Annotated in this window: 100 protein-coding genes and 1 pseudogene (2 of these 101 cut by a window edge); 66 read left to right on the top strand and 35 right to left on the bottom strand. The window is 47.8% G+C overall.

Translation table 11 applies throughout. From position 1 onward, the window contains the following. A protein-coding gene (gene metH / locus ACJJID_RS08855) for a methionine synthase (protein ID WP_444922400.1) crosses the window boundary here: on the bottom strand, nucleotides 1-3,322 show its 5' portion. 374 nt of this gene lie to the left of the window's left edge; the window shows 3,322 of its 3,696 coding nt (coding positions 1-3,322); the start codon lies at nucleotides 3,320-3,322; its stop codon lies off the left edge, out of view. Nucleotides 3,323-3,571: 249 nt separating this feature from the next. Between metH and ACJJID_RS08850 the strand changes: the two genes are divergently transcribed. From ACJJID_RS08850 to ACJJID_RS08825, 6 genes are all read left to right on the top strand, one after another. Beyond that, nucleotides 3,572-4,603 carry an NADP-dependent oxidoreductase gene (locus ACJJID_RS08850; RefSeq protein ID WP_444922399.1) on the top strand — a complete coding sequence of 344 codons (1,032 nt, stop codon included), beginning with the start codon at nucleotides 3,572-3,574 and terminating at the stop codon, nucleotides 4,601-4,603. Between the two features lie 42 nt (nucleotides 4,604-4,645). Next, nucleotides 4,646-5,326: a type 1 glutamine amidotransferase domain-containing protein gene (locus ACJJID_RS08845; RefSeq protein ID WP_152453836.1), complete on the top strand. Its 681-nt coding sequence runs from the start codon at nucleotides 4,646-4,648 to the stop codon at nucleotides 5,324-5,326. A gap of 118 nt (nucleotides 5,327-5,444) precedes the next feature. Next, the gene (nfuA, locus tag ACJJID_RS08840) at nucleotides 5,445-6,035 is read left to right on the top strand and encodes a Fe-S biogenesis protein NfuA (protein WP_444922398.1); all 591 of its coding nucleotides are present in this window, start codon (nucleotides 5,445-5,447) and stop codon (nucleotides 6,033-6,035) included. Nucleotides 6,036-6,333: 298 nt separating this feature from the next. After that, complete coding sequence (locus tag ACJJID_RS08835) at nucleotides 6,334-7,194, top strand: patatin-like phospholipase family protein (RefSeq protein WP_444922397.1); 861 nt, start codon at nucleotides 6,334-6,336, stop codon at nucleotides 7,192-7,194. A 35-nt stretch (nucleotides 7,195-7,229) separates the two neighbouring features. Continuing rightward, nucleotides 7,230-8,099 carry a patatin-like phospholipase family protein gene (locus ACJJID_RS08830; RefSeq protein WP_444922396.1) on the top strand — a complete coding sequence of 290 codons (870 nt, stop codon included), beginning with the start codon at nucleotides 7,230-7,232 and terminating at the stop codon, nucleotides 8,097-8,099. Between the two features lie 132 nt (nucleotides 8,100-8,231). After that, on the top strand, nucleotides 8,232-9,116 hold the full coding sequence (locus ACJJID_RS08825) for a patatin-like phospholipase family protein (RefSeq protein WP_444922395.1): 885 nt from the start codon (nucleotides 8,232-8,234) through the stop codon (nucleotides 9,114-9,116). Between the two features lie 518 nt (nucleotides 9,117-9,634). Here the strand turns inward: ACJJID_RS08825 and ACJJID_RS08820 are convergent. Further along, nucleotides 9,635-10,276, bottom strand: coding sequence for an NAD(P)-dependent oxidoreductase (locus ACJJID_RS08820; protein WP_444922394.1), 642 nt, complete (start codon nucleotides 10,274-10,276; stop codon nucleotides 9,635-9,637). Nucleotides 10,277-11,112: 836 nt separating this feature from the next. Between ACJJID_RS08820 and ACJJID_RS08815 the strand changes: the two genes are divergently transcribed. Together ACJJID_RS08815 and ACJJID_RS08810 are read left to right on the top strand one after the other, a co-directional pair. Beyond that, nucleotides 11,113-11,988: a patatin-like phospholipase family protein gene (locus ACJJID_RS08815; RefSeq protein WP_444922393.1), complete on the top strand. Its 876-nt coding sequence runs from the start codon at nucleotides 11,113-11,115 to the stop codon at nucleotides 11,986-11,988. Beyond that, a complete protein-coding gene (locus tag ACJJID_RS08810; protein WP_152453825.1) occupies nucleotides 11,972-12,406 on the top strand; it encodes a nuclear transport factor 2 family protein in 435 nt (144 codons plus the stop codon). The genes ACJJID_RS08815 and ACJJID_RS08810 overlap by 17 nt, the downstream gene beginning before the upstream one ends. 65 nt (nucleotides 12,407-12,471) lie before the next feature. Here the strand turns inward: ACJJID_RS08810 and ACJJID_RS08805 are convergent, their stop codons facing one another. The 10 genes from ACJJID_RS08805 to ACJJID_RS08760 all read right to left on the bottom strand — a co-directional run bounded on the left by ACJJID_RS08805 (nucleotide 12,472) and on the right by ACJJID_RS08760 (nucleotide 24,856). Beyond that, complete coding sequence (locus tag ACJJID_RS08805) at nucleotides 12,472-13,473, bottom strand: endo alpha-1,4 polygalactosaminidase (protein ID WP_444922392.1); 1,002 nt, start codon at nucleotides 13,471-13,473, stop codon at nucleotides 12,472-12,474. A 177-nt stretch (nucleotides 13,474-13,650) separates the two neighbouring features. After that, nucleotides 13,651-16,227, bottom strand: coding sequence for an ATP-dependent helicase HrpB (hrpB, locus tag ACJJID_RS08800; protein ID WP_444922391.1), 2,577 nt, complete (start codon nucleotides 16,225-16,227; stop codon nucleotides 13,651-13,653). A gap of 204 nt (nucleotides 16,228-16,431) precedes the next feature. Then, nucleotides 16,432-17,100: a pyroglutamyl-peptidase I gene (gene pcp / locus ACJJID_RS08795; RefSeq protein ID WP_444922390.1), complete on the bottom strand. Its 669-nt coding sequence runs from the start codon at nucleotides 17,098-17,100 to the stop codon at nucleotides 16,432-16,434. Between the two features lie 95 nt (nucleotides 17,101-17,195). Further along, the gene (locus ACJJID_RS08790; RefSeq protein WP_152453821.1) at nucleotides 17,196-17,615 is read right to left on the bottom strand and encodes an ester cyclase; all 420 of its coding nucleotides are present in this window, start codon (nucleotides 17,613-17,615) and stop codon (nucleotides 17,196-17,198) included. A 307-nt stretch (nucleotides 17,616-17,922) separates the two neighbouring features. After that, nucleotides 17,923-18,378: a hypothetical protein gene (locus tag ACJJID_RS08785; protein ID WP_152453820.1), complete on the bottom strand. Its 456-nt coding sequence runs from the start codon at nucleotides 18,376-18,378 to the stop codon at nucleotides 17,923-17,925. 1,001 nt (nucleotides 18,379-19,379) lie between these two features. Beyond that, on the bottom strand, nucleotides 19,380-19,988 hold the full coding sequence (locus ACJJID_RS08780) for an OsmC-related (seleno)protein (RefSeq protein ID WP_444922389.1): 609 nt from the start codon (nucleotides 19,986-19,988) through the stop codon (nucleotides 19,380-19,382). 201 nt (nucleotides 19,989-20,189) lie between these two features. Beyond that, nucleotides 20,190-20,645 carry a hypothetical protein gene (locus tag ACJJID_RS08775; protein ID WP_444922388.1) on the bottom strand — a complete coding sequence of 152 codons (456 nt, stop codon included), beginning with the start codon at nucleotides 20,643-20,645 and terminating at the stop codon, nucleotides 20,190-20,192. A gap of 272 nt (nucleotides 20,646-20,917) precedes the next feature. After that, nucleotides 20,918-21,997 carry a 3-deoxy-7-phosphoheptulonate synthase gene (locus ACJJID_RS08770; protein ID WP_444922387.1) on the bottom strand — a complete coding sequence of 360 codons (1,080 nt, stop codon included), beginning with the start codon at nucleotides 21,995-21,997 and terminating at the stop codon, nucleotides 20,918-20,920. 695 nt (nucleotides 21,998-22,692) lie between these two features. Next, entirely contained in the window at nucleotides 22,693-23,979 is a 1,287-nt protein-coding gene (locus ACJJID_RS08765; RefSeq protein WP_444922386.1) for an NRAMP family divalent metal transporter, read from the bottom strand. Further along, entirely contained in the window at nucleotides 23,951-24,856 is a 906-nt protein-coding gene (locus tag ACJJID_RS08760; RefSeq protein WP_444922385.1) for a LysR substrate-binding domain-containing protein, read from the bottom strand. The genes ACJJID_RS08765 and ACJJID_RS08760 overlap by 29 nt, the downstream gene beginning before the upstream one ends. A gap of 183 nt (nucleotides 24,857-25,039) precedes the next feature. Between ACJJID_RS08760 and ACJJID_RS08755 the strand changes: the two genes are divergently transcribed. From ACJJID_RS08755 to ACJJID_RS08740, 4 genes are all read left to right on the top strand, one after another. Continuing rightward, on the top strand, nucleotides 25,040-26,707 hold the full coding sequence (locus ACJJID_RS08755; protein ID WP_444922384.1) for an amidohydrolase family protein: 1,668 nt from the start codon (nucleotides 25,040-25,042) through the stop codon (nucleotides 26,705-26,707). Nucleotides 26,708-26,725: 18 nt separating this feature from the next. Beyond that, nucleotides 26,726-27,862: a dipeptidase gene (locus ACJJID_RS08750; protein WP_444922383.1), complete on the top strand. Its 1,137-nt coding sequence runs from the start codon at nucleotides 26,726-26,728 to the stop codon at nucleotides 27,860-27,862. Nucleotides 27,863-27,878: 16 nt separating this feature from the next. After that, complete coding sequence (locus ACJJID_RS08745; RefSeq protein WP_444922382.1) at nucleotides 27,879-28,463, top strand: hypothetical protein; 585 nt, start codon at nucleotides 27,879-27,881, stop codon at nucleotides 28,461-28,463. A 1,411-nt stretch (nucleotides 28,464-29,874) separates the two neighbouring features. Beyond that, on the top strand, nucleotides 29,875-31,017 hold the full coding sequence (locus ACJJID_RS08740) for a serine hydrolase domain-containing protein (protein WP_444922381.1): 1,143 nt from the start codon (nucleotides 29,875-29,877) through the stop codon (nucleotides 31,015-31,017). 303 nt (nucleotides 31,018-31,320) lie between these two features. Here ACJJID_RS08740 and ACJJID_RS08735 read toward each other — a convergent pair whose 3' ends face one another. Further along, nucleotides 31,321-32,148 (bottom strand): DUF2306 domain-containing protein, encoded by an 828-nt coding sequence (locus ACJJID_RS08735; RefSeq protein WP_444922380.1) that lies wholly within the window; start codon nucleotides 32,146-32,148, stop codon nucleotides 31,321-31,323. A 190-nt stretch (nucleotides 32,149-32,338) separates the two neighbouring features. Between ACJJID_RS08735 and ACJJID_RS08730 the strand changes: the two genes are divergently transcribed. From ACJJID_RS08730 to ACJJID_RS08675, 12 genes are all read left to right on the top strand, one after another. After that, on the top strand, nucleotides 32,339-33,610 hold the full coding sequence (locus ACJJID_RS08730; protein WP_444922379.1) for a sensor histidine kinase: 1,272 nt from the start codon (nucleotides 32,339-32,341) through the stop codon (nucleotides 33,608-33,610). Then, complete coding sequence (locus tag ACJJID_RS08725; RefSeq protein WP_444922378.1) at nucleotides 33,610-34,284, top strand: response regulator; 675 nt, start codon at nucleotides 33,610-33,612, stop codon at nucleotides 34,282-34,284. The genes ACJJID_RS08730 and ACJJID_RS08725 overlap by 1 nt, the downstream gene beginning before the upstream one ends. Further along, on the top strand, nucleotides 34,271-34,723 hold the full coding sequence (locus ACJJID_RS08720; RefSeq protein WP_444922377.1) for a hypothetical protein: 453 nt from the start codon (nucleotides 34,271-34,273) through the stop codon (nucleotides 34,721-34,723). The genes ACJJID_RS08725 and ACJJID_RS08720 overlap by 14 nt, the downstream gene beginning before the upstream one ends. Nucleotides 34,724-35,476: 753 nt before the next feature. Further along, nucleotides 35,477-36,187, top strand: a complete 711-nt coding sequence (locus tag ACJJID_RS08715; RefSeq protein WP_444922376.1) for a DUF4386 domain-containing protein — start codon at nucleotides 35,477-35,479, stop codon at nucleotides 36,185-36,187. 137 nt (nucleotides 36,188-36,324) lie between these two features. After that, complete coding sequence (locus ACJJID_RS08710) at nucleotides 36,325-36,759, top strand: hypothetical protein (RefSeq protein ID WP_444922375.1); 435 nt, start codon at nucleotides 36,325-36,327, stop codon at nucleotides 36,757-36,759. A 695-nt stretch (nucleotides 36,760-37,454) separates the two neighbouring features. Then, entirely contained in the window at nucleotides 37,455-37,943 is a 489-nt protein-coding gene (locus ACJJID_RS08705; protein ID WP_444922374.1) for a hypothetical protein, read from the top strand. Next, a complete protein-coding gene (locus tag ACJJID_RS08700; protein ID WP_444922373.1) occupies nucleotides 37,940-38,230 on the top strand; it encodes a hypothetical protein in 291 nt (96 codons plus the stop codon). Before ACJJID_RS08705 ends, ACJJID_RS08700 begins: the two co-directional genes overlap by 4 nt. A 669-nt stretch (nucleotides 38,231-38,899) precedes the next feature. Next, nucleotides 38,900-39,406 (top strand): hypothetical protein, encoded by a 507-nt coding sequence (locus ACJJID_RS08695; RefSeq protein ID WP_444922372.1) that lies wholly within the window; start codon nucleotides 38,900-38,902, stop codon nucleotides 39,404-39,406. A gap of 363 nt (nucleotides 39,407-39,769) precedes the next feature. Next, nucleotides 39,770-40,231 (top strand): WapI family immunity protein, encoded by a 462-nt coding sequence (locus ACJJID_RS08690; RefSeq protein WP_444922371.1) that lies wholly within the window; start codon nucleotides 39,770-39,772, stop codon nucleotides 40,229-40,231. A gap of 643 nt (nucleotides 40,232-40,874) precedes the next feature. Then, on the top strand, nucleotides 40,875-42,548 hold the full coding sequence (locus ACJJID_RS08685) for a restriction endonuclease (RefSeq protein WP_444922370.1): 1,674 nt from the start codon (nucleotides 40,875-40,877) through the stop codon (nucleotides 42,546-42,548). A 586-nt stretch (nucleotides 42,549-43,134) separates the two neighbouring features. Next, nucleotides 43,135-43,740, top strand: a complete 606-nt coding sequence (locus ACJJID_RS08680) for a hypothetical protein (RefSeq protein WP_444922369.1) — start codon at nucleotides 43,135-43,137, stop codon at nucleotides 43,738-43,740. A gap of 909 nt (nucleotides 43,741-44,649) precedes the next feature. Next, nucleotides 44,650-44,928, top strand: a complete 279-nt coding sequence (locus ACJJID_RS08675) for a hypothetical protein (RefSeq protein WP_444922368.1) — start codon at nucleotides 44,650-44,652, stop codon at nucleotides 44,926-44,928. A 212-nt stretch (nucleotides 44,929-45,140) separates the two neighbouring features. Here the strand turns inward: ACJJID_RS08675 and ACJJID_RS08670 are convergent, their stop codons facing one another. Further along, entirely contained in the window at nucleotides 45,141-45,263 is a 123-nt protein-coding gene (locus ACJJID_RS08670) for a carbon storage regulator (protein ID WP_444922621.1), read from the bottom strand. A gap of 607 nt (nucleotides 45,264-45,870) precedes the next feature. Here ACJJID_RS08670 and ACJJID_RS08665 point away from each other — a divergent pair. From ACJJID_RS08665 to ACJJID_RS08655, 3 genes are read left to right on the top strand one after another with little or no spacing between them, the layout of a single operon-like run. Beyond that, a complete protein-coding gene (locus tag ACJJID_RS08665) occupies nucleotides 45,871-46,782 on the top strand; it encodes an ABC-three component system protein (protein ID WP_444922367.1) in 912 nt (303 codons plus the stop codon). Beyond that, nucleotides 46,770-47,024 carry an ABC-three component system middle component 6 gene (locus tag ACJJID_RS08660; RefSeq protein WP_444922366.1) on the top strand — a complete coding sequence of 85 codons (255 nt, stop codon included), beginning with the start codon at nucleotides 46,770-46,772 and terminating at the stop codon, nucleotides 47,022-47,024. Before ACJJID_RS08665 ends, ACJJID_RS08660 begins: the two co-directional genes overlap by 13 nt. Next, nucleotides 47,024-48,760, top strand: a complete 1,737-nt coding sequence (locus tag ACJJID_RS08655; RefSeq protein WP_444922365.1) for an ABC-three component system protein — start codon at nucleotides 47,024-47,026, stop codon at nucleotides 48,758-48,760. The genes ACJJID_RS08660 and ACJJID_RS08655 overlap by 1 nt, the downstream gene beginning before the upstream one ends. 220 nt (nucleotides 48,761-48,980) lie before the next feature. Here the strand turns inward: ACJJID_RS08655 and csrA are convergent, their stop codons facing one another. Continuing rightward, on the bottom strand, nucleotides 48,981-49,151 hold the full coding sequence (csrA, locus tag ACJJID_RS08650; RefSeq protein WP_444922364.1) for a carbon storage regulator CsrA: 171 nt from the start codon (nucleotides 49,149-49,151) through the stop codon (nucleotides 48,981-48,983). Nucleotides 49,152-49,850: 699 nt separating this feature from the next. Between csrA and ACJJID_RS08645 the strand changes: the two genes are divergently transcribed. Then, the gene (locus ACJJID_RS08645; protein WP_444922363.1) at nucleotides 49,851-50,279 is read left to right on the top strand and encodes a hypothetical protein; all 429 of its coding nucleotides are present in this window, start codon (nucleotides 49,851-49,853) and stop codon (nucleotides 50,277-50,279) included. Nucleotides 50,280-50,749: 470 nt separating this feature from the next. On the opposite strand, the gene ACJJID_RS08640 is transcribed toward ACJJID_RS08645, so the two are convergent. Both ACJJID_RS08640 and ACJJID_RS08635 read right to left on the bottom strand, forming a co-directional pair. After that, nucleotides 50,750-51,631, bottom strand: a complete 882-nt coding sequence (locus tag ACJJID_RS08640) for an ImmA/IrrE family metallo-endopeptidase (RefSeq protein WP_444922362.1) — start codon at nucleotides 51,629-51,631, stop codon at nucleotides 50,750-50,752. Further along, nucleotides 51,618-51,944 carry a helix-turn-helix domain-containing protein gene (locus ACJJID_RS08635; RefSeq protein ID WP_444922361.1) on the bottom strand — a complete coding sequence of 109 codons (327 nt, stop codon included), beginning with the start codon at nucleotides 51,942-51,944 and terminating at the stop codon, nucleotides 51,618-51,620. The genes ACJJID_RS08640 and ACJJID_RS08635 overlap by 14 nt, the downstream gene beginning before the upstream one ends. A 258-nt stretch (nucleotides 51,945-52,202) precedes the next feature. On the opposite strand from ACJJID_RS08635, the gene ACJJID_RS08630 reads away from it, so the two are divergent. From ACJJID_RS08630 to ACJJID_RS08615, 4 genes are read left to right on the top strand one after another with little or no spacing between them, the layout of a single operon-like run. Beyond that, complete coding sequence (locus ACJJID_RS08630) at nucleotides 52,203-53,036, top strand: CBASS oligonucleotide cyclase (RefSeq protein ID WP_444922360.1); 834 nt, start codon at nucleotides 52,203-52,205, stop codon at nucleotides 53,034-53,036. A 7-nt stretch (nucleotides 53,037-53,043) separates the two neighbouring features. Continuing rightward, complete coding sequence (locus ACJJID_RS08625) at nucleotides 53,044-53,553, top strand: HORMA-1 domain-containing protein (protein WP_444922359.1); 510 nt, start codon at nucleotides 53,044-53,046, stop codon at nucleotides 53,551-53,553. Further along, nucleotides 53,553-54,491 carry an AAA family ATPase gene (locus ACJJID_RS08620; RefSeq protein ID WP_444922358.1) on the top strand — a complete coding sequence of 313 codons (939 nt, stop codon included), beginning with the start codon at nucleotides 53,553-53,555 and terminating at the stop codon, nucleotides 54,489-54,491. The genes ACJJID_RS08625 and ACJJID_RS08620 overlap by 1 nt, the downstream gene beginning before the upstream one ends. Then, complete coding sequence (locus ACJJID_RS08615) at nucleotides 54,488-55,216, top strand: DUF6602 domain-containing protein (RefSeq protein ID WP_444922357.1); 729 nt, start codon at nucleotides 54,488-54,490, stop codon at nucleotides 55,214-55,216. The genes ACJJID_RS08620 and ACJJID_RS08615 overlap by 4 nt, the downstream gene beginning before the upstream one ends. Nucleotides 55,217-55,222: 6 nt before the next feature. Here the strand turns inward: ACJJID_RS08615 and ACJJID_RS08610 are convergent, their stop codons facing one another. From ACJJID_RS08610 to murI, 3 genes are all read right to left on the bottom strand, one after another. Then, on the bottom strand, nucleotides 55,223-58,684 hold the full coding sequence (locus ACJJID_RS08610) for a UvrD-helicase domain-containing protein (protein WP_444922356.1): 3,462 nt from the start codon (nucleotides 58,682-58,684) through the stop codon (nucleotides 55,223-55,225). Continuing rightward, nucleotides 58,681-61,380 carry a PD-(D/E)XK nuclease family protein gene (locus ACJJID_RS08605; protein ID WP_444922355.1) on the bottom strand — a complete coding sequence of 900 codons (2,700 nt, stop codon included), beginning with the start codon at nucleotides 61,378-61,380 and terminating at the stop codon, nucleotides 58,681-58,683. The genes ACJJID_RS08610 and ACJJID_RS08605 overlap by 4 nt, the downstream gene beginning before the upstream one ends. 82 nt (nucleotides 61,381-61,462) lie before the next feature. Further along, a complete protein-coding gene (murI, locus tag ACJJID_RS08600; RefSeq protein ID WP_444922354.1) occupies nucleotides 61,463-62,296 on the bottom strand; it encodes a glutamate racemase in 834 nt (277 codons plus the stop codon). 237 nt (nucleotides 62,297-62,533) lie between these two features. Between murI and ACJJID_RS08595 the strand changes: the two genes are divergently transcribed. The 15 genes from ACJJID_RS08595 (at nucleotide 62,534) to ACJJID_RS08525 (ending at nucleotide 77,499) form a co-directional block, all read left to right on the top strand. Further along, on the top strand, nucleotides 62,534-63,928 hold the full coding sequence (locus ACJJID_RS08595; RefSeq protein WP_444922353.1) for a DNA recombination protein RmuC: 1,395 nt from the start codon (nucleotides 62,534-62,536) through the stop codon (nucleotides 63,926-63,928). A 6-nt stretch (nucleotides 63,929-63,934) separates the two neighbouring features. Further along, entirely contained in the window at nucleotides 63,935-64,864 is a 930-nt protein-coding gene (locus tag ACJJID_RS08590) for an AEC family transporter (RefSeq protein WP_444922352.1), read from the top strand. 31 nt (nucleotides 64,865-64,895) lie between these two features. Then, complete coding sequence (locus ACJJID_RS08585) at nucleotides 64,896-65,828, top strand: AEC family transporter (RefSeq protein ID WP_444922351.1); 933 nt, start codon at nucleotides 64,896-64,898, stop codon at nucleotides 65,826-65,828. After that, nucleotides 65,825-66,289 (top strand): DUF2489 domain-containing protein, encoded by a 465-nt coding sequence (locus ACJJID_RS08580; protein WP_444922350.1) that lies wholly within the window; start codon nucleotides 65,825-65,827, stop codon nucleotides 66,287-66,289. Before ACJJID_RS08585 ends, ACJJID_RS08580 begins: the two co-directional genes overlap by 4 nt. Nucleotides 66,290-66,843: 554 nt before the next feature. Beyond that, nucleotides 66,844-67,398, top strand: coding sequence for a hypothetical protein (locus ACJJID_RS08575; RefSeq protein ID WP_444922349.1), 555 nt, complete (start codon nucleotides 66,844-66,846; stop codon nucleotides 67,396-67,398). Between the two features lie 92 nt (nucleotides 67,399-67,490). Next, complete coding sequence (locus tag ACJJID_RS08570; protein ID WP_444922348.1) at nucleotides 67,491-67,832, top strand: hypothetical protein; 342 nt, start codon at nucleotides 67,491-67,493, stop codon at nucleotides 67,830-67,832. A 385-nt stretch (nucleotides 67,833-68,217) separates the two neighbouring features. After that, a complete protein-coding gene (locus tag ACJJID_RS08565) occupies nucleotides 68,218-68,754 on the top strand; it encodes a hypothetical protein (RefSeq protein ID WP_444922347.1) in 537 nt (178 codons plus the stop codon). A gap of 183 nt (nucleotides 68,755-68,937) precedes the next feature. Then, a complete protein-coding gene (locus ACJJID_RS08560; protein WP_444922346.1) occupies nucleotides 68,938-69,591 on the top strand; it encodes a hypothetical protein in 654 nt (217 codons plus the stop codon). Nucleotides 69,592-69,971: 380 nt separating this feature from the next. Further along, complete coding sequence (ybaK, locus tag ACJJID_RS08555) at nucleotides 69,972-70,439, top strand: Cys-tRNA(Pro) deacylase (protein ID WP_444922345.1); 468 nt, start codon at nucleotides 69,972-69,974, stop codon at nucleotides 70,437-70,439. Then, entirely contained in the window at nucleotides 70,423-70,866 is a 444-nt protein-coding gene (locus tag ACJJID_RS08550; RefSeq protein ID WP_444922344.1) for an N-acetyltransferase, read from the top strand. The genes ybaK and ACJJID_RS08550 overlap by 17 nt, the downstream gene beginning before the upstream one ends. A 251-nt stretch (nucleotides 70,867-71,117) precedes the next feature. Continuing rightward, a complete protein-coding gene (locus tag ACJJID_RS08545) occupies nucleotides 71,118-71,477 on the top strand; it encodes a GNAT family N-acetyltransferase (protein ID WP_444922343.1) in 360 nt (119 codons plus the stop codon). Between the two features lie 217 nt (nucleotides 71,478-71,694). Further along, nucleotides 71,695-72,030: a hypothetical protein gene (locus tag ACJJID_RS08540; protein WP_444922342.1), complete on the top strand. Its 336-nt coding sequence runs from the start codon at nucleotides 71,695-71,697 to the stop codon at nucleotides 72,028-72,030. 989 nt (nucleotides 72,031-73,019) lie between these two features. Next, complete coding sequence (locus ACJJID_RS08535) at nucleotides 73,020-74,519, top strand: vanadium-dependent haloperoxidase (protein WP_444922341.1); 1,500 nt, start codon at nucleotides 73,020-73,022, stop codon at nucleotides 74,517-74,519. 588 nt (nucleotides 74,520-75,107) lie between these two features. Next, entirely contained in the window at nucleotides 75,108-75,479 is a 372-nt protein-coding gene (locus tag ACJJID_RS08530; protein WP_444922340.1) for a VOC family protein, read from the top strand. Between the two features lie 250 nt (nucleotides 75,480-75,729). Continuing rightward, entirely contained in the window at nucleotides 75,730-77,499 is a 1,770-nt protein-coding gene (locus ACJJID_RS08525; RefSeq protein WP_444922339.1) for a DUF885 domain-containing protein, read from the top strand. A 204-nt stretch (nucleotides 77,500-77,703) separates the two neighbouring features. On the opposite strand, the gene ACJJID_RS08520 is transcribed toward ACJJID_RS08525, so the two are convergent. The 7 genes from ACJJID_RS08520 to ACJJID_RS08490 form a co-directional block, all read right to left on the bottom strand. Further along, on the bottom strand, nucleotides 77,704-78,360 hold the full coding sequence (locus ACJJID_RS08520; RefSeq protein ID WP_444922338.1) for a YrbL family protein: 657 nt from the start codon (nucleotides 78,358-78,360) through the stop codon (nucleotides 77,704-77,706). A 550-nt stretch (nucleotides 78,361-78,910) separates the two neighbouring features. Then, nucleotides 78,911-80,074, bottom strand: coding sequence for an acyl-CoA dehydrogenase family protein (locus ACJJID_RS08515; RefSeq protein ID WP_444922337.1), 1,164 nt, complete (start codon nucleotides 80,072-80,074; stop codon nucleotides 78,911-78,913). 11 nt (nucleotides 80,075-80,085) lie between these two features. Next, nucleotides 80,086-82,110, bottom strand: a complete 2,025-nt coding sequence (locus ACJJID_RS08510) for an acetyl/propionyl/methylcrotonyl-CoA carboxylase subunit alpha (protein ID WP_444922336.1) — start codon at nucleotides 82,108-82,110, stop codon at nucleotides 80,086-80,088. Continuing rightward, entirely contained in the window at nucleotides 82,110-82,913 is an 804-nt protein-coding gene (locus ACJJID_RS08505) for an enoyl-CoA hydratase/isomerase family protein (protein WP_444922335.1), read from the bottom strand. The genes ACJJID_RS08510 and ACJJID_RS08505 overlap by 1 nt, the downstream gene beginning before the upstream one ends. 9 nt (nucleotides 82,914-82,922) lie before the next feature. Then, nucleotides 82,923-84,089 carry an acyl-CoA dehydrogenase family protein gene (locus ACJJID_RS08500; RefSeq protein WP_444922334.1) on the bottom strand — a complete coding sequence of 389 codons (1,167 nt, stop codon included), beginning with the start codon at nucleotides 84,087-84,089 and terminating at the stop codon, nucleotides 82,923-82,925. Nucleotides 84,090-84,172: 83 nt separating this feature from the next. Next, nucleotides 84,173-85,780 carry an acyl-CoA carboxylase subunit beta gene (locus ACJJID_RS08495; RefSeq protein WP_444922333.1) on the bottom strand — a complete coding sequence of 536 codons (1,608 nt, stop codon included), beginning with the start codon at nucleotides 85,778-85,780 and terminating at the stop codon, nucleotides 84,173-84,175. After that, entirely contained in the window at nucleotides 85,780-86,673 is an 894-nt protein-coding gene (locus ACJJID_RS08490) for an SDR family oxidoreductase (protein WP_444922332.1), read from the bottom strand. Before ACJJID_RS08490 ends, ACJJID_RS08495 begins: the two co-directional genes overlap by 1 nt. Before the next feature lie 215 nt (nucleotides 86,674-86,888). On the opposite strand from ACJJID_RS08490, the gene ACJJID_RS08485 reads away from it, so the two are divergent. Together ACJJID_RS08485 and ACJJID_RS08480 are read left to right on the top strand one after the other, a co-directional pair. Continuing rightward, nucleotides 86,889-87,542 carry a TetR/AcrR family transcriptional regulator gene (locus ACJJID_RS08485; RefSeq protein ID WP_444922331.1) on the top strand — a complete coding sequence of 218 codons (654 nt, stop codon included), beginning with the start codon at nucleotides 86,889-86,891 and terminating at the stop codon, nucleotides 87,540-87,542. A gap of 220 nt (nucleotides 87,543-87,762) precedes the next feature. After that, entirely contained in the window at nucleotides 87,763-90,360 is a 2,598-nt protein-coding gene (locus tag ACJJID_RS08480; protein ID WP_444922330.1) for a hypothetical protein, read from the top strand. On the opposite strand, the gene yciH is transcribed toward ACJJID_RS08480, so the two are convergent. Continuing rightward, entirely contained in the window at nucleotides 90,357-90,680 is a 324-nt protein-coding gene (yciH, locus tag ACJJID_RS08475; RefSeq protein WP_226648754.1) for a stress response translation initiation inhibitor YciH, read from the bottom strand. The genes ACJJID_RS08480 and yciH overlap by 4 nt on opposite strands. 191 nt (nucleotides 90,681-90,871) lie before the next feature. On the opposite strand from yciH, the gene ACJJID_RS08470 reads away from it, so the two are divergent. After that, nucleotides 90,872-91,705 (top strand): ion transporter, encoded by an 834-nt coding sequence (locus ACJJID_RS08470; protein ID WP_444922329.1) that lies wholly within the window; start codon nucleotides 90,872-90,874, stop codon nucleotides 91,703-91,705. Between the two features lie 59 nt (nucleotides 91,706-91,764). Here ACJJID_RS08470 and ACJJID_RS08465 read toward each other — a convergent pair whose 3' ends face one another. Continuing rightward, complete coding sequence (locus tag ACJJID_RS08465) at nucleotides 91,765-92,229, bottom strand: PaaI family thioesterase (RefSeq protein ID WP_444922328.1); 465 nt, start codon at nucleotides 92,227-92,229, stop codon at nucleotides 91,765-91,767. Between the two features lie 110 nt (nucleotides 92,230-92,339). On the opposite strand from ACJJID_RS08465, the gene ACJJID_RS08460 reads away from it, so the two are divergent. From ACJJID_RS08460 to ACJJID_RS08410, 11 genes are all read left to right on the top strand, one after another. Continuing rightward, a complete protein-coding gene (locus ACJJID_RS08460) occupies nucleotides 92,340-93,482 on the top strand; it encodes a serine hydrolase domain-containing protein (RefSeq protein WP_444922327.1) in 1,143 nt (380 codons plus the stop codon). Next, entirely contained in the window at nucleotides 93,482-93,709 is a 228-nt protein-coding gene (locus ACJJID_RS08455) for a SlyX family protein (RefSeq protein WP_152453769.1), read from the top strand. Before ACJJID_RS08460 ends, ACJJID_RS08455 begins: the two co-directional genes overlap by 1 nt. A gap of 745 nt (nucleotides 93,710-94,454) precedes the next feature. Beyond that, nucleotides 94,455-95,102 carry an OmpA family protein gene (locus ACJJID_RS08450; RefSeq protein WP_444922326.1) on the top strand — a complete coding sequence of 216 codons (648 nt, stop codon included), beginning with the start codon at nucleotides 94,455-94,457 and terminating at the stop codon, nucleotides 95,100-95,102. Between the two features lie 359 nt (nucleotides 95,103-95,461). Then, nucleotides 95,462-95,917, top strand: a complete 456-nt coding sequence (locus ACJJID_RS08445; protein WP_444922325.1) for a hypothetical protein — start codon at nucleotides 95,462-95,464, stop codon at nucleotides 95,915-95,917. A gap of 293 nt (nucleotides 95,918-96,210) precedes the next feature. Then, nucleotides 96,211-96,759: a hypothetical protein gene (locus ACJJID_RS08440; RefSeq protein ID WP_444922324.1), complete on the top strand. Its 549-nt coding sequence runs from the start codon at nucleotides 96,211-96,213 to the stop codon at nucleotides 96,757-96,759. Nucleotides 96,760-96,828: 69 nt separating this feature from the next. Then, complete coding sequence (locus tag ACJJID_RS08435) at nucleotides 96,829-97,197, top strand: STAS/SEC14 domain-containing protein (RefSeq protein WP_444922323.1); 369 nt, start codon at nucleotides 96,829-96,831, stop codon at nucleotides 97,195-97,197. A 35-nt stretch (nucleotides 97,198-97,232) separates the two neighbouring features. Further along, a complete protein-coding gene (locus ACJJID_RS08430) occupies nucleotides 97,233-98,036 on the top strand; it encodes a class I SAM-dependent methyltransferase (protein ID WP_444922322.1) in 804 nt (267 codons plus the stop codon). 295 nt (nucleotides 98,037-98,331) lie between these two features. Next, entirely contained in the window at nucleotides 98,332-98,724 is a 393-nt protein-coding gene (locus ACJJID_RS08425) for a hypothetical protein (RefSeq protein ID WP_444922321.1), read from the top strand. Between the two features lie 74 nt (nucleotides 98,725-98,798). Further along, nucleotides 98,799-100,316, top strand: a complete 1,518-nt coding sequence (locus ACJJID_RS08420) for an amino acid permease (RefSeq protein ID WP_444922620.1) — start codon at nucleotides 98,799-98,801, stop codon at nucleotides 100,314-100,316. Between the two features lie 14 nt (nucleotides 100,317-100,330). Next, nucleotides 100,331-101,704 carry a glutamate decarboxylase gene (locus ACJJID_RS08415; protein WP_444922320.1) on the top strand — a complete coding sequence of 458 codons (1,374 nt, stop codon included), beginning with the start codon at nucleotides 100,331-100,333 and terminating at the stop codon, nucleotides 101,702-101,704. A gap of 115 nt (nucleotides 101,705-101,819) precedes the next feature. Continuing rightward, nucleotides 101,820-102,707: an SMP-30/gluconolactonase/LRE family protein gene (locus ACJJID_RS08410; protein ID WP_444922319.1), complete on the top strand. Its 888-nt coding sequence runs from the start codon at nucleotides 101,820-101,822 to the stop codon at nucleotides 102,705-102,707. A 179-nt stretch (nucleotides 102,708-102,886) separates the two neighbouring features. Here the strand turns inward: ACJJID_RS08410 and ACJJID_RS08405 are convergent, their stop codons facing one another. Together ACJJID_RS08405 and ACJJID_RS08400 are read right to left on the bottom strand one after the other, a co-directional pair. Continuing rightward, the gene (locus tag ACJJID_RS08405) at nucleotides 102,887-103,441 is read right to left on the bottom strand and encodes a BON domain-containing protein (protein WP_444922318.1); all 555 of its coding nucleotides are present in this window, start codon (nucleotides 103,439-103,441) and stop codon (nucleotides 102,887-102,889) included. A 527-nt stretch (nucleotides 103,442-103,968) separates the two neighbouring features. Beyond that, nucleotides 103,969-104,979 (bottom strand): AraC family transcriptional regulator ligand-binding domain-containing protein, encoded by a 1,011-nt coding sequence (locus ACJJID_RS08400; RefSeq protein WP_444922317.1) that lies wholly within the window; start codon nucleotides 104,977-104,979, stop codon nucleotides 103,969-103,971. A 117-nt stretch (nucleotides 104,980-105,096) separates the two neighbouring features. On the opposite strand from ACJJID_RS08400, the gene ACJJID_RS08395 reads away from it, so the two are divergent. From ACJJID_RS08395 to ACJJID_RS08385, 3 genes are read left to right on the top strand one after another with little or no spacing between them, the layout of a single operon-like run. Next, nucleotides 105,097-106,440, top strand: a complete 1,344-nt coding sequence (locus ACJJID_RS08395; protein ID WP_444922316.1) for a flavin-containing monooxygenase — start codon at nucleotides 105,097-105,099, stop codon at nucleotides 106,438-106,440. Nucleotides 106,441-106,453: 13 nt separating this feature from the next. Further along, nucleotides 106,454-107,422 (top strand): SDR family oxidoreductase, encoded by a 969-nt coding sequence (locus tag ACJJID_RS08390; protein ID WP_444922315.1) that lies wholly within the window; start codon nucleotides 106,454-106,456, stop codon nucleotides 107,420-107,422. Between the two features lies 1 nt (nucleotide 107,423). Next, on the top strand, nucleotides 107,424-108,257 hold the full coding sequence (locus ACJJID_RS08385) for an SDR family NAD(P)-dependent oxidoreductase (protein WP_444922314.1): 834 nt from the start codon (nucleotides 107,424-107,426) through the stop codon (nucleotides 108,255-108,257). Between the two features lie 417 nt (nucleotides 108,258-108,674). On the opposite strand, the gene ACJJID_RS08380 is transcribed toward ACJJID_RS08385, so the two are convergent. Beyond that, nucleotides 108,675-109,550, bottom strand: a complete 876-nt coding sequence (locus tag ACJJID_RS08380) for a LysR substrate-binding domain-containing protein (protein ID WP_444922313.1) — start codon at nucleotides 109,548-109,550, stop codon at nucleotides 108,675-108,677. 121 nt (nucleotides 109,551-109,671) lie between these two features. Here ACJJID_RS08380 and ACJJID_RS08375 point away from each other — a divergent pair, with 121 nt between their 5' ends. Then, a complete protein-coding gene (locus ACJJID_RS08375) occupies nucleotides 109,672-110,445 on the top strand; it encodes an FMN-dependent NADH-azoreductase (RefSeq protein ID WP_444922312.1) in 774 nt (257 codons plus the stop codon). Between the two features lie 141 nt (nucleotides 110,446-110,586). Here ACJJID_RS08375 and ACJJID_RS08370 read toward each other — a convergent pair whose 3' ends face one another. Together ACJJID_RS08370 and ACJJID_RS08365 are read right to left on the bottom strand one after the other, a co-directional pair. Continuing rightward, nucleotides 110,587-111,213 carry an anaerobic ribonucleoside-triphosphate reductase activating protein gene (locus ACJJID_RS08370; protein ID WP_444922311.1) on the bottom strand — a complete coding sequence of 209 codons (627 nt, stop codon included), beginning with the start codon at nucleotides 111,211-111,213 and terminating at the stop codon, nucleotides 110,587-110,589. Nucleotides 111,214-111,215: 2 nt separating this feature from the next. Next, nucleotides 111,216-113,456, bottom strand: a pseudogene (locus ACJJID_RS08365) (ribonucleoside triphosphate reductase). A 1,178-nt stretch (nucleotides 113,457-114,634) separates the two neighbouring features. Between ACJJID_RS08365 and ACJJID_RS08360 the strand changes: the two are divergent. Continuing rightward, nucleotides 114,635-114,841 (top strand): hypothetical protein, encoded by a 207-nt coding sequence (locus tag ACJJID_RS08360; RefSeq protein ID WP_152453753.1) that lies wholly within the window; start codon nucleotides 114,635-114,637, stop codon nucleotides 114,839-114,841. 363 nt (nucleotides 114,842-115,204) lie between these two features. On the opposite strand, the gene ACJJID_RS08355 is transcribed toward ACJJID_RS08360, so the two are convergent. After that, nucleotides 115,205-115,343, bottom strand: the 3' portion of a protein-coding gene (locus tag ACJJID_RS08355; RefSeq protein WP_444922310.1) for a hypothetical protein. The gene runs 5 nt beyond the window's last position; 139 of the gene's 144 nt are visible here — the last part of the coding sequence; its start codon lies beyond the right edge, outside the window; the stop codon is at nucleotides 115,205-115,207.

The following is a 115,343-nucleotide window of genomic DNA, read 5'->3' as shown; positions in this document are numbered from 1 at the left end:
CGGCAAAGGATTCTGCCAGCCGGTCTGCCAGGGCTTTCACCATAATCGCGTTGTAATCGTCGTGTTTGGCTTCGTAACTCTGCGCCAATTCGTCGGCACCGATGCCGGTGGTTACCGCGAAGCCGCCGACATAATCGAGATAGCCTGAATCCAGTGGGGCGACAAAATCCGCCAGGGAGCGGCACAGACCGTCGCCGCCCATTTTATGCACCTGCTGGCGAATATGGTGCAGGCGCGCCAGCTCGTCGCTGCGCTCTTCATCTTTGTACACGATAATATCGTCGCCGACACTGTTGGCGGGCCAGAGGCCGAACACGGCGCGGGCGCGCAGCTGCTTCTTGGCAATCATCTCTTTCAGCAGGCGCTGGGCATTGTGATAGAGATCGCTGGCAGCCTCACCGACCACTTTGTCCTTGAGGATTGCCGGGTATTTACCCGCCAGGTCCCAGGATAAAAAGAACGGTGTCCAATCCAGAGTGTCGAGCAGGTTTTCCAGGGGAAAATCATCGATCACTGTGATGCCCAGTTTTTTGGGCTTTACGGGTTGGTAATTCTGCCAGTCGAACTCAGGGGCGCTATCGCGGGCTTCCGCATAGGTAAGGCGGGTGTCGTTGCGCTTTCTATTGGCGGTGCGGGTGCGCACCTTTTCGTATTCGGCGCGGACCTTTTCAACAAAGGCCGGGCGCAGTTCATCAGAAATTAAACTGCTGGCCACCCCCACGGCGCGGGAGGCATCCGCTACATAGACCACCTGGTTGCGATTGAACTGGGGATCAATTTTCACTGCGGTGTGTGCCTTGGAAGTGGTGGCACCACCAATCAGCAGCGGAATATCAAACTTCTGGCGTTCCATTTCTGCGGCGACATGCACCATCTCATCGAGGGAGGGGGTGATCAAACCGGATAGGCCGATAATGTCGCAGTTCTTTTCCCGGGCGGTTTGCAAAATAGTTTCTGCGGCCACCATCACGCCGAGGTCGATCACCTCGTAATTGTTGCAGGCCAGCACCACTCCGACGATATTCTTGCCGATATCGTGTACATCGCCTTTAACCGTAGCCATCAGGATACGTCCGTTGGGCCGGCTGTCCTCGGTTTTTTCCGCTTCGATAAATGGTTGCAGATAGGCGACCGCCTGCTTCATCACCCGTGCGGATTTCACCACCTGGGGCAGGAACATTTTGCCCTCGCCAAACAGGTCGCCAACGATATTCATGCCGTCCATCAATGGACCTTCGATCACATCCAGGGGGCGAGTGCTATTGGCGCGTGCCTCTTCAGTATCTTCCTCGATATAGTTGTTGATCCCTTTTACCAGGGAGTGCGCCAGGCGCTCCTTGACCGGCAGCTCACGCCAACTCAAGTCTTCTTTGCGCGCGGTGCCGCCGCCTTCACCCATATATTTGGGGGCGATATCCAGCAGGGCTTCGGTGGATTCGGCATTGCGGTTGAGGATGACGTCTTCCACTTTCTCCCGCAGCTCTTCAGGAAGCTCATCGTAGACCGCCAGCTGACCGGCGTTGACGATGCCCATATTCAGGCCGGCCTTGATGGCGTGGAATAGGAATACCGAGTGGATGGCCTCGCGCACCGGGTTATTACCGCGGAAGGAGAAGGAGACGTTGGAGACGCCCCCACTGATTTGGGCACCCGGTAGATTCTCACGAATCCAGCGGCAGGCTTGGATAAAGTCCACCGCGTAATTGTTGTGTTCCTCAATGCCAGTGGCGACGGCAAAAATATTGGGGTCGAAAATAATGTCGCTGGGGTTAAAACCGACTTCCTTCACCAGAACGTCGTAGCTGCGCTTACAGATTTCGATCTTGCGCTCAAAAGTATCTGCCTGGCCCTGCTCATCAAAGGCCATCACCACTACGGCGGCGCCGTAGCGCAGGCATAGTTGTGCTTTCTCGATAAACTCCTCTTTGCCTTCCTTGAGGCTGATGGAGTTCACGATGGGTTTACCCTGAATGCACTGCAGCCCAGCTTCGATCACCTCCCACTTGGAGGAGTCAACCATAAAAGGCACTTTGGCGATATCGGGTTCGGTGGCAGCGAGGTTGAGGAAACGGCGCATGGCGGCGTGCGCATCGAGCATCGCCTCATCCATATTGAAATCAATTACCTGCGCGCCATCTTCCACCTGGGCGGCGGCGACCTGCAGGGCGGTATCGTAGTCCTCTTCCAGAATCAGTCGCTTGAAGCGGGCGGAACCGGTGACATTACAGCGTTCGCCCACATTGACGAAGAGGGCGGTCTCATCGGCGACAAACGGCTCCAGGCCGGACAGGCGCAAAGCCGGTTTGATCTCGGGCAGTTGGCGCGGAGGGATATCGGATACCGCTTCTGCAATGGCGCGGATGTGTTCCGGCGTGGTGCCGCAGCAACCGCCGAGAATATTGATAAAACCACTGCGGGCAAACTCTGCCACAATCGCCGCGGTTTGCTCCGGGGTTTCGTCGTATTCGCCAAACTCATTGGGCAGGCCGGCATTGGGGTGTGCGGAAACATAAGTGGCGCAGGCGCCAGATAAAGCCTCTACATAGGGGCGCAGCTCGGTGGCGCCCAGGGCACAGTTAAGGCCAACGGAAATGGGTTTGGCGTGGGCGATGGAATAGTAAAACGCCTCGGTGGTCTGCCCGGAAAGGGTACGCCCAGAAGCATCGGTAATGGTGCCGGAGATCATAATCGGCAATTCGAAGCCCAGTTCCTCAAACAGCTGCTGCATGGCGTAGATAGCTGCCTTGGCATTGAGGGTGTCGAAGATAGTTTCGATCAGGATCAGGTCACTGCCGCCCTCGATCAGGGCGCGGCCGGCTTCCACATAGTTGTGTACCAGCTCGTTGAAAGTCACATTGCGCGCACCTGGGTCGTTGACGTCCGGGGAAATACTCGCGGTGCGCGAGGTAGGGCCGATCACGCCGGCCACCCAGCGGGGGCGCTCTGGAGTGGAGAGGGCGTCCGCCGCAAGGCGGGCCAGTTCCGCTGAGGTGCGGTTCAGCTCCACCACCAAATGTTCCATGTCGTAGTCAGACTGGGACAGCTCGGTCGCATTAAAAGTATTGGTTTCGATAATATCGGCGCCGGCTTCCAGATATTGCCGGTGGATCTGTTCTATCAGCTCTGGGCGGGTAATGCTTAACAGATCGTTATTGCCTTTCAGGTCCCGGTGGAAGTCGGCGAAGCGAGCGCCGCGGTAATCTTCCTCCTGCAATTTTTCCCGCTGGATCATGGTCCCCATAGCGCCGTCTAGTATCAGGATGCGCTGAGTGAGCGCGACTTTGAGTTGCTGCAGACGTTGATTGCGGGACAGCGCAGACATTGACCAATCCTTATTTGTCGATGGCGGGAAAGGCATCAATCTTAGCACAGGGATGCTTGCCAACAGGGGCTAAATTTATGGATAAAAACTGCTGCGACACAATAACCGGTAATTTTTTACTAAGGGTGTGCAATTTCTATCTATAGTTTGGCCTTCAACAGACATAAAAACCCAGGGGAGAGCCTGCTTCGCTAATGGTACAGAAGGCTGTACCAATTGAAAGGTTGGCTCCAGGAAGGAGAAAAAATCGTGCAATCAAAGGATAAGAATCGCCGGGTAGTATTGGCAGCCCGGCCCGAAGGGGCGCCGAGCGAAGATAACTTCAGTATTGAGGAAGTGGGGCTGCCCGAGCCTGCTCGTGGTGAAGTGTTGTTGCGCACCGTATTCCTCTCTCTGGACCCCTATATGCGCGGCCGTATGAGTGATGCCAAGTCCTACGCTGAGCCGGTACCCCTGGGCGGCGTTATGGTGGGGGGTACCGTGAGTCGGGTGCTTGAGTCACACCTGGAAGGGTTCGAGGAGGGCGACTGGGTGCTGGGTTACTGCGGCTGGCAGGACTATGCGGTCTCCGATGGCGAGGGCTTGGTCAACTTGGGTAAAAATCCCAGTCACCCTTCCTATGCCCTTGGCGTTTTAGGTATGCCGGGTATCACCGCCTATTTCGGACTGTTGGAAATTGGCCAGCCCCAGGCAGGGGACACCTTGGTTGTCGCCGCAGCCACCGGCCCGGTGGGTTCCACCGTGGGGCAGATCGGCAAAATAAAAGGATGCCGGGTGGTTGGTATTGCCGGCGGAGCAGAAAAATGCCGCTACGCGGTGGAGGAGCTGGGTTTTGATATTTGCCTCAACCACCGCGCCGAAGAGTTTCCCGAGCAACTGGAGGAGGCCTGTCCGGATGGTGTGGATGTGTATTTCGAGAATGTGGGGGGAGATGTATTTGATGCGGTTTTACCGCTTCTCAATGACTTTGCCCGGATTCCGGTGTGTGGACTGGTTGCACATTACAACGCCACTTCCCTGCCTGAAGGCCCGGATCGCCTGAGCCTGTTAATGCGTGAAGTCCTGACGAAACGTCTGAAAATCGAGGGGTTCATTATTTTTGATCAATATGAGCGTTTCGGTGATTTTATTACCGGTTTGAGTCGATGGGTTAATGAAGGCAAGATCAAATACCGCGAAGATTTGGTCGAGGGGTTGGAAAAAGCACCCCGAGCCCTGATGGGGCTGTTAAAAGGAGAGAATTTTGGCAAGGTCGTGGTGCGCTTGGGCACCGATGACTGAGAGCGGGCTTTTATAAATTAAAGGGCACCAGGGAGGTCGCCGATGAAAATATTAGTGGTTCTGACATCACACGATAAGTTGGGCGATACCGGCAAGAAAACCGGTTTTTGGCTGGAGGAGTTTGCCGCGCCTTACTACACCTTCAAGGATGCCGGGGCGGAAGTTACCCTGGTCTCTCCCAAGGGAGGGCAACCGCCACTGGACCCCAAAAGTGACGAGCCAGACTCCCAGACCGACGCCACGCTGCGTTTCCGCCAGGACCCTGAAGCCCAGCAGGCGCTGGCCAATACCGGTAAGCTTGCGGATGTGAAAGCGTCGGACTTCGATGCGGTTTTCTATCCCGGAGGTCATGGTCCCCTGTGGGATCTTGCAGAGGACAAGGACTCCATTGCCCTGATTGAAGCGTTTTATGGGGACGGAAAGCCGGTAGGCGCCGTGTGTCATGCCCCTGCCGTGTTTCGCCATACCCGGCGCAAAGATGGACATCCCCTGGTTTCCGGCAAGAGTGTCACCGGCTTTAGCAACTCCGAGGAGGAAGCGGTGGGGCTGGTGGATGTAGTGCCTTTCCTGGTGGAGGATATGCTTAAAGATCGCGGCGGCAACTATTCCAGTGAAGAGGATTGGGCACCCTATGTGGTTGTAGATGGCAAGTTGGTCACCGGCCAGAACCCCGCTTCCTCGGAAGATGTGGCGCAAACTCTGATGGGAATGATTCCCGTTTGAGGCATCCTCGGGAGGGGGTTGCCAAGGGCTGTCGCCTCCCGAAAAACACACCGGTTTCACTCAAGCGCTTCTGAGAGTAAAATACCCGACAAAGAAGCTCGGTTATTTGAGAAGGCTTATGTCAGAACTGAATGTCACCATCACCGAATCCGCGCAGGAGTACCTGAAAGAGCTGCTGGCCAAGCAGGACTGCGAGGGAATCGCTATTCGTATGTTTGTCTCCAACCCCGGTACACCCAGTGCCGAAACCTGCATTGCCTACTGTCGCCCCGGTGAGGAAGAGCCAGAGGATGTGATGATGGAGATGAATGGTCTCAAGGCCTATTTCGAAGGCCGCAGCGTGCCGTACCTGGATGATGCCCGGGTTGACTACTCCTCCGACAAAATGGGTGGCCAGCTCACTATCCGCGCGCCCAACTCGCGCATGCCCAAGATCACCGATGACAGCCCCATTGAAGACCGTATCAACTATGTGCTCTTCAATGAGGTGAACCCCAGCCTGGCGGCCCATGGTGGCCAGGTGAGCCTGGTTGAGGTCACAGAGGACAAGTTTGCCATTTTGAAATTTGGTGGTGGCTGTCAGGGCTGCGGCATGGTGGATATGACCTTGAAAGAGGGCGTTGAGAAAACCCTGAAAGAGAAAATCCCCGAGCTAGCCGGCGTTAAAGATATTACCGATCACACGGATAAGTCTCAGGCTTATTACTAAAAGATAGCTCTTTTCTCTTCTTCACTCTCTCGTTGAGTGGATTAAAAGGCGAAGTATCTCTTCGCCTTTTTTCTTGCTATCCCGCTTCTTTACGTTACCGCCCAGTCATTGTCACCCAACTTCTTAGTGAGCGTGTGAAGGCGCATTAGCCGCCCCGAACCTTGCCCGTCCCGTATATATTTTAAAGACCCCCTAAGATGTATCGCTGGGTTGGGTATCCCGCCTCAGTGGAGGTGGTTGGCGCTCTATGGGTGCTCTGGCACCACAGGTTGTAGCGGGCAGGCCGGGAAAAGGTTCTATGTTCGATCAAGTGGTATTTGCCGGTGGTGGAGTGCGTTGTACCTGGCAGATCGGGTTTTGGGAGTCTGTCGCGGATAGGGTTCGGCTTAGGCCCAAGATCGTAAGTGCCGTCTCAGCCGGCGCCATGGTTTCCAGCTTGATATTGATGGGTAAGTCCCTGGATGCGGTGGAGTACTTCGCTGAAGCGTTCGAGGAGAACGGCAGCAATATCCACTGGGGGAATCTCTTTCGCAAAGATCCGCTTTTTCCTCACCACCATATTTATCGCAATGGCATGCGCAGACTGTTTGAAGGCGGCTTTGAGCGTCTGCGAGCCGCAACTGAGCTGCGTATAGCTGTCAGCCACTCCCCCCAGTGGCTGAATGGCCCTCTGGCCCTGATCATTGGGGCGGGAATTGATTACTCGGACACCTTCCTAACCCGTGAGCTTCATCCCAATACGGCGAGACGCCTTGGTTATCAGCAGTCATTTTATTCGGTGCGGGACTGCAGCAATGTTGGGGATCTACAAAGGCTGATTCTCTCTTCCTCCTGCACACCGCCTTTTACGCCCCGTCAACAGCATCGGGGAGCAGAAGTACTGGATGGCGGCATTGTGGATAGCGTACCGGTTGCCGGACTCGATCCCGGGCCAAGCCGGGTATTGATCTTACTCACTCGCAGGTATCCGCAATACCCGAGCTGCTTCACCTGTCAGAAGGGCGAGCAGTTGTGGACTTATGTACAACCCAGCCGACCTCTGCCGGTCAGTGTATGGGATTTCTCCAACCCGCAGAGATTGTGGCAGGCCTTTGATGCAGGTTATGCCGATGGAGAGGCGTTCCTGGCGGCACACTCCCCTGAGGGAAGTGCCAAATGAAAAGTTGGATAGTCGCTGGGCGGGGAAATTAGGGCATGTTTGACCAGGTGGTGTTTGCCGGTGGGGGTGGCCGCTGTACCTGGCAAATAGGATTTTGGGAAGTGATTGCCGATCAGATAAAGCTCGAACCGAGAGTGCTCACCGGGGTTTCCGCAGGAGCCATGATAGCGGGCCTGATATTGATTGGCAGGGCAACCACTTCGCTGGACTATTTTTCCTCAGTTTTCAGTGCAAATCGCCGCAATGTGTATTGGAGAAACCTCTTGGGTAAGGAGCCGGTTTTTCCTCAGTATGAAATCTACAAGAAGGGCATTAGAGAGCTTTTTAGTGACCGTTTTAAAAACTTGAAATCTTCAGCTGAACTCAGGGTTGCCGTATCCCGACCGCCCACTTGGCTGCCGGCGCCACTGGCACTGGCCGTTGGTGGGGCAATTTATTACTCCAACAAATATTTACTGCACAAACTGCATCCTAAAGCCGCGCGGCGCCTGGGCTACAAACAAGATTTTTTTCGGGCGCAGGACTGTGCCGATGTCGGTGAATTTGAGCGGCTGATTTTGAGCTCATCTTGCACTCCACCCTTCACTCCAAGGTTGAGTCTGGCCGGGAGGCAGGCCTTGGATGGCGGGGTGGTGGACAATGTGCCGGTTGAGGGAATCGATCCGGGGGAGGGGCGGGTACTTATTTTGCTGACCCGCCGCTACCGAGGATTTCCCGACTGGTTTACCCAGCCTATGGGCAAGCAGCTCTGGACTTATGTGCAACCCTCAGAGCCGCCACCCATCAGTGTTTGGGATTTCACTAATCCTGAAGGACTGATCCGCGCCTATGAAATTGGGCGCCGAGATGGCCGTTTATTTTTACAAAATATGCTAGCGGAGCGCGGTTTTTACACTGGGATGTAAGAGAAGTAATTTTGCGCTTCTGCATCAATACCCTCTGGAATACAGGGTTACTACAGACGATATTTTTTAATGGGGGAATTGGGTAAGGGCCAGCTTGGGAAGGGTGGCTTGGTTGTGAAAGGGAGTTTGCTCATGTTTGATCAGGTAGTCTTTGCCGGCGGTGGCGGCCGTTGTATCTGGCAGATTGGTTTTTGGGAATCTGTGGTTGATGAAATCCAGTTATCCCCCAGAGTGGTGAGTGCCGTATCGGCAGGTGGCTTGGTGGCGGGCTTGCTGTTAATTGGTAGGGAGCAGGAGGCGGTAGATTACGTCCGCTCGGTATTTAGCACCAATCGCAAAAATATTTATTGGGGCAATTTATTTAGGCAGGAAGCGGTTTTTCCTCAGTACGCTATTTGCCGCAATGGGATTCGGCAGCTGTTCGATAATGGTCCACAGGCCTTGCAGGGGGTAGCGGAATTGCGTCTGGCAGTTAGTCATCCGCCCGCCTGGATGTACGGCCCCCTGGCTTTGACCTTTGGCGCGGTAATTTATTATGCCGACAAAGGCTTCCCCCGCAATCTTCATTCCATGGCAGCAACCAAGCTCGGATTTCGCCAGACTTTTTACCGCGCCCAGGATTGCAGCAATATGGATGAATTGGAGCACCTAATCCTAAGTTCTTCCTGCACCCCTCCTTTTACACCAAGGCTCCAGCTCAATGGCAGGGAAATTCTCGATGGGGGGGTCGTGGACAATGTTCCGGTTGGTGGCCTGGATGCTGCAGAGGGCAGGGTACTGATTCTGCTCACCAATCGTTTCCGCAATTTTCCCGATTGTTTCACCCAACGCCGGGGCGCCCAGCTCTGGACCTATGTTCAGCCCTCTAAACCTCTGCCGATTAAAGTGTGGGATTTCACCAATCCGGAAGCGGTTAACAAGACTTTGGAGATAGGTCGAGCTGATGGTAAGGCATTAATTGACCGGCTCACTAAGATCGCCAATGGTGGGGTTGCGCCATCTTTAGGGGCTGCATGAGATATCGTTTCATATAAAGGAAGTTAACTGGAGAGTCCCTATCTAAATGCCCCGCAGACCTAAATACTCAGTGTTTTATTTTGGTCTAGATGGTGGGGTTTTCATGCCTGAAAATGTCTTTCTTGTATCGATAGGAAGGATCTACTTTTAACCTGGTTAGTATCTTTTTTTTTTTGAGTTGGGGGGGGGAATGTCAATATACATCTTCAGATTTTTTGCCGAGGGTTATCAGTTCATTTTCATATGCTCTAGGGGTACGTGCTGTTTCATAGGGTGCGCCTGCTGGCGCGGTTTTCCTGCGAAGAAGTTGTTTGATTTTTTTACGCAATCCTGGGTAGACGTATTTTTCCAAAGTGGGAGCTGGTTGTGATATATTTTAACAAGCCTCAGGTTGTATTCTGCCTCGATGAGTTGATTTGGTGGGCAATTAACCTTGGCCCTGATTGAAAGCAGAATACTACCAAATTTGATAAAAATACTGAGGGTTTTCCCTGGTTGTTTTTGTGTGAGTTGACCCGTCAATATTGAATGATGGGGGATTTATTAATCCATGTGTCATCTGTTAGCTGTTTGACCATGGCATGAGCGCAATCTGCATAGCTGATTTTCGAAAGTGGACCAAATTTATTGAATCCCAGGCGATATTGAGTGGTTTTTGGTCCAGGTACCATTTGTAGTGGGCGAATTCCAATCCAGTTAATATCTTTATTTCTGTTTAATAGGGACAGCTGGTTCTCCTTGTCTAGGTGGCGATGCTGGAGGAATTTTTTTGCATACCAGTTTACAAATTTTGCTCCAAAACTAACTGTGTCTTCTGGTAAGAGGTTGCTGCCACCACCACACCAAATTAATCTAGAGATATTTTTCTTTTTCATGGCAGTCAATATGTTTTCGGTTATGTCAGTGCATAGATTTCTTGGTGACGTTTTTTCGTCCACGCCTACGGCAAATAAAATGGCATCCGTGTCTTCGAATAAGGCACTTTCTACATCTTCATATTTAAGTCCGTCTCCTTTAATAAGGGTAGCTTTGGTGCGAAGCTCTTGAGGTATTTTTTGGGGGGTTCTGATTAAGGCTGTCACTTCATGATTTTCTTCTAGGCACTGTTTTAAGCATTCTGATCCTACGTTTCCGCTTGCGCCAAAAATTGTAACTTTCATAGTTTATTGCCTTGTGTGTTTCCTGGTTCTCTCTTTTGGAGTCTTATTCATTTAAGTTGTGAGTGGAGAGACGTGTGGGTGGCTAACTTTGTTATTGATTTATTTCAGTCGTTCTTGTTGATCCTATTTTTTTTGTTCTTTGGTGAGGTTGATTAAATGTGGTTGAAGTCTGTTAAAACGATTGGTGGTTGGAAGTTTTCCAAGTTCAGGGCAAGGTCGGCGATTTGGTTTTTGCCTTGATAAATTAATATGTGAATTAACTAAATCTTCTCTGCTGTTGCTTCAAAATCGAGGTTCATTTTATTTGGTGTGTTCAAGATCTATTTAAGCTATATGTAAAATTTGACCTGTACTGAATAATATCATTTATTTCTAATTTATACTTGTTTTTCTTCTTATGGGAAACAGATTAGAAAGCCCCTGAATAGTTCCATAACGCATCTGGTTGCCAGAGAGGCTTGCATGCCAGCACTGCTCCGCAGGAATGATAAGGCTTTTGAAGGTGTCGCAAAGCATAATCGCTGCTGTAATTGATCTTGTAGCCAGCTACGGTCATTCGTGCGGCGTGCTGCATCTAAAGTTTTCTACTTTCAATATTCGTTGAAGGATTATGAATTTATTCATTGGTTTCCTAGGTGGAGCAGGGGCGCTATTGCTTATTGATAGGCTTTAAAACTTTGTATGGTTAGGTTGCTGAGACCTCAAGTTGCACTAGCCTGCTGAATCTATTAGCTTATGCAATTAGTTGCATATAAGCTTTGTGCGGCGGTACCCTAAGTGGAGAGCGGTTTTAGACTTTATAAGGGTGATTAGCCCATTGAACAGGAAAGGGACGCATGTTTGATCAGGTTGTTTTTGCCGGTGGTGGCGGGCGCTGTACCTGGCAAATAGGTTTTTGGGAGTCTGTTGCCGGTGAAATTGGGCTGTCGCCGAGGCGGGTAACCGCGGTATCCGCTGGCGGGCTGATGGCAAGCCTGATCCTGATGGGGCGAATTGAAGAGGGCCGGGAGCACTTCTGGTCGGCTTTTGCGGCCAACCGCAAGAACGCTTACTGGGGCAACCTGGTAAAGAGAGAGCGGGTGTTTCCCCAATACGGGATTTTTCGCAATGCCATGTTGGAGCTGTTTCGCGATGGTATGCAGCCATTGCGCGCGGCCGCCGATCTGCAAATTGGTATTGTCCACCCCCCACGCCTTTTACCTGCCGGGTTGGCATTTGGTGTTGGCGCATTGGCCTATTACACCGATAAGCATTTGCTGCGCAGTCTGCACCCGAAGATAGCCCTGGGCCTTGGCTTTAAGCAGAACTTCTACCGCGCACAGGATTGCCAGAGTGTTGAGGAGTTGGTGGAGCTCATTCTCTGCTCGTCCTGCACGCCGCCGTTCACACCTCGTTTGCGCCGGTCCGGGGCTCCCGTCCTTGATGGCGGGGTGGTGGACAATATTCCGGTAGCTGGGCTGGACCGTGGTACGGGCAGGGTGTTGATACTGCTCAGCCGTTGCTATCCCCGCTATCCAAACTGCTTTACCAGGCGCCACGGGGAGCAGCTTTGGACCTATGTGCAACCCTCGCAGCCGCCGTTTATCAGTGTTTGGGATTACACCAATCCCGAATTGGCGCAAAAGACTTATGAGCTCGGTCGTGCCGATGGCCGGGAGTTTTTACAAAAACACATGCTTGAACAGGAGATGCTCAATGAGCAATACCAATAATCCAATAGCGGAGTCAATCGCCCTGTGGCACGAGATGGTTGCGGAGCGGGACCTCAGTCGCCTGCCTACGATCGTTGCGGAGGACGCGGTATTCCGCTCACCGGCATTCTTTAAGCCTTACCACAGCGCTGCCGCGGTCTGCCTGATACTCAATACGGTGATGCAGGTATTTGAAAGCTTTGAATACGATCGCAGCTTCACCACTGAGTCAGGCCGCGATCTGGCTTTGGAGTTTAAGGCCAGCATCGGCGATAAGAGCCTTAAGGGGTTGGATATCATTCGCTTTGATGAGAATGGCAAGATCGTGGAGTTTGAGGTGATGATACGTCCCCTCAACGCCCTGCAGAAGCTGGCGGAAGAGATGTCCGGCCGCCTGTCCCAGTATGTGACTCAGTACAAGGATTCCCAGCCAGCCTGATTCCTAATCTCCACCCATCCAGTTGGTGGGTGGAGATTTAGGCACCAATAAAGCGAAATTTACGCTTATTCCTCGGTTTCGAGGGAATCGAAATACTCAAAAACGTCGATGCCATCCATATAAGCACCATCGAAGCCCGCATCTACGATCTTGAAGATATAGGAGCTGTTGTTGCCATAGATAATGTCCTGCCAGCCGGCTTTCCAGTACTCCACGTAATAGTTGCCCGATTCATTGGGAACCTCGTCCAGCAACCAAGCCGGTGGATTGGTCGGCCAGGAGTTTTGCCAGTAGTAGCGGTTACTCTGGGCCATGCCAATGTTGACATAGGCCATCAACAGGCGGTCCCCGCCATTGTTCTTCTTTTTTAACTGCTTGATCTGCTCTTCGGTATAAGTTGAGCCATCCTTAAAGAATAAGTCGATAATCAGCAGGTCGTAGTCGGTTTCGGATAACTCGTCCACGAATTCCTGGGGCGTGGAGAAGCTTGTAGTATTGGTGATATTGAGGAAATTTTTGACATCTTCCAACCTATCAATGTCGTCATTGTTCACATTGAAAGGTTTTTCCGGGTAGGAAGGAATATTGTTCAGAAGCGTATTGTCGGCGGCGAAGGAGACGTAGCCGGCTTTCTCGTTCTCCTCGTAAGACTCTTTAACCTTGTCTTCGCTATAGGCGTAATCGGTCACCAGGATTTCGCGGCCTTCATCCTTAGCCAAGTTGAGATAGTCCTGCAGGCGCTCGCTTTCAGTTTTGCTGGTGGGTTGGTCTACCTTACCATCCTGCCCAAAGAAGACCGCCTCCTGGGCGATGCCATCGGTAGAATCCACATAGGCTTCATCTACCGGGCCATTAGCCTTGGTATTGGTGGTGATCAGCTCAATACCGTTTTGCGGGACGATAATAAAGTCTCGGTTGAGGCCCTTTGCGTAGTCGCTGATATCCTCCACAAATAGGCGCATTTCCTGATCGTAATCGATATTTGCGGGGATAATGATGTCGGGTAAATCATCACTACAGCCGAGAAAGAGTAGTGGGCTGAAAAATAGTGCTAGCTTCCGGTGCAAGGTCGTTCTCCAACTAGATGTATGGGTAAGTTTAGATGTTCTGTCTGTTAGTAATCTATTGGCAGAAAAGTACAGATATTGTTCCCCATTATCAAACGCCAACTTAAATTGCTGCAACTTAGTGGGTGATTGCTGAATAACTGCTTAACGGGGGTGAAAAGGTCTGTTTTGGGACGCTTAGGAGTCCCTGGGGTTGTCCATTCTCTTTTTGGTCTTGTTGGTGGCGACCGCGGTGCGGGGGTCATCTGGCCAGTAGTGCTTCTGGTATTTGATCCGCAATTCTTTTTTGACCTCTTCGTAAGTGCTTGCCCAAAAATTAGCCAGGTCGCGGGTGATCTGAACCGGGCGGCGAGCCGGAGAAAGCAGGTGAATCATCAGTGGGTAGCGCCCGTGCAAAACTGCCGGAGTCTGTGCCAGACCAAAGAGTTCCTGTAGGCGCACGGCCAGGATTGGCGGGGATGCCTCATAGTCGATAGCAATGCGCGAACCGCTGGGTACGGTGTAGTGGCTGGGAGCCAGCTCATCAATCTGTTGAACATGGGCCCAATCGAGCTGTATGCGCAGAATATTGAGCAGGTCCAACTGCTTGAGCTGCTCTAACTTATTGAAGCCACTTAGGTGTGGAAGTAGCCAGTTCTCAAGTTCCTGCAATAGCGCAACATCACTCCAGTCGGGTAGCGGAGTGTCTCCCAGTAGAGATTGACCACTTTCCTCTGTTCGCAAAAATTCCACCCTTGCGCGAAACTGCAGGGCTTCTTTACTCCAGGGCAGTAGTGAGAGTCCTTTCTGGCGAATGGCATCGAGTAGTGCCCGGCTCAATAATTCTGCTGGAATATTTTTAGCTACTTGTTGTTGCAACACCAGTTTGCCCAGTGTGACCTGCTCCAGGGCCTCTGCACGCCCGGCCGCATCGTCCCAGCGAATAGCGGTACTTCGTTCAATTTGGTCAGCAAAGCAGCGGTGTATCGCACTCTCTGAAATTTGGGCGGCTAGCTGTATTCGCGCATCGCGGCCCTGGCCATCCAGTTCGGCAATAACGAGGAAGTCGTTCAGCGTGAGGGCATCGTCGTGGGAAAAATGTGCCCCTCGGCCACTACAGAGTAGGAAACGGCGCCCACTGTCGTTGCGGCTTTTTGCGATCCTATCGGGGTAGGCAAGCCCCAGTAGCGCTCCTATCGCGTCGGCTTGGTCAATACTTTCGCTATTTTGTGGCTCTTGCGCTTCGACATTCTGTAATTGAGTTTGCCAGGTTTTGGCCTGCTGGCGGATTCGTTGCACCGCACCGCGGTCGATACTTTGGCCTTTGGCAAGGCCTTGCAGTACCTCGATACGCTTGCTGATATCTCTATCCCAGCGCGCTTCACCGCGGAAGATATCCCGCTCAGAAAGCAGTGCCGCCAGCAGGCAGGCCTGTTGCGATAGCTGCCAATCGAGGCTGCGAAGCATCATATGGGCGAGGCGCGGGTGGCAGCCAAGGGTAAGCATGGCACTGCCGTGTTGAGTGATGCGAAACTCTTGGTCGAGGGCTCCCAGTTGTTGTAAAAGGGCTTGGGCTTGGGCCAGAGGGCCTGCGGGGGGAAGGTTCAGCCAGCAAAGATCGGTGGGATCACTGACTCCCCACTGGGCCAGCTCCAGTGCCAGCGGGGCCAAATCACTGCGTAGAATCTCCGGTGTGGTCTTGCCACTGAGGCTGCGCTGGCGTCCCTCGGTCCATAGGCGCAGGCAGTGCCCTTCGCTAAGGCGTCCGGCGCGGCCGCTACGCTGGGTCGCAGAGGCCTGGGAGATTCGGCAGGTCTCCAGCCGATTCATGCCGCTGTTGGGATCGAAGCGAGACTCCCGCATTAAGCCGGAATCCACAACGATGCGAATCCCTTCAATGGTCAGGCTGGTCTCTGCCACATTGGTTGCCAGTACCACTTTGCGTTGATCAGGCGCGGCCGGAGAGATGGCCTGATCCTGCTGTTCGCGGGTCAAATCTCCATAGAGCGGGGCGAGAATAATGCTATCTGGTTTGAGATCACTCACAGAGGCGAGTTGTTCGCGCAGTAGCTCCTCCACCTTGCGAATCTCTGCCACTCCCGGAAGGAATGCGAGCACACTGCCTGCCTCTTTACGTAGCGCTTCGAGAATCTTGCGGCTCATGAGCGCGGGCACAGAGCGGTGATCTTCGGGCTCCTCCCGCTGGTCAAGGTAATCGATATGTACGGGGAAGCTGCGCCCCTCACTGCTGACCACTGGCGCACCGCCGAGCACCCTGGCTACTGCCTCGGTTTCCAGGGTTGCTGACATTACCAGCAGCTTCAAATCTTCGCGCAGATACTCCTGGGATTGCAGGCACAGTGCCAGGGACAGGTCTGCCTGCAGACTGCGTTCATGAAACTCATCAAAAATAACCAGTGCGGTTTCTGACAGTTCGGGGTCAGACTGCAAAAGTCGGGTAAGAATACCTTCGGTAACAACCAGGATGCGGGTTTTCGCACTCAGGCGGCGCTCCCCGCGTACCTGGTAACCCACAGTTTCACCCAGCTTCTCTCCAAGCTGGGCAGCCATGCGTGCCGCGGCGGTGCGTGCAGCCAGACGACGGGGCTCCAACATAATGATATTGCGCTGGCCCAGCCAGTCGGTGTCGAGCAGGGCAAGGGGAACAACAGTGGTCTTACCGGCACCTGGTGGAGCCTGCAGCACCACATTGTTGTGCTTATTCAGGCTTTGCAGTAACTCGGGTAGGGCGGAATAAATAGGTAACTCTGACATGGGGAACGATTATAGCGGCTGGGCAGGAGAAGTTATAAGGGGCGCCGAGTCAAAGGCTGGCGGGGGACGAGGGCTCGGTGTGATTGAGCCTTAATTGAAAACCACGCCGGTTCATGAATGCTGGCTACCAGAGCTGCCAATTCTTTGCTGCTGGCTCCGCAAGTATTTGGATTTAGAATTGGGATTGGTTGAGGTTAAGGCATTTTAAATCTGCGGCTTGGATAAAATGGCTTCATCAATATCCTCAGTGTGCTCCAGTGCGGCTTCAATACCGGCATGTACTCCGAGAGCGGCTGTTTCCCTGGCCATGCTGGGGGTACCAATATTTTCTGCTAACGCCGCTACTTGTGGTAATTGAGGGAGGTGTATCCAGCCTGCGCGAATTTCCAGCTGATTGGTAATAATGTGGTGAAGTACTCCATACATCAGGTGATTGCAGCAGAAGGTGGCGGCGGTGTCTGAAATGTCTGTCGGAACACCGGCACTGCGCATCGCTTTCACCATAGCTCGAAGGGGGAGGTTGCTGCGATAAGCAACAGGGCCGTTGGGAATGGTGGGCTCACCCTGCATTTCAACCCCCCGATTATCCTTCAGTTGGTAGCGTGTTGAGTCATTTAAATTTTGTGCGATTCTCTCTACCGAAATGACCGCGCGGCCTGCATATTCACCGAGCATCACCACTACTTGTGGGCGAAGCTCTCCTATTGCAGCGGTCACAACATCAATACTTTCGAAGAAGTTATTTGGTACCAGCAGTCCGTAGATTTCAGCGCTGCCGATACGGGTGCCGTCGAGCACCCGCATCACGGATTCTGCCGGATTGACTGGGGTATGGCCAAAGGGTTCAAATCCAGTAACAAGAACTTTTGTCATGGCAGCTTAATGTTGGTAGTCATTCGATGAGGTCGGCATCTTACTAAAACCCCGAATTCGCATTCGTCAGATCCGAGGTTTTAGTTTAGTCGGGTTTACTTGATCAGCCCCAGCTCTTCAAGGAAGGAGTATTTATCCCAATCCACCCAACTTTCTACCATCTTTCCACCTTCGTATCGGTCGGTATGGGTGCCTGTCCAGCTGCTGGTTTTATTGGTGGCCTCATACTGCATGAATTTACCTGTGTGAGTAGCCGTGATGCGCCAACGGGTACATACATAATCACCCTCTGCAACTTGCAGTAAAATCTCCATTTTCACATCGGAGAAGCTATTGTGAAATTCCTTCACTAAGTCTTGCCACTCTTCTAGCGTATCTGTTGAAGTGCCGCCAGAGGCATCTGGCATTTGGTGGTTTTTGTAATTGGCAGATAAATAATCAGAGGCTTCATGTGGGGTGTTGTCCCCCCATAGTTCGAGTAACTTTTTAGATGTCGCTTTATGATTGGCGGACATAGTGCTCTCCAGTCTTATGGTCGGCAAGATTTGGGTTCTTAGGCAGGGCAAGCATAGTGTAAAGAAAGAATGAGTAGAGAAAGAAAATGAAGAGAGAGAAAACTGCCTGATAGGGGCGGAAAGAAACGAACCATTGCTCCGGCAAGTTCTGCTGAGAATAAGGTGACATTTCTACTTCAGGGCCCCGGAAAGATAGTGAAAGAATGAGATATATTTCGGGCATCCGGTATCAACAGGAAAGGGGCCTTGCGGCCCCTTCGAGTTTCTCAAGAAACTCTGTCAATGCGTCATCAGTTGTCTAACTATGTTAGCGATAATTACTGATGCACTGATTATATTCGCGGATATAAACCTTACCACCGTTCGCATGGTTGGCATTAGCCTTGTCTGCCGCGAAATTCATACAACCTTCAATCTGGTCGCGAGTTAGGCCGTAGTTACGAGGCATAGTACCGCGCCAATAGTAGTTAGGCGAACTGCGCCAATAGTAGCTAGGTGTGCCACGTGAATAATAGCGGGGGCGAGAATCGCGCCAATACATGCTTCTCGGTTGCTCATACTGACGGATACGGGTGGGCGGATTTACCGGGTAAAAATAACGGCCCTGCTCATTAAAGGCATAGAACGTGTTACCACTTTGATAGTAAGTCTTACCAAGTATTTGCACCGGTGAAGAGCCAGCTGGCAACTGAGAAAGTCGCTCTTGGGCTACACCATATCCCGCAAGAGAGAACAACAAGATCATTGAAAATAAATATCGCATAACATTTCTCCTTCTCCCAACTTGGCAACAAGTCTACTCAAATGTGTGTTGTGTCCCAATGTGGTCTATTGGAAGTTTCGGTTGCTTCACCATAGGTTTTAAAGACTTCAACGAAATAAAGAAAAATAAACCAATAGTAAAATTTTCTGTTATTTTTAGAGGGTGCAAAACCTACTCTATCTGGGGTCATTCTTATGGAATAAAAATTCCACTTGGAAGCCTAGGTAATAACAACAGATTTGTATGAGTTTCGTATTGGCTACTCACTAAAAAACTGATTGTGCCCATCGTTTTGATCTTGTAGGTATGAGGTTGCGCTTGGGGAGTTATTGCGCTCCATGGGTTGTGTTTTTAATTGCTTTTTAGGAGTTATTTCTTCGTTAAGTGTTTCTCTGGCTTTTTCCGGGACCTTAAAGAGTTTGTGGGGGCTGAGAAAGGGCCAGTGAGATAGGGCCAGTGAGATAGGGCCAGTGAGATAGGGCCAGTGAGATAGGGCCAGTGAGATAGGGCCAGTGAGATAGGGCTAGATTGAAGGGCGATATCCGGCTAGTCGAGTTTTTGAGGGCTTGAGGATCGGCTGGTATTTTCATTGCTCATTATTCGCTCCTATTTTTTTAGTTGAAAATTTCATGTTAAAGGGCCAGGGATCAGGGTCAACCCTAGAGGGGTTTTATAGGCATATTGATGAAAGTGGTTTCAAGGCTTTTTTGAGTTGCTTGTTAGCTTATCCATTGAGCCTTTAAGTAATTGTTGCAGCTGAGTCACATCCTTTTGTAAAAATATCCTAGAAGATCTAAGAAAGAGGTAAGGGAAAGCTTACTACGAGCTACTTAACCCCTTAATCAAGCCCTAACCCAGCCTGACATCCCTCTGCCGCAAGGCACGCCAGGCCCTTCTGTGCTTTTACCTGATATAAAAAGAAAGGGCTACAGTTTTAAGAGTTTGCTCTGAAAATCATTGTATTTAAAGCGTTCACCTGCAGGTTTAATAGATGGTGTTATTCACTCAAAGGTTATAGCCTTGCTGTTAAGGTAGAGGGAGGTAGTGACTGGTGTGGCATTAGCTACCGTTTGTAGTGACATACAGGCTTGCCGACAGCAGTGGGCAAACTCCACAAGTTTTTCCTTGGTCTCATCGCTTTCGATCATCAGGTGAATTTCTACTCGTTCTCCCTTGCCGAATACCTTCTCGGGTTCAATTCCACCAAAATTTAAGGTGGTTGAAAATTCAGTCTTTTGTTCAAGTTTTACTTTCTTCAGATGAATGCCAGATAGCTGTGCCAGCATTTCTACGTGAGACATCATGCAAAGCGCTAGCCCAGCAGAGAAATACATAATTGGAGATGGGGCGCTCCCACGACCTCCAACCGCAGTTCCCTCATCACATATTAGCTCCCAGGTTCCTCCATTGGGTACATTGGAAAAAATGGTAGCTTTCTTCAGGTGATGACCCTGGGGCATTTGCTCCACATTGATATGGGCATGAAATTTTAACAGTTCCCCTTGCTTCACCTTATCCAGATGGGGTGGGGGAAATGTGGCCTGCTCAGCATCTTCACTGAGCTTGCGGACAATGGTTGTAGAGGACATGTCCCACTCTAAGGGTTCCATAATGGGTACCTCGTAACGACGAAGATACTTGCCTTGAGAGAGCTAATCGAGAACTAAATCTCATGACGGCTAAATAAAATCGTTGCTAGTTTAAGAATTTCTGAAATGGGTCACCAATTCTAGGAAAAGAATCATGATGTTTTGTTGGTGGTGATTCAGGTGGGTTTTTTCAAGAAAGTGAGCGGTATTTACGGGCTGATTTTAGGCTAACAATGGAAGCCCTGTTCTATGTTCTAGTACATTTAGATAATTTTTTGCCTCTCCTCGGCTGTGAAAAGCCCTTACCATAATGCCCTCATGAGATTTCGCGTATTTGAAGACAAGAACTACCTGATAGCTGGTTTCGCTTCTACTGTTCTCTTTGGAATGGCGGGAGTAAGGGATTATTTTAAATCCCTTGAAAATTGTGAGAGATTTTTTTTCAGTCCAGCTGTGCCAGAGGATCTGGTTTTTAGATATATATTGTTTACTCTCTAAATCAATGTAGTGACTCTTTTTAAAAGAGAATGTGATTACGGCGAGCAGGCAGAGTACGGCTGTGGCGGCCCAGGCGAAGATGGAGCCAGTGTCTAAGGCAAAGCTAAGGCTCACAAACAGCCAAATCAGTACAAAACCACCCAGTATGTAAGTAATTATTCTATTAGACTGCAGTTCCATTTTATTGCTTCTATCCTAAAAGCTTTCTGGGTACGCCGGGCATACACAGAATTTTTATCCATAATGGATGGAAAAAATGGGAAGATCTCTCCCTAAGGGCTTTTGCGAAGGTGAGAATACTCTCACCGCGCTCCTTTGTCAGCCTCTCGGTGAGTTTTAGATGGGTTAGATGCCCAGGTGCGGTTTGGGGATATTGGGTTGGTTTTGCAGTAATTATTAGGAATAAAATTCTGCCAAAAAAGGAGAGTGGGGGTTATTAACCCCCTAGAAGATCAAAATTGGCCTGTTCGACCCTGAAGAGGTTCCCGCAATTGCTCTGCCATCCCCATTAATAGAGATTCCGTGGTTTCCCAATCGATACACTTGTCGGTAACAGAGACGCCGTATTCCAGGTCATCCAGATTGGCGGGAATCTTTTGGTTACCGGCTTTCAGGTTACTCTCCACCATAATGCCAATAATTGATTGGTTGCCATCAAGAATCTGGTGGGTCACATTATCTACCACTAGGGGCTGTAGTTCGTGGTTTTTATTGGAGTTGGCGTGGCTGCAGTCGACCATGATATTGGGGGTAATTCCGGCGCTACGCAGCTCCTGTTCACACATAGCGACACTGACCGAATCGTAATTTGGCTTGTCATTACCACCGCGCAGCACCACGTGGCCATAAGAGTTACCGGAAGTGTGAATAATGGCCACCTGGCCGCGCTTGTTGATACCCAGGAATCGGTGGGGATTAGCGACAGATTGCAAGGCATTAATCGCCACTTCCAAGCCGCCATCGGTACCATTCTTAAAGCCTACGGCAGAGGAAAGGCCGCTGGCCATTTCACGGTGTGTCTGGGATTCGGTGGTGCGAGCGCCAATGGCAGACCAGGAGATCAGATCCTGAAGGTACTGTGGAGAGATTGGGTCCAGCGCCTCGGTAGCAGTGGGCAGCCCCAGCTCGGCGACATCTAAAAGTAGTTTGCGGCCAATATGCAGGCCTTCCTCAATCTTGAAGGAATCATTCAAGTGGGGATCGTTGATCAGGCCCTTCCAGCCAACTGTGGTGCGCGGCTTTTCGAAATAGACTCGCATTACAATCAGCAGGGTATCGGAAACCTTGTCAGCCACCGCTTTCAGGCGCTTGGCATAATCCATTGCGGCGTCCACATCGTGAACGGAGCAAGGTCCGATAACCACCATCAAGCGGTGGTCTTTGCGATCGAGGATATCACGCACGGCGCTGCGCCCTTTGGCGACGGTCGCCTCGGCTGCATCGCTAATGGGGAGCTCTGCTTTCAGCATCTCCGGGCTGATCAGGACTTCCTGGGAGACGACATTCAGGTCGTCGAACTGCTGTGTAGTCATAGCGTCTTCTGATTACTCTGTTCCTTAGTGCCGCTCTGCACCTGCAGGCGGATGACTTATCCTACTGTGCTGCAAAGAATAGGGCGAGGGTTTCATTTGCAACCAAATAATAGGTCTGATTTTGGGATGTACATTTGTATTTTTCCCATGACAGTTTGGCACTTCAGGAGCGTTTAGAGGAGGTTGCTTAGGAGAGTTTTGGCGTGGAAGAAGTGATGATTTGGAGCTTCATCAGTTGAGTACAAGCCTACCTATGAGTACCCAGTGATCAAGAGGTGATCAATGGGCCTTCCTTTCGGAGCTGTTCATGTTGAAAGGAGCTAGCTAATGATGAGCCACTCATTATGTGAGCAGATCAGTTTTACAGAGGTAGGAATAGCATTCCAAGTAACCACCTTGATAGATCTAATGCCAACTGCTTAGATGGCTTCACTCAGGGTAAAAAATTTAGTCTGTAGCTGAAACGACTTATATAACCTGTGCAGGAGAGTTCAGAAGTACCCCTGAAGGTGGGAGGCAGTATTCATGAAGTAAGCTGATTCCCCCCGAGCTACAACTTGTGTCAATAAAGTACAAGGAAAGATTAAGATGAAGAGGAATTGAAGTCTATGGCTTAGATGACCTTATGTATTGCGCTCATCCCTGAGTTTTACATTTATAGACTTTTCAAGTCTGTTGATGTTGCAAAGAAATCGTTAGTTACTCAAAAAGCGCCAATAAATAAAGTAAAAACTAAAACCTATCATCAGGCACAGGCAGACATAAGTGTAAACTAAGTACCACCCTTTTAAGTGATACTCTCTTGGTACCCATTTACCGTTCATAACAAGAATGTTGAGTAAAGCAAAGATTGGAGCGCAAACGAAAGATAAAGTAGTTACAAAGTCGATAAGGTTTTTTAACTGATCAGCAAATAGGGAGATAATAAACCAGCTTATAAGGCTTAGTATAACAAGGGTGGATACATAGACTCTATTTTCTGGAATCTTGATACTATTCGATGATCTCAAGGCACTTCGCCAAACTTGAGGAAAGCCATCGGAGACTGCAAAGGTGGTTGAGAAAAGCGCGACAAAACAGATAATGCTGATTGTTAAATGGCTCCAGTCACCAAGGGACTCGGTATAAATGTTGATTAGCTGACCAGCAAATATGCCTGCAGATTGGGATAATTCAATATCTTTCCCAAACATTACTAGTGCACCTAACCATACAAATACAATCGCTAATAACAAACTGGTGAAGTAGCCAACCTTAAAGTCAAATACGAGAGATTTCCTGTGAAACCCTCTATCTGGTTTTTCCTTTATCCTTCGCTCCGACCAAATAGAGTGCCAAACAGAAACTTCAATCGAAGTTGGCATCCAGCCGACTAAGGCGACAACAAATGCGATGCTCACAGCTGGTTCTATATCGGCTGTTAAATAGGATTTAGAGGGAAGAAACCCATATTGACTTATTGCAGCAATGAGTGTGATCAAGCTGGCAATAGCCAGTATGAGGACCATCCACTTTAAGCTTTCATTCAGCCATTTAAATTGGCCGGCAATCAATATTGCACAGGTAATGACCAGAATGATGGCAGACCACTCTGAAACATTTAGGATATCGCCAAATAAATTGAGTGCTAAAGCAGCGGTGACAATCGTAACTGCAGCTTGAACAAAGAACATTGTTAGAAATGTGAGAGTCATATAACTATAAAAACCAACTCGACTGTGTTTTTTATAGCCTTCCAATAAACTCTCGCCGGTGACAGCTGCATACTCTGGGCCGATTTTAAAAAAAGGGTATTTGACTAAATGCGCTAAGAAAATAAAACCAATCAAAGCAAAAGCGTAATCTGCACCTGCGCGAGTCGACTGCACGATATGAGATACGCCGATACTGCTTGCAGCCCAAATGATACCAGGGCCTAGATTTGAGAAAGTGCGTTTAAATACATCCATTGAATCAGAACTGCTCGGAATGATTTTGCTCAAAATAGCGCTTAGCCACATCGATAAAGGTTTTAACCTTCAGGGAAAGTTCGCAGCGATGAGGGTAGAGCGCAAAAATAGTCAGTGGCTTTATTGTGAATTTAGGTAAAATCTCAATGAGTTGGCCAGAGTCGACATAAGATTTGACAGAGTAAAAAGGCGCTTGGATTATTCCTTGTCCTTCAGCGGCTGCCTCATTCAATAGCCTCCCATTGTTAGATTGCCAGGCCCAGGGGAGTTTGATTTTTTTTATTTCCTCTTTATCTTGAAATAGCCAATGATCTCCTCGTATGCTGTGGTTAAAGAAAAGTAATTGATGCTTCTTTAATGACTCCATGTTTTCAGGGAGCCCATTTTTCTCAATGTAAGAATCACTTGCCCAGAGTGCTAGCTTAGTTTTTGCGATAGATTGGACGATATAGCTAGAGTCGGGTAATTCTGGTGCGATTCTAAAAACGAGATCGATTTTATTGTCGAGTAAATCGAGTGGGTCATTGCTGAGATGAAAATCCAGAAATACCTGAGGGTATAGCCTACGATAATTGGCAATTAACCCAGAAAAATATTGACTGCCTAGCTCTATGCTGGTCGATATCGATAGCCTGCCTTTGGGCTCTTGATTATATTCTGACATCGCCTGGTCGACGGAGTGGAGTTTTTTTAGTATTGGTGAAATTTGCTTATAGTAATCTTCGCCCGCTTCGGTTATTGATACTTTGCGTGTATTGCGCATCACTAACAGGCAGCCCAGCTCCTCTTCTAACTGCTTTATGTACTTACCAACCATTGCTGCGGAAATGCCGAGTTCGCGAGCAGCAGCTGCAAAGTTTTGCTTTTCGCATACCAAACAATATGCCTCAAGGGCGTGTAACTTGTTCATTGACTCCCTTGATGGCTAGTCTTCTTCTTTTCTTACGGTGGGCGTAAGTTGGAGTATACCGACAAGCATAGTAAACCAATAGTTTATACACTATAAACATAAATGACATTTAAAGTGCATCCCAAATGACGCAAAATTTTGCTATTAGATTAAAAATCCCACAATCTTCTTTTAGATAACTACATGAAAATAAAACAAATTTTTATTCTGGTGGCTCTATATATTGCTACCAACGGCGTTGTATTCGCAGAGGAAAGTAAGCTAGAGCAAGTTTTGCTCATTAACGCCAGTATAGTGGATGTTAAATCGCTTAAAGTTGATGAAAATCAGTCGATTCTTATCAAAGGCGATAAGATTAAGAGAATTTCTTCAACGAAAAAGCTCTCCAGAATGAGGGGGGCCAGTGTTGTCGATTTAAAAGGAAAATTTGTAATCCCTGGCCTGATAGATGCGCATGTCCACCATGCGACAGATCCGGATAGCTGGGATAATTTGTCAATCACTACTGAGCGACTTCGATACCTGCTTCGTGGTGGTGTCACTTCTGTGAGAGATATGGGCGGTGATGCACGAGCGTTGGCCTATTTAAAACGTCAAGCAGAGGTCGACGCCATCGCTTCGCCAGACATCTACTTTTCAGTCATTATTGGTGGGGAATCCTTCTTCTCGGATCCGAGAACCATTGCCTCAGCTAAAGGGCGTACCCCTGGCCACACAACATGGATGAGGGCGGTAGATCATAATTCAGATATGGACTCAATAATGCTCCAGGCCATAGGCGCTGGTGCAACAGGCATCAAGATATATGCAGATGTTGAGGCCGAGACAGTGCCATTGCTTGCAAATGCAGCCAAAAGACATGGTTTAAAAGTCTGGTCGCATGCTTATATTGGCCCCTCCAAACCTTTGGATATTGTCAATGCTGGTGTTGAGACTATTTCACATGCCTCTGATATGTCCGCTCAGTTAGTTGATAACTTCAAGGCGTGGCGCAGGAAAACTGCTGAATTCGATGATTCAACTTGGGAAAAAATGCTGCAAAAAGATAGCTATTTAGATCTTTTTGGCGCGATGAAAGAGAAAGGGACAATATTAGATGCGACGCTTACAGTATTTGAAAGAAGAAATGACTTAAACGAAAAATACAGGCAGCTTGATCAGCTCAGTACACAAATGACACAATTTGCCTATCAAAGCGGCATTACCATTGCCGCTGGCACGGATGCATTTAGTGACCTTGAAAATGACACTACACCGATGATTCATCATGAGCTAAAGCTGCTTGTCGATGAAATCGGCATGACACCACTCGAGGCAATTCAGGCTGCAACTTTAAATGCTGCGAAAGTGATAGGGATAGAAGGTTCTGTCGGTAGTATTGAAGAGGGAAAGAAAGCAAACATGGTTGTGCTTTCAGAAAACCCCGAAAAAAATATTGAAAATAGCCAGGCGATAGCTCATGTAGTAAAGAATGGTCGTTTTATTTTTATTGGTGATGACCCACAGTTGCCTTTCTCTTCTTCACGTGAAATGAATGGAACCATTTGGTTATCCGGGCAAATCGGTAATCATCCTTCAACTTTAACCTTGGCAGGCGAAAGTCTGGAAGCGCAGATGCATCAAACAATGATGAATATTGGCCAAGTTCTTGAGAGTAAAAACCTGGGCTTTGACGATGTAGTTAAGTGTACTTTGATGCTTGCTGATATTGATGATTGGCCAGCGGCGAATAAAGTCTACATCCAGTACTTCAGTGGAAAAAAACCAGCGAGGAGTGCTTTTGCAGCGAGCGCCCTGGCACTTGATGCCAAAGCTGAGGTGGAATGTATTGCTTCACGAAGCACTGATTAATTCTGGAGTGGGGATCTTATGAGCGATATAAATAGAAGAGCACTAATTAAATCTCTAGTATCAGGTAGTGTTGGTTCATATTTGGCTATTAACTCGGGTATATTAAATGCTTTTTCTGGGGTTAATGCAGAGAAATTAACGTGGAATTCATACGGTTCATCAATTGTAATTGATGGTCTCAGCGGAGCATTCTCGCTTAGGGAGCCAGTCTCTGAAGAAGCCCTGGGAATATTCAAGAGCTCGGGGATTAGTGCCTTGAATATGACAGTTCCCTATCCAGGTGATGACTATTCCGAGACTTTAAAGAAGGTTGAAAAAGCCAAGTCCATCATCGAGCAGAACTCAAACTATTTGAACTTAATTCAATCCGTACCCGATATCCTGAAAGCGAAGCAGGAGAGTAAGCTCGGTATCATAATGGGATTCCAATCAACTGAAATGTTTGATGAGTCGCTTTCAGGTATTTCAGAATTCGCCAAAATGGGCGTCAAGATAATGCAGGTATCCTATAATGGTCCTTCTATCCTTGGTAGCGGCGGTCTCGTTAAGGAGGATTCAGGGATAACTTCCATTGGCAAGAAAGCCATAGAAATAATGGAGGCGGAGAAAGTTCTAATCGACCTCTCGCATTCAGGAAAGAAGACAGTTTCCAGTGCTATTGGTCAATCAAAAAGACCGATCGTGATCTCTCATACTGGCTGCAACGCAATTTACGACCACCCTAGAAATAATGACGATACAGAGTTAAAAGCTGCTGCAAACACCGGGGGCTTGGTTGGAATCTACTTAATGCCATTTTTGGAGGGTGGCGAGCATGAAATAAAGGCTGATGTGGTAATAGAACATATACTGCATGCCTATAAAGTATGCGGTGAAGATCATGTTGCCATAGGTAGTGACCAAGGCGTAGTGCCAGTCAATGATGGCCCTGAGTATCGAGAAAGTATCCGTAAGGAAGTTGAGCGTCGTATTGCGGCTGGAATTTCGGCGCCCGGCGAAACGCCAAATCGTCCACCGTTTATTCCAGAATTGAACTCCGAGAGACGGATGGAGCTTATTGCCTATAAATTAAGCCAAAAAGGAATTTCTGATCGAGTGGTCGAAAAAATAATTGGTAAAAACTGGTTGCGTGTTTTTGCTACCGTATGGAATTAAAGGAAGGTAAGATTCAATGGCTAAATATATAAAGCTTTATGATGTTCTATCTCGACTGGTTGTTTGTGTATCGCTTCTCTTTTCACCTTTGCTTTTTGCTGAAGAGCTTAGCACTTATTCAGAGTTTCCAAAAAATTCAAAGACTGAAGTAATTCCTTTTCCGATCGAATTTGCCTCAGATATCACCTTGAATGGTGTTGAAGAGCTTGTCTTTCTGCCTGGCATGTATAAACAAGAAAAAGAAGATTTTTTTAGTTATGCCTTTTCTTGGACCCACAAGCCAGAGAAGAACCAAGTTTTTGGAAAGCTCGAAATTCAGAATTATATAGCCTCCTACTATAGGGGGTTGTATAAGGTCGTCACTAAAGGTAAAGAGTATGAGCCCGCTATTACAATGGAGTGGGTTGATGGCAAGTATACCGGTCAGATAAAGTGGATTGAGCCATTTGTAACGAAAAAGGAACAGAACCTCTACTTTAAAGGGGAGCAAGTTAATTGTGAAAAAACGAATGAGCTTCGCTGGTACTTTATTGTTTCTCCGCAAACTTCCTCTCATCCCGTATGGAAAGAGCTTCATTCGATTAAACCTAAAAGCTGTTAATGATAAAACTTAGGTTCTATCAATTCTCAGAAAGTAGTTTATTTTAGGTGGAGTCATAAAAAGAGCGCAGTTTATACTCATCTTAGTTTCAGGAGTTTTGGGGTCTTGTAGATGAATAGGCCCTAAGTGTTTCTTCGCTTTGGGCCAGCTCCGTTAGTCATATACAATGACTTGGCTGTCTGGGGCAGCAACTAAGCCGGCGATTTATTAGTGTCCAGCTATCAGTAACTCCCTTCCTATATAAAGTATCCCTTATCTTAAAAAAATCTACACTACCACTAGTGTTCAAAGGCTGGAGGATGGCTATCTATCTCTTTACGAGAGGCGCATCTGGTTTGGCTTATTACATAGTTCGTTTGCCCTAAAAGTAATAGTTTTCTCCAGGTTTTAATGCAAAAGCCTAAGAAATAGTTAGGCTTTGTTTTCAAAGCCCTTTTAAATGCTATTGTTAGCAATTCGATATGGTTACAAGAGTATTTGAAGCGCAGGGCAAAGAACGAGATGAATATTATTGTTATGAGTGCCGGAGCCCTCGGAAGCTACTTTGACGGCCGCTTGGTGAGGGCAGGGCACAAAGTGCTCTTTATTACTCGAGGAACGTAGCTGAAAGCACTTAAAGAGCGCGGTTTAACGGTGCTGCCAATTGAAGAAGAGCCCTTTAATATCCAGGTTGATGTCGCGGAGACTGCTACTTCGATGGAGTGGGTGGATCTTATCCTATTCTGCGTTAAGACCACTACAGTAGTTAGTAATAGTACACAGCAAAGAGCTAGCCGATAGCTAACATTTTGTGATTTTTAAAGCGTTAGTTCGATAATCAAAGCTTGATGTACCTTACCGCCTAGCAAAGTATAACTTCTATAGAGGAGTCTTGATTGGATCTCCTTCCTTAGATAATCTGCTCTCAACGCCTTCCAATATCTGTTTTCATATCCTTTCAATGCGCACCTAGGCCTCTTCTTTGTTGATGGTGATGGGTTTGGGGGCGTGGCTGCCTAACTTTACTTGATATCCCTTAACTTCCGGCACTGCAACTGAGACATTGGTTTCAGTTTAAATTTTTTGCAGGCTTGATAGTTTAGGGCCAGCAAGTTTGCTTACTCTTGATACTTAAACAGTGGGGGGCATTCTGTGGTGAGGAAACTTGATGTAAAGCAACTTGTGGTGGTGGGGACAGCATAAGTGAAGGTGGATGCTTGTTTTCTAGAGTTAGGGCGCTCTCCAACCTGATGAATATACTTCACATTTATAGTAGTCACATCAGTTTGTTGGTCTGATTTCTTTTTTACCCCTTTTTAGTTGATCGCACTGATAGTTTATGCTTTTATTTAGTGGGAATTCAAAATTACACTATAGTGCCATTCTGTCAACCTCCACTACATAAGCTAGCTATACACTTTAAGATTTCACAATGAATATAAAAGTTTTACTTTCAATGGTGGTTTTGGCTCTTTATTCGATTAATAACTTTGCCTCTGAAGGAAGTCCCGTACAGACGGTAGGGGAAATTTTGGAAGACGCAGTTGACGAAAAAAGAAGACTTTCAGATTTGGTCGGCCTTGGTGCCATAGTTATTCAGGATGGTAAGGTCGTTGGGCTTTCCGTCAGTGGTGAGCGTAAGAAAGGCAGTGATTCGTTTGTTAGCCTAGATGACAAGTGGCATATCGGTTCTATTACGAAATCTTTCACTGCCACAATGATTGCTCGTCTGATTGAAAGAGGCGATTTAGACTGGGGTACTTCTATTGAAGATGTGTTTCCAGATGAAAGTAAAATTAACTTAGAGTGGAAAAGTGTAACTTTAAGAGATTTACTCACTCATACATCTGGAGTTGCACGCGATTTTTCACCCTTTATTTTTTTTAAAAATCCTGAAGCGGGTGCTGCTAGAATGAAAGCGAGAGAAACCGCTGTAAAAAATGTACTTGCCAAAAAGCCTGAAACGACACCTGGTCATACTTTTATGTATTCAAATATTGGATATACGATTGCTGGGGTAATGGCTGAAAAGAAGACAGGAATTCCGTGGGAAAATTTAATCATGCAAGAGGTTTTTGCTCCCTTGGGGATCAAGAGTGGGGGTTTTGGAGTGCCAAATGATTCAGAAGATAAGTTGGATCAGCCATGGGGGCATAAAAATATTCTTGGCTTTAAAATAAGCACGAAACAAGATAATTCACCAATTCTTGGGCCTGCTGGTACCATTCATATCTCTCTCTATGATTTAGCTTTATATGCCAGTGAACACCTTAAAGGGTTGAAAGGGCGAGGTACGATTCTGGAGAAAGAGTCCTTTCATCGTTTACATTCTCCCAACCTTAATAACTATGCCTATGGGTGGGTAATTGGTTCGCCTAAAGGCTTAGATATTGGTAATGTTCATTGGCATAACGGTTCAAATGGCACGTGGTATTCATTACTTGCAATTTTTCCAGACATTAATTCTTTGATAGTTATTACTTCCAATGATGGAAAATTTCAGTCCGCCCAGCGGGCTTCTTGGGAAATAATCAAGCGTTTGGCCGAGCCGTTGGCAGTTTCACATAACATGTGACAGTGGAGCTGGTTGGTAAAGTGGGGATGAGGCGCTGGATGAGAGATAGTGAAAGGCGAGCGCTAGGCTCGCCAGAGCGCGTCGCTGTAATCTAATACGTGTACTTCACCTTTAAAGTGTTCATATCTTTTTGTTAGTTGGCTCCTAGTAATTTTCTTACCCTATTTTTCAATCAAGTCTTTTGGCCTTTTGTACTCATATTTGGTGAGTATCCAGAATTACAGTGGCTGTAGAATTGCTCTAACCGTAGAACTCTACAGCCTAATCAGCGTAAGAACTTCACGTTAATCTGGCCAAGTAACCTCAGATCCGTGGCAGCCACATTCCCATCGTAGCGGCAAAAATACCAATGGCCATAAACACAGTCAGAGGTATCAGGGTACTGACAAAAGCAATTTGGGTACCCTGTCCGGCCGCACGCTTTTGACAGTGAAAATACCACTCCAGCATGGCCAGCGGGAGCAGGTATTGACCGAAGCCCAGGGCATATAGGAACGGCCCGGTAAAAGATTTCCATTCGATTCCCCAGCCGCCGGTAAGCATTGCCCAGCCCATCAGAGCCACACGAAAGAACCACACTGCACTGGCAGCCAAAAAAAGGCGCATGGCCCAGCGGCGGTGCTCAGCAATGCGCCTGGTCATCGCGGTGCGCACTGCCAAAAAGGCAAAAACCAGAATCAGTATGCCGTCCATGGTGATGCTGATTTGCGACACCAAATTACCTATAGTGTGCCGCGTCCAGGTCATGTACAGCCCCGCAAAACTGCTGATGACGGCCGCCAGTAGATAGCTGCGACCAAGCCAGCGATGGAAGTTGGGGGCATGTCGTCGCACGGAAGGGACCAGCTGCAGGGGCCCGCCGCCGATCACAATCACGGCCAATAGCACGTGACTCGCAGATGCTAGGTTGCCCAAGGTATCCCCCTCGCGGAAGCCAGCCGGCAGGTGCAGACCCTTTAAGCCATACAGTCCGGACTCTGCGATGGGTGGGTAGAATACGGCCAGAATATAGGCAAAGAAGATCGCATGGCCTATGGCCGCGACATAAAACCAGGTTTTTACTGACAGGTTAACGGCCCGCCGAGTGTCGAATGGTCGCGGCAGTGTTTGGCTGAGTACAGCGTCGTTCATGGGGCTTCTCCAGGCGATGATGGTCCGTGTTAGGTCTGAGTGTGCTTGCCGAGCATGTTCGACTTTTTCAGATCTACGCACATCGGCCACAGGCAGGAATCGGACCTCCCCCAAAAGGTGGAGATGTTCCTGCTTCCGCCTCCCCCGAAAGCCCCATGACAGCTGGGGGCGCCTGGTTTAGCATGCGGAAATGAAAACCTCGTCCCTAAATACACCTGCGTCGAATCCGCCCAACGCCAGCCCGGAATTACCCAAGATTCCTGTGTGGCAGCCATTTCGCGGGCCCTTTGAGCGCTGGCCGCATCTAACCGACCTGCTCATTGCTCTGCTTATGTTCTTGCTGACACTGCTGTTGTGGTCGCGCGGCGGTTCGCGTGAGGTGTTTACCCTGCAGAACCTGTGGGATGTCATTGCTTTCCAGTTTGCGTTCGTCGGCTCCTTCGCTCTGTTGTGGCGCCGCACCCACCCCTGGCAGGTACAGGCCGTTATTCTCGGCGCAACAATATTGCTGGAACTGGGTTTACCGGCGGATGGTATCGTCGCCATGGCAGTTTCGCTGTATAGCCTTGGCCGCTACGAGGCCAATACCCGAGCCAGCTTTATCGGAGTTATCGCGACGCTGGTTTTTGTGGCGTTTGATCAGGGTATTCCGGTTCAGCCAACTGCGGCAGGCACGGTAACGGTGATGCTGGTATGGGCGTTGTGGTATATCGGTCGCCGGCTGCGTTTTCGCGGCGAATATCTGCGCTTGTTGGAAGAGAGGGCTAAATATTTGGAGCGTGAACGCACTGCCGAATCCGAGCGCGCGGTAGCGGCCGAGCGCACTCGAATCGCCCGCGAGATGCATGATGTGGTGGCGCACCAAGTGAGCCTTATGACTGTACAGGCTGGTGCCGCCAGGGCCATCAGCCGCAATAACCCGCAAGCCGCCAGTGAGGCCATGGCCTCTGTGGAGGCTGCTGGCCGTCAGGCCATGACAGAAATGCGCCACTTGCTCGGCGTACTACGCCCCACCAGTGATGATACTGCACTCACCCCGCAACCGGATCTCAATGATTTGCCAGCTCTGATCGACAAGGTCCGGCAGGTATTCAGTGAGGTCGACTTCAAAACCGTGGGCGTGTTGGAGACTGTAGCGACTAGCACCGCGCTCGCCACCTATCGCATCGTTCAGGAATCCCTTACTAATGTCATTAAGCACGTTGGCGCCGCAGCGCGGGTGGAAGTGAATGTACGCGCAGAGCATGGCTCTCTTACGATTCGAGTGCGCGATGACGGCAAAACCACTGGCGACCGGCCCATGGTGGAAACAACTTTTGACGAGCAGCCCGGCGGTGGGCACGGCATAGCAGGCATGCGCGAGCGCGCGGAACTGCTCGGCGGCCATCTGTATGCGGGTGCGGTCGATGGTGGTGGTTTTGAGGTATATGCACAACTACCTACAGGAATGGTGAAAAGATAATGTTGCGAGTGATGGTGGTAGACGACCAGGCTTTGGTGCGACGCGGCTTTGCCCTGATCCTGGACAACGAGCCCGATATTGAAGTGGTCGCCGATGCTGGTACTGGCATCGAGGCAATTGAAGCCGCACGAGCGCATCAGCCGGATATCATCCTGATGGATATCCGCATGCCGGAGATGGACGGGCTGGAAGCCACAGCGCGTATCCTGGAAGCTAGTGATGCAACCTGCCGCATTATTATTTTGACCACGTTCGATCCCGATGAATACGTGTTTCGCGCGCTGAGGGCAGGAGCCAGTGGCTTTGTGCTCAAGGATATTCCCCCGGAGGCGCTGGTGCAGGCAGTGCGCACCGTAGCAGAGGGCGGTGCCATGCTTGCACCGGGCATCACTCAACGCCTGATCAGCCAGTTCGCACAGAAATTGGGGGCAGGGCGCAACTTGTCAGAACGCCTGGAGCGCCTCACTACTCGCGAGCGCGAAGTACTGGAGGCCATCGCCGCCGGCAAGAGTAATGCCGAGATTGCCGAGACCCTATTTATTGGCCCAGCCACCGTGAAAACCCACGTTTCCAGCTTGCTTTCCAAACTCGGGCTGCGCGATCGCGCACAGGCGGTCGTGTTCGCTTACGAATGTGGCCTGGCCACCGTGGGGGAACGGGATGTCGGATTCTAAATCAACACGCGCTTTGCAACGCAATGCACTGTATCGGCTTGCTGCCATCGGCGCAGTAATTCTGGGGCTGTTCCTCACCCTCGGAGCCCAGGGCCACTTTGTTGCAATCTGGCCAATGGTAATCAGCGACGAAATGGATTTATCCCACGGCTTGCTGCTGATGCTGCCCGGTGTGATGCTCGCTGGCACAGCGGCGTTAAACCTCCTGCTATGCAAACCACTCTGGCAAGAACGTGGCTACGCGCTCAACGTTACGCTTACGGGTAATCTGCTTACTATGAGCTACTTGTTCTACCTGATGATACGCGGCGTACCTAATCACCCTATTGGTGTTTTCCTTGCACTGGAGATGTCTTTTGTATTACTGCTCGTAGCAACAAGGGCGGGACTGGTCTGGCCTGCGGTAGCAGAAGCGCCGGTTGAGAAGGGCATGCAGTAATGTATGCGCTCGGGGACTGTACCAGCTACCCGATGTCTTAAACCTCTAGGTTGTTTTTTAACTTGCTAGTTTCTTTTTTCGAAGTCAGACAAATAGATTTCTCTATGTAGCTTTCAAGTCCTGACTAGGTCGTGTTTTTCGAAAAACAACTCCACTCGTCTAAATGATTTTGCTCACCATCAAGACTTCTAAAGTGAAATATCTGTACGCTAGTACTATCGAGATCTTTCTTTGAACATGTTTAGCAATTAAAGGGAACTTCTTGAAATTCAGCAACTTTTGGTGTGATCGGGCCGATGAGCTTTGGAATTAGGTAGAAGCGTGATATATAGATGCTGCTTATAAATTAACTATTAATACTTATAGTATTTGATAATTGGGAAGCAGCTCATGTTTCACTTACTTGATCAAGCTCAGTGGCTGTATGAAAAACGTACTGTGAATTGTCCTCACTGTGGAGCTGCACATGAGGAGCGCAGATTTGATTGCTATGTTTGCCATACTGACTTCAGCTGCGAAGACATTGAAAGAATGGACGAGCAACGAATAATGAATTTCAGGCGTTCAGCAATTTACGGTTTGATATTTTTTCCTATATTTATCACTTCTCTGATTTTATTTTTAATAAATTACTGAACTTTGTTTCAGTCGTTTAAATTCTACTTTCCACTGGATAGCCTGCACATGTTCTGGCTATTTTTTAGCAAAAAGTTGGGTATTTTAGTCGTATGTACACCTAAAGGATAATTGCAAATGGAAAATACACTGTCATCACTTAACTTATATGCTAAGCACTTAGGTGCTGCATACTTGATTTATATCATTTTAGGGATGCTCAACTCGCTTCTTTTTAAGAAGGGAATCTATGATTTTGGGGCTTTTGCTGAGACAGAGGTGAGGTTCAGGTTTGCTCAGACTATAGATATAGTCATGTTTATCGCCGTTATTTGGGCATCTTGGGCACAGTATTTGGTTACAAAAACAATAAACAAAAATATTGCCTTTTTAGCACTACTTTTCAGATTTGGAGAGGGGCTTCTCGGCTTTGTCGCAACAATTATCACATTGACAGTATTGGTGGTTTTAAGAAATCAAGAGTACTCAAATGTATTCCAAGAGGAGCAGCTGCATGCATTATCAAGTGTGTTTGTGAAAATGAGTGGTTCGATGTGGGATGTGCTTTTAATCATAATGGGTATAGGCGCGACTATTTTCATGTATTTATTTTATGTTTCAAAGTACGTGCCTAGGTGGTTGGTTCTTTGGGGTGCTTTCACATATATGTCGATGGTGGTTTATGGGTTTTCAAATATTTTGTTAATCGACCCGCCCCAAGTTTTGAAACACTTCATGCTTCCAGGCGCTTTTTTTGAAATCACATTTGGCCTGTGGTTATTAATCAAAGGGGTTAATATCAAACCTAATTCAATCGATGTTCCAGGGTTATACAAAGGTAATGCCTAAGAAGGCATTACTGCAAGACCGCCAAAGCTGTGGAGCTTTGGCGGTCGCTGCGATTATAATGCAAAATTTACACAGCTCGGCGGCGGCTGAATGCGGTGTTATGTCCATTGCGATTCAGGAATAAAAAGGAATTATTCATGAACAAACTGTGTACCTTTACTCTTTTTCTAATTCTCGGCATTTCTGTTAGTGCTGGGGCGAAAACTGCTTCTTCAATTAATCTTGAAAATTTAGTTAAGGCCGTAAATGAAGCACAAAATAAAGCAATGCTTGCGACTGCATCTATCAATGATTTAGACAAATTGTTTGATATGTGTACGGATAATTTCGTCTATGTGCATGAAGTTTATGGTGGAACCTACACAAGAAAAGAGCTCTACGGCAATGCCGCTAAATATATTACTACCAAACACTACAAGCTTACTGAAGGTAGATATAAAGTGTTGAGGATTTTACCTGGATTTGGTGCCGCAGCTGTAGAGAGACTTGAGGTTGCTAGCGGGAATATTCATCTATCAGTTTTTGAATTTGAAGGTAATAAGGTTTCTAAGATCATTGAGTATTGGGGATGATGGTGAACCTGTTGTTATCCTCAATGTAACGAGTCGTTCAAGGGGAGGAATAATACTACTCACCGTTTGTACTGATCGCTACGCTCCCATTTTCATACAAAAGGTGAATAGTATTGTCCACCCCCTGATTTCGGATTTAGTGCGAGAGAAGGAATTTTATGTGTCGTCCTGCCTATGAAGACTTAATTTCTGTATAGAATTCGGATGCGGTCTACTTCCTTTAAAAATTTTTCCATAAGTCCTCCATTGTCTACTTTTTGCTCTATTTCAATACACACATAGTTCTCTACATGATGGACAGGGAGGGATTTAGGGGTGTGAATGCATATCTTTACCTGATTGCTTGTCTCTTTCGGCACTATGGGGGGATACATTCGTACCAATTCTTAAGTTTTCGCTGGTTCGGTACTATAGGGTTAACATGTTTGTTTCCTATTGATACTCAAGCTATGGGTGGGCATTCCTTAGTGGTGAAGATTGGTAAGTGATGTCTGTATAAGAATGGAGAGCGCGGCAACGGTGGGGACAGAATAGGAATATACAGCGCTAGATTCCTATAAGTAGCAGCCCCCATGGTGTTTTGTTTGACTCTCCTCTTCAGCCAGTACCTCTAGCGGTTTATACTTCTAACTTAGTGGGCGTACAGGGTTACACCTACTAGTGATGTTAAATTCAAAGGAGTGTTCAAGTAGATAATGGAACAATTTAAGATACTCACGGATTTGAGAGACTATATTAAGAAGCTCGCGGAGAATGAAGGAACAGTTTTTGGACGCCCTATACCTGAAGGTGCGAGCCCTGTATTTTATCGGCAGCAAGATGTTCCAAAGGGAAGAGAGCTAATACAAGGTATACAAGTTTGTGATTATTGCTTTAGTCCATGTAAGGCATGGGTGATTCCTCATAATCAGATGGGGCTCAGTTTTTCAGCGAACTGGCAGCACCTAAAGTCAATATATAAGCTGAAAGCATCTAAAAACCCTGGGAAAAATGTCGACGTATTTTGGGTTTTGGAGAAGTCAGATTTGCCGCCTGATCTGAAATTTGTGCAAGATCAGAAAGATAATAGACACTACTTTCTAACCATTACAAGGAGAATGACGGTTTCTCAACTAGTCCAAAAGCTCCAGATGGTTGCTGATCGTATGAGTGTAATAAGAGATGGTACGAAGGTGATAGGATGATTAATTATAAGTTGCCCGAGGAGAAAGAGTTTCTTTTGCATTATGCAGAGTTACTCAATGATAAAAAAAGCCTTGAGATTATCAATTCGGGATCTTTGGCTAATAAAGAAGAGGCCATTCACTTCGCTGAGTTTTTCTGGAGAACTGTTTGCGAGTCTAACAAGCAAGATGAAAAACAAGGTGAGAGCAGTGAATATATCCTTGAGAAAATCATCATTACGTTGATGGCCTATTTTCGTTCAGCCGGTTATGAAGATGAATGGGAAGAGGTAACTGATAAAAATTAGTGTAAAAAGATTGCAGCAATGCTAACTATGTCTTGAACTCAGCTGATCCTCCTAATTAGTGTTGATTTTTCAGTTATAGAGGGTGGGGGCTGCTTTCTGATACATATGAAGGTAACTATAGAGCTGCGACATTGGCTATCTTTGAGATAGTGTGCCCTCAGAGATATCACTATGATGATAAAGGGTAGGAGGTTTGGGTGGGGCCTCTCCATTGTGAATTTACTCCCACTGCCTTTCAGTGCCTACGATTTGTTCTCTTTTGATGCGCACATAGACCTCCCTTCGATGGGCAGGGGGGGCTGCGACGTGGAAGCCTATCTTTAGTTGGTTGCCATTCACATTCCATAACTATGGTTGAGGCATTCGTCCCAACTATTTTGTTTTCGTTGGTTCAGCGCTTGTAGGGGCAACATGGTTTTTTCTGCTGAGGAAGAGTGGGTTGGATCGCGATGGCGGTACGGGCAGAATAGGGGGGAGTAGATTGATATTAGATCCCAATAGATTGGTGAGTTTTTGTTGTATTCATATAAATTTGATTATATGATTCCTAACATTTCAATTAATTTCCACTTCAGCGATAGGTCTAGGCGGTTTATACTTTTATTTGATGGGTGTCCAGGGCACACCTATGTAAAGTAAATTCACCATTGCATAGCTTCGGAGAGTTAGTTGGATACATTGTCTATTACGGAAATATGGCGCTGGCTTAAGTGGCTACCAAAGTACGTGCTGAGAAAAATATTCACACCTAAAAGATTATCTGATTTAGTGTTGTTTGATGTGCGTGCTAGGCATGATTCTGTTTCGGTGAATCTATGTGAGCATCCAACCTGTGATATTTGGTTTCAAATTGTCAATATGACACCTTATGAGATTGAACTAGAGGCAGCTGAATTTATTTTTATTTGTGCAGGCGTTGAAATTAAAATTCAGCATGTGAAGAGAGAAGTTTATAAGTCTGGGGCGGTTGCTAGCCTTCATGTAAGAGAAGATCTCCCTGAAGGTAAGGCAAATAGTATTGCCAAATATCTAAGAGATAATAATTCATCTATCGATGTCCATTGTGACTTTAGCTGCTCGCTCCACAGGTTCAGTAAAGCTACCCACCGCCTTGAGGGTGTTAGTGTTAAATGCAGTAATGAGTCAATGAGGCGCACGGAAGTTCCCATTATTTAGCAAATTTCCACAAAATAAGCCGCTCTTGAATATGGCTTTATTCACATCAAGCTTAACCACAACCCTAGAGGAGGATATCCACATGGCTGTAAAACATACACCAACGGGAGAAGTTCATAAGGGCAGTAAAGGCGGTACAACTGGCTGCGGTTTCGACACGCGGCAAAACCCAGGCCATTGGGTCACAAGCTCACAAAGAATTACTTGTGACAAAAACGGATGTAAAAACTAAGTAAAAGAGATGCTTCTCACCAGCTTTTGCATCCAAAAGGGGCTGGTAGGGAAGCAATTCATAACAAAGTAGAATAGTTTGTTAGTCATTTTAGCTAGTCACAGCGTTTACCTCACGCATTCGAAAGAAATATGTTTAAGTTAAGCAATGTAGAAAATAGAGTAGATCTAGAACTATCTATCGAAGGCTATCAATTTCCGAATAGTCCGACAGATGATTGGTGCTTTGTTAGGATACTTGTCAAACAGGATGACGATACCTATGAAGTTATAGACCCCGCCCTCGAAGCTACGGAATTATATTGCATCTTAAAGTGGTTTAGATGTCTTTCTGAAAGAAAATTACCTAGATATGCTCAACTCACCTTTACGGAACCTTGTTTGGAATTTAAGTTTCTTGCATGTACAGATAGTTCAGTAAGAATATCAATTTGTCTCAGCCATGAGCTTAAACCTAGTTTTGACCTTAAGCAATTTGGCCTGTCAGCATCGGATTGGAGTGTGGTGTTTGAACTAGGGGATAGTGAATTTAATAGAATTATTTCTGATATCGAAAAAACACTTCTACGGTACCCTATTAGGGGTCAAAGCTAACCAGTCTTTAAAGGCTTTGATTAAGGTATCTGTTCTAAATGCCTTCTATTACCTATGCTCTGTTCATATTTTGCACACTCATTAATCTTTTCACGATCAATGGGCAGGGTTGTAGGGTATGGAAGCCTATCTTTACTTGTTTTTTTTCCATTCCAGCACGGTGACTGAGATCCGCCCCAATTTTTAGGTTTTCCTCGGTTCGACGCTTATGGATCGACATATTTATTTCCTACTGATGCTCAAACTGTAGGTAAGAGTTCCTTGGCGGTATGCTTGATAGGTGTCTCTTTGGGATGGAGTAGGCGTGTGAAGATAAGCAAGGAACAGGGAGTAGATTCCTATCCTGATCGCTCAAAAGATGTAAGTTAAGATGGCCTTGTCAGTTATGTCTAACTTCGTGTATCAGAATTAAAGGGTAGTTTCCTCCATTTTTTGGAGAGAACCAATAACTTTTTGACTCATAGGTGCTCCCTCATAAGGTAGAGAGTAAAGAATATACAGAATTATAGAGATCCCGCACTGTATCCTTGTGTGTAACCAGGCTAGCGAACTTTGGAGTTATAGAGAAAAGCGTGATATATAGGTGCTGATTCTGAATTAACTATTAGATTTTGGGTTTGTTCTACACCAGGGAATATTTTTTATGTCGAATAGAGAATTTTATGAGATTGAGGTTGTTCATAATGGCCTTGGTAAATACCGCCATATACGGGGAACAGACAGATATGTCGTAGAGCAAAAAGCTGCTGCACAGAAGGCGACATGGGATGAGATGTGGCGTAAGAAGAAAAAAGCTGAGCAAAAGCGAAAAGAAAAGGAAGATGCGATTCGTTCAAAAGAACAAAAGATTGCGCTTGCCCAGGAAAAAACTGATGAAGCGGTTGAGTCTTTAGAGCGTCTAGAAAAGACATTGCTTCATACCCTTACTATCGACGATTCAATTGATTGGGATTCTCTTCTGGACAAGGCGCCATATCCTGAAAGAAAGCCAAAGAAGCCTAGCATCAGAAGTCTCCCTGTTCGACCAATCAGGGATATGGCTAAATATAATCCGAAAATGACCCTGTTAGAAAAAATTATTCCACTATTGAAAGATAAGTATCTTAAAAGGAATGACGAGGTTTATGGAAGCGATTACAGTAACTGGGAGGCGGAGGTCGAAAAAGTCAACTTCATTAATACAAAGTGTTCAGATAAGTACTCTTCAGACCTAAAGGCATGGGAAGAGAAGAAAGTAGCGTACGAAATAGAGCAACAAAGCCGCAATCAAGAGATAAAAAAGCAAAAGGGGCTCTATTTTTCATCGAATTCTGATGCGTTAATCGATTACTGTGAGATGGTTTTATCTAACTCAGAGTATCCTGAGTATTTTCCAAGAGAATGGTCCCTTGACTATATAGACCCCTCTAGAATGTTGATAGTAGATTATAGCCTCCCTGATATAGGGCTATTACCAACAGTTAAGTCTGTAAAGTATGTATCTTCGAGAGATGAATTCACTGAGTCGCATATTTCTCAATCAGCTCTGAATAAACTCTACGATTCTCTTTTATATCAAGTGGCTCTTCGAACTATTCATGAGCTTTATGAAGCTGATCAAATAAAATCGATTGATTCAATTGTCTTCAATGGATGGGTTAACTCTATTGATAAGGCGACGGGGAAGGAGGTTAATGCCTGCATACTTTCTCTACAGGCTAGTAAAGATGAATTCTTGGCTATTAATCTTGAGCGCGTTGATTCAAAGGCGTGTTTTAAGCAGCTAAAGGGAGTGGGTAGTTCAAAACTTCACGGTCTATCCCCTATCGCCCCAATCGTTACTATTGATACTAATGATAAGCGTTTCACCTCGTCTTACGAGGTCGCTGATAGTCTAGATGATGGTGATAATCTCGCTGCGATGGATTGGCAAGACTTTGAGAATCTTATCAGGGAGATATTCGAAAAGGAGTTTGCGTCTGGAGGTGGAGAAGTGAAAATCACCCAAGCTAGTAGAGATGGCGGGGTCGATGCAGTTGCTTTTGACCCAGACCCAATTCGTGGAGGCAAAATCGTTATTCAGGCAAAAAGATATACCAACTCCGTTGGTGTATCCGCTGTAAGAGATTTGTATGGTACGACTGTAAATGAGGGAGCAACTAAGGGAATATTGGTCACAACGGCAGACTTTGGCCCCGATGCTTATGAATTTGTTAAAGGGAAGCCGCTAACTCTTTTGAATGGTTCAAACCTTCTCCACCTACTGCAAAAGCACGGGCACAAGGCTCGGATAGATTTACAGGAGGCTAAATTGGCGTTGAGCGAAGTAAAAAGCTAACTGAAGTTATATGTGCGTGCCACTGCGTTGTGACATTTGAATATGACCTTGGTGTTATATAATTACCGTATCTTTGCTCTCAAATAACGTTTAATTCTCATAGAGGAGGCCTGGTTAGGGTCTCCTTTATGAGGGAATTGCTATCAACTACTCGCTTGTGTCTAATTTTTGTTCATTTTCGGTGTGCTCATAGATCTCTTCGTGGTAAAAGGGCAGGGGCTTGGGGGTGATGTCTATCTTTAGTTTAATCCATTTCACTCAGTACAGTGAATGAGGCATTCGTATCTATTTTAAGGCCTTCGCCGGTTTATTACTTTATGGTCAACCTGCTTGCTTCAGGCTGATATCTAAGCCGTGGGAGGGCATCTCTTATTGGTGAGTTTGATAAGAGGTGTTTGCGGGCGGGGAACAGCCGTAATGGTGTAGAACAGGGAAGGGGGAGTAGTCTTCCTGAGTTGGTATTTCACTATAACCGATTGAACTTAAATCACTTTTATAGGCCAAATGCCAATGTTCTCATTTGGATTCCCTGCTCGTACTCTGTTTGGTGGGTGTCCAGAATTGTAATCAGTTTAATAGGGATAATATGCCAAAGGAAATGTATATATTTTTAGGAGCTATTGTAGGTGCTCTAGCTGCATATATAACTGCTAGGGTAACAGGTAAAAAGCAGTTAGAAATTGCCCGTTTAAATGCAAAAAAAGAGCTTAAGCTACAAGAAGATCGGCTCTTTGATGAGCGTCTAAAATCTGAAGTCTCTTTAGAAAGACGTAAACTTGAAATCCTTCACGTGATACTTTCCAAAATAGCATTGGAGAACTCACAGACTATGAGTTTTATTCAATCTGATTCTAATATGGAGTTGCGGGAGTTTAGGGAGAGGTATCTTGAAAATTGCTCTAGACTCCATGAAGCAAAAGCGATAGTAGATATTTACTATTCAGAAATGAGCGAATCTATTAGTAGCATATATGGACAGTCAAATATTTTTTGGGGCTATCAAGAGGGAGTTTTGAGAACAGAAATAGAAAAAGATAGAGAAGGGTATGAATCTAATCTCGGTAACGTGCTGAAAGCAGGTGATGAAATTGCGGGTGATGTGAAACAATTACAATATAAAATCAGTTACCGTAGTGCGGAGCTTATTAGAGCATTGCATATGACAAGCCAAGCGAGCATAGGGTCAGTTTGAAGGAAAATAAATCGGGTTTGGATACATTAGTTAGATGATCAGTTACTGCCAATACCGGAGGCTCGTAGAGGGAAGGGGCAAGATAGGGCTAAAGAAATGCTTAATGCTATAAGTGATACATGTTTTTCTCTAGTTTCTTATTGTAAGGTCGAAATTAATGATGAGATTGAAAAAGAAGAACGCAAATCAAAATCGTAGAAAAATGGAATCTTATTCCAAGTTTTGACTCAAATATTCTAAATAGATTTAAACTTAAAGTTAGATTTTTGCAGGGTGGAGAGGCTTGGAGCGCTGGAAAATATTTAGTGCAGAAATAGGCTTTGAAAATATCAGAAGAGATACAAGCTTTATTTTACTACCTAGACAGAATAAAAGGAATACGCAAAGTCATTCAGCATCCAATTTCCCTTTGCTTTATAGGTGATTGTACGACGTCAATATTTTATATCATGCCAGATAAAGGGTGGAAGTGTAGATAAGTCTCCTCCTCATAAGAATCTGCGCGCAGCGCTTTCCATCACCTATTTTTAGTACGTGTATAAACTCATTCGCGGTGGAACGGAGGCATGGATAGCTATCTTTACTCGATTGCCTTTCACTACTGTGTTTGTGGCGTTCGTTCCGACTTATAGTTTTTTCAAGTTCGGTGCTTTAGGTGCAACTTGTTTGTTTCCCACTGATACTCAAGTTGTGGGTGAGCATTATATGTTTGGGAGCCTTGCTAGGTGAAATAAGTATTACTAAGCCAGCGAGATGTCAGGACCAGCCTTCATAGTATGGAAATTAAACATCTCGTAAAGCCGGCTGATAAGCTACTGTCAGCTTAAGAATTCTATTTTATTTGGTGGATGACCTTCATCCCAAAGTGTAATATTTACATTTACTTTTAGAATAGGATGCCAAGCAAGCATGAAAAAAATAATTTCATTTGCGCTAATGATCGTACTGGCCGGATGTGCTGGAACCAAATTTGAATTCCAGAAAGCGAGGCAGGTTAAGGTTGGTATGACGGAGGCTCAGTTGACTGAGATGATGGGTTCCCCTTACTCGGTTACTGTACGAGGTGAGGACCAAATTTGGGTGTGGGTTGAAGTAAATCCAATTACCATGGCGAGCAAGTCTGTTTCTTTTATTCTTCACGATGGTAAGGTACGGGAAGTTCCAAAAATTCCTGAATCATTTCAGTAAGTTGTGAAGTGCATCCAGTAGCTATAAAAGTTAGTTCTGATCATGGTTGCAAGCGCATTGATGACCGCTTTAGAGTCTGCTCGCCATAATAAGTAGACGGCTCTCTCGGGGGCTTCGATCATCTACGAGCGTTAATTTATAAGAAAGTATAGAAAATAAATAGCTAAATAACAGAGGCTTGGTGTTATCCCCCTTCCTTGGAGAACCTTCCCTCAACGCCTTCTATTGCTTACTTTTCCTTCTCTCTCGATGCGGACATAGATCTCTCCTCGATGGATGGGGAGGGATTTGGGGGCATGGATGCCTATCTTTACTTGAGTACCTTTCACTTTCAGTGATGTGATTTAGATATTTGTCCCAATTCTTAGGCTTATTCCGGTTAAGTCCTTTATGGTCAACGTGCTTCCTTCGTGCACATTTTCAAGCCGTGGGTGGGTATTCCTTGGTGGGGGAGTTTGAAAAGTGATGCTTCGCGGGTGTTAAACGGCAGCATTGCTACTGAATAGGGATGGGTGGGTGACCAGAATTCTTTTCTACTTGGCGGATGTCCAGAATCATAGGAAAGACAAATATGGTTTTCTGGAGCATGGGGAATTGCTCAGCTTCTTGAATATGCCTCGCTTTCATCGTGTTCATATAAATTTGGTTGGCCTCTCGTATTTTGTTTATCTATCACTCTTTAGTGAACTGTATTGGCGGTTTATACTATATGTGGTGGGGTCTACGTAGCCATTTTGAGAAAGAGCTTCAATATGAAAACTTGAGAGGAATAACCTCACAAATTGCTATATCTAACCACCTAAATCTGCTCCTTTGTGCTGTAGGCTACGCTAACGCATGATGGCCAGCTTGGTGACGGTTTGACAAAACGTATTTTGGCAGGGAGTTTAGCAATATCCCATTTAGGCCTTTAAGGTAAATCGAGTGGGGAGCAGTTCAATCATGGATCAGATGAAAAGGGCTTGGTATGGTATGTGTGCCGATGTTGCTCTTTCCAAAAAAAAGGAGCAAGAGTATGAGGACTTCTTCTGCTCTGTGATGGAATCACTTCACTCAGATAACTTTCAATTGGTGAAAGCTGCGGGGCGTGATGGTGATGGAAAGGCAGATGGATACTTGGTACCAGATCAGTGTATTTTTCAGTCATACGCACCCAGTTCAGGATTCCGAAAACAGTCACTCATGAGTAAGATCAGGGGTGACTTTCTTGGGGCTCTCGATAGTTGGAATGATAAAATTAGTAAATGGGTGTTTGTTCACAATGAGCCGGAGGGGCTTCCAAAGTATGCCCTTGAGCTTATTGAAGAGCTTAAAAGTAAATATAAAAATGTAGACATTAATATTTGGGGGCCAGGTATACTAAAAGAAAAAGTTATGTCACTACCTTTGGGCAAACTGGTAGATATGTTTGGGCTTGCTCCATCTCAGGAGGACATGACATCATTAACTTACGAGCCAATCAAAACATTACTGCGGGCCATGGGTAAAGATGGACGTAGTAAAACCCCTGATATTACCCCCGTATCAGTAGAAAAGTTGCAATATAACAAATTGTCCCCTGACGTAGATGCTCTTCTTACCGCCGGTAGGCGTAAGGAGAATTTAGTAGAGGACTTACTCTTACGCTGGCCAGATCCCGAATATGGTGAAGAGTTAGCCAAATCTTTCCGGACCAAGTATCAGTCTTTGCGCAGCAATGGAGCAAGTCCGGATGACTCTTTTGTAGAGCTAAAGTCTTTTGCTGGCGGTGACACCGGAGAGGTTACAGCACAGGTTTCATCCCTAGCTGTATTAAGTTATTTTTTCGAGCGCTGCGACATTTACGAAAACCCTCCAAAGGGATGGAGGGCATGATTCTTCCCACTAAGCACTTATCCCCTGATAGGGCAATTATCACTATAGCCTCTGAGGTGTTCGAGCTGATCAATAATCGCTCAACCGTTAGTTCTGTTTGGAATGAATTTCAAGAAAAGCAAAGGGGCTGCATGAGGCAAGGTGAAATACCCTATGATTGGTTTGTATTGTCTCTGGATTTTCTCTATTTAATTGGTTCTATAGAGGAAGATAGCGGAAGATTGTCTAGAGTGACTAAATAATGCTCAAGAAAATTTATAGTGACCATCCGAGTTTCAGGCCTGTTAAGTTTCATTCTGGGCTCAATCTTGTACTTGCAGAGAAAGATAGCAAGTCTACCGACGGACAAACCCGAAACGGAGCTGGAAAAAGTAGCTTAGTTGAGTTAATAAGCTCACTTTATGGTGGAGAGTTAAGGGCCGGTGGGCTATTTAAAACTAAGGAATTACGAGCATACCGTTTTGGAATGGAGCTAATATTGGATGATAAGCCATTTACTATTGAGCGGTCTGGTGAGCATTCAACCAAAATTTACGTAAAAAAAATGCCCGATGGTCTTCTCGATCTATCAGAGTTTAATGGCGAACATTTCTGCACCAATGAAAACTGGTTAAAGTTATTGGGGAGGAGTTATTTTGGTCTATCTGAATCAGTCACTCAGATAAAGAATGGTCCAACCTTTCGATCACTTTTTTCATATTTTATACGCCCTAGGAAGGGCTTTGATTCACCTGATAAATGGTTTCCTCAGCAATCGACTTGTTCAGTGCAAGTTGCTTTAACTTATCTTCTTAAACTTAATTGGAAAATTGCTAAAGAGTTTGAAGGTATCCGTCAAAAAGACAAATTGATTAAAGCCCTTAAGGACGCCTCAAATGAAGGTGCTCTTGGCGATATTATGGGTTCAGCCTCTGATCTGAGAACTGAGATTCTTCTTAAAAAGGCGCGCGTTCAAAAACTAAAAATGGATTTGTCTGGATTTAAAGTTCTCCCAGAATATCAGGAAAAAGAAAAGCGGGCATCTCAAATTACTAAACAGCTTTCTGAATTGTCGGCGGATGATACAGTTGATAAAGAATGGCTCTCCCAGTTAGAGCGCGCTATTGAAGACGAGAAAAATGTTGATACTAATCGAGTAAACAAACTTTTTAATGAAGCGGCTATTGATTTACCTGATATGGTTCGTCGCCGCTTTGAAGAAGTTTCAGCATTTCACGAATCGATTGTAAGAAACCGTCGAGAACATCTTCAGGAGGAAATGAACGACCTTATTGCTAGGATCAATATTCGTTATACAAAAAAAGAGGCTCTAGATAATGAGCGTTCAAACATATTATCGCTACTGCAGAGTCATGGTGCACTAGAGCAGCATATGAAGTTTCAGAGTGAGCTCGCTAACTTAGAAGCTGAGCTCGCACAGCTCAACAAAAAATTAGAAGCTACAGAAAACTTGGATCAGAAAAAATCTGAGCTTAAGATTGATCGCCATAAGCTTCAGCAAAAGATGCGTATTGATCACTCGGAGCAAGGTAAAGCTATAAGTGATGCAATTATTGCTTTTGCTGATATTTCAGGTCAGCTCTATGTTGAGTCAGGAAAATTTATTATTGATCCAACTGATAACGGCCCAAAATTTGACTTCGATATTCCCGGTAAGAGAAGTACGGGTAAGTCTAAGATGCAGATATTCTGCTTTGATATGATGCTTATGAAGCTTTGGGCGAATGAGAAAAAACGTCCTAAAATACTCGTTCATGACAGTATTATATTTGATGGGGTAGATGAGCGCCAAAGAGCTAAGGCCTTAAAGCTTGGTGCAGAAATGGCAGAGAAATATAATTTTCAATACATTGTTACTATGAATTCTGATGACATGCCAGACATGTCAGGCTATCAAGATTTTAAACTATCGAACTATCGTGTTGATTTAGATATCACAGATACTCCTACCGGTGGCCTATTTGGTTTTCGCTTTTAAAGTCCATTATAGTTTTTCAGATAACTGAAATGTTCGCTTTTCGTATGTTACCTAGAACAAATTAAGCACATGGGAGAGCTTAACCAGCAATGAGATCTTAAGATGTTGATGCAATACTGAAAGTATACTCATTTTGTTACCGATAAGGTTTAGGCTAGAAAATTGGAGGCTGGAGTAGGCCTCCTTCCTTGGAGAATCTACCCTCAACGCCATCCAATACCTACTTTCTTTTTCTTTTGATGCGCACATATATCTCCTCTCGATGAACAGGAAGGGATTTGGGGGCACGGATGCCTATCTTTACTTGATTTCCTTTCACTTCCAACACTGTGATCGAGACATTCGTTCCAATTCTTAGGTTCTCGCCGGTTCTGCGCTTTAGGATCAACATATTTGTTTCCTAGTGATACTCAAGCTGTGGGTGGGCATTCCTTGATGGGGAAGCTTGGTAAGTGATGCTTGTTAGAAGAGTGGGGTGGGGCGCGGGGGCGGTGGGCGCAGAATAGGAAAAGGCGGGCGCTAGGTTCCCAGAGCTTGTGGAATCGCTCCAAGCTGCTGATTGTACTCCACTTTATTGAAGACGAGCGTGTTTCTAGCGTACTATGCATATAGCCATTTTGATAGTTCAGTTATCAATCTGGTTAGCTGGCCCCTGGTGTTGCAGCACCTTGGGTCAGCGCCTTTTCCCTATTCTTACTTCACGTTATTGTTCTCCTATTGAAAGGGGCGTTTCAGAAATTTTTGGGATCTTTCTTAAGAGGGAGCGACTGTAGAAATTTACTTAATCGCAACCGGGTATACTGATGAATATCTATCGATTTTACTTTGCATAGACACTGAATAAAACTTAATGTATTCCAATAAGGGAATTTGCGCGCCTATATTTTGCTAAATTTCGCACTGAAGGACTGGTTTCATTAATTGTGCGTTGCGCCCCGTATTAGCCACTCTCTCTATTTGGTTGGTGTCCAGAATTGTTGATGGTGTTTACTGTTCAAAATAGATTGATGCGGTTAATTAGGGTTTCAGGGGGGGCTTATTGCTGCTCATCCTTTGCTTTGTGGTTTAAATCGGAATTAAGGAAAATCTTGTGTATATTCTAAGAGAGGGAAGAAAGGATTTCTTGGATTTTTTGAGAAATTTAACTCCTCAAATTTTAATACTTTCTCTCGTGATAATGTGTGGTGTACAGCTCGATTTCACGGTAATTGATTTCTCTAAAACTGGTTTAACCTTTATATTTTGGGTATTAGTGGCACTTTGGGGGATGGCTTTTTGGGCTAATGCCACTTTGTTGGTGGAGAGTGCTATTAATTCCAAGAGGAATCTGATAAGAGCTACAGCTTTTCTTGAAAGAAGATTTCAAGGTTGGCTGCTGACTATAGCTAAGCTAAAGTTATTATATAGAAAAGATCGTGGAATATTCTTAGAGTCTTTGGTAATTGCGATACTTATCCAATTTGCACTGGTGATAGTATGCTTTTTTGGTGCAAACCATGCAGCACGGTTCGTGAACTAGTCGGGTGAATATATAAAAGTACTGTAAACCAACTATATCAATCTAGTTTAGTTACGCTTTGTGTCTCCGGTGTACTCATCCCGCTTAGCCTTCAGGAGTGTCTTGGTAGACATCTTGATGAGCCTCTGTGGGGTATGCAGCTAAGATCTTTGTCGTTTATTTTTTTATGGGGTTTCAGGATGTGAAGCCTGGGGATCAAGATGATCGTTTCCTAATTATACTCAAGTTGCGGATGGGTATTCCTTGATGGGGAGTTTGGCAAGTAGCGCGGCCGTGGTAAACTAGAATAGGAAGGAGTGGGTGTAAGCCTTCCTGAGTTAGTCACTATAAATTATTGAGTATACAAGGTTTTTTATTTTTTTAATGTCAATTTTTTCATCTGGCTTCTGCTGCCCTACTTGCCTTTCTATTTGATGGGTGTCCAGAATTGCTTCCTTGTCCCAAACCACTACCGAATATATTCATTGACTCTATAAAGCAGAGGTCGGCACACCATATCCATTAGTATTCGTAAAAAAATCAGGCTCTTGATCCAGCTGAAGCACTGAGATAGTGAAATCGTATTGCTCAGAAAAAACCACCATTTCCTCGCAGCTCTCTTTGAACCATACTCCAGCAGGCAGTATTATTCCTACTCTCTGGTTTTCAGACGTTAAGAGTCCCCCAGCGAGAGAATTTTGAGGGACAGCCACAGGTGGCCTACCTGCTGTTTTTATATATATGCCCGTCCGAAATGCCGCCTTACTGGATCGTGCCCACAAAATGAAACCATCTCGAGAAACAACAATGACCGCTCGACGTTCTGTATACTCAATCCAGCGTAAGATAGCTGCTGTAAGAGACACACCATATCGATCTGCACAGCCACCAATCATATCAAGATCCACTTTCGTCTTAGCAGCAATTTGATTTCTATAATCATCTAGAGGCATCAACAAGTTTGCTGCAAAAACATTAGCCTGATGTTCAATTTGGCCATAATCAGAATCCCAGCGAACCAAGTCCTGCTCTCCACATTCAATACCATTAGGGTAATCATTACGGTGAAGCAGATAATGGCCGAACTCGTGAGCCAATGTATAGTTGATCCTCCCTTTTGATTGCATAGAATCATTATAGATAATGCCCCATCCTTTTTTCCCTGGAGGAGCCTTATACAGCCCCCCGTCGAATGTCGGTAACGGAGCCCCCTTGATCATTGAAACAGGGTCATCGGGGTATTTTTGATGGGAGTAGTCCCTAGCCAGAGACTTAACATCAACAGGAAACCGGTCTGGACCTGCATAAGCGTTCAGAATGTGCGTTAGCTGAAAGGCCCACTTCTGCGGAGTCATCTTCTCAGCTGTCGTCATCGTCCCAAAGATCTACAAACGAGCGTATCTTCTCTTTAGTTTTTGAGTCCATTTTTTGGTACTTCCTATAAAACCGCGCGTCAGCAGCATCCTCAACAGTAATGCTGGCCTCACTATCCAACAGATACTCGATGGTCACTCCGAGCTGATCTGCTATTTTTGACACTTTGTCAGCAGAAGGCCTTGGTGGGTTTTTATTCTCTAATTCCCAGATATAGCTCTTACTGGAGCCTGTCAATTCAGCCAGCTTTTCAAGAGTATACTTTTTCTCTTCTCGAAGCGCCTTGATCTTTGAGCCCAAAGCTGTGGGCATGCCTATCTCCTTCGTGCAACAAAAGTTCGGTATTGACATACATTATAGTCTTGACTGCTGGAAATTGTCATGCTCCAATGTGGTTCAGAATTCCGAACAATCAGTACTTCTATATAGGTAATGCAATGTCTCGTACCCACATTGACCATCAAGACATAGCTAAATTTGCGCAGGACAAGGTGAATCTGCCAAAGGCCAAGGCTGACGAGTACCGTGCGCAAGCAAGGAGACTGCGTGAGAAACTAGAGGGGCATCTCAATGAGCACCCGGACTTCGCCCTCCAAAAAAATGCTAGTATCAGGAAGCCTGGCCAAAGGAACGGCTCTCCGATCCCTTAATGACATTGATGTCGCCTGCTATGTAAGCGGTGCGGAAGCCCCCTCAGATATACCAAAGCTGTTGAACTACATTGTTGAGAGGCTCAGGACCGCTTTCCCAAATTTCTCGCCTGATCAGGTCACCCCCCAAACGTACAGCATCTCAGTTTCTTTTAAAGGCACCGGGCTAGACGTAGACATCGTACCAATCCTCTATTACGGCGATTCACAATGGTATGGAAATCTTGTCAGCCAGGACGATGGTTCATTCTTAAAAACCAGTATTCCCTTGCACCTCGAATTCATCAAAAGCCGTAAACAGGCTAATAATCAACACTTTACTCAGGTAGTTCGCCTGGTGAAATTCTGGGCTCGAAAGGAAAAACGGGAAAGGGATGGCTTCAGATTCAAATCCTTCATGATAGAGATGATTCTTGCCAAGCTATGCGATAACGGCATGGATTTCTCTGATTACCCAGAAGCCCTCCAAGGCTTCTTCACTTACATTGCTACAACCGATATGCGCGAACTGATTGTTTTCAGTGACTATTACGAGCCCGGCACTGTCGGGGCAATCACTACACCAGTGAAAATCATCGACCCGGTAAATGCCGACAATAGTGTAGGTATGCTCTATACAAGCGCACAGGCAGATATGATTGTTGACGCAGCACTTGATGCTGGAGACGCAATCGATTCTGCTTTATCAGCACCAACCAAGCAAGAAACAGTTTATTACTGGCAAAAAATCTTTGGGTCAACCTTCCAAGTGTGAGGTGAGCATGAGTCACAGCTATACAGCAACAGAATCGACAACTTTTACGGTAACAAATGCAAGGCATATTGCTGCAAAAGTCGCTACCGACCTAAAAAGAATGCAGCGGTTTTACGGAAGTCCCTCTGATATCAAAATTGCTGAATATGAGGAGGAAGTGATACAACTACTGAAGCATGGCTATCTTAGCTCCGTTACCTTTGGCTTTAAAAGGGATGCCTGCTGGATCGAGCCAACCCTACGATATTCAGCCAGTGAACTCACCGATGGTATTGATGACGACCCCGGAAGAATACGCCCGAATAAAGATATATCTGGAGCAATTTTTTATAGCTTCTTATCTTACTCTTCATCATGGTTCAGTTTAACTGAAGAGGAAATGAATAAATTCAAAGACAACCTTCCGTTCTGGAGGACTTCGGCAACTCAGCCAGAAATCAATGGGTATTTAGACCATGATCGGAGTTACTCGTCAGGTGGAAAATCACTATCAAGATCTAGTGTTAGGAGCTATTAATGAACTCAACGCCTTCCCTTGATGAATTATTCGAAAACCGCATCTCATACCCAGACTTCGAAGCCCAGGAGCGCCTGGGGCGCTTAGTTGGCCTAGATAACCAGATCAGCCGTTTGTCTAAAATCTTGGGGTTACTAATCAATTCAAAAGGCTTAGAAAACTGGGCCAATAGGCATCATGCCGGCGCAGATCAGCTTGTCAAAATGATTTTAAGGCGACCGCCACTTGTGGTACTAGCTGGCGACGTAGGCTCTGGAAAGTCAGAGCTAGCTGAAACCATTGGCGACGCTGTTGCCAGGCAAGAAGATATAGAAGTTTCACTTCTCCCATTGAGCCTATCCACCCGAGGGCAGGGCCGAGTTGGCGAGATGACACAACTGATATCCGCCGCTTTCGAATATACCTTTGAAGAAGCTCAAAAACTAAGGTCTGTATCAGGTGCAGCTCGTGGAGGCGTAATCTTACTTGTCGATGAAGCTGATGCATTAGCCCAATCACGAGAAGCTACACAGATGCATCATGAAGATAGGGCCGGAGTTAATGCCTTTATCCGTGGAATCGACCGGATTGCTAATGGCCAATTGCCCGCTGCAGTTATTATGTGTACAAACAGAGTTAATGCACTAGATCCCGCTATAAAAAGGCGGGCTGCTGACATTCTGGCCTTCTCTCGACCAAATGAAGCTCAGCGAGAAGCTGTTTTAGGTAGCCCTTTACGCCAACTCGGTTTTAAAGAAGACCATATAAAACATTTTGTTAAAGCAACTGGTCCAGTAGATGGTCGCCAGTACGGTTTCACATTCTCAGATCTGACACAACGGTTAATCCCAGCCATAGTGCTAGATGCATATCCCAATCAGCCGATAACCCCGAAGAGGGCATACGAGGTGACTCAAACTATCACCCCAACCCCTCCTTTCAAAGAGGGCGCAGCATGAGCAACTGGTCACTTACAAAGCTATTAGAAAACCTACATGCAGATATCGAACATAGATTATCTACTGTACGGCAGTCATTTGCCCATCCAGGAACAAAAGGCGATGGCAGCGAGAATATTTGGCTAGATTTGTTCAACAGATATTTGCCGGAACGGTATCGAGCAGATAAAGCTCATGTAGTTGATAGTAAGGGGGTATTTAGCGATCAACTGGATGTAGTCATATTTGATCGGCAATATTCTCCATTCGTATTTAAGTATGAAAAGCAAATTATCATACCTGCTGAAAGCGTATATGCTGTTTTTGAAGCTAAACAGACCATGAATCTTGAAATGGTGAAATACGCTCAACGGAAAGTAGAAAGCGTTCGGAATTTACACCGTACCTCCCTGCCTATTCCATATGCAAAAGGTACGTACCCTCCCAAAGACCTTACACCAATTATTGGTGGACTTCTGACACTAGAGAGTGAATGGAGCCCAGCGTTAGGCAACTCACTTATAAAGCAACTGAATCAAGATGCCGAAGGCGGATTGCTCAATATAGGATGCGCTGCAAGTCATGGGTACTTTTTCTACGAAAAAGAGAGTGGACAGTTCAATATCTATCCTCAGGAAAAAGCCGCGACAGCTTTCCTGTTCAAGTTGATATCCGAGTTACAGTTTAGCGGAACTGTCCCTATGATTGATATTCAGGCCTATGGGAACTGGCTTTTGAAAAGTTAAAGGTACCTAATCCAACTCCACCAACCTCTGCATCAACGGAAAATACAACGCACACCGTATATTCCGCTCCCCCCTCGCATAAAAGAGCTTGCGGTAATTCTCCAACTGATTCCGATACTGCTCCAGCTGAGCCGCAATAAACTCTTCCTGGCTTTCTTCCCCACTGGGCTCAGCCGTTTTGTAGTCGACAATCCAGCGGGTACCTTCGTTGTCGATAAAAGTGCGGTCCACAATGGAGCGCCTTAGCTGTCGGCCGCCGCTGTGGAGTTCCAGTTCGCAGGCGGATTCTCTTAATGATCCATCCAATAGCCAACGGCCGGTGGGGCAGTTGAGGCTGTTGCGTACGGCGATCTCCACTTTCTCGGCGGCGCGGTCCAGGCTGGTAGCGGATAGCCCTAATTGTTTCAGGCGCAGCTGCCATAGGGGGCGTTGGGCTTCCAGTTTGCTGGGGGTCCAGTCGCTGATATTGGTCTCGGCAATGGTGGCAAGGGTTTCGTGGGCTACGGTGCCGGCATGTTTGAGCCAGCGCAGGGCTACCTGGCCCAGCTCGGGAATATTGTCTTCTTCTTCTTCTGTTTTGGGTAGGTAGTCTGGCATGCGGTATTGGGCCAGCCATTCCTGCCGGGGCATGGCTTGGGGTTGCCATTGGTTGGGCAGGCGCAGTAGGTAGTCGTGATCTCTGCTGGCTTCGTCCTGGTTTAGCAGGGGTTCTTTCGCTTCCAGCCAGTGGCACCAGTCGCTTTCCTGGTGGTGCAAAACACTGGGCCAGATACCTGCGAGTAGGGCGGCGCTGCCGGGGGCTTTTAGGTAGCCCTTTTTTTCATCCCGGTTGATGCAGGCCAAAAGATGCAGCGAGCGGATGGCGCGGGTGCAGCCTACATACAGCAGGCGGGTGCCTTCCAGGCGTTCGCGTTCGCTGTTGTCGTGCTTCAGGTATTCAAAAACCGGGTCGCGGCCGTCGCGCGCATTTTTGGGGGCGAGCAGGAAGCGGCTTTCGCCTTCGCGGTTGAGCCATTCGCTCCAGCGCAGCAGCTGGTCGCTGCCGGGTTTGCCGCCTTGGTCCAGGCCTGGGATCAGTACGTGTTCGAACTCCAGTCCTTTGGATTTGTGAATGGTCATCACCTGCACTTTGGCATCCTGGGCGGGGCGGGCGTAGAGCTGTTCCAGGGCCAGGGTGAACTGTTGCCAGTCGGTAATGGCGCCGCCGGTATCGAAGGCTTCTAATAATTGCAGAAAATCCTGCACACTATTCAGGTCAGATTTTTGCGCTACGGTGGCGGGGCCGCCCAGTTCCAGCCAGAGGCCTTCAATCCAGGTGCGCAGTGGTTTGCGGCCGCGCTGTTGCCAGGCGTGTAGCAGTTTGGGGGCCACTTGGGCCAGGCGCGTGCGCCCTTCGTCGCTGAGCAGGGCGATATCGTCTACTTCCTGCAACGCCATTAATAATGGGCGTGCGCTGGTGTCGGTTACGGTGATATCCCCATTGCCCCAGTTGGCCAGGGTGTAAAGGTCTGGCAGTTGGAGTCCACACCAGGGGGCGCGGACTACGGCCAGCCAGCTGATTCGGTCGCTGGGGTCGAGTAGGGCGCGGGTGAGACTGAGTAAATCCAACACCACCATTTTACTGGCGAGCGGCGCCAGCTCTGGGGCCTGGAAGGCGATATTGGCAGTACTTAGGGCCGGCAAAATCTTTTGTAGATGTTTTTTCTTGCGCACCAGAATAGCGATGCGGCTCTCCGGATCTTGCGCTTGTAATTGCTGCACCAGTTCAACCGCTTGAGTGGCTTCGCGGTTGCGGTCTTCGTCATCGATGCAGCCGTAGAAGTTCACCGAGGGCTCGGCCCATTTGCTGCCTTTAAACGCTTCGGAGTGCAGATAGCGCACGGCGCCGCGACCGATATTGTCCGCTTGCGGAAAGGCCCTTTGGAAAGTCTCGTTGACCCAGTTCACCACCGCACTTTCGGAGCGGAAATTTACCTGGAGATCGAGGGCTTCCAGGGGGACTTCACCGATACCGCGTTTGCGCGCATCCAGGAAAATACCCACGTTGGCATTGCGGAAGCCGTAACAGGATTGCATGCCGTCGCCGACAATAAATAAGGTGCGACCGCCTCCCTGCTGCCAGCCGGCAGTGAGTTTTTCCAGCAGTTGTAGCTGGGTGTGGGAGGTGTCCTGGAACTCGTCCACCAGAATATGCTGGGTTTGCAGGTCTAGTTTTAGGGCCAGGTCTGTGGGGTTATCGCTATCGCCCAGGGCGATCAGTGCGGCTTGGGCCACTTCGGTATAGTCGGTGGCGCCCAGCTGCTGGAAGACCAGTTTTAATTCTGCGACCAATTTGGGCAGTACCTGGGCGAGCCCTTGCAGCAGTTGCCACTGGCTCTGTTGCAGCCCGCTGGGGAGCTTGCCCACTTCCCGTAGTGCGGAGAGCAGCGGTTCGTTGCCGGCCAGTTCCGCCAGCAGGTCTTTCATGCGCTGTTTGTATTCTTCGGCGATGGGGCGTTCGGGATCTTTTTTATCCGGCAGGCCAAAACCGAGTTTTTTATTGATGCCGCCGCCTTTGCGCAGATCACCGGTGGTGGTGAGGAGCAGGCTGCCGAGGGCGAGCCAGGCGGGCAGGCCGCTGCTGTCAGTGCTGGGGAAATCGTCCAGTTCGGCGAAGAGGCACAGGCCGTGGCTGGGGTTTTCCTTTTGTAAATTGCTGCCGGCATAACTGGCCAGCTCCAGCAGTTCCCCGGCATAACTGCCGAGGGTTGTGGTGAGGTCTTGCAGCTTTTCTGCTACCAGTTCGTCGATGACAAAATGGAAATAATCCTGGGCGCCGTCGAAGTTGACGCTCAAAAGTGGGCCGAGCCATTGCTCGCGCTTATCCAGCAAAATACGCAGCAGTTTATTGAGTTGGCCCAGGTCGTTATCCAGGTGGAGCAGCAGTTGCTGTAGGTCTGCGTCTGGGGTTTCGCCATCGAGGTGTTTGAGCAGGTTCACCACGGCCAGTTCGAAGGCGATTTGAGTGCGCTCCAGGGGTTCACCCGGTGCGCCCAGGCCGCTCTCGATCGGCAGTTGGCTGGCGAGGCTGCGGCAGAGGCCGTCGATGGTTTGAATACGCAGGCGCTGGGGAGTTTGCAGCAGTTCCCATTCCAGTTCGCGATCCCGCTCCAGCAGGGCGCGGGCTAAATCCCAGGTGATGGCATCGTGAGGGTTATCTGGCTTGGCTTGGTCGCGGGCGCTGTGCAGGGCGTCGATCAGGCGCTCGCGCATTTCACCGGCGGCTTTGCGGGTGAAGGTAATGGCCAGCACTTCTTCCGGTTGCTGGCAGGCGGCGAGCAACTTTAATACGCGCTGGGTGAGCAGGCCGGTTTTACCGGAGCCCGCCGGGGCAGACACGGCAAAGCTGCGACTGATATCCAGGGCTTGGCTGCGGGCGTCGGCATCGATGGGGCGGCGCAGGGCGGGAGTGGTCACAACTTCGTTCATTCGGTTATTTGCTCCCTTTCCGGCCAGCGGTTTAGGGGCCAGAGTTCACTGTTGTTATCGGTGGGGCGATCAAAGGCGAGGGTGGCTACACCGCTGCGATATTCCGTGGCGAGGGATTCCAGGCTGTAGCGCCAGTGCTCCACCAGATTGCTCCAGGTGCCGTAGGGGGATTCCTTTTCGGTATCGCCCACGGCTTTAATGCCGGTGATGGGGCGCTCCAGGTCTCCGCAGCCATTCCATTTGCAGTCGCCGTTGCGCACCTGGCCGAAGGCGATGGCGTGGGCGTCCGGTTGGAACAGGGCGTAGAGCGGCAGCTGGGGTTCGCGGATGCGCTGGGTAAGCCAGTCGCGAATACTGGGAATGCCGGTTTTGTAATCGATCACCAGTTGCTCGCCGCTGGCGAGTTGGTCCAGTCGGTCCAGGCGCAGGTTAAAGTGCAGCCCGCCGATTTCCACGGCTTGTTCCCATTCGACTTTCTCTACGGAGAAATTGGGCCTGTCCAGTTCCACGGACAGCCATTGTTGCAGCAGGCGCTCCAGGCGCTGCTTTTCCATGGCCCAAAATCCGATCGGCAGGTGATTGTATTTTTTACGCACACTGCCGAGGGAGCGTTCTACCGCGCGCTCGATTTGCGCTTGGCGTTGCTCGTCGTCCATGGCTTGCAGTTGTGCGAGGGTGCCGCACTGTTGCCAGAATTCTGCCAGCACCTGGTGTACCACATTACCGCGCTCGGCAGGGCCGAGGCCGATATCCGGTTGGGTAAAACTGCTGGCGCCGAGGCGGAAGCGCAACTGCGCATTTAATGGGGAGAGGGCCTGGGCCTTGAGCACCGAGGCACCGCCGCGTACCCGTTCGCATTCGGCGGGGGTGAGTGGCGGTAGCTTTTTGTCTTCGACTTTTTCCAGTTGGCAGGCTTGCGCCAGTTGGCTGTAGTGATTGCGCAGTGCGCCTTCGGAAAAGTGTTGGGCTTGTTGCGGGCTTTCAAACAAGCTGCTCAGCCCCTGCTGCACACCGTCTTCTTCACAGGTGTAACTCACAACGATATTGCCGCTGGCATTGAGCAGGTCGGCGGTGAGTTCGCGGGCCAGTTCCAATTCTCTTTCGGCGCTGGCGCGGGGCATCTTCCAGTGTTTTTGCCATTGAATCGGCAGCAGCGGATTGGGTGCCGGTGCCGGCGGCCACTGCTGTTGGCCAAAGCCGACCAGATGCAGGTGATCGAAAGCGAGGCCGCCGGCTTCCAGTACCCCGAGAATTTGTAAGGGGCCATCGCGGGTTTCCGCCTGGAAGGGGGTGCGGCTGGCAATCTGACGCAGCAATTGCAGGGCCTGGGTGAGAGTAAGGTTGCCACCGCAGGCACTGAGTGCGGCGAATTCTTCCAGGATGGACTCCCATTGCATCAGCTGCTGGTATTCCTGGCTGTCCGGGTTGCGGCTGCCGGGCCAATTTAATGCGGTAAGTGTTTCGGAAAAACGTGCGGCCCAAATTTCTGCGGGGGCTCGCTGCCAGCGGCGGGCGCGTTCGGCTATTTGTTCCAGCTGGCGGGGCAGTTGCGGCGATTCCAAGTGGAGGACTTCTGCGGTGCGCTCGGCCCAGTAGCGCAAGGTTGCGCCGTCGATGCGGCGCAGTTCCAGTTTTTGTAGGCGGCGGAACAGGGCGCTGCGCAGCCAGGTTTCACTGTCGTCACCCCAGAAGGGGCTGAACAGGATATTTTGTAATTGAGGGTAATCCCATTCGTCTTGCAGTAGCGATAGCAATTGTAGGGCGGCGCTGCCGACCGGTGTCTGCGCCAGGGGCGTACCGGCAGAGAAGTTAAACGGCAGGGTGTAGCGCGGTTGCTGTGGGTCCAGGTATTGGGGTTCGAGCACGCGGGAAAATACCGCTTCCACCTGGGCGCGGCATTGGCCCAGATTGTTTACCACTATGCCGACGCTGTGGCCGGGATTTTCGGCGAGTTTTTGCCCAGCCCAAAGGGCTGCCTGGTAGAGTTCTTCATCCAAATCGGCGCAGGCGGCTACGGATAATTCACTCTGCTGGGTGAGTCCTGGCCTTTCATTAACAGCTGCGGCACCTGCGTGGATCAGGGTATTGGCGAGGGGCGAGATCTGGGCAAAGCCGGCGGTATCAATTTGCGCGACGGGTTCCAGAATACCTTCCTGGAATGCGCGCAGGATCAATTGATCGCGCTGGTCTGGAGTGATGGCGCTGTGGGCCTGAAGCTCAGTAGCAAAGGCCTTGATTATGACGCACAGCGGCAGTTCGTCGCTGCGCATAGAGAGTGCGAACTGTTCCAGTAGGGGAGTTAGCGCTTCATCTATTTGCGAGAGGTCGGAGATCAGTTGCCATTGGAGTAGCTGCGCCAGGGCGCTATCGGCATCCCGGCACAGTTGCTGGCTGTTGAGCAGTTGCCGGTCCAGGGATTCATCCAGGGCGCGCTGCCAGAGCAATTGCCGTTGCTCGCGATTCAATACCTGCTGCAAGGCGGGCTGCCAGTTGCGCTGTTGCAGCTGGAACCAGAGTTTGTCCAGCCAGCTGCGCAGGGATTCCACCGGCGGCGGCATCCAGCAGGCACCGGGCGACTGCTGCGCGGCAAACACCTGTTGGCAGCGGTTGCGCAAACGGTTGTTGGGGGTGAGCAGCAGTCCTCCGGGGGGCAGCTGCGCAAATATTTCGAGAGCGGGAAATGCCGGCTTCAGCATGAATTCGGGTACCGGTTAGGGCTTGTTATTCGGGGAACGGTCGCGGTTTGTGACGGAGCTGTCAACCTTGTTTTTGGCGGCCCTAGGGGCTCGACGCGAGAGGTTCGGCAATCGGGGCGAATTCGCGGAAGGCGAGTTCGATATTGCCGGTATGGTCAACGCTGCTGGTAATCAGGCGGCCGGTGCCTGGGGCATCTGGCAGTACCAGGTTGAGTTCTTCCAGCCACCAGCGCACGCGCCGGGCGATGGCTTCGCCGGAATCCAGCCATTGGATGGAACGTGGGGCGAACTGATCCAGCTCTTCACGCAGCAGGGGAAAGTGGGTGCAGGCCAATACGGCAATATCCACTTGGTCGCCGCCGGCGGTGTGGAAGACGCGGTGCAAGACCGGCTCCAAATCCTCGGCGGTAATGGGTTCGCCGCGCAGTTTGCTTTCCGCCAGATGCACCAGTTCTGGTGCGGGCACATTAATCACCCGGTTGCCATTGGCAAATTGCTCGATCAGTTCGCGGGTGTAGCGGCGATTGACGGTGCCTTCGGTGGCAATCAGGGCGATAGTGCGTGTGCGACTGGCGGCTGCGGCGGGTTTGACTGCGGGCACAACACCCACCACGGGCTTATTTAAAGATTCACGCAGCTGGGGCAGGGCCAGGGTGCTGGCGGTATTGCAGCCCACCACTAGAATATCGGCTTCGCAACGCTCCATCATGGCCAGGGCCTGCTGGACGATCCGGGGGCGCAGCTCCTCTTCGCTTTTATTGCCGTAGGGGTAAAAGCCGTTGTCCACACCCAGATGCAAGGTCAGGCCAGGCATCAGGCGGCGGATTTCCCGCGCAATGCTGATGGCGCCCACGCCAGAATCAAAGATCAGGGCGCTGGGGGCTGGGCTGTCTGGGTGGGCGCTGTGTTTGTGCATGCGTTCAGGAGTACCAACATCGAAACCAATCCTCCAAGAATACCCTAAAACCCTTTGTAAGTTACTGCTGCGCCACGGATCTCAATGGGCCGCATTGGGGTTAAGAGTACTTTCCCTGGCCAAGCTGTTAGAATGGCCGCCTCGCCCACGGCTAGTAGTGGGTATGTCGATTGCGGGCGCTCGGTCTGAGCAGAAGCCTGCTTCACACTTCTATTCCGGGTCTGGGAGTACCTCTATATGCCAGCGTTCCCGCTGCAACTAAATGTCGATCATGCGCTATTGGCGGCTGTCGCCTTGTTGGTTTTGCTGGGTTTTGCCTTTTGGGTTGGCCGTTCTGCTGGGCGCCGCCGCATCCTGCAAGCGCAAACGGCTCAGCAAGAAGCATTAGCAGCGCAGCAGGTGATACAGGCACGCCTGGACAACAGCCGCGAGCGGGAATCTCAGTTGAGTGAAGAGGTGGATTCTTTGCGTAGTGAGCTGGCGGCAAAATTACAGCAGCTGACTCGTAGCCAAGTGCTGGTTGAAAAGGGAGAGCAGGCCCTGGCGGAGCAGCGCAAGCTGATGGAGCAAATGCGTGTTGCCATGGGGGAGCAGTTCGAGAATCTGGCCAACCGGATTTTCGAGGAGAAGCAACAGAGCTTCGTGCGCCGCAGTGAAGACAGCTTGCGCAAGAGCCTCGACCCTCTGGAGCGCCAGCTGGGGGACTTCCGTAAACGGGTAGAGCATGTCTACGATCGTGAAAATGCCGAGCGCAATAGCCTACTCGGGCAGATCAAAGCCCTGCGCGAGCAGACCCAACGCATCAGCGATGAAGCCCTGAACCTGACTTCGGCCCTGAAAGGAGACCGCAAGATCCAAGGTAACTGGGGGGAAGTGGTACTGGAGCGGTTGCTGGAAGAATCCGGCCTGCAAAAGGGCCGTGAATACGAAACCCAGGTAACTCTCACCAGTGATGGCCGTAGGCGTCAGCCAGATGTGATCGTGCGCCTGCCGGAAAACAAAGACCTGATTATCGATTCCAAGGTCTCCCTGGTGGATTACGAGCGCTATAGCTCGGCAGAGACCGACGAGGAGCGCACCCAGGCACTGAAACAGCATGTGAACTCCCTGCGCGCCCATATCACCGGCCTCAATAAAAAAGCCTACGAGCAGCTGGAAGGTGTGCGCACCCTGGACTTTGTCTTTATTTTCGTGCCCATCGAAGCTGCCTATATGCTTGCTATGCAGGCAGACCCGGACCTGTTCCGCTTCGCGTACGAGAAGCAGATTGTCCTTGTAAGCCCCACCAGCCTGATGGCGACTCTGCGCACCGTCGAGAATATCTGGCGCTACGAGAAACAAAACAAGAACGCGGAAAAAATCGCCGACGAGGCCGGCAAGCTGCATGACCAGTTTGCTATGGTACTGGAGTCACTGGATGCTCTGGGTGACCGCCTACGACAGGCCGATGACGCTTACCAGCAGACTTATAAGCGATTGGCGAGCGGCCGCGGTAATGCGGTGAAACGTATCGATAGCCTGCGTAAGCTCGGCGCCAAGACCCGCAAGCAAATTTCCGCAGACTTGCGCGAGAAAGCGGAAGAGTCCGCGCTCAAGGCACTTCCCCAGGCTGAAATGGCGCTGGACGAATAACTTACGATGGAAAACCTGGCTTTTGCCCTACTGGTTACCGGTCCGATCTTTTTAATGATCGTCGGCGGCTATCTGCTCACGCGGCAGGGCATGCTGCATCAGCCGTTTATAAATGATGCCACTGCATTGGTTTTCAACGTAATGCTGCCGGCGCTGCTGTTTAACAGTATCTATAGCTCCAGCGCGCAACCTTCCAAAGAAATCCCCCTGATAACCGCGGCGGTTTTGGGGACTTTCGCCGTATTGCCGCTTTCCTGGTTATTGGCCAAGCCAATTGCAGTGAAAGATCGAAGCGCATTTATTCAGGGCGCCTTCCGAGGTAACGTGGCTATCGTAGGCCTTGCCTGGGTGGATAAAGCCTTCGGCGCTTCTGGTGTTTCAGACTCCGCGGTATTGGTGGCTGCACTTACGATTCAGTTCAATGTTTTCGCGGTGATCCTTTTCGTTTTTTACGATAAGGATAAGAAGTTTGGCCTGGGTATGTTACTGGCTGAGCTGGGTAAGAATCCGCTGATTATTGCCGTACTGCTCGCCATTCTTTTTCGTGTAGCGCATATCCAGCTACCGGAAGTCGTGCTCGATACGATCAAAATCTTGGCCTCTGCCAGTCTGCCTATGGGGTTGATCTGCATAGGCGCCAGCATGAAGTTTGGCCACCTGTTGCGCAGCTCCCCAACAGCCCTGATGTCCTCACTCTTAAAACTGGTGGCTGTACCCGCACTCTCTGTAGCCATTGGCTGGGGCATGGGACTAAGCCCACAGTATCTCGGCTACCTGATGCTAATTACAGGTTCGCCCTGTGCGATATCGGCATTTGTTATGGCCCACTCCATGGGTGGAAACAGTCAGCTAGCGGCCAATATTGTGGGTCTCAGCACTTTGCTTTCTGTTGTATCTGCCAGCATCGGGCTGGCTCTGCTTAAGGTGTATATCTGATGTAAAAAAATTCACTAAAAATGGGGGTAGCATGGAGGTACTCACTTTTGCGCTTTCAGTGATTGTTCCAACTTTTCTGACTATGTTTGCTGGATTCTTGTTTTCTCACTTTAGAATTTTGGAAAAAAGATTCGTTGAAGAAATATCTCGATTTATTTTTCGAGTGACATTGCCTACGCTACTTTTTTTTAATATTTATATGTCAGATGCAGGGCTTGAAGAAGAATCATTGTTTCTAGTCGTAGGTGTACTAGGTACTTTGATTACAATCCCCATAGCCTGGTTCTTTTCACTTCCTGTCAAGCGAGATGATCGTAGCACCTTCATTCACTCCTCTTTTAGAGGAAATATGGTAATTGTTGGTTTGGCTTGGGTTGAAAGTGCATACGGAATAACCGGATTGGCTCAGGCGGAGCTATTAATAGCTTTTGTTAGTGTTGTTTATAACGCAGCTTCAGTAATAATTTTGACTTACTATAGCAAAAGTAGGCATTTTAGCTGGAAATTATTACTTAAGGAGGTTGGGAAAAATCCTTTAATTACCTCAGTGATGTCAGCTCTTCTACTGCGAGAGATAGGGGTTGAATTTCCTGAAGTGGTAATAGAAGCTGGAAGTGAAATAGGGTCAATTACTTTGCCGTTAGCTTTGCTGTGTATTGGGGCAAGTTTTGATTTTGATCAGCTTCGTAATAGTTCCTCCTCAGCGATGGGGGCTGTAATGATAAAGTTAACACTGGTACCAGTAGTACTAGTTGCTCTAGGATGGTTGTTTCGTCTGGAGCATCACGAGTTGGGCGTTCTATTTTTATTGGCAGCTGTGCCAAGTTCATCAGTTTGCTTTATAGCTGCGCAGGGTATGGACGGAAATAGTTCTATGGCAGCAAATATAATTGGGTTAAGTACTTTACTTTCTATCTTAACCGCGAGTTTTGGGTTGATTTTGTTAAAGGTGTTTTTTGAATGAGTGTTCTTTTGATTTCTATGCTGGCTATTGCGGCTACAATCATCTTCACCCTCGCCGTTATTGCCGGCTACTATCTGCGCAAGTTTTCAACTGCGCAGAAAAAACAGGCCGAACAACTAGCTGAATTGGAGCAGGCCGCACAAGAGCAGCGCCAAAGAGTGAACGATAGCATTCAGATTATTGCGCGTTCGCTACTGGATGATGGAGTAGGGCTTACTGAAGCTTCCATTCGCATCCGCGTACTTCTGGATGCGCTTCAGGTGGAAGATAGTGTGCGAGAAGAGTTTGTCGCTTTCTACACCATTGCAGAAAAAACCAGCCATATTCCAATTCTAAAAGAATGGAAAGCACTCCCGCGCAAAGAACAATTCCAGTATGAGTTGGAGATGGCGCAGGTGGAAGCGGACTATAAAGATTTCGTCCTAGATGCAGCTAAGCGTATTTTGGGTCGTACTTTTTGAACTCAAAAACTGACAAGTGACTCATTCTGCTAAAGTATTTATAAGTACTCAGCGAGCAGAAATCTGCTCGTTGAGATTAGGTGAAGCCTTTCCTCTAAAGCCAGTCTAAATCGCCACTTGAATTAATTTTTTATTAAATCTCATATTTGTGAAAATATATCCCAGTTAACTCATCTGCTATCAATTGTAAACGCCAGCTTAGATATGTTTATAAGTTGACATCTAGCCTGCTTTTTAGCCTAATCCCGCTCAAGGTATCTAAAGCCAAAACCAGCTTCGTCTGTTTGCAGCATTTGGAAGTGGGCTAACTCATTGATTTTTAATGAAATTGGCAGCTTTATCAAAAGTAAAGAAAGTGGATATCTATAGAGCCGGTGCTATCTGTCTGTCAGGTGACTCTATCGTCAATAGCTTTCATTTGCTGAAGATCTATGTCTGATGTTTAAGCAGGTTAGAGATGTAGAAAAGATTGACATAAAGGTGCCTGCATTGAGTATATTGTTTGGGTTTGGTCGCTGCAAGACATATAAAGAAGATCCTAGGTCAACAGTTAAATGAATAGAGTTATTAAAGGCTTATTGTCAATCTGCTTGCTTATACCGGGGATTGTCTTTTCTCAAACAAGTGAGGATTTGGCTCGTGAAATATATATTAATGAAGCTACCAAGAAAGAATTTGCTACTCTCAAAGAGCGCTTTGATGAGAAAAGAGAGGCCTTTATAGAGTTATATGAGCCTTTCTATGAGTCCAGTGAAGCACCACCGGAAATTATTGCTATGCAAGAGCAGCTATACATGGATGTGATTGCTTCAAAAGTATTAAAGTTTGATTCCAAGGGTTTTGAAAAAATATTAGTTGATGATGTTGTTTCATTGCTCACTATTGAAGAGTTGGTGGAGTTAAGAGAAATTCATCGACGGCCTGTGTTTAAAAAGTTGGACAGTATAAGTGAGGCGATTTCCAAAGCAGCAGGAGCGCATATGGAAGTCTGGCATAAAGATAATTTAAAGTTGATGGAGTATTTCACGGGAAGAAGTGAAGAGATATCAATAAAATTGAAGGAGCTAGTAGAGCTCCGAAAGAAAGATGGTGGTAATACCAAGTTTTAACAAGGCGGGTTATTTTTTTAGTTTTTAGATGTAATTTCATTGCGTGGGTTTTAAATGGGGGTTAAATTAATCGGATTTTAATTGGTCTTATATTGTTAGCTTTATTTGGCTGTGCTTCTCAGGGTCAGGATAAGAAAGAGCTTGCGCTGCCTAGCATCTTAAATTTTGAAGGCAAGAATTATATTTTGGAAGCTGCACTCAAAGAGTATGAAATAGAAGTTAGTAAGCCAGAAAGCAGCGAATTCACAGTAAATATTCCTAAAAAAGAACCCCCAAACTACTACAACTGTGGAGGCGTTTACTCGGATAGATTCCTCTACGGTCAGAGAGTTTTGGAGGAGGATGATTTGGTTTTGGACTTTAAGGGCGTTAAAGAGGTGTGGATCCCATTAGACGGCGAGCCTAAAAAAATATACATATTTGAGGTTCGCTAGCGCAAAGTGGCATCTTTCGGCGTCAATTAGTTTAAATAAACCAGTAATGGTTTTGTTAGTGTCAGGCGTTTCAGTTGAAATTAATTGGGGTGAAACAAAAGAGTTGCTTTTCACTATATGATTGGAGTGGCAGGAATATTTTAAAAGTATAGGGGAGTGGTGATGCCTTTGCTAGCTTTCAGCAGTTTATAGTTAAACTATCGGGGCGAGGTTCTGGTTACAGTTATATTAGTGAAGACTCGGAAGACAGTAGTTATTCACTAGAGTGCAGGCTTTATTTTGAATCCTGCTGAAAAATCAATAAGTTTTTTCGGTACTCGATAGCTCATACTCTTTCTCTAGTTCACAGTTGTGGGCATTTGATTTACTGTGTATAAGGAAGATCATGATTGATATTTTATTAGAAATAATTACATTTGGTATCTTTGCTCTCTGTTTGTTTGCGGTCTTATTGTTGATTCCAGTGTGGGTAAAGAGTTTAACGGAGTCGGATAGAGATCCCAATCATATCTACAATATTTTTTGGGAGGAAGCTGGCTATAGAGGAGATAAGATAACATCGGTATTAGGGGGGCTTCTTCTGTTCATTGCTTTTTCATATCCTGATGCCGATATTGAGGTGCTGATTTTATGTGCCGTCTTTTCTGTGGTTTGCGGGCTATATCACTCTTCTGTTTATAGAGGTTACGCAGTGATTACCGGAAAAATGAAAGTGGCTGGTATGGCAGCTTTATGTATGCTTACTGCCGTTAGTTTTTTGGTAAGATCACAAGCGTTATCAAGCTTTTATATTATCTTCTGTGTCATTTCAATAGGTGTAGTTTGGGGCGCTTATGCTGTCTACAGACGCGCTTATCTAATTCGATTAGAAAGGGTGGTATGGAGAGCAAAAAACCAGGCTAAGTCGCCTCTTGTAAGCTGAGCCCATATGAATTCTACTAATAGGCGAAGTGGTGCAACCTATATCTGGCTAAGAGGCCGCAGGAGTACAATATAGACGGCTAAAGCGACTGTCATTACATCTCTATTAGGCTGGGTGGTTATCATTTCTGATACAGAGGTCTATAAATGGTGATGTTTCACGTTTCATAAGGGGCTGCCCTATATGAGCATAAAACCGTCAAAGATTTTACTGATAAATATATTGATTACTGGCGCATTTTATGTGGCCGGTTTTGTCGCATTAGGCAGCTCGTATCCAACTATCGATTCTAGTGGTGAGCAAATAGTCCATTGGTTTTTAAATAATGGATCGAATGCTCGATTTTATGCTTGGACAGCCGCTTTCTTTTCTCTTGGCCTCGTTATCTTTGGTGGGCAGGTTTCAGCTTTGTTACCAAAGCCGAGTAGGTATATCTTTCTGGCAGGTGTACTAGGGTTTGCTATCACAGCTCAGGTACAGGCTTGGCTATGGGCAGGATTGGCACTGCATCCTGAAGGATTACAGCCAGCAGTAGCTCGCACACTCTTTGACATATCTTCTTATTGGGGACCTTTGGTGAATGGGTCAACAACTGCGATGGCGGTAGCTTTTCTTGTTGTAGGATTTGATAAAAATGTTGAGATCCCGCGTTGGCTTACATGGCTCAGTATCATTTTCTTTGTAGAGCAGGCAATTGAGACCATTACTGTATTCGGTTACAAAGGCTTTATAGCCCCGGGGGGAACTATGAATGTCTATTTAGGAGGCCTTATAGGGTTTCTATGGATTGCAGGGGTTGTACGTTGGGCGATACCACGCATCAATCAGTCCTCTTAATACAAGATTATTAATCGCAGCTTTATTTCGCTTATGTGCTGCAAAGTGAATGCCTAGTGCGAATTTTCAGTATTGGGCTGTATGAAATTTCAGGCAATGTAAGGGCTGAATCTAAAAGATTAGGAAAGAAACTTAGCGGGGGGTTCCTTTGGTATCTATGAAAACCTTCTCTGCCGTAAAAATTTTATCCCAAAACTAATTGATCAGGGTTCTTTAGATTTCTCCATTCGTTTGAGAGCTGTAATCTGTTATGGTGACTAATGGATAAGGTATGACAAGGCATAAACAGTAATAGGTTGTACAGACCTTTGGTTTTCAATGTGAAAGTAATGCTACTTGCCTGTCGCCCCAGTTACGGATATTAGAGGCTCAGGAGTAAAATGACACCAGCAATTTCTATGGCCAAGAAGGCTAAAATCTCTCATAAAGTACATGAATACACGCATGATTCATCGAGTGAATCATACGGATTGGAGGCTGCTGAAAAATTAGGGGTGCCCGAGTCTAGGGTCTTCAAAACACTAGTTGTTAGCCTGGAAAACAAAGAGCTGGCCGTCGGGGTAATACCTGTTTCATCAATGCTCAGCATGAAGCTCTTTGCAAAATATGCTGGCGCTAAGAAAGCCACAATGGCAACTAAATCAGATGTAGAAAGATCAACTGGTTATGTATTGGGAGGTGTTAGCCCATTAGGTCAAAAAAGGCGACTTAAAACCATCATTGACTCTTCGGCTAGAAATAACGCTATGATTTATATTAGTGCGGGCCGCAGGGGGCTTGAAATAGAGCTGGCCCCTGATGACTTGGCAAGTCTTGTCAGCGGAGTTTTTTTTGAAATATGTCAGTAACTCCATACATTTGAAACTACACAAGGGGTGTGCTGGCAATGGGGGTTTATACACCATTGCGAATAATAAAGATGAAAATACTATGAAGGCTATCGAATATCTAAAATTTAGCGAGGTTAATCCGCACAAATTTCTGCCTATATTAAATGGCCATAAGACAAGAAAGCATCTGATTGAGCATGAGATATTTACACTTAAAACAGTAACAGAATGGATGCATTCAAAAATAGAGGTAGATAAAGAGGCAGGTTGTAGAGTTAGAGCCATTATTGTTGATGATGAATTAGCTGGTTGGTGTGGGATTCAACAAGAATGTGGAAAGTATGAGATCGCGATTGTCATTGATGACCAGTTTTGGGGTGTAGGTAGAGTAGTGTTCCAAGATCTAATGAGGTGGGCGCGGGAGCTTAATATGATGAGGTATTAGTCAACTTCCATCACACTCGTCCTATTTATAAATTCTTGGAAAAAATTGCTGAGGATATTTGTGAATCTGAAATATATGGCAGTAAATTTACAACGTATAAAATTAAGTTGAAATGACATTGTTCAAAAATCAATGTTGATAGTCACTAGAAGATTTAGCATTCAGGATTATTCGAACGTTCATTGCTACAGACTTTCCAAGAATCTTGGAAATCTACACTCTCTAAGCTAGATGAGCTTAGATTTGAAGCTGTGGAATTTGAATTTCTACCGTTGGATAAAGATGCGAAGAGGCTGTCAGCGCTAAGGGAGTCAGATATTTACGTCTACGAAGATGAAACAATTCTTGGCTTTGGCGCAATGTTCCAGCAAGAAATTCGAGCTCTGTTTGTATGCCCGAGTGCCAGAGGGGGAGGGGTAGGGAAGTCTATACTTGAGTTCCTGCTAGCAAAGATCAATGGCCAAGCTAAGTTGTTCGTTGCAAAACCTAATTGGCCTGCAATCAAGTTTTATCAAAAGGTTGTATTTGAAACAACTAAAGAGTTCATTGCTGAATACAATGGTACGCCGGTACAGGCTATCGAAATGGTTTGTTCAAATAAGAAGTGTTAGCATCCTGATCCTTATTACTCCGACCCTATAGGGCTCCCAGAGGTTGCCCTAGCTTTATGCAAGCGCTGGGCTAGCTCTTTCTAAGGAATCAACTATGACTGGTAGGCTTAATTATTTGGAATTGGCGGGAATGCTTACTCTGATCGTTGCCGGGTTGCATGTTGGTTGTATTCTGTTTGGTGCGGGATGGTATCGATTTTTAGGTGCCGGATAGGCAATGGCTCAAATGGCTGAAGCTGGATATTCTTATCCTACAAAAGTTACAGGTATTATTGTGAGTGTTTTGCTAGTTTGGTCTGCGTATGCTTTTTCCGGGGCTGGCCATATTCTCAGGCTTCCATTGTTACGTACAGGTCTTACCCTTATATCTTTGGTGTTACTTGCGAGGGCACTTGGTTTTTACTTTATAATGCCGGCTTTTCCAGATAACTCATTAACTTTTTGGCTTGTTAGTTCAGCATTGTGTTTTACCTTAGGCCTAACCTACTTGCTAGGCTTGAGTCAGTCATGGAGCCGTTTATCAAGTAGGGCTAAACAAAGTAGCGAAAGATAGATGGATATTGGAGGACAGTTTGGTTGTTCAATCTTCAGCATACTTTTTGTTGTCGGTGCTCGCAAAAACTAACATTAAATTAAATACGCATCAGAAGCAGACTGGATGTTAGCGAAAAAGTAGTCTGTTGATTTTGATTGGTTCTGGGATAGGCCGTCTGGTATAAGATAATATCGCACCATCTAGATGGTAATTCATATTAAGCCTAATATTTTTCTGGGGAAAGGCTATGAGTGTCTTTGATACAGAACTATAGAGTTAAAAGTCAGCTTTAATCCTTCACCTAGAAATCCAGGGCCAGGGAAATTATTGTGATCATAAATGATTGATATATCACTTGCTCGCTAGATCTGTAACATTATCGAGATCTCGATATAAATTCAATGATGACCCGAAAGCCTAATTAATACATACCGTTCTGATAATAGTCAATTTGTTGATTGATTGGTTAGTTAAATTATATCTACTTTTTTTTAACAGCTGCTACGGGACTTATCTCTAAAGCTTGTGGTTTGCTTTCTTTATCCTTGGTGTTAGTGGATGATTTTATACTTGAGCAAATATGTACTAGTTAGTAATAGATAACAGATAATTTAGCGGTAATTATTTGTTTTGAGTGGCGTATTACCTTTGTTTTTATGTAAAGTAATGCCGTTGTAAATTACCTTTCATTTTAATAATTTAAAATTTGTTTTTTGAGAGTTTGTCGATAATTTCAGGTTCCTAGGGATTTTATAATAATGGTGCTGTGCTCCTTTTTTGTAACGGCGTGCAATTAAGTAAATTAAGTCACTCCTCATAGAGTGTCATAGTATGTCCATATGGAGTGGTTCTCGACATATTTAACCGTCTTACAATTTATATGGGAAAGAAGGGAGGGTAGAGAAAGTTGAGTTGATCATTGAATTTTTGATGCGTTGTATTTATTAAAAGCGCTTAATGTATGGAGTTGTCTTTTAGGCGCATTAGTCAGGTAAAAAGGAAAACCAATGTTAATAAATAAAACTTATAAGCGTGCTTTAAAGAGTGTTTTAGGGGCGTTGTTGGTCTCGGTAAGCTGGCAGACACAAGCTCTTACCTGTCCGCAGCTTACAAATGTGCCATTGCCACCAAAGTGTAGTTCTATGGACTTGGAAAGTTGCAATGCCGCAGTGCAGAATATAATCCCATCGGCAGCTTGTGCAATTTTTGAAGTATCGCCCGCTGCCAATGATGCTACATTAGTACTTCGTTTTACGACGTTGATCACTAACTCTTGGTATGATGCCACAGCACCTTATCACCCTACCGCGAAAGGGGTATATTCTGATATCGCGCGAATGCCGGAGCCGGAAGACAACAGAGAGTTAAATGTTGCGCTTTCTTATGCATCTCATAAAGTATTAAGTGGACTGTTTCCACATCTAACCCCTGAATGGGATAGCATGTTGGTTGAAATGGGTTTAGATCCTTATGACTTGTCAGAAGACACAACTACACCGATTGGTATAGGAAACTACGCAGGCAGAAAGGTTCTGGAAGGGCGTGCAAATGACGGTATGAATCAACTGGGTAACGAGGGTGGCCAGTTATATCATCGTTTACCTTATGCCGATTACACTGATTTCAAACCAGCAAATACTGCATACAAATTACGTTTTCCTTCGAAGTGGCAGCCAGCAGTTCTGATGGAGCGCCCTGGTGTATACCGGGTTCAGCAGTTCGTTACCCCTCAAATCGCCTTAACAACACCATATAGTTATGAGTCTCCGGACGAATTTAGTTCACCAGTACCTCTGAAATCCAAAATTTGGAATTATCCAAGTTATGTGGCGCAAGTAAATGACGTGCTAAATACATCTGCCAACTTAACAGATGAGCAGAAGATGAAAGCTGAGTTATTTGATATGAAGATATTCAGCTTAGGCTTTGCTGCGGTATTTGCATCGGAATCCCAAGGCTTATCATTGATGGATTTCATTCACTATGATTTCCTCACCAATATGGCCGCCTTTGATACAGCAATTGCAATTTGGAAAGAGAAGCGTCGACATAACTCCGTGAGACCATTTTCCGCCGTCCGCTTTATTTATAAAGATGAACCCGTTACTGCTTGGGGTGGAGTAGGAAAAGGAACCGTGAATGATTTACCTGCTAGCCAGTGGACTAGCTATCTGCCTGTGGCTGACCATCCAGAATACCCATCTGCTTCTGCTAGCTTTTGTGCAGCACATGCAGAAACAAGCAGACTCTTTTTACCTGAAGGGGATGTATTGGGCTATACGGTACCAGCGCTTGCTGGCAGTTCACAAATTGAGCCTGGTATAACACCACAAAATGATTTGTATTTGTATTTCCCTACTTGGACTTCTTTTGAGGAGGATTGTGGTAATAGTCGAGTTTGGGGTGGTGTGCATTTTGAGCCTTCTGTTCCAGCGGGTCAGGCGATTGGGCGCAAAATTGCTAACCGTGCCTATCAATTTTATCTTTCAAAAGTAGCAGGTCAGTAAAGATAATTAATTGGAATGGAGGCTATAATTTTGAGCAATTTGCTCAATTTTCATGGTCTCTGTTCTATTTTAGATCTCGCTATTCCTAGCTGAATATAGAAATATTTATCCCGAAAATAATCGCTGATTCCTAGTCCATAGATTTTTATAAAAAGGGAGTTTTCTGATATTTATATTGGCGCTTTTTTTAGCTGCCCAGACAATATAGATGAAATGTTAATGATAATAACTGGATTCAGTAAAAATAGTTTAGTCGCAGTGGTTAAGAAGAGTGCAGTGAGTCGAGGGATAGCTCAGTCTGATTGTTGTACGATTGAGAGCTAGGCTAAATCTATAGACATCGGCTGATTTCTGAATAATAGTTGAGGGCTTTACAGGCTAGTGCTTGACTGATAACTTGAGTTTTCAAGTGTCGCATTTGGCAGTATGATGAAAACAAGAAAGTGTACCATCTCGATTTTTTCATCCATTAGATCGATGGTGTTCGAGGAGATTCACTACACTCCATTGCGATACTTTTCTCTATACTGATTATCTTCTTTACTTCCTAAGTTGCTGATAGACAAATAAAATACGGGAAACTTAAACGTGGCAAAATTCTACAAACCAAATCTACAGCTTATTTATGTCTCAGATATTCAAGTTTCAACTGGATATTATAAACAGCTATTTAATCTAGAACCTTACTTTGTTTCCCCCAGATATGTCGTCTTCAAAGTTGATGGTGAGGCTGATTTTGCAATATGGTCCGGCGGTGAAGTACCTGATAAAGAATCTCCAAGATATACTGAAATTGGTATTAACCTAAAAACGGATGATGAGGTTGAAGAGCTCTATTTACAATGGATGGATAGTTCTTTTATAAGCATACACAAAGAATTATATACAGATGTGTTCGGAAGAACTTTCTTGGTAAAAGATCCAGATGGACATATTATCCGGGTTTCATCTGCTGACTAATTGAAAGCTCCCTATGCGGCTAGTTATATGCTCTGGTTATGGCTTTAATATATATGGGGTAGTTACGATACTAAACTATAGTACTATCTAAATTTTTTACCGAAAAATAACGTCAATTCGTCGACATTATAGTCATTACGTATTGAAATTTTCTTTGTTAGAGTGCCTACTTTAGTTAAAGTGTGTCATTCCTGATAGTTAATGACGGCTTTTTCTGCTGGGTTTAATTTTTACGTTTTGGTGTTTAAGAATGATGTATAAGAAAGATATAGCTATAGGTTTACTGGCCTTAAGCTCGGCTTTATTTGGGTGCTCTGTAAATAGTGATAAGACTCAGCTAAGCTCAAATTCTACTATGATTAGTGCTCAGCAGCTTCATGATATTGCTGATCAATATCATGATATCTACTTAAAGAACTATCAGACAGATGCTTACTTTTTAAATCTGGAGCCGGAAAGACATAATCTATTTCTTAATAACACACCTAATAATTTATCCGCTTTAATTAATTTCGAAGATGAATTGCTGGAGAGGTTGGCGGCTATAGATCCAGGTAGTCTGAAGAATGATCAAGAGCGTGCTTTTTATTTTAAGCTCAAGGAGCAATTGGAGGCGAATGTCGGATTGAGAATCTGTAAGTCTGAATTGTGGTCAGTCAATCATATGTTTGGTCCCCATATTAGGTTGAGTCTCATCAGTGAGTTTCAGCCAGTTGAGACGGCCCAAAATAAAGCTGATGCAATTGAGCGTTGGCGTAGTGCCGCCAATTACTACGATCAGGAGATTATTAATCTCAAGAATGGTCTCAAGCAGGGCTATTCCGCTCCGAAAAGTGTGGTAAACCGTGTAATTAAACAAATTGACGGATTAACTCAGATACCGATTGATAACCATCCATTCAATAGCTTGTCCGAGCGCACAGATGATTCAAAGTTTGCCGCTGATTTTAAGCAGGTTTTAGCTGTTGAATTGATTCCATCAATGGAGCGCTATAGTGATTTTTTAAAATCTGAATATTTACCGAAGGCAAGGGAGGAGCTGGGAATTCATGCCATCCCCAATGGTCGTGAATGTTATATGGCTCAATATCGGGCTTACACCGGTCTAAAGAGAACGCCCGAACAGGTTTTCCAGCTGGGTCTTAACACTGTAAATGAAAATAAGAACGAAATAGTCAGTTTGGGATCGATTCTTTATGATTCCAGCTCATTCTCAGAAGCGGTTGAGAAGGCTAGTGCTGATGATTCTCAGAAGTTTAATAGCTCATCTGAAATGCATGAGTTTTATGAGGCGCTAGTAGCTAAATCTAAAAATCTTACTGCGGATTATTTTTATGATATGCCTTCCATAGCGTTGGAGGTAAGGCCTATACCTGAACATGAGCAAGGCTCCGGCAGAAGCGCCCATTATACACCAGGCAGTGAGGTACGTTCTGCTAGGTTTGCCTATGATCCAACTACTTTCAAAGATGAGTCTTATGCCTCAGCTGAGACTGTGACAATTCATGAGGGGTATCCGGGGCATCACCTGCAAATAGCTTTGAGTCAAGAGCAGGATAGTTTTCATCCGATTGAAAGTACTTTTATGAACGGTGCTTTTGTTGAAGGGTGGGGGAGATATGCAGAGCACCTCGCTGAAGAGGCCGGCATTTATCAGTATGGTTCAACTAAAATCTTAAGACGTGCGTGGCCAGCAAGGGGAATGGTGGCTGATACTGGAATGCACATGCTCGGTTGGAGTAACGATCAAGTTGCGAAATTTTTAAAAGAGTCGGGTGCCTCTTTCGCAAGAGATCCCAGTTCATTGATGGACCGAATGGCGGTGATGCCTGCTCAATTAACATCCTATGACTCTGGCGCGTTAGAAATCTTTGCCTTAAGGGAGCTAATGCGAAACGAACTGGGCGAGGATTTTGATATTAAGGATTTTCATGAAATTGTCTTGAAGAATGGTAGTCTTCCTCTACCCAGGCTTAGTGAGAAGATTGTGGGGTTCATTAAAGAAAAGAAACGCGGTTAATTAACCGTGATAAATACTAATTCTGCCCCGTAAATTAATGGGGCAGAATTAGTACTCAAGTGAAACTTTCTATCACTGCCTGTTTTTCTTTTTGCCCAGTACTCCCAAAGAAATCAGATTATTATTGGTTATATTTATGCCTGCTCAAATCAGGCTGACATGGAAGCAGCATGGCTTGGTTCAAATGTCTCCCAGAAAGGGGGGCTAATAGTGTAAGGTCTGAGAAAAATTAAGGTTTAGGTTGTACCCGAAGCTTTCTAGGTCATTTTTAAGGCGTTGACACAGCTTAGTTATACGTCTGCGATTTGCTCTCTGGTTATAGAGGCGAGAAACAGAACGCAGAGATGGTAATCTGCGACTACCGATACCATCAATGATGACAAAATGGCCATTGATTTCATCCCACACTATATTGACCGTTCTTAAATCACGAACGACGATGAAGGTTCTCTCCAGCCACTTAAACAGATCATTAAGTCTATCTGCATGCTCTTGATTGAATTGTTTACTGCTGATTAACGCACTTAGAGTATCTGCAAGTTCTCCATTGTGCTTTTTCACTGCTTTTACGGTGATGCCTAACCCCAAATTGGTGTCTACAAAGCCTTTAAAGTCCTGTACAAAATGAGTATTTTCAACCTGACCTTCGCGTAGGTAGATGTGTTCAGAGACTTCTTTCATATATGGCCAATAGTAGGTTAGTCGGCGTAGTCGGGTAGAGATGGAATACTTATGATCCATTCTTTTCCTAAACCGATCGCTGATTACCTTAATAAGTAGATCATCAGATTCGGGGTGAGGAAACACTAGTCTCTCATTGCCGTTGGCGATAGCCTGGTCTAACCTTAATTGCAGATCCATAATTGCTTACTCAAAAATCAATTCCTTTCTTATCCCTTTGCTCAACTATTGGGTTTATCTGCCGACAAATTGGGACGTATCACCTAAGTATAGATAACATTCACTTTTTTTCCCTGAAAAGTAGTTAAATTACAGCATAAATCAGCCGGTAATTGAGCGAGGGCAACGATGCCAGATTTTAACTTTAAATTAAAGTTTCATGACATAGAATGAAATAGACTAAGAGTGCGTTTAGGAAATACCAGTGGTTGTACCTGAGCATTTAGCGTTACGATCTTGCCAGATTACTCACTGAGAAATCACCCACTGAGAGAACGTAGAAGTTCGGACTCATACTGTAGTTTTCAGTTGTAAGATTTCTAACCTTAACTAGCTTTTTGAGGGCAAAGTAGTTTGAATTCAATTACGCTACCGTTATCAGCTTGAGTATTGGATGAATAGAAATATCAACAAACAAACTATCAGCTGGATAGGGAGTTATATGCTGACCCTATCCAGATATTAAAGATTAATTTTTATAATGTGTTTTAACAAGGGCCTGTTTGAATGATTAAATCCCCATCTGCCTGGAAGCCAGATCCCGCATAATTTCTTCAGATCCACCACCAATTGCATTCACCCGCACTTCACGATAGATACGCTCAATCCGGCTGCCGCGCATATAGCCTGCGCCACCCAACACTTGCATCGCCTCCCGAGCGCAGAACTCGAGGGTTTCTGTGGCTTGGACTTTGAGTAGAGCGATATCGGCCACCTTGAGCTGATGTTGTTGCTCCGCCCAGGCACAGAGGTCCAGATAGGCTTGGGTGGCATTGATGCGTTGAAGCATCTGGGCAAACTTGTGTCGAATCACCTGGTGATTGGCGAGGCGCTTTCCGAAAGTTTGGCGCTCTTGGGCCCACTCAATGGCATCCTGCAAACAGACCCGGCTGAATTCTACACAAGAGGCGGCAATGCCCAGGCGCTCGCGATTGAAGTTGTGCACTATGGGTAAGAAACCTTGGTTCTCACCGCCAATTAGATTGCTCGCAGCCACGCGCACCTGATCAAAAAAGATACTGGCCGTATCAGAGCACCACCAGCCCTGCTTTTTATCGAGTAGCTGCCGGCTAACGCCTTCGGCATCCGCAGGGATTAAGAGCAGGGAGATACCGCCGAAGTCTTCTTCACCTGTGCGCACGGCAGTAGTAAACCAGTTAGCGCGCATGCCGCCGGTGATATAGGTCTTTTCGCCGGTAACGATATAGTCATCCCCATCACGCTCTGCGCGGCACTGGAGATTGGCTACATCGGAGCCTGCGCCGGGTTCGGTAATTGCCAGGGAAATATGCTTTTCGCCGCGTAATACCGAGGGGATAACCTGATCTTTTAGGGCCTCACTGCCATAGTGCAGTAATGGGGGCAGGGCAATGCCGTGGACCATTAGGCTGGCGTAGAGGCCACCAGCGCCGGGGCGGGCTAACTCCTCTGCGGCAACAATCATATGGAAGACATCGGTTTCGATGCCGCCGTAGTTTTCCGGATAACTCATCTGCAGAAGGCCAACTTCTGCGGCTTTTTTCCAAAGCTCGGCGGGTAGCTGGCCGTCTTCGTCCCATTCAGTAATGTAGGGAGTAATCTCGCGGTCGACAAAGCGACGCAACTGGGTGCGCCATTCCTGATGGCCTTCGTCATAGAAGGGGCTTGCCATACGGGAGGCATCAATATCGTACATGCTGATCTCCTTTAGGAAGTAGCGTCGCTGGGGATTTTGGCGGTTTCCGTGGGTGCGGCTTCGATCTGAACTAACAGCTGGCCACCGCGTACCTGGTCTCCTTCACAGGCGCCCAGTTTAATTACGGTACCGTCGCGGTCTGCGCGCAGGGCGTGCTCCATTTTCATGGCTTCCATTAAGGCGATAGTGTCTCCCCGCTGAACTCTTTGATTGGGTTCAACCAATACCTGCACCAGGCAACCGTCCATAGGGGCCGTGATGCGGCCACTGCCTTCGTTAAGGCTCGATTTGGCGGGGGCGTGGGTGATATCGACAAAATGAAATTGCCTGCCGTCTAACAGGAGGTGCAGATTGCTTTGGCTGGCTAGAAACAGTCTCTTTTGGCTAACGCCATCCAGCAGAAGTTCAGCGCTATAAACTCCAGTTTCTTTTTGTGATTTCTCAAAATGGACCCACTGAATCAGGAACTGCTGATCGCCTACTGAGATTTGATAAGAATTATCTACTAACGCCAGCAGCTCACAGTTTAGGGTTTGTCCTGCAATTTCCAGTCGGTAGTTGATCGGCACGCTGTTGTCACCACTGCGCCAGTCACTGCGGCCGCTACGCCGATCCTGAGGGTTGGCTTGGTGCAAGTGATTAAGTAATGTGGCTTGGGCTGCGATTACTGCTGGAACTGGTTCTGCGGATGTCAGCGTGCTGTTTTGGTCGAGAAAGCTGGTATCGGCATCGCCAGCGATAAACTGTGATTCGGCCAGGATCTTCTGCAGGAAATGGATATTGTTTTTGGGGCCGATAAATTCCAGCCGGGTCAGGGCCTGAGTTAGCTTGCGCCGAGCTTCTTCTCGATTCTGCCCCCAAGCAATTAATTTGCCGAGCATGGGGTCGTAAAATGGCGTAATTTCGCAACCATTTTTCAAAGCGTGGTCGATACGGATTCCTTGCCCCTTTGGCGCTACCCAGTGGAGTACTTTTCCGGCCTGGGGCAGGAATTGTTGTTCCGGGTCTTCGGCATACAGGCGGACTTCAATGGCGTGCCCCTGCTGGGAGACTTGCTGCTGGGAAATGCATAGGGCTTCGCCGCGTGCTACTGCCAGTTGCCAAGCTACCAGGTCAAAACCGGTTACCATTTCTGTTACCGGGTGCTCTACTTGCAACCGGGTGTTCATTTCCAGGAAATAGAATTCGCCGTTGGGGCAGAGTAGAAACTCTACGGTGCCCGCGCCTAGATAACCGCAGGCTCGCGCGGCGTCGACTGCGGCTTGCCCCATTCTTTCCCGCAGCTGGGTGTCGACCACAGGGGAGGGGCATTCTTCGACCACTTTTTGATGGCGTCGTTGTACGGAGCAATCCCGCTCCCCCAGGTGAACACAGTTGCCATGACGATCCGCAAATACCTGGATTTCGATATGGCGAGCGTTGACCAGTGCCTTTTCCAGAATCAATTCGTCGCTGCCGAATGCACTCATGGATTCACTGCGGGCAGCGCGCAACTGGGAGGCCAGCTCGTTGCCTCCGTGAGCCAGGCGCATGCCGCGCCCACCACCGCCTGCGGCGGCTTTGATCATTAACGGGAAGCCAATGCGCCGCGCCTCGGCGATCAGGGTATCGTCGTCCTGGGCACCCTGGAAGCCGGGAATACAGGGTACGCCGGCAGCGGCAACAAACTCCTTGGCTTTGCGTTTGTTGCCCATCAGTTCTATGACTTCGGCACTCGGGCCAACAAAACGCAGTTCATTCTCTTCGCAAGCGCTGGCAAATTCCGCATTCTCAGCGAGAAAGCCGTAGCCGGGGTGGACGGCGGTGGCTCCGGATTTTTTAGCCGCGTCGAGAATTTTCTGGATATCCAGATAGGACTCCGCCGAAGTCTGCCCGCCAATGGCTACGGCGATATCGGCAGTCTGTGCGTGAAGTGCATCGCAGTCCGCATCGCTGTAGACGGCGACTGTGCGATAGCCCTCCGCCCGGGCAGTACGCATAATTCGCAGTGCGATCTCGCCTCGATTGGCGATTAACAGGGTCTCTGTTGTCGACATCAGTGCTGCCACTCCGGTGATCGTTTTTCCAGAAATGCACGGGCGCCTTCGCGCCCTTCATGGCCTTGAATTGCACGGGAAAACTGCTGCGCAGCGCCGTCGAGCAGTTGGCCGAGGGCAGCCTCATCGCTCACCCGTGCAGCATCCAGCAAGATCTGCTTGGTCGTTGCCAGGGCGCCGGGAGCGCAGGCATTGATCGCGTCCAGGTGTTCCTGCAGCGCGCCTTCGAGGGCTTCGGAATTATCGAGTAACTGGTGGATTAACCCAATTTCCAAGGCCTGCTGTGCATTGACTTTGGCTCCGCTGAGGGCCAGGCGTCGGGCCTGGGAAAGGCCAACCCGTGCCACGACAAAGGGAGCAATTTGTGCAGGCGGTAAACCCAGGCGGGTTTCCGGCAGGGCAAAGCGGCAGCTTCGATCGGCGATGGTAATATCGGTACTGCAAGCGAGCCCGAAACCACCGCCCATTACGGCACCTTCCAATACCGCGATGACGACCAAAGGAGTGCGATTAAATCGCTCCATCAATTCGCCGAAGCGGCGGTTGAGGTGGAAGAACGCATCGCTATTACCATTACTCGCGCCCTGTTGTGCGTTGAGCATATCGGCAATATCGCCACCGGCGCAGAAATTGTGTTCTGTACCGCGCAGCACCAGGGCTCGCACCTGCGGGTCTTCTTCCGCTTCTGCGAGCTTTTGCAGAAGCTCATCCACCATTTGCAAACTGATGGCGTTGCGCTGCTGCGGGCGATTTAGCGTGAGATGGCAGGCGATGCCGATGGTTTCTTCAATGATTGTCTGCATGGCCTGACCTTACGCGTTGGGTTTACGCTTGCCGGGCAGTATGCCCATCAGCTTACAGATAATACCGAGCATTACTTCATCCGCGCCGCCGCCGATAGCGGTGAGGCGGCTATCCCGATAAGCGCGGTTGATTACTGTTTCCTCGATATAGCCCATACCGCCCCAGAACTGCAGGCATTGGTCTGGAATTGTGCGGGACAGGCGGCCAGCCTTGAGCTTGGCCATAGAGGCGAGGGTAGTGACATCTTCACCTGCCACATAGGCTTCCACTGCACGCCAAGTTAATGAACGCAGGCACTCCACTTCAGTCTGCATTTCCGCGAGAGCAAAATGGATGGTTTGGTTGTCGATCAGGGGGGCTTTAAAGGCCTGACGCTCGCGCACATAGTCGATGGTGGTACTTACGCAGTTCTCCAGTCCTTTTAAGTTCAGCGCGGCGCCGGCGAGGCGCTCCTCCTGGAATTGCAGCATTTGCAACAGGAAACCGGCACCTTCATCGCCGATACGGAAATGTTTGGGCACTCGCACATTGTCAAAAAAGATAGGGGCAGTTTCCGATGAGCGCATGCCCAGTTTGTCGAGCTTTTCGCCGATGCGAACCCCTGGTGTTTTCGCCGGAATAATTATCAAGGATTTGTTGCTGTGGGATTTGCCCTCACTGGTATTGACCAGGGTACAGAAAAAGTCTGCGCAGGGAGCGTTGGTGATCCACATCTTGCTGCCGTCGATCACATAGTCGTCGCCATCGCTTTTGGCGGTGGTTTTAATTGAGGCGACATCGGAACCGGCGCCCGGTTCGGATACGGCGATTGCGCCGATCATCTCTCCGTTCACGGCGGGAATCAGGAACTGCTCTTTGAGATCCTGGCTGCCGAAGTTGGCCAGGGCAGGGGTACACATGGAGGTCTGCACCGAAATCGACAGGGGCACGCCGCCACAGTGGGCACCGCCCAGCTCCTCCAGGAAAACGGTTTCATAACTGAAGTCGAGCCCGAGACCGCCGAAGTCTGTGGACTTGCTGATGCCAAGCAGACCCAGACCGGCCAGTTGTTGGAAAATTTCGCGGATGGGAAAGCGGCCGGCCTTTTCCCATTCGGCCACGTTAGGGTTAATTTCCTGCTGTACAAAGTTTTGTACGGTGCGCTGCAGTTCCCGGTGTTGATCGCTAAATATCATTATTATTTTCCCTGCCTTGAAGTGTGAACCCGGTGATTGTGTGAATGGGCAACCGCACTTCCTTGTTGCCCAGGTTTTTCGGTTTAAAACCTAGCTACGCCAAAGGTATTTTTGTTGAGTTTTCTCTGCTCGGCCTCATTGCAAACTTCTAGCAACATGCCTAAAAGTTTGCGCGTATCGCGGGGATCGATAATGCCGTCATCCCAGAGGCGCGCACTGCAGGCGAGAGCATCGGAATTGCCCTGCATAAAGGCGCTGGTGTCGTTTTCCAATTTGTCCAACATCGTCTCATCCACATTGCCGCTGCGTTGCATTTTTTGCTCGGTGACGATGCGCATTACCTTGCCGGCCTGGGCTGCGCCCATCACTGCGGTGCGGGAATTGGGCCAGGCAAAAATAAAGCGGGGATCGAATCCGCGGCCACACATGGCGTAGTTGCCGGCCCCATAGGAGCCGCCCACGACAATACTGAGTTTTGGCACGCTGGCATTGGCCACGGCCTGAATCATTTTGGCGCCGTGCTTGATGATGCCGTTGCGCTCCACCTCGGTACCCACCATAAACCCGGTGGTGTTATGCAAAAACAGCAGTGGCGTGCCACTCTGTTCGCACAACTGAATAAACTGCGCGGCCTTGTTGGCGCCCTTGGGGGTGATCGGGCCGTTATTCCCAATAATTCCCACAGGGAAGCCTTCGATACGAATATGGCCGCACACGGTTTGTCGATCGAATTCTGGCTTGAAATCCAGCATGGCAGAGCCGTCGGCGATACGAGCCAGAATTTCGCGCACGTCGTAGGGCTTTTTGCTGTCTGCTGGAATCAGGCCGAGCAGCTCGTCGATAGGGTGCAGAGGGTCCTGGTAATCTTTATCTACTGAGCTTTTAATGGGTGAGGGGAGGGCGGCAACAATCTCTCTTGCGATGCGAATCCCATCGGCATCGTTCTCTGCCAGGTAATCGCCACTGCCGGATTCGGTACAGTGCATTTCTGCTCCGCCGAGGCTCTCTTCATCGGCAATTTCACCGGTGGCTGCTTTCAGCAGCGGCGGCCCAGCCAGGTACATACCGGTTTGCCCGCGCACCATAACGACATAATCTGACAGGCCCGGCTGATAGGCACCGCCGGCAGTAGCGCCGCCATGTACCACAGTAATTTGCGGAATGCCGGCGGCAGACATGCGCGCCTGGTTGGCAAATCCGCGGCCTCCTGGGGCAAAAGTATCGGTGGCATACATCAAGTTGGCGCCGCCACTTTGTGCCAGAGCGACTACCGGCAGATGGTTTTCCAGTGCGATCCGCTGCATTCGCAGGGCTTTATCCATACCGGCTGGTGAGATGGTGCCACCTTTTACGGCATAGTTATCTACCCGCACCATACAGCGTCGGCCACTGATTTGGCCGATGCCGCAAATGGCACCGCCGCCTGCACCGGTGCCATCCTGGTCGTCAAACAGTTTATAGCCGGCGAGGGAGCACAGTTCGACAAAAGGGGCACCGGGATCGAGGAGTAAATTAAGGCGTTCCCGTGGCAGTAGCCAGCCCCGATCACGATAGCGGGCAGCCTTGCTTTTTTCCGCTTGTATTGGGCGTTGCTCGGCCTCGCGAAACTGGTTGATCTGTTCCAACATGGCAGATTTGTTGTCATTGAACTCTGCCGAGCGGTTGTCGAGCTGGGAGTCAATCGGCTGCATTAGAGCTTGCCCTCCGCTTCCAACTCTTCCACTACCTGGGGCCGACGCTTGCGGTGGAATCCGTTATAGCGTTTGGAGTTACTGGCGGCTTGTGGTTGCCAAAGCGGGGAGTGATGCTTGAGGCTGGAGCCACCGTCGATGCGCAGGGTTTGGCCGGTGATATAGCTGGCTGCATCGGACAGCAGGAAACACACGGCGCCACTGACTTCGGCTTCCTCTCCCAGCCGGTAGAGGGGGATACTGTCGCGGAAGCCCGGCAGTAGCTCGCGCAGGAATTTGGGGTCGTAAGTATCAAAACCGCTGGAGAGAATATAGCCCGGTGCTACAGCGTTAACTCGAACGCCAAAAGACGCCCATTCCAATGCAGCGGTTTCGGTAATATTTTCCATGCCGGCGCGGGCAGCACCGGAGTGGCCCATCATGGGCATACCGCCCGCATTATCCGCCGTGATATTTACAATACTGCCGCCGTGCTGCTTCATCGACTGCACAAAGACTTCGCGGGACATTAAAAAGCCACCGAGCAGGTTGCTGCGGACGACGGCATCGAAGCCTTTTGTGTTGATCTGCTCAAGGGGGGAGGGGAACTGGCCACCGGCATTGTTCACTAATCCGTGAATTTGGCCTCTGGCCTGGGCAATTTGCTCAACGGTTTCCTGGACGCCCTCTTCGTCGCGTATATCCAGGCTGAAAAAGCTGCACTCGCCGCCATCGTTATTGATCTCGCCGGCAACACGTTCCAACTTGTCCAACTTGCGCCCGATCAATACGACATGGGCGCCGAGGCTAGCCAATTCATGGGCGATACAGCGGCCAATACCACTGCCGCCGCCGGTGACGATATGGGTTTGCTCGCTAAAGCTGCCGGAGCGCAGCTGGCTTTGATAGCGCATGAAAGTTTCCTTTTCTTGGGCCTGTCAGGCCTGTTCAATTTTTATTGTTCTTGTCGGCGCTTGCGCCTGCGTGTGGGAAAACGCAGAATAGCTTAACGCTACCAAGCAAGCGCTTGGTATTCAAGGGTTGGCTTCTTTTTAATCATGTGATTGTTAGGTTGCCGAGCAGTCTGCAAGAGAATGCGAAAAAGAAAGCAAAGAGTTGGGAGTGTTTCGTGCAAGAGAGCGCACAGGTGGAGTTAGGTGAAGTACAAGGTGCTATGTCACCACAGCAACTAATTGGAACTCTGGTAAAGGCGGGGGAGCTTACAGACCCGGCCTCCCCGCGAGGGCGTTTGCTCAATGCTGCTGCGCGCCTGTTTGAGCAAAAGGGCTTTTCACGTACCACCGTGCGAGATCTGGCCGCGGAAGTGGGCATTCTGTCTGGCAGTATTTTTCATCATTTCTCCAGTAAGGAGCAGATTCTCTGCGAAGTAATGAAGGAGGTAACGATTTTCGCCAGCGCCCGTATGCGCAGTGCGGTGGAGCAGGCGGCGTCACCTCAGGAGAAATTGCGCGCCTGTATCCAGTCTGAGCTTGAGGCCATTCACGAGCGGGCGGTGCCGGGTTTTTCCATCTTGGTGATGGAGTGGCGTAGTCTGTCAGACAAAAGCCAGAAAGAAGTGCTGTTACTGCGTGATGAGTACGAGCAAATATGGCTGGATGCGATCAACTCGGCTCATTGCCCCGGCGGGGATGCCACAGTGGTACGCCGCCTTATGGTCGGTGCGCTGAGTCACACCTATAGCTGGTTTAAAGCCAGGGAGAATGGATTGACCATTCCCGAGCTGGCCGATCGGGCCTATCAAATCTTCGCGCCGAAGATTTAAGCACTAGATTTAAGAACTATAAGTCTTAAACACGAAAGTAATACTAATTACCGGCAAAGTGCCAATAAAACTGTGCACTTTGCCACCTTTCCTGCCAATTTCTCCTCTGTAAAGACTTTCCTGAGAACTGGTGCGCACCCGTTTTTTCCCGAATCTTTTACTCTGCGCGCAAGATGTAATAATTGTGACAATAAATGTCACTTGGTGACAGGAGAGGGAAATGGCGGGCCAGGATTTATACCAGGTGGTTTCCACAGGACGGATGCTTCACGCCAAAAAACCAGAAGTTGTGACTCGGGATATCGCCAAACTATTCTCGATTCCCGAAGCACAGGCTCGCAGGTTACTGCTAAAGGGCTGGGTGATTAGAGATAGCCTGGTATCGTCAGAGGCCCTGGAGTACAGGGCTCGTCTGCACAAGATGGGGCTGCGTGCCGAGGTTTGTCCTGCGGGAAAGTTCGATAACCAGCAGTTGATCGCAAAAATCAAAGTAGCCCAGCGACGTAGGGCCAGTGTAGAGGCGAAGCCTTCAACCCAAACCGCATTGGAAACTGCTTCCAATGGTAAGGCTCTGAAAGAACAGGCTTTGAAAGAGGAAAAGGCGCTTCAGAGTGGGGAGGATTTAGAAAGCCCTACTGTGACTTCCGCAAAAGTGAGAGGCGGAAGTGCTACAGAGCGGCCAGAAACCCGACTAACACCTCAAAAGGCCAAATCAAAACCAGAAATGCCAGAGGCGAAAGGAAAAGAAAAGCCTCTCTTCAGTAGTAAGAAGTCAACCGTGACTACCTCAGGGGTACGGGTTCTCCTTGGGCTGCTTCCCGCGATAGTGACTCCTGCCGTTTTTATTTGTGTGGCAACACTGTGCCTTTATGGTGCCGGCGCACTGCTATGGCAGATTCCTCAGGCGGTTTGGCAGGGGGAATTAACTGGCGCTACTCTGCTGTTTAGTTTGGGGGGAGTGACAGTCATTGTTTTCTTAATGCTGTTGTTGGCTTTGCCCTACTTCTGCTTTCCCAGGGATGCTCGTACTCAGCCTGGTGAAAAGCCCTTAAAGCATTCTGAGAGCAAAGACCTGTGGCGTTTGCTTGAACAACTATCAAACGCAACAAAGTTACCAAGGGTACAGGCTTTGATATTAAGCCCGGATGCCCGTGTCTACTGTGCCCCCAGGTTTTCTGAGGTGATGCGCCAAGAGCTGCCACTAAATTTGGGGTTGGCCAGTGTCACTTCCCTGCGTGGCAGTGAGACCCTGGCATTGATGGCGCGCAACCTTGGCCTTTACCAGGGAAAAGTCAATGGTCTGCTGGCCTGGCTGGTTTTGGATGGAGTGCGCCGCCTGGAGCTGATGCAGTGGGCTCTGGAAAATGAGCGAAGTGTATTGTGCAGCCGTGGTGAGCCGGGGCCGCTGAAACTCTTCCATCAAATGCTGATTACTTGTGGGTATTTCCTGTTGCCATTGATCGAGCGACTCGAAAACCTGCACCGTGCCTTAACTCGAAGGAGTGCCCTTTATCTAGAATCCCGTGCGGACTTCTGGGCCGCCGATTTGATTGGCAGTGAGGCATTCACCGAGTTTGCCGGGAATTGGCATCGCCTGGTGCATGCAGACCTAATGGTTGCCGAGATTGCGCGAGAGGCATCAGCAGTGGGGCAGTGCTTTGAAAATATTCCTGCCGCTGTGGCCTGGACCCTGGAAAATCTCGATGAGGAAACCGGTAAAACCATCGAGCTTTCGATGAGCCAGGCCAGTGATCCCTGGGATGTCTTTGAAGCGGCAGATCTGGAACGTATTGAGAGTGTTCAGCAGCGCAATTTGAATGGGCGCCTGCAGAGGGCGTTGTCCCTGGAAAACCTCTTTGTCGATTTCCCCACATTGGCCAGGAACATCAGTGCGGAGGCGAGTGCTCCCGACTGTCAGGTAGTGGAGAATCGCCGATTACTCAGCTCCAGCCGTGAGGCGGAAGAGGCATTAGAGGTGATGGATGTTTATTTTAACCGCCTGCCGCCTCTCACTTTACTGCCCCTGCGTAGGCCAGCCTCACAGGAGCTGCAGGCGATGGATCTGCAAAGCAGTATCGATTGGCTGCGCAGTAAATTAATTGAGCTGCGTGAGTTACGCGAGCAGCGCGAGAGCGCGCGCCTGCTGATGGTGTCGATACAGCTGGGGGCAGCGTTGATTCGAGCCAAAGTCCGTATCGAACCGCAGGATTACTCCTTGAATAGTGCCAGCCTCGCAGCGGCTCAGGAAGCCGCGGCAATTAAAAGGTCTGAGCTGGAGGAAATCGAAAGGCAGCTCCAGCATATCTATTCAGTGTTTTACCAGCGTTTGTGCTTGGCCGTTGTGGCGATGCCGGCGCGGGAGCGCCAGCAGGCACGGAGTCTGCTGAGCCAGCTGGCGGCTTATGAGGCGCTGGCAACACACATTGAGCGCCTTGCGGGTTACAGCACCAGTCTCGCAATCTTTGCGGGGCGACTGTCCCCGGACCTGGCCGAGCGGGAACTGGTGCAGAAATACCTAGCCCTTTCCGCGCGGGAGCTGGATGCCACCTTCGCCACGGTGGAGTCATCTGAGTTGTTAAAAGCTCAGGGATTGGATAGCGCGCTTTGTGTCAAGGCCAAGCGTGAGCCATTGCAGCAGTTACCCCAGCGACACCAGGAAGCCTTGGCGGTGGTGCATACTATGGAGTCCCGCTGCAAATACGCGATTTCGATTATTTTGGAGCGCTACCAGATTCAACTGGCGGCTCTGCTGCAACACTGCTTGGAAAGAGAGAGGCAATTGGACGTGAATCCCTTGCGTCTCCTGCAGGCGGTCTAGCCGCCGGCGAGCTTAACTTTGTAGTTTTTAGATTCCAGCAGTGCTTTGATTTCGGCGCGCTTATCGCCCTGGATTTCGATTACCCCGTCTTTCAGGGCGCCGCCACAGCCGCAGCGTTTCTTCAATTCTGCCAGCAGTAATTTCAGCTCACTATCCGTGCCGTCAACGCCGCGCACACAGGTGACCCCCTTGCCTTTGCGCCCTTTGGTCTCTCTTTGGATACGTACGATCCCATCACCTTGGTGCTGCTTTTCCGCTGCGGGCTCCTCTTTGATTCGACCGCGGTCGGTGGAATAGACGAGACGATTTTCCTTGGCCATAGCGTTGGGCTCCTAAAAAATTTTGCACTGAATAGCTTGGGCGCGATTGTGCCCGAGGCGTGATGGAAGTCAAAGAGGTCGCCGTCAGTTCTTTAGGGAAACGGAAGAAGCGGAATAGGGGGCGACCCGCCAGCCGCCAGCGGGTAAAATTTCGAGGCAAATCCCTAGCAGCTGGTAGAAGAGGTTGATCCATGGCGTTGACTGGACGTCGCAAACTGCTCAATGAAGTGATCTTTGGCACCGACACGCCCGCGGGGCGTAACTTCGATGTGTTCTTGATCTGGGCAATTTTAATTAGTGTTGGGCTGGTACTATTGGCTTCGATTGGCCCAATCGCACAACGTTACGGGGCGCTACTGACCACATTGGAGTGGCTTTTCACCGGTCTTTTTACCTTGGAATACGCTGCCCGTATTTACTGTTCGGTTAATCGGCGCAAATATATTTTCAGTTTTTATGGCGTTGTCGACCTGCTGGCGATTCTGCCCAGTTACCTGGCTCTTCTCTATACCGGGGCCACTTATCTGCTGGTGATCCGCTTACTGCGCGTGTTGCGTATCTTCAGGATTTTAAAGTTGGTGCGCTACCTGCAGGATGCCAACCTGCTATTGCGGGCCTTGGGGCTGGCCCGGCGGAAAATTCTGGTGTTTTACTCCAGCGTCCTGGTGATGTGTATTATCTTCGGCTCGCTGATGTTTGTGGTGGAGGGGCCGGAAAACGGATTTACCAGTATCCCCACTAGTGTTTACTGGGCGATTGTGACCATTACCACCGTTGGCTATGGGGATATTTCTCCTCAAACGCCATTGGGGCAGGGTATAGCAGCCATGACCATGTTGATTGGTTATTCAATTATTGCCGTACCAACGGGCATCCTTACCGCTGAGCTGGCGGGTGAGATGCATCGCGAACGCAAACATCACCGCTGTAACAACTGTGGCCGCAGCACCCATGATCCAGATGCGGAATACTGCAAGTTTTGTGGGTACCGACTGGAGCTTCCCACATTAGCGGAAAAGGTGTGACCTGGTTGTGGGTGCCCCAAAGGGGCACCCTGCTGTCATGTGAGGCCTAGTTCGGCGGGCTACCATTCGTCTGGCACTTTTACAGCAACCACTTCTGCCTTTGCGCAAAGGCGCCCGTCGCTACTGAGGTCACAGTGCAAGATGGTCTTCTTGGGGCCGCGTTCGACAATAGAGGCTTCCAGAATCACCGGTTTATCGATGGCAGCGGGCGCCAGGTACTTGATGTCCAGCTTGCCAGTGGCAAACCAGATTTTATCCCCGCTGCCCACATTGCGACCCGCTTGCAGATAGCCATCGGCGATGGCGGTACAAATGGTGTGACAATCAATCACTGTAGCGATAATACCGCCGTTCAAATATTGAGCGGGTCCGGCATTGTGGTAGGGGCTGGGTGTAAATTCACAACGGGATTTATCCGGCTCTACCCAATAGCTTTTAATACGCAGGCCCTGGTCGTTGTCCGACCCGCAACCAAAACAATGGTTGCCCTGAATCTGATCCTGAATGGCGATTTGCTCAGTCATAACTATCCCTCGCTGTGGACGCGCCATAGTAACGATTTGCGCCAGGGAGGGGAAGAAACTAACCTTGCGGACTTGCAATAGAGTTACCCGAATTATCTGGACCTAGATACATGGAAATATACGGCTTTTGCGCCCCCGGTTTCGAAGCCCTGTTCGAGGCTTTCGGCAAAAATTTTCGCGAGTGTGGAGACACTGGTGCCGCCTTTGCGGTGCGGCGGCAAGGTGAGTTGATCTGCTCCTTGTGGGCGGGCAGTGCCGACCGGGAAGGGGAGAAACCCTTTACGGAAGAAACGCTGGTCAATGTGTTTTCGTCCAGCAAAGGGGTTTTAGCACTGCTCGCTATGCAGCAGGCAGAAGCGGGCAAGTTGGATTTGGATCGCCCAGTCGCAGATTACTGGCCAGAATTTGCGCAGCATAAGAAATCTGTCACCGCGCGCCAACTTCTCTGCCATCGCAGTGGCTTGGTCGCCTTTCGCGAGCGGGTTAAGGACAGTCTTATTTATGATTGGCAGGCGGCCTGCGATGCGGTTGCCCATACAGCCCCGTGGTGGGAGCCAGGCAGTGAGCAGGGATATGCGCCGTTTCTTTACGGTTGGAGCTTGGGCGGCCTGATAGAGCGCGTTGCAGAAAAACCACTATTGGAACTTTATCGGGAAATGCTAGCCAAACCCCTCAATCTCGATGGCGGCTTTGGTGCAGTGGGACATCTTTCGAGCCGCGTCGCCGATGTAAGCCCGCTGAAACAACCATTGCCGGAGCTGCGTGAGAATGCCATTGGCCGGGCGATCAAAGAAGATCGCAAAGGCCCGGTTGCTATGGCGTTTAGTAATCCGGTGAGCCTGATGATGGGAACTAACAGCCCCGAGTGGCGCAATGCCTTGATTCCCGCAGCCAATGGTCATTTCAGTGCGCGGGATCTGGCGACGGTTTACGGTGATCTGGCAGGGGGAAACCCAACAACCCTTGGACAAAAATGGGTGGATGAAGCCTCGCAAGAACAGAGTTGTGGGCGGGATAAAGTGCTTCAGGCTGAGGTGAGCTTTGGTTGCGGCTTTATTCGCAGTAGCCACTCCGCAGATCTGCGATTCGGCGGAAAGCAGGGATTTGGCCATCCAGGTGCGGGCGGCAGTGTCGGTTTTGCCGACCCAGAGCAGGGCCTGGGAGTGGGTTACATCACTACACGGCTGGGGCAAAGTCTGTTTATGGATCGCCGTGCGGTTGGCCTGGTTGAGACACTGTACGGATTATTGTAATGACAGAAGAAGTTTTAAAACTGATGGAGCGTATCGATGAGCTGGAGAGCCGCTTGGCTTTTCAGGAGGATACGATCTCCCAATTAAATGATGTTATTACGCGCCAAGATGCGGATATTCGCTCAGTGGTGGCGAGACTGCGTGAACTTGGAGATAAGTACAGTGCTCTCACCTTCGAAATGCAGGGTGGGGGCAGGCAAGCTGACGAAAAGCCACCCCACTATTGAGCGGTGTTGAAAAATAGTTGATCAGTGTTGAAAAATAGGCAGTGAATTCGGTGACTATTCATTATTCATTGCTCCATCACTGAATGGCGCTAGAAAACAAATATGGCGCAAATTTAGAGAGTTTGCCCTGACAAGAATCGTCAAAAATTATCGAAAATATTTTGGCGCCACTTCACTATGACCGTAAGTATTAAAGTGTCTAAAAAAGTCTGTCTTGTGACGTCTTTGCTATTGACAAACTTTTCCACACTTAAAAACGGGTAGCTTGGCGTCTGATTATTTATCAATACAGTTTGGGCATAAATTTTAGACTGGTTCTAACTTATTGTTTTTAAAGCAAAAACTAGAGAGTTTAAAAAATATGCAAATCGCTGCAGGCGAGACGGCATGCCGCCTGGCGCGTACCTCTGTTTATTAGTGCACAGAGTTATCCACAAAACCTGTGGAAGAAGTCTGGTTTGATCGCTTTTTATTCAACTGCTGTAGATCTCTGGAGCACAGGAAATATCACAGAAATATCGTAGAAAAGCATCGCAAGAAGATACTACAACTGAGAGCTTCGAAGCCTGCAATGGGGACTGGTCAATAGAACTGGAATTGGCTTCGTCGTATTCTCCATAGAATTTGGTTGGGTTGATTCAGCCGCCGGTCAGCTTTTAGCTGGATAATGCCGGCACTGTGCAGGAGCACTGAACTCAGTGCGTCTCGATACCCGTTTATTAAAAGTGCGTTAGGAGAACCAATAATGAAACATTGGGTAGCAATTCTCGCTATGGGCTCACTGGTAGGCTGTTCCACTCTGGACCCTTACACCGGCGAGAGTAAAACCAGTAATGCCGCCAAGGGGGCTGGAATGGGCGCAGTAGCTGGCGCCATTGTTGGCGTGGCAACTGCGAGTAAGAAAGACCGCAAGAAGGGGGCTCTTACCGGTGCCCTAGGTGGTGCTGCGATTGGTGGCGGTATTGGTTACTACATGGACCGCCAGGAAATGGCTTTGCGTCAGCGCCTGGAAGGTAGCGGTGTGCGAGTTCAGCGGGAAGGTGACAATATTCGCCTGATCATGCCGGGCAATATCACCTTCGGAACCAATCGCTCAGATATCCGTACCGATTTTTACGACACCCTGGAATCGGTTACTGTGGTTTTACAGGAATTCGACAAGACCGCTATCCGTGTGAGCGGCCATACCGACAGTACGGGTTCCGATGTGTACAACCAGTCCCTGAGTGAGCAGCGGGCCAATTCTGTGGCGAGCTTCTTTAGCCACAATGGTGTTTCTGTCGGCCGCGTGCAGGCCGTTGGTTATGGTGAGCGCTACCCGCTGGCCAGCAACGACTCTGAATCTGGTCGTCAGGCCAACCGTCGGGTTGAGCTGGAATTACTGCCACTGTAATTCTTTTGTGCAGCTGAACTGATAAACAGTTGCATGTCACTGCGTCTAGATGCTCCTTGGTCTCAATGGTGATCTTGTACGCAGTGACACAAGCCTTTCTTTCCTTTTTGCGCCTTGCGTCACCTCAGCAGAGATTCCCCATTCTCCTGTAATAACTCACGTCCCCTCTCCTCTGTCTCTGTGAATCACCGATCTTCACAGGCACCACATTATTGTTTGTCTGGTTGTTTTTTATACGGACGTAGGTTTTCTCGAGGAGTGGAATACCGATGAATCCCTTCAAGATAAAAAAACCGGCGATTTATTGGGTGGCTGTGCTATCCCTAGATCAACAAATAAAAGAAAAGTGGAGCAGAGTCGTGAGTCATCGCTTGTTCAAGTGGAGTTCCATATGGGGTTTTGCCCTGACGCTAGTGGCTATTCAGGCTTTCACCTGGCAGGGTGAAGCGATTGAATCTGGCACTAACCTGGAGGTCCGTTTTACCGAAGCGGCCGTAGTGGCACAGGTAGAAGTTATTGGTATCCACCGGGATGTGGACAGTGCACTCTCGGAGCCGGGTGTAACGGCGATCTCCGGTTATGTCTATTCCGCGGTGCCTGGCCAGGTTTGGAAAGGCATAGTGGCGGATCAAATTACTTTTCGTCTGGGCTTGGAATACTGCGATAAGAAACTTGAGAAAGGTGAGAGTTATCTGATTTTCGCCAGGCTCGACAGCTATGGCAGGCTGCAATTGCACAGCTGCGATTCAGCGGTTGTTGAATCCGAGGCTGAGGCATTGTTGGCGGAGCTAAAAGCATTTAGCTCCCAGGGCTGACACATGCAGTAAATGCCGCACTCACTAGAACATTTGGTTGTAAGCTGCCAGCCTGTTACAGCAATCCAGACTCTTCTGTTCAAGTTTGTAGCCTTGAAGAACTTTCATGGCGGGTTATTCTTATCATTATTGGCGCCACCTTCTTTGGCCGATAGCAGTTGATTATGCTTTGCTCGGCGTCAAAAGGCTGTAAGGCCAGCCAGTTTCGCGCAATAAGTAGATTCCCAGAGTACTGGGTGCTGGCCATGCAAGAGCGCAATTTTTGAAACTGCCCGGGGTCGAGAGGTCGACATATGAAAAAGTTATTGATTCCACTGATCATCCTGCTGTTGATCATCGGATACTTTATGTCTCGCAGTGGCGAGCATAAAGCCAAAGAAGCTTACGATTCGATGAATTCACCCAATAGTGAGCAGATGAATGACAATTCCAAGCCATCTGGCAGCGGAAGTGATTCAACCTCTCCAAATGGTACCGCCACGCCCCCGGACGGTATGGGGAATCCTGATGCCCAAATGCCCCAGGATTCTGAGCAAACCGACCCCGCACCTCCCGGTGGTGATGCCAGCGCCGGAGAGGGCCCTGACACTATGGGTGCAGGCCCCATGCCGGGATCATCAGGAGATAGCGGTGCCAGTGGCCCTACCCCCATTCCTGGTGCCGATGGGGAAGCGGCGGATACGCCCGATGCAGATTCCGACACTTCAACGGATAATGTGGTAGAAGATGCCGCTAAAGAGGCCCAGAGAGAAGTGGAAGGTGCAGATAATCTGGATGACAGTACACCGGATAGCGATAGTGAAATCGACCAGGGCATGAAGACTAACGAAGATGAGCCCTAAGTAATGGATTGCTAGATATAAAGGAGGCACTGCGGGCTACCGGTTCAGGTGGCCCGCAACTTTTGCAAAATGATCGAACATAAGTGGCTACAGGGACATACCGTTTTACAAATTCGGCCTAGAGGAAAATTTACTGCAGAGGATTTTCATCAGCTGGCAGAAAAAATAGATCCCATTATTCGGGAGCAGGGCAGGATAGAGGGGCTGCTGATCGACGCTCAAGATTTTGCGGGGTGGGAAAATTTTGTCGCGATGATCTCACACTTTCGATTTGTGCAGGATCACGAGAAACATATTCAAAGAATTGCCGTAGTCTCAGACAATCCGGTATTGAAATTTATGCCGCATCTGGTCTGCCATTTTATCAGTGCAGAAGTGCGGCCTTTCCCTCAGGATGAATACTCCGAAGCTCTGGCATGGCTGGAAAATCCAGGTTAGCATCGCGCACCATTTAACTGTTACATGGAGTGCCGGTGAGCCCAGCATTGGCCATTATTGCGGTGTCACAAGAAGATCTACCCGCAGCCCAGGATTTATCCAGTCGACTCAATCTTCTCTGCCTAGGGGTAGTCGCCCCATCGGAAGTCAATGATGTTCCCCAGGTCTTGTCCTGTGGCGAACAGCTACAGCTCTGCGCTACCGGACGCAAGGCACCAGGGCCGATCTCTGTTGATTTTGTTGGCGGGACTCTGGCACACCGACGTAAATACGGTGGTGGCAAAGCTCAGCCAGTCGCCAAAGCCGTAGGCTTACGCCCCGGCTTTCATCCCCGCATACTGGATGCCACCGCAGGACTTGGCCGCGATGCTTTTGTTCTGGCAGCCCTTGGCTGTGAGGTGCGGATGCTCGAACGCAATCCAGTGGTGCGCTTGCTATTGCAGGATGGCCTGCGGCGCTTGCGGGCGGCTTCCGTTACCGATCCGGAGTTGGCTGAGATTGCCAGGCATTTATCGCTTGCTGATGAGGATGTGCCCGCCGCGGAGTGGCTGGCTCAGCAGGATGAGGAATCCTGGCCGGTTGTCTACCTCGACCCCATGTTTCCTCCCAGGGGTAAGAGTGCCAAGGTAAAAAAGGAAATGGTGGCTTTCCATCATCTGGTCGGAGAGGATCAGGATGCGGATGATCTACTAGAGCCCGCTCTCAGGGCCTGCTACTACCGCACCGTGGTCAAGCGTCCCAAGCTGGCGCCGTATCTCGCAGAGAAGAAGCCAGCGCTTTCTTTTGAGGGGAAGTCGGGGCGCTTCGATATTTATACCAAACACGGTGTGCCAAGTTGATAGGCGATTTTTTTAATACTCTTCACGCCTACAAGGGTCTTTCAATACTCTAAGGTTTAAAACTCATTATCCAATTTATCTACACTGGCTGATAGTGATTAGATAAGTATCCTTTAGTGAGGAGTCCTCTAGAGGTCCCCACTATTTTGCCGCCCCAGTAATACAGGGATGTGTTACCGCAAGTCGAGACGGTGCATGCCTATATATGCTTACACATGCCTAGGAGAAGACCTGGATCATTGTTTTGTGGACTGGGATTTTCCCTCAAAAGCGTTAAGTACCAATGAGACTTGAAATGGATTTACGAGTTACCTCTTCAATTCTGCCTGTAGTCCCAATGTTAGTTGGGGGTGGCATGTATGTTCTCATAATCTCGAAACAGCTCATCGGTGGCTATAATTCGTGGCAAAATAGTTTAATTATCATTTGTTACGTATTTGGCCTTCTCGGCGTGATTGGCCTATTTCTCGCGAGTTTTGATCGCGCATATTCTGATCCTATTCAGGCAAGGCGTGTAATAAAACTTCTGAGCTTCGGTTTGATTTCAGCGGTTCTCGCTATTGTTTTAATGTTTACGCTAGGCATGAAAAATTGGCTGGTCCCTACCTTAATTATTTTTTGTATTTCTAGCCCATTTATGACCGCTGTCTACTTAATATTTAAGCTCCGTAAGCTTGTCAGCGCCTAAAAACAGTGGGCAAACTCTATCGTGCCAGGCCGCGTTTACCTGGTGGCATCCTTTAATAGAGCGGGGTATTGGCTGTGAGAGGTGAGATCGACAAATCGCAGCAGCCAGATATTTCCAATCGCAAAATATTCTCTGCAAGTGCTCTTGGTTTTCTTACCGCAGCAACTATCGTAACCAGCCTCCGCAATCTGCCCATGATGGCGCAGGAAGAAATGACGATGTTTTTCTACATTGGCATTTCCGCTCTGTTATTTTTAATTCCGGCGGGTTTGGTGGCCGCCGAATTGGGCAGTGCTTTTTCCGACCGCACCGGTGGAGTTTATACCTGGGTGGGGGAGGCCTTCACGCCCAAAGTGGGTTTTATCGCTATTTGGTTGCAATGGGCGGAGTGTGTTGTCTGGTATCCCACTGAGCTGGGATTTGCCGCGGCAGCCATTGCTTATGCCTTCGGTGATCAGAGTCTCGCTGGTAACACCTATTATATTGGCGGCTTTTGTATAGTTGCCTACCTAATTGCTACCGCGGTAGCCCTTTCGGGAACCAAATTTCTGGCAGAAGTTACCAAATATGGGTTCTTGCTGGGCACACTGATGCCTTGTGTAATTCTCATTGCCTTGGCAATAGGTTGGGTGATGTTGGGACATCCTTTGGGCTGGGAAACGGTCACAGACCCAGCTGTGGCTGTAAGGGGGGAAGGGCAGGCGCACCCGCGCTGGTTTCCACACATTACCGGCCTGGGAGCAGTTGCTTTTCTCGGGGGGATACTGCTCTCTTTTGCTGGCATCGAGGCCCAGGCCAGCCATGTATCCGAAATGCCCAATGCCCGTCGCGGTTACCCAATAGTGATCGGTATTGCCGCCCTAGTGTCATTTCTGGTCTTTACCCTCGGCGCGCTGGCTATTTCTGCGATTCTTCCCTATAAGCAAATCTCTATAGAGACGGGCCTTTTCATCGCGTTCAACCAGGGATTCTCACAGTTACTGGGTATTGGATGGCCAGTGCAAATTCTGGCAGGGTTAATCGCCTATGGGGCTTTAGGGGGAGCTTTAGCCTGGCTAGCTGGGCCCAGTAAGGGGCTACTGGCCACCGCGCAGGACGGTATGTTGCCACCCTGGTTTCAGAGGGAGAATGCCCGCGGCGTACAAAAAAATATCCTCTACACCCAATGCCTGATTGTTTTGTTGATTTCATCCATTTATGTCTTGGTGGATAACGTTTCCACAGCCTTTGTGTTGATCTCAGTAATGGCGATAAGTCTGTATATCATTATGTATTTACTGATGTTTGCTGCGGTTATTCGCTTGCGTTACACCCAGCCAGATCTGCCCAGAAGCTTTAAAATACCCGGTGGAATCACTGGCGTTTGGATTACCGCTGGCACTGGTATTGCCGCCGTTTCATTTGCGCTGCTGGTGTCCTTTTTCCCCCCTCAGCAGCTGACAATTGCCGATCCCAAAACTTATGTAGCCTTAGTCTTTAGCGGGATTGTGATTGCAGTGTCTATTCCGTTACTGATTTTCTACTTGCGCAAACCCTCTTGGCGCCAAGAGGGTGGACATAAGCAGCAGTCATTTTCCGATATTGACGAGTGACAAGGAGGTTGGTCGTGAAACAGAAGTCTCCATTCGATAGGTTCTTCGATGAATATAATGAGGACATCCCCGAGGATCACTTTCCCAGGGACAGCATCTCAGCTTATGCAGCGGAATCCATAGTGACCAGCGAAACCTGGTCTGATGCGAAACCGGCTATGAATCTCTCCTCTTTTGTTACTACCTTTACTGAGCCAGAAGCCTTCGATGTGGCCAAGAACCACTACTTGAAGAACTATATCGACCACGATATGTACCCACAGTTATTCGCCATGGAGGCGCGTATGGTGCGATGGCTGCATGAGTTGTGGAATGGGCCCAAAGGTGTGGAGCCTTATGGTGCAGCCACTATTGGTTCTTCTGAGGCCTGTATGCTGGCGGGCTTGGCCCACAAATGGAATTGGCGCAAACAGAGGGAGAAGGCTGGTAAGGATACATCCAGGCCAAACCTGGTTACCGGAGCCAATGTTCAAATCGTTTGGGAAAAGTTTATGCGCTACTTCGATGTGGAACCGCGTATAGCTCCCCTAAAGCCTGGGCACTATCGCTTTAATAGCGAACATCTGGATGAGTTGGTTGATGAAAATACCATCGCTGTGGTGGCGATTGCCGGGCAGACTTTTACCGGGGAGGATGACTCCTTTCGCGCAATTCATAACTGGCTCGACCGCCACCAGGCGAAAACCGGTCATGACATTCCCATGCATATTGATGGTGCTTCTGGGGGATTTGTAAATCCATTTTTATATCCCAACTATCACTGGGATTTTCGCCTGCCACGGGTAAAATCCATTAACGCATCGGGACACAAGTTTGGTTTGGTACCGCCGGGGTTGGGCTGGATAATTTTCCGTGAGCGGTCTGTCTTCGATGAAGATTTAATGTTCTATGTCAATTATCTGGGCGGCGAAATGCCCACGGCCACATTAAATTTCAGCAGAAATGCTTCTCCGGTGGCTTATCAATATTACAATTTTATTCGTCTGGGCTTTAAGGGGTATAGAGATATTATGTCTCACACCCTATCTAATGCTCAGACTTTACGCAGTAGGCTGGTGGATAGCGGTTACTTCGAAATTATGAACAAAACGCAACGTATTCCTGTAGTCGCAATGACCTTGAATGATAAAATTACTAATTTTAATGAATACGATATATCCGACAAGGTGCGTGAACGGGGCTGGGTGTTGTCGGCTTATTCAATGCCTCCCAATGCTCAATCGGTAAATTCCTTGCGTGTCGTGGTGCGCCCACATTTAAACCTGAATGCTATCAATGGCCTGGCTGATGACATTATTCATGCGTGTGAATGGTTGGATAAACATGGTGGAAATGCTACACCTCCGAAATTGCATGATCCCCATAAGGTGGCAACGAGTAAGTGTTAAGTGCTGGAGGACTATCGACGATGATTAATCGATTGCTCTTTTAATGCGAGTTAATTATTAGAGTAAAGCTCTTTAATTCGAGTTGCTACGTAGATTGAATTACACGGTGAATCCTATGGAAAGGCGCATACTTTTCAATGATTTGCAGGAACCGGAAGGGCCGGTCTGTTTACCTGACGGCCAAGTATATGTTGCCGAAATGTCGAATGCGCGCAATTGTGTGAGTCGTATTGATAAACATGGGCGATACCATCTAGTGGGGAAACCGGGTTGGCGTCCCAATGGTATAGCAATCGATGGTGATGGCAATCTGTGGATAGCCGGAGGTGGGGGTAAAAATCTGGTACGCATGAAACCCGATGGTACGGTACTTAATATTTATGAAGGGCCTAAAGATTATCCCTATCTTTGGCCAAATGATTTAGTGTTTGGGAAAAATGGCTTGCTCTATATGACTGATTCTGGCATTGATCCAGATAAGTTTGTCGAGGGGCAGGTAGTTCGTGCTGACTTCAGGCAATGTCAATATGACGGAAGGGTATTTGAAATTGATCCACGTAATGGCCGCGTCATAAGAATAATAGACGCTGGTTTGTCTTTCGCAAATGGCATCGCATTTGATGCCGGTGAACGGTTATATGTAAGCGAAACTGTGACAGGGAATATTTATCGGTATGATCTCGCTTCTCAAGCATCCTTGGAAGCGGAGCTTTTTGGCAATGTTATTTTGGGATCACCTGAGGGTTTAACTGGGCCGGATGGAATGGCTTTTGGTGATGATGGCCGGCTTTACTGTGCCGTATTTGGCCAGGGCGATGTGAGCGTTCTCGATTGTGATGGCAAGATAGTCGAGCGCATACCGACCTGTGGGATGCGCCCAACTAATATCGCATTTTGTGAGGATGATAAGGGTGGGGCGGTGGTGACGGTTTTGGATGCTGGCTGCCTGGAATGGCTAAATCTGGCTTGCCGTGGCAGATTGCTTTACCGTCCCCGGGTATAGGTCATAGGCCCCGCAACTGTAATATAAATGTCTGGTTCGGTGTATGTGAGAACTCCCTGGAAGATGATTCTTGAGTAGTGCAAATATATTCTTCAATTGGTCATGTTTTCAGCCATACCTGAAGGCTTGGCCTGAATTACTCCAAGCAATTTGGATGTGTAGTGATTTTTCAGAATTTACTATTTAACAACTGTCAAATTATTCACAACTTTCTTTACATCTTCAGTGTTTTCCGCAATCGCCTGAGCGAGATCTTTCTGGGCGCTGGATTTTACTGACCCCTTCAGGGTGATGGTTCCACCTTGGGCTGAGACGTCAATTTTGGTACCAGGGATCTCCTGATCAAGCAATAGCCGGGTTTTAACAACGGTTGCGATCTTTGCGTCTGTATACTCACTAGAGATAGTGTCACTAATACTCTTTTTGTTTGTAACGGTCAGTTCGTTTTTAACGCTCTTGACGCCTTTTATCCCTGAAACCAATTCCCCAGCTAGTCGCTTATCAATTTCGCTATCTACCTCACCCGATAGGGTCACAATACCGTTGTTAACTTTGGTGTCAATAGTAAAGCTGTTTAAATTTTTATTTAGCAAGAGTACAGTCTCTGCTTTTCCATCCAGCCACATGTCATTCATGGCCGAGTTTTTCTGATTGGAATTTTCTTCGGCTATTGCTGCAGATGATACGAGCATAGCTATTGCCATGGAACTTAGGGTTTTTTTGATAAGGCTCATAGTTCTTCCTTGGTTTTGGGTTGCTTAATTTGCTTGTATTTTGAATGTTTTCGGGATTCCTGATTCATGGATCTTTCTTGACTGGGTGATAAATAATCCAAGGTGATCAATGCACAAGTTAGGAAAAATGATCTTTCTTGAGGTGGTGGTTGCATGGGGATCGTATTAAATACTTACCTGTTTTTCGATTTGAACTCTAGTGTGATTAAATGTGTTCTCATGCGCCAAATAATCGATATCAAAAATTTAACCTGTGAGCCATATAGTGAGAGTTTGTAGTTTTGTCAAATGTCCGGCGTAACACTCATTGAGTCATGCTGGATTTTTTGCTATTAGAAAATTTTTTGACTTCAGATTTATTAATTCAACTATATACCGGTGTCCTTTTTAATTTTATTAAAGATTCCGGCTATCCAGGTAAATGATTGTGAGCAGACGGTACGCTGAATATTTGTATGATATTTGAAGTTGTTTTATGGGAAGGGGTTTGCTGAACTATATTAACTAATCTATCTTAGCTTAGGTATCTATAGCCGCTTTAGAGTCTCTTTCTGGCGCTTATTATATAGGCTAGGAGAGATGCCTTCCCAGCGTTTGAATGCTTTACCAAATGCACTCTCATCAGAATATCCTAAGGCTATAGCGATAGCGCTATTGGACATCTCTCCTTGCACTAACCATTGCCTTGCATAATAACTGCGCACTTCATCCTGGACTGTGCGAAAACTGGTGTGTTCCTCTTGCAATTTGCGGCCTAAATGCCTGGTGCTAAGGCAGAGGTGCTTGGCAACTTGCTCTCGAGTTAAGTAGGGAGTTTGTTGAAGTAACAGGGTGACTTTCCTGTGAAAGCTTTTTTTCTCGAGCGTTTGCAAAAGGGCATCAGCTTTCGGCTTTAAACAGCTTACAACGTCTTTATCTGCCGCTACCAGAGGAATTGCCAGGTCTTTAACGGGGAATAGGATTGCCGAAACTTGAGCATTGAACTGCACCGGTATTGCCAGGAGTTCCTGATACTGCTGTTGGAGGGCAAGGCTGGGAGCAGGGTATGAGAGAAGTAATTTGCAGCCCTGAAACTTCCCACCAGTTAAAGCTTGGGTTTGAGCGATACAGGCAGCCAGTATGGTTTCTACGCGGGTTTGTGCAAACTTGATAAAGTTTGGATAGTAGCAGAGGCTAACGGAAAATGTATCACTGTGCACCTCAAAGTGACCCCCTTCTCCCAGCAGCGGGTGATAGCTAATCAACTGATCTATGGTCGCTTGGAGATCTTTCTGGGTCATTAGCAAGTGGCCGACCAGCCCAATGTGGTTAGCTTGCATGGCGAGCCCTAGCTTTATTCCCAACAGCGGTTCGGGATAGCTATCGATGATCGCCTTCCAAAGTTGTTCTTGTAGATGAATTGGGACGCGTTCTTGCCGACTTATTTGAGACAGCACTTTGCTTGCTCTCATTGGAATGGGTAGGCCCAAGCTGGTCAAGGCTTCCAGCAAAGCCTTTGAGTAGCTGAGATTCACACTTCTGGAATCGGTCAAATCCATTACGGATGTCCTAAATTAACCAGCTTCTGCCCGATAATGACAATCTCCGTTTGATTTGTCACGGTATATTGCCCCTGTCTTAGCTTCGAATTGAATGGCTATGGTAAAGGAAGTGCCATGAAACCTTACGCGGTTATAGGTGCTGGCCCTATGGGCCTTTGTACAGTAAGAAATCTACTCAAGCTTGGAATCCCCTGTATCGGTTTTGAAGTACACAGCGATGTAGGAGGACTATGGGATATCAACAGCCCAACTAGCACTATGTATGAATCGGCACATCTCATCTCTTCTAAAAGGATGACCGAATTTGCCGACTTCCCGATGGATGAGAGTGTCGCTGATTACCCAAGTCATCGAGACATGGGTGATTATTTCCGGTCCTATGCAAGAGAATTTGGTCTTTACGGTCACTATGAGTTTGATACGGAAGTTGTGCAATGTGTGCGTAGCGGAGACGGCTGGCTAGTAACTACCCGCAGGAATTGGCAGGAAAAAACACGAGAGTTTAGCGGCTTATTAATTGCCAGCGGTACATTACATTATCCAAACCAACCGGAATTACCCGGCCAATACACCGGGGAGCTAATACATTCCTCTCAGTACCGGTCCCCGGAGATCTTTGCCGGAAAAAGAGTTCTTTTGATTGGTTGTGGCAATAGTGGAGCAGACATTGCCGTGGATGCGGTACATCGGGCGAGAAGAGTGGATATCAGTCTGCGTCGTGGATATCACTTCCTGCCTAAATATATTTTTGGTCGACCTATTGATCAGTTGGGTGGCAAACTCAAGCTACCTCTCACTTTAAAGCGACGCCTAACTAAGGCTCTGATTCGGCTCTCGCTAGGCAGCCCATCTCAATATGGGCTGCCTGAGCCCGAATACCGACTTTTTGAATCCCATCCCGTAGTCAACTCTTTATTGCTGCACCACATTGGCCACGGAGATATCAACCCAAGGCCGGCGATCATGTCGGTCGATGGGCATAAAGTGCATTTCTCAGACGGTGATTATGAAGAGTATGACCTGATCGTGCAGGCCACTGGATATAAGCTGCACTATCCATTCGTAGATAAAGCAGAGTTAAATTGGAACGGCCATGCGCCGAGTCTGTACCTGAATATATTCCACCCGAAATCAGACAACTTTTTTATGATGGGCATGATAGAAGCGGCTGGTTTGGGGTGGGAGGGGCGCAATATGCAAGCGGAACTCGTAGCGCTTTATATTCACCAGCTAATTGCTGGAGCGCCATCTGCTAATCGTTTCAGGAAGGTTATTCAGCAGAAATCGGCAAAACGTATAGACGGTGGTATGCGATATCTTGACCTCGAGCGCATGGCGTATTATGTACATAAAGACTCTTATGTAAAGGTTATCAAAAAGCATAAAGCCGACCTACTAAAAGACCTTTCACCTCAAGCCTTGACCTATCAGGCTGGCGGATTACAAGCAACTTCTTGATAGGATATTAAGAATGAAGCCTCGGATTTTGATTACAGGTGCGGCAGGCTATATCGGAAACCAACTTGGCGAGTATCTGAGCAAGATCTTACCAGTAACTGGAATTGATATTCACACGAAAACCGCAAGCTTTCCAATCCTTGTTAAGGATATCTGTGATAAGGATCTTGGGAAAATAATGCAGGCAGAATCTATTACTCATGTGATTCACTTAGCATCGGTAATGGCTGCAGGTCGGGATCATACTGCTGAGTATCGTGTCGATGTAGAGGGCACAAGAAATGTACTCGAGGCCTGTCTATACGCGGGAGTTAAACATATTACTGTGGCAAGCAGTGGCGCCGCCTATGGTTATTATCCTGATAACCCACCAAAACTTGAAGAGCACCATCCTCTGCGCGGTAATTCTGAATTTGGTTATTCCAATAACAAGCGCAAAATTGAGGAGCTGCTGGCTGAATATCGTGAGCGGCACCCATATCTTAAACAGCTGGTATTTCGAGTTTCCTCTATATTGGGCGAAAAAACGAATAACAAAATCAGCAAACTGTTTAAACGAAAAGTGCTTCTGGACCCCGGTGGCTATAACTCACCTTTTGTCTTTATCTGGGATCAGGATGTGATTCGCGCGTTATCCCTTGGCGTGAAGGCTGGTGCCTGCGGCATATTCAATCTGGCCGGTGATGGCAGTCTTACCCCAAAGGAAATAGCACAGATTCTGTCAAAGCCACTGATAAGGCCGCCAGTCTGGATGGTAAAAGGGGTACTTCGGCTAGGTTATAGCCTCCACCTAACGGATACCCATCCAGACCATGTAGCCTTTTTGCAATACAGGCCGGTTTTGGATAACCGCCTTTTGAAAGAGGAACTGGGATTTATTCCGGAGAAGACATCCAAGGAAGTCTTTTATTTGTTTGCAGAAAAAGCACTCGGAATAAGACCGCCCTCCAGCAAACTCTCACCGTCAGTGGGGGAGAGCTGAGATGGCTACTATTAAGGCAGATAAATCACAGAAAACATTTGTGATAACCGGAGCTGCCGGAGGACTGGGCTGGGCAATTACCGAATGTCTATCAAGAAAATACACTGCGGAATTTCTTCTGGTGGATGTTTCCACTGAAAAACTCCGTCAAAGAGAGGCACAACTCAGAGGGCGTGGTATTCGAGCCAGAACATTTACCGTTGATCTAGCCAATAGCTTGGCATTAGCGGAATTGGTTCAATCCTTGCAGAATGAGTATCCAAGAGTTGATCTGCTAATAAACAACGCTGGTATTACCCACCGAAGCCTCTCGACACAAACGTCTAGTGCGGTAATCCGCAAGGTGATGGCAGTCAATTACCATGCACCGGTAGAACTTACTCAGGGCTTGTTTGCAGAGCTGAAAGCGGCCTCTGGCTGTGTGGTAAATATCAGTTCAATGGCTGGATGGATGCCGGTTTTGGGGCGCGCGGGCTATTGCGCAGCCAAGAGTGCTTTGCACCAGTATTTTGAGGTATTTCGTGAAGAGGTGCGGAACAAGGGGGTTAGCGTATTAATGGTTTACCCGAGCTTCCTGTCCACAATGATTGAGCAAAATGCTTTAGATGGAGATGGTGGACGAGCCAGGCACCAAAGGAGCACAGTGGGAGCAGTACGTAGCCCTGAGTGGATGGCCAATCAGATTGTGACAGCCTGGGAAAAGGGCAAGGGGCGTTGGTTCCCGAAAGATATAAGCCTGATTGGAGCCTATTTATACAGGTTAGCCCCAACGACATTTCTCAAACTGTTAAGAAAGCGTTTTCAAATTGAATTGGCGGCTGCGTCAAATCCTTAAATCATTGAATGTGACATTGAGCCTGAAATAATATGTTTAGATCTCAAGCTTCTAGAAGTTAGCTCCAGTAGCTTGGCATTGTACGCCTGGGTATAGAATTTATTTATCATATACTGCTCGATACTTAGTGCGGGGTTTTGATTATTAAATCCAATTCTGAAAATACATTATAAATCTAGGCTGATAACGATTTATATCTCTTGCTGCGTCCGAGAACCCTTGCTCAGCAAATGAGGCAGGAAGCTGGCGATGTTTATTAATACGTTGTTTTTGGATCTCAACCCAAACCTACGCCATTACTCCAGTTAAAAGTCCTATTTCAAGTTTAAAAATATTTTTAACGTTCAATCCCATGGTTTTTTTACAATAAAAATTACTTATCTTTATAGAGAATCACATCTCAAATATTTGCACAGCCTACTTTATTTCTTCAGTCAACCAGCCAAGAAAGCTAGTGACACTTTTATTATTTATATTACGGCTTGGGGTTACTGCGTAGTATGACAGTCCATTGGCTTTGTGTTTTATGTCTGTGTTTTTATATGGCACTAACCATTTGTTCTGTAAAGCATTCTGTACCAAAAGGGAACTGACTAAAGCAATCCCCTGACTGGCCAGTGCGGCTTGTATAACGTGATGCTCCTGATCATATTGTCGAATGGTAAGGTTTTTATTGAGGTCGCCAAGTAAGTATTTCCAACTGAATGGGGTTAAAGATTGGTTAATCCATTTGGTCTCTAACAATTGCGCCTGCTCGATATCCGTTATAGTTGATAAGTAGTTCGGCGTAGCGTACATACCCACTGATTCCGTAATAAGCCTTGTCGTATTTTCGGCTTTTGGATCAAACTCCCCGTAGCGAATAGCTATATCAATGTGTCGGTGGCGCTCAATGTCATCTATTTGTTCACCAGTAGAAATGGATATCTCGATATCAGGATACTGCTGATAAAAGCGCTCCAGATGGGGAACCAGCCACAGAGCCGCAAAAGATGAGGTTGTACTAACAGAAATCACACGATTTGAATTGGCTATTTCACCTATGGTTTCGGCAAGTTGCTGAAAAATTCGTGATGTTGTTTCTGCGAGTAGCCTTCCTTCCTTTGTTAATTGTATTGCACGGGTTTTACGTTCAAATAGCTGGCTGTCTAGCGCATCTTCCAGGCTTTTAATCTGGTGGGAAACTGCTGTAGGGGTAATAAAGAGTTCTTCCGCAGCTTTCTTAAAGCTACCGAGCCTTGCAGCTGCATCAAAAACCTTTAAGGCGTTGAGGGAGGTTAGGCTTGGATACATGGACAGCACTTTCTTATAGGTGAGATAAATTCATCTATAAATAATGAAATCTCATTTGTCAAGAATGTATGCAGATCGCACTATCGTTGGACCTAATGATGAACTATGAGAGGTCTAGTGAATGAAAACCCTTCTTCATATTGAAGCCAGTGCCCAGCATTTTGGGGCTATTATGGTACCTGATGAGTATAAGGACATACCAAAACACTCCTCTATCTCCAAGGCCGTTGCCGCAAGTTTTGTGAAGAGCTGGCTGGAGCAAAGACCCGAAGATAAGCTCATCTATAGGGGTGTTGGCCAGACCCCGCCAGGCTTTATCAGCCAGGATTGGATTGCCTCTGTATTTACTCCAGAAGATCAGCGTAGTGAAGAGCAAAAATCCCTAGTCGCATTATCGGACACTTTGATCAGTGAACTCGACCAGGCGGATATCATAGTGATGTCTTCCCCAATGTATAACTACGGCATGCCGGCGGCTTTAAAAGCCTGGTTCGATCAGGTGATACGCATTAACAAAACTTTCACTTTTGACTTGGCCCGTGGAGAATATCCTCTTGAGCCCATTATGTCGGGGAAGGTTCTGGTGCTAATTACTTCTGCTGGTGAATTTGGCTTTGCAGAGGGGGGAATACGCGAGAAGATGAATCACTTGGGCCCTCATGTCAGAACGCTGAGCCATTACCTGGGGGTCGATCAAATCCATGAGATCAACGTCGAATATCAGGAGTTTGCGGATGAACGGCATAGAAATTCGGTAAACCAGGCTCTGTTGCAAAGCAGGTTATTGGCCGAAGAGCTTGCTGCTAAGCTTAAAAGCCAATTTACTCACTCTTATTCAGCACAACCCAAAGCGCTCGCATTAAATAAGCAAAGTATTGCTCCTATGCAAGATTGATGTGCTGGTGCTAGTTTCCTTTCAGGAAGAGGCCAAGCTTGGTCTCTTTACTGGTCTTTGAGCCTGACACTAGAAGAGTCATAAAGAGAAGTTGTCCTTGGCCGACCGCTGATTCTATATGGTCCCGCAAACTTTTTAGCCCTATGAAATAAACTTCAGAGTTTGGTCAAGCGCTTGCTCAGTATTACAGCGCTGTACCTCTAAATGATGAACACCATTCTTGTGAAGCTTCTCCTGAATTTTAGCCAGCTCTTCATCGCTGGTGAGGTAAGGATGCCTGGTAAGGCGAACTTGCATCGATATTCCCGCTTCGGCTAATAGCTCTACACATTGCCAGGGTGCTGTACCGCTACCATCTACCCCGGTAATGGCAGGGTAATTTTCCGGCAACGATTTTATATCCAGCCCAACCCAGTCCAAAATGGGGATTAAGCGACTCAGTTTTCGAGGGTAGATCCCGGCGGTATGTAAACCTATTTTGAACCCCAGGCTACGGGCTTGGGCTATGGCGGCTTCCAGTGCCCCCTGGGCTGTTGGCTCCCCGCCAGAAAATACCACCGCATCCAGCAGTCCTTGCCGGCTGGCGAGGAGCCCCAACATCTGGTCCCAGTCGTAAGCACTGGGCGCACGGGCCGGCAACAGATCACCATTATGGCAGTAGCGGCAGCGCCAAGGGCATCCCTGGCAAAAGACCACCGCGGCCAATTCACCAGGGAAGTCGATAGCGGTAAATGGTGTAAAACCGCCGATGCGCAGCTTTTCAGCCATAGCTATTTGCCATTACCTGCAACAAAAAAGCGGCGTTCCCTGTGTTCCGATTGTTTGCCAGGATTCCAGAAGGAAACTGGGCGGTGATAGCCCATCACCCGGCTCCAGACTTCACAGCGGGTACGGTCTTCATTTTTGAGTGGTGAGGTTGGTTTATTCATGATGTCTCTCCTTGGTGGTTGGTTTTAATCGCTGCAGCAAGATTGCTCACTAGCGAGAAGGGCCTCATCGCAGCGGGGGCAGAATTCGTGTTCGCCGCTCAGGTAGCCGTGTACTGGGCATATAGAAAAGCTGGGAGTTACTGTGATATAGGGCAGCCGATAATTTTTCAGGGCGCGCTGTAATAAGCGGCGGCAGCTATCGGCATCTGGCAGTTGTTCACCCAGGTATAGGTGCAGCACAGTGCCGCCCGTATAACGGGATTGTAGGGATTCCTGCCGGGCTAACGCTTCGAAAGGGTCATCGGTAAAGCCGACTGGTAGCTGGGAGGAGTTGGTATAGTAAGGTGCTTCCGTGCTGCCAGCCTGAATAATATCCTCATAGCGCTTTTGGTCTTCGCGGGCAAAACGGTAAGTAGTTCCCTCAGCCGGTGTGGCTTCGAGATTATAGAGGTGGCCGGTTTGTTCCTGGAATTCCGTCATTCGCAAACGAATATGGTCGAGCAATTGCTCGGCAAGTTTTTTACCGGGCTCTGTGATGATACTTTCACGGTCTTCACTAAAGTTTCGCAGCATTTCATTAATGCCGTTAACGCCAATGGTGGAGAAGTGGTTACGCAGAGTGCCAAGATATCGACGCGTATAGGGAAATAAGCCGGCGTCCATATGCCGCTGAATTACTTTGCGTTTTACTTCCAGGGAGTCCCGTGCAAGTATCAGCAGTTTGTCTAACTGGGCGAGTAGGAGATCCCAGTTTCCCTTATACAAATAGCCCAGGCGTGCACAGTTGATGGTTACTACACCGAGAGAGCCAGTCTGTTCGGCGGAGCCGAATAATCCGTTGCCACGTTTAAGTAGCTCGCGCAGGTCCAGCTGTAGGCGACAGCACATGGAGCGCACCATGTTTGGACTGAGGTCTGAATTAATAAAGTTTTGGAAGTAGGGCAGTCCATAACGGGCAGTCATGGCAAACAGCCGCTCCGCATTTTCGCTCTCCCAGGGAAAGTCCTCACTGATATTGTAAGTTGGAATTGGGAAAGTGAAGACCCTGCCGCGCGCGTCCCCTTCGCTCATTACTTCAATATAGGCGCGGTTAATCAAGTCCATTTCTACCTGCAGGTCACCATAAGTAAATGGCATTTCCTTGCCGGCAATCACCGGCACCTGCTCTCGCAAGTCTTGGGGACAAACCCAGTCGAAAGTGAGGTTGGTAAATGGGGTCTGGGTGCCCCAGCGGGATGGCACGTTCAGGTTAAAAATCAGCTCCTGCATGCACTGGCGCACACTGGCGTAATCCAGCTGATCCTTGCGTACAAAGGGTGCGAGATAAGTATCGAAGGAGCTAAATGCCTGGGCGCCAGCCCATTCGTTTTGCAATGTGCCAAGGAAGTTAACGATCTGCCCAACTGCGCTGGTCAAGTGGGCGGGCGGTGCAGACTCAACTTTGCCGGGAACCCCATTCAGCCCCTCGTGCAGCAGGGTGCGCAGTGACCAACCGGCGCAATAGCCGGCCAACATATCCAGGTCATGGATGTGTAAATCTCCATCTCGGTGGGCTGCACCAATCTCCGGCGAATAAACATGATTCAGCCAGTAATTGGCAATCATTTTACCGGCGCTATTTAAAATCAGACCGCCGAGGGAGTAGCCCTGGTTAGCATTGGCAGCGACACGCCAGTCTGCCTGCTCCAGATACTCCTCAATAGAAGCTCCAACATCTACCAGTGTTTGTCGGTCATTGCGTATGCGCGCATGTCGCTCCCGATAGGCGATGTAGGCTCGAGCTGTATCTATATAATCGCAATTGATTAATATTTGCTCGGCGATATTTTGGATCTCCTCAATATCGACTGGCGTCACAGCATCAAAGCGATGATTAATCACTTTCAGGATGCCCTGGGTTAGCCAATCAACTTCATCCTCACCAAATTCACCAGTAGCCATCCCGGCTCGCACAAGTGCCGAAGTAATACGTCGAGGATCAAAAGCCACAGCGCGACCATCCCGCTTTCGCACCAGAAAACTGCTTAGGTTTTGAGTAGGAGATATGGCACTGTCAATTTCTGGGGTAGAGGTACTGGTCATGGGCTTTCCTTCACAGATTGTGCGGGAAGCTTATAAAAGTCCAGGGGAGAAGCACTTGATCTGGATCACTATATATAGTGTTTTGGATCTTCAGGTGGCACACTATGTTGTACTAAAGAGTAGGGGTCTAGTTTGAAAATATTAAAGTATCAAGGCGTCCGTACTGGGTAATGGTGGTATGGCTTAAGTATTTTGTGGTGTATTGCACGGAAAATAGTCAGATCCACACTTGTTGCTAGATAACAGTTTCCTAGTGGTCCTTTTAAATCTAGGAATTGCCAATAAAAAATATGCTAGTAAAGGGCACAGTAGCTATCTCTATCCTTTTTTAAAAAAATAAAAAGATGGTATTTTGATAACGCTACTTTACTCTGCCCTCCATTAGCTCGCAGCGAAGTAAAATATTATGGTTGACTCAAAAGGTCAGGGTGCCATGGTTTATTTAGATGTTAATAGGGTAGGGGATTAATTGGTTTATTTAGGGGCTGCGACAAGATAAGTCGGAGATGAGTTGTTTCTCTATTTTCTGACTGGATATATTTTGTGTTGCGGCATATATGATTCATAAGTCGGAGCTCTTTAAAAAGCCAGAGTCTCGTGCCTTGCTGCCTTAGCTATTTATTTGTCCATTTTTACTGTAAAGCTGATGTTTGCATATGAGGTCTATAAAGACGACCCTTTACAGCTGGTGACTTCTGGAAGTCATGAGTTTTTCATGTTAGGTCGGTACGAAAGTGAGGTGGGTAATTGGTTTTTATTGGTTACCCTTCTAAAGGTTATTTCATATCTTGAAATCAGTTATTCTCACGCAATTACATAGAAAAAAGTCCAGCAATAGTGAGCTGATTCAAGTTATGAAGCAGCTCCTAGGAAAGCTGATTCAATAGCCCCCTTTTAGGGGGCAGAGGGCAAATCCGCATTCTAGGAATGCGGATTTTTAGTAAAGTGATTTTTGATGTCATTTGGCGCGGTATCAGTTAAAGTGCAGTTTTATGGCTGGTAAACGTGCCGTGTAACAGCGTGTGACCTTAAAAGTGTGCTGCCCTGTATATATATTCCTTTAGAATACCGTCGTGTTAATTCAGTGCATGGAGAGGCTTTGGCTGGATTAGCACCGTCCATATGCCAAGCACCCATATCCTCTGATGTTGTTAAGCTGATTAATAAGGAAAAGTAACATGGAAATTGAAGTCACTTCTAATGAAGGTTCTATAGATCCTGCCGATCCCACTGCTGAGCCAACTAGGGAGAAGTACTCGCCTGAAAATCCACCCAAAGGATGGACCTATGTTAACTATAAGAATGTGGAAGGTGGTGGCTTCCGTTGTCCGAAGTGTAATGCCGTTGAAGATGGAGCAGATGTAGACGGACACGGTTGCAATTGATTGAAAGGACATTCGGGCAATATTTTGCCCGAATGTTTTTATTGTCAGAGATTAGAAAAAAGCTTGCACCTACCAAAATTTTTCACACCTAAACCCCTTCTTGCCTAATTCACTTATTCGTGGTTATGGGGTTGTGTTTTTTTGTGTCGTCTGATCCTACTTCCCAGCTGCTAATAATTGATTCCGGATTGGTTTCTAACTCCAATGCCTATGGCCATTAGTGGTTTAAGCCACATATAAATTTTATTATAAGGGAGGTGAGTTTGAATAAGATGATAATAACAATAATTCTGGTGGTGTTCAGTTTGTAGGTGTTTGTATCCGATCTTAGTGTAGCGCAAGCTAGAGGCTCCCTTGGCACTATCAAAGAGTTAACCCCATGGCTCTGAGAAGAGCCTGTTGCTCGGATTCTTCGGCTAAGCGTTTGTTTATTGCTGCTAAAACCTCCAGCACTATTGCTTCAGCAGGCACTCGGCTGTCATCAAGAAGCAATTCTGGGGTG

Source organism: Microbulbifer sp. CnH-101-G (assembly GCF_052466775.1).
This window is presented reverse-complemented; position numbering and strand designations above follow the sequence as displayed.

Bases quoted from the DNA above. Each gene is read 5' to 3' on its own strand.
- ACJJID_RS08845 (WP_152453836.1), top strand. From the start codon at position 4,646: ATGAAAATATTAGTGGTTCTGACATCACACGATAAGTTGGGCGATACC.
- nfuA (WP_444922398.1), top strand. From the start codon at position 5,445: ATGTCAGAACTGAATGTCACCATCACCGAATCCGCGCAGGAGTACCTG.
- ACJJID_RS08835 (WP_444922397.1), top strand. From the start codon at position 6,334: ATGTTCGATCAAGTGGTATTTGCCGGTGGTGGAGTGCGTTGTACCTGG.
- ACJJID_RS08830 (WP_444922396.1), top strand. From the start codon at position 7,230: ATGTTTGACCAGGTGGTGTTTGCCGGTGGGGGTGGCCGCTGTACCTGG.
- ACJJID_RS08825 (WP_444922395.1), top strand. From the start codon at position 8,232: ATGTTTGATCAGGTAGTCTTTGCCGGCGGTGGCGGCCGTTGTATCTGG.
- ACJJID_RS08820 (WP_444922394.1), bottom strand. From the start codon at position 10,276: ATGAAAGTTACAATTTTTGGCGCAAGCGGAAACGTAGGATCAGAATGC.
- ACJJID_RS08815 (WP_444922393.1), top strand. From the start codon at position 11,113: ATGTTTGATCAGGTTGTTTTTGCCGGTGGTGGCGGGCGCTGTACCTGG.
- ACJJID_RS08810 (WP_152453825.1), top strand. From the start codon at position 11,972: ATGAGCAATACCAATAATCCAATAGCGGAGTCAATCGCCCTGTGGCAC.
- hrpB (WP_444922391.1), bottom strand. From the start codon at position 16,227: ATGTCAGAGTTACCTATTTATTCCGCCCTACCCGAGTTACTGCAAAGC.
- pcp (WP_444922390.1), bottom strand. From the start codon at position 17,100: ATGACAAAAGTTCTTGTTACTGGATTTGAACCCTTTGGCCATACCCCA.
- ACJJID_RS08790 (WP_152453821.1), bottom strand. From the start codon at position 17,615: ATGTCCGCCAATCATAAAGCGACATCTAAAAAGTTACTCGAACTATGG.
- ACJJID_RS08785 (WP_152453820.1), bottom strand. From the start codon at position 18,378: ATGCGATATTTATTTTCAATGATCTTGTTGTTCTCTCTTGCGGGATAT.
- ACJJID_RS08780 (WP_444922389.1), bottom strand. From the start codon at position 19,988: ATGGAACCCTTAGAGTGGGACATGTCCTCTACAACCATTGTCCGCAAG.
- ACJJID_RS08775 (WP_444922388.1), bottom strand. From the start codon at position 20,645: ATGGAACTGCAGTCTAATAGAATAATTACTTACATACTGGGTGGTTTT.
- ACJJID_RS08770 (WP_444922387.1), bottom strand. From the start codon at position 21,997: ATGACTACACAGCAGTTCGACGACCTGAATGTCGTCTCCCAGGAAGTC.
- ACJJID_RS08760 (WP_444922385.1), bottom strand. From the start codon at position 24,856: ATGAACAAGTTACACGCCCTTGAGGCATATTGTTTGGTATGCGAAAAG.
- ACJJID_RS08755 (WP_444922384.1), top strand. From the start codon at position 25,040: ATGAAAATAAAACAAATTTTTATTCTGGTGGCTCTATATATTGCTACC.
- ACJJID_RS08750 (WP_444922383.1), top strand. From the start codon at position 26,726: ATGAGCGATATAAATAGAAGAGCACTAATTAAATCTCTAGTATCAGGT.
- ACJJID_RS08745 (WP_444922382.1), top strand. From the start codon at position 27,879: ATGGCTAAATATATAAAGCTTTATGATGTTCTATCTCGACTGGTTGTT.
- ACJJID_RS08740 (WP_444922381.1), top strand. From the start codon at position 29,875: ATGAATATAAAAGTTTTACTTTCAATGGTGGTTTTGGCTCTTTATTCG.
- ACJJID_RS08735 (WP_444922380.1), bottom strand. From the start codon at position 32,148: ATGAACGACGCTGTACTCAGCCAAACACTGCCGCGACCATTCGACACT.
- ACJJID_RS08730 (WP_444922379.1), top strand. From the start codon at position 32,339: ATGAAAACCTCGTCCCTAAATACACCTGCGTCGAATCCGCCCAACGCC.
- ACJJID_RS08725 (WP_444922378.1), top strand. From the start codon at position 33,610: ATGTTGCGAGTGATGGTGGTAGACGACCAGGCTTTGGTGCGACGCGGC.
- ACJJID_RS08720 (WP_444922377.1), top strand. From the start codon at position 34,271: ATGTCGGATTCTAAATCAACACGCGCTTTGCAACGCAATGCACTGTAT.
- ACJJID_RS08715 (WP_444922376.1), top strand. From the start codon at position 35,477: ATGGAAAATACACTGTCATCACTTAACTTATATGCTAAGCACTTAGGT.
- ACJJID_RS08710 (WP_444922375.1), top strand. From the start codon at position 36,325: ATGAACAAACTGTGTACCTTTACTCTTTTTCTAATTCTCGGCATTTCT.
- ACJJID_RS08705 (WP_444922374.1), top strand. From the start codon at position 37,455: ATGGAACAATTTAAGATACTCACGGATTTGAGAGACTATATTAAGAAG.
- ACJJID_RS08700 (WP_444922373.1), top strand. From the start codon at position 37,940: ATGATTAATTATAAGTTGCCCGAGGAGAAAGAGTTTCTTTTGCATTAT.
- ACJJID_RS08690 (WP_444922371.1), top strand. From the start codon at position 39,770: ATGTTTAAGTTAAGCAATGTAGAAAATAGAGTAGATCTAGAACTATCT.
- ACJJID_RS08685 (WP_444922370.1), top strand. From the start codon at position 40,875: ATGTCGAATAGAGAATTTTATGAGATTGAGGTTGTTCATAATGGCCTT.
- ACJJID_RS08680 (WP_444922369.1), top strand. From the start codon at position 43,135: ATGCCAAAGGAAATGTATATATTTTTAGGAGCTATTGTAGGTGCTCTA.
- ACJJID_RS08675 (WP_444922368.1), top strand. From the start codon at position 44,650: ATGAAAAAAATAATTTCATTTGCGCTAATGATCGTACTGGCCGGATGT.
- ACJJID_RS08665 (WP_444922367.1), top strand. From the start codon at position 45,871: ATGGATCAGATGAAAAGGGCTTGGTATGGTATGTGTGCCGATGTTGCT.
- ACJJID_RS08660 (WP_444922366.1), top strand. From the start codon at position 46,770: ATGGAGGGCATGATTCTTCCCACTAAGCACTTATCCCCTGATAGGGCA.
- ACJJID_RS08655 (WP_444922365.1), top strand. From the start codon at position 47,024: ATGCTCAAGAAAATTTATAGTGACCATCCGAGTTTCAGGCCTGTTAAG.
- csrA (WP_444922364.1), bottom strand. From the start codon at position 49,151: ATGTTGATCCTAAAGCGCAGAACCGGCGAGAACCTAAGAATTGGAACG.
- ACJJID_RS08640 (WP_444922362.1), bottom strand. From the start codon at position 51,631: ATGACGACAGCTGAGAAGATGACTCCGCAGAAGTGGGCCTTTCAGCTA.
- ACJJID_RS08635 (WP_444922361.1), bottom strand. From the start codon at position 51,944: ATGCCCACAGCTTTGGGCTCAAAGATCAAGGCGCTTCGAGAAGAGAAA.
- ACJJID_RS08630 (WP_444922360.1), top strand. From the start codon at position 52,203: ATGAGCACCCGGACTTCGCCCTCCAAAAAAATGCTAGTATCAGGAAGC.
- ACJJID_RS08625 (WP_444922359.1), top strand. From the start codon at position 53,044: ATGAGTCACAGCTATACAGCAACAGAATCGACAACTTTTACGGTAACA.
- ACJJID_RS08620 (WP_444922358.1), top strand. From the start codon at position 53,553: ATGAACTCAACGCCTTCCCTTGATGAATTATTCGAAAACCGCATCTCA.
- ACJJID_RS08615 (WP_444922357.1), top strand. From the start codon at position 54,488: ATGAGCAACTGGTCACTTACAAAGCTATTAGAAAACCTACATGCAGAT.
- ACJJID_RS08610 (WP_444922356.1), bottom strand. From the start codon at position 58,684: ATGAACGAAGTTGTGACCACTCCCGCCCTGCGCCGCCCCATCGATGCC.
- ACJJID_RS08605 (WP_444922355.1), bottom strand. From the start codon at position 61,380: ATGCTGAAGCCGGCATTTCCCGCTCTCGAAATATTTGCGCAGCTGCCC.
- murI (WP_444922354.1), bottom strand. From the start codon at position 62,296: ATGCACAAACACAGCGCCCACCCAGACAGCCCAGCCCCCAGCGCCCTG.
- ACJJID_RS08595 (WP_444922353.1), top strand. From the start codon at position 62,534: ATGCCAGCGTTCCCGCTGCAACTAAATGTCGATCATGCGCTATTGGCG.
- ACJJID_RS08590 (WP_444922352.1), top strand. From the start codon at position 63,935: ATGGAAAACCTGGCTTTTGCCCTACTGGTTACCGGTCCGATCTTTTTA.
- ACJJID_RS08585 (WP_444922351.1), top strand. From the start codon at position 64,896: ATGGAGGTACTCACTTTTGCGCTTTCAGTGATTGTTCCAACTTTTCTG.
- ACJJID_RS08580 (WP_444922350.1), top strand. From the start codon at position 65,825: ATGAGTGTTCTTTTGATTTCTATGCTGGCTATTGCGGCTACAATCATC.
- ACJJID_RS08575 (WP_444922349.1), top strand. From the start codon at position 66,844: ATGAATAGAGTTATTAAAGGCTTATTGTCAATCTGCTTGCTTATACCG.
- ACJJID_RS08565 (WP_444922347.1), top strand. From the start codon at position 68,218: ATGATTGATATTTTATTAGAAATAATTACATTTGGTATCTTTGCTCTC.
- ACJJID_RS08560 (WP_444922346.1), top strand. From the start codon at position 68,938: ATGAGCATAAAACCGTCAAAGATTTTACTGATAAATATATTGATTACT.
- ybaK (WP_444922345.1), top strand. From the start codon at position 69,972: ATGACACCAGCAATTTCTATGGCCAAGAAGGCTAAAATCTCTCATAAA.
- ACJJID_RS08540 (WP_444922342.1), top strand. From the start codon at position 71,695: ATGGCTCAAATGGCTGAAGCTGGATATTCTTATCCTACAAAAGTTACA.
- ACJJID_RS08535 (WP_444922341.1), top strand. From the start codon at position 73,020: ATGTTAATAAATAAAACTTATAAGCGTGCTTTAAAGAGTGTTTTAGGG.
- ACJJID_RS08525 (WP_444922339.1), top strand. From the start codon at position 75,730: ATGATGTATAAGAAAGATATAGCTATAGGTTTACTGGCCTTAAGCTCG.
- ACJJID_RS08520 (WP_444922338.1), bottom strand. From the start codon at position 78,360: ATGGATCTGCAATTAAGGTTAGACCAGGCTATCGCCAACGGCAATGAG.
- ACJJID_RS08515 (WP_444922337.1), bottom strand. From the start codon at position 80,074: ATGTACGATATTGATGCCTCCCGTATGGCAAGCCCCTTCTATGACGAA.
- ACJJID_RS08510 (WP_444922336.1), bottom strand. From the start codon at position 82,110: ATGTCGACAACAGAGACCCTGTTAATCGCCAATCGAGGCGAGATCGCA.
- ACJJID_RS08505 (WP_444922335.1), bottom strand. From the start codon at position 82,913: ATGCAGACAATCATTGAAGAAACCATCGGCATCGCCTGCCATCTCACG.
- ACJJID_RS08500 (WP_444922334.1), bottom strand. From the start codon at position 84,089: ATGATATTTAGCGATCAACACCGGGAACTGCAGCGCACCGTACAAAAC.
- ACJJID_RS08495 (WP_444922333.1), bottom strand. From the start codon at position 85,780: ATGCAGCCGATTGACTCCCAGCTCGACAACCGCTCGGCAGAGTTCAAT.
- ACJJID_RS08490 (WP_444922332.1), bottom strand. From the start codon at position 86,673: ATGCGCTATCAAAGCCAGCTGCGCTCCGGCAGCTTTAGCGAGCAAACC.
- ACJJID_RS08480 (WP_444922330.1), top strand. From the start codon at position 87,763: ATGGCGGGCCAGGATTTATACCAGGTGGTTTCCACAGGACGGATGCTT.
- yciH (WP_226648754.1), bottom strand. From the start codon at position 90,680: ATGGCCAAGGAAAATCGTCTCGTCTATTCCACCGACCGCGGTCGAATC.
- ACJJID_RS08470 (WP_444922329.1), top strand. From the start codon at position 90,872: ATGGCGTTGACTGGACGTCGCAAACTGCTCAATGAAGTGATCTTTGGC.
- ACJJID_RS08465 (WP_444922328.1), bottom strand. From the start codon at position 92,229: ATGACTGAGCAAATCGCCATTCAGGATCAGATTCAGGGCAACCATTGT.
- ACJJID_RS08460 (WP_444922327.1), top strand. From the start codon at position 92,340: ATGGAAATATACGGCTTTTGCGCCCCCGGTTTCGAAGCCCTGTTCGAG.
- ACJJID_RS08455 (WP_152453769.1), top strand. From the start codon at position 93,482: ATGACAGAAGAAGTTTTAAAACTGATGGAGCGTATCGATGAGCTGGAG.
- ACJJID_RS08450 (WP_444922326.1), top strand. From the start codon at position 94,455: ATGAAACATTGGGTAGCAATTCTCGCTATGGGCTCACTGGTAGGCTGT.
- ACJJID_RS08440 (WP_444922324.1), top strand. From the start codon at position 96,211: ATGAAAAAGTTATTGATTCCACTGATCATCCTGCTGTTGATCATCGGA.
- ACJJID_RS08435 (WP_444922323.1), top strand. From the start codon at position 96,829: ATGATCGAACATAAGTGGCTACAGGGACATACCGTTTTACAAATTCGG.
- ACJJID_RS08425 (WP_444922321.1), top strand. From the start codon at position 98,332: ATGGATTTACGAGTTACCTCTTCAATTCTGCCTGTAGTCCCAATGTTA.
- ACJJID_RS08410 (WP_444922319.1), top strand. From the start codon at position 101,820: ATGGAAAGGCGCATACTTTTCAATGATTTGCAGGAACCGGAAGGGCCG.
- ACJJID_RS08405 (WP_444922318.1), bottom strand. From the start codon at position 103,441: ATGAGCCTTATCAAAAAAACCCTAAGTTCCATGGCAATAGCTATGCTC.
- ACJJID_RS08400 (WP_444922317.1), bottom strand. From the start codon at position 104,979: ATGGATTTGACCGATTCCAGAAGTGTGAATCTCAGCTACTCAAAGGCT.
- ACJJID_RS08395 (WP_444922316.1), top strand. From the start codon at position 105,097: ATGAAACCTTACGCGGTTATAGGTGCTGGCCCTATGGGCCTTTGTACA.
- ACJJID_RS08390 (WP_444922315.1), top strand. From the start codon at position 106,454: ATGAAGCCTCGGATTTTGATTACAGGTGCGGCAGGCTATATCGGAAAC.
- ACJJID_RS08385 (WP_444922314.1), top strand. From the start codon at position 107,424: ATGGCTACTATTAAGGCAGATAAATCACAGAAAACATTTGTGATAACC.
- ACJJID_RS08380 (WP_444922313.1), bottom strand. From the start codon at position 109,550: ATGTATCCAAGCCTAACCTCCCTCAACGCCTTAAAGGTTTTTGATGCA.
- ACJJID_RS08375 (WP_444922312.1), top strand. From the start codon at position 109,672: ATGAAAACCCTTCTTCATATTGAAGCCAGTGCCCAGCATTTTGGGGCT.
- ACJJID_RS08370 (WP_444922311.1), bottom strand. From the start codon at position 111,213: ATGGCTGAAAAGCTGCGCATCGGCGGTTTTACACCATTTACCGCTATC.
- ACJJID_RS08360 (WP_152453753.1), top strand. From the start codon at position 114,635: ATGGAAATTGAAGTCACTTCTAATGAAGGTTCTATAGATCCTGCCGAT.